Consider the following 115,343-nt stretch of genomic DNA (forward strand, 5'->3'; position numbering starts at 1 on the left):
AACACCTGCATCTATTCCCATGGATTCCAGCGTACGAACGGTGTCGTAGATGGACTCGCCTTTCTCTACGCTTGATGCTGCTGCAGCAAAGTTCAGTACTTCCGCACCTAACCTTTTCTCTGCCATTTCGAAGGAAAACCTTGTCCGTGTGCTATTCTCAAAAAACATATTCGCTACGAATTTGGAAGCCAGTATCGGATTCAGTTTCTCGGTCTCCGCATCAAATTGAGCTGCCCGATTCAAAATGGATTCAATTTCGCTTGCGCTTAGTTCTTTTAGACCGAGTAAACTCCGCTCTTTAATGCTTTTCGCTGTAATCATCATACTTCTTCCCTCCGGTTCTGAATGGTGACTTGATCTACGCCGTCAATTTCTTTCAGAGCTACATCAATCAGTTCCGTTCGTGAGGAAGGTACGTTTTTACCGATAAAATCGGGCCTTACCGGAAGCTCCCGGTGACCTCGATCGGCCAGTACAGCGAGCTGGATCATTTGCGGCCGTCCACTGTCCATCAGCGCGTCCATTGCCGCTCTTATGGTGCGGCCTGTGTATAGTACATCGTCAAACAAAATTACTTTTTTATTATGAATGACTTCTTTCAGTTGTTTCTGAATAGCTTCATTCTTCTCGATGCTTCCTTCTGTATTGCGGTCATCCCGGTAAGGCGTAACATCTAGGTCAATACAAGGGACTTTCTTTCCTTCAATCTCTTCAATCTTAGATGCGATTCGTTCTGCCAAATATACTCCTCTTGTACGAATGCCGACCAAGATACAGTCATCGATTCCTTTGTTCTTCTCAAGTATTTCGTGTGCAATCCGCGTAAGTGCTCTGCGAATCCCAATCTCATCCATAATGACATGTGCGTCTGTGCTCATGTGCTGTGAACCTCCTCCTGGATTTCCCTTTCTACCAGTGGTCCCGTGAAGAGATAAAAAAAGACTCCCTGCCGTTAAATCATGGCAAGGAGTCTTAAAACCGCGGCAGCGCACGCCGGGTTAATAAGCTCTAAGGACAGACCGAAACAAAAGCCGCAGCTTCGCCCGGGTCCAATCACGTTACCTTGCCAGTCTCACGGGACTGATTTAAAGGTGCTATTCATGTAATTTGCTTGATGTTAACCTCTCTGGATTAATCAAGTTTCAAACAAATTTTCGTCGTCATGAATTATGACAGAAAGCTTATCCTCTGTCAACACCTTAGCATATGAAGAGTTTCTCAGCATATCCATTTATACATTTCACACATGTCGTTATGCATTTTTAATGCTCTTATTTTTATAATTATACGATATATATGTATAAATATCCATTGTTTTTTTATTTTTCGCACAAAAAAAGAACCTGGAAACACCAGGTTCTTATCTAAGTTCATATTTGATTCGTAATTAATCATTTCGTAAATGATTCTAGTGATCGTCTTTTGCCAATCTTTTAAAGAGAAATGTAATCCCAACAAATCCTAAGACAATAATAACGGCAATCATCGCGATAAATTCCATCAGTAACGTCCCCCTATTCGATATCTTTGACTATATTGTACCTTGATTTCTTTCTTTATGCGGATCTAACCTTGACAATAATATGAAACATCATTTGAGTCTTAAGAAAAATAGACGAGACCTGATAGGTCCCGTCCATGATCCACAATGATTACAACCATTCAAATTATTAGAAAAATTAAAATTCGAACTCTACGTCACTCAGGCGACGCTTAATTTCTCCGATAACTCGTTTTTCTTCTTCTTCCCCTTTCGCTTCAAACGTAACAGAGAAACGTACAAAGTTACCTGCATCATCCCAAGGTACAGAGGAGATCAGCTTTTCACGAATAAGGAATTGAGAGAACTCTTCACCCGACTCAAATCGACGTCCGCCTTTTACCCCTTTTGGAGCTTCTACATATAGGAAGAAGGAACCTTTCGGTTTCTCTGCTCTGAATCCAAGTTCATTCAGTGCTTCCACTAATATGTTATGACGACGAGAATACTTCTCTGCAATTTTCTCTGTAATTTCTGGATGAGATAAGCCATATGCAGCAGCTTTTTGAATCGCAATAAACTGACCGGAGTCATTGTTATCCTTAATATCACTGAATGCTTTTACAACAAGCGGATTACCTGCTACAAAGCCAATACGCCATCCAGTCATATTATAAGATTTGGATAAGGAGTGAAGTTCAACCCCTACATCCTTCGCACCAGGTACGGATAGGAAACTCAGTGGCTTCATACCGTCATAAGTAAGTGCAGCGTAAGGAGCATCATGTACAACGATTACGTTGTACTTCTTAGCCCACTCTACAACTTCTGTAAAAAATTCAGGGGTTGCACTTGCACCCGTTGGGTTATTCGGATAGTTCAAATATAACAGCTTCGCACGGTGTGCAATTTCTTCTGGGATAGATGTAAGATCCGGCAAGAAGTTATTTTCCTTCGTTAGCTGAACATTGAACACTTCTCCGCCCAAATACTTGGTGTGTGTTCCAAGAACGGGGTAGCCTGGTACTGTCAGAATCGCCACATCACCTGGGTTAATGAATACAGATGGCATCATAGCAAGTGCTGGTTTGGAACCGATGGAGTGAACAACTTCCGATACAGGATCAATTCCTTGTACACCGAATACTTCTTCCAAATATTTAGCTGCGGCTTCCTTGAATTCAGGAATTCCGTTATCAGCATAACCGCGGTTTTCAGCCTTAGCTGCTTCTTCAGCAAGCTTGGCCACAATACCCGCGTCTGCCATCTCATCCGGCTCACCTACGCCAAGGTCAATCAGTTCGATATCTGGAAAATCTTTTTTCGCTGCTTGTTTCGCGCGTTTAATTTTTTCGAATTTATAGATGTTCGTGTCTTTACCATAATTAGCACCGCCGATCCGATCGGCAAAACTGTTTTGAATGTAAGTTTCTTGATATTTTTCAGTACTCATAATAGTATTTCATCTCCTCTTGTAACGAATTTCTCCATGTATAAATATGAAGGATCTTATACCTTAAAGCCATGGACTAAACACCCGATCATTTGCACTATCGTTTTGTGCTCTTCTTGCTATTCCTAATGAATATATACCCAAAGTCAGGGGTTTCAAGCTTTTCTTGCAGTTTGCACAAAACCACTATTAAATATGAATAATGCAATAAAAAAAGAGCCGCCTCAGCGACTCTCTTTTAGATCCAGCTTATTAACAAAATAGATGTTCCTGTTATCTGCTTCGCAAAGAAGCTAGAACATTTTCCATATCTTGCGGTAATGGAGCGGTAAACTCCATTTGTTCTCCGGTATCAGGATGTACAAAACCAAGCGTTTGGGCATGAAGTGCCTGACCATTCATCTTAATTCCCTTATTCCGCCCATACATCGGATCGCCAACGAGAGGATGACCGATAAACTTCATATGCACCCGGATTTGATGCGTACGGCCTGTCTCCAGTTTCAGTTCCAGCAGCGTATAATCACCAAGACGCTCCATCACTGAGAAGTGGGTCACTGCTTCCTTGCTGTTACGCTCGGTTACCGTGTACATTTTGCGGTCATTTGTGTCACGTCCAATGGGAGCATCCACCGTTCCCTGATCATGTTGTACATGTCCATGTACCAGAGCGATATAACGACGATTCACGCTATGCTCCTTCAGCTGAGCCGCAAGTGAAGCGTGAGCCTTATCATTTTTGGCCGCCATCAGAAGACCTGATGTATCCTTATCAATCCGATGAACAATGCCGGGACGCAGCTCGCCGTTAATACCTGAAAGGTCTTTGCAGTGATACATCAAGGCATTCACAAGGGTTCCCGAAGTATGACCAGGTGCCGGATGTACCACGAGTCCTCTTTGTTTGTTTACTACGATTACGCTTGCATCCTCATATACAACATTCAGTGGGATGTCTTCCGGTATAATTTCGACCGCAGCCGGCTCAGGAATGGTAACCACAATGCGGTCACCCTCATTAAGCTTATAGTTCGACTTCACTTTTGTTCCATTCACGGTAACATGTCCATCTGCAATCCACAATTGAACCTGGGAGCGCGAGACGTCATCCATGCTTTCCGTAATATATTTATCAATTCGTTCCTTGGCAAAATCAGCAGTGACGGTCCACTCCTGGATGTCCTGAGCAGATTCTTGTTCGGACCGATCTGTCATTATTATTCCTTCCCTTCTTGTTGACCTTCACGTTGTTTTTCTCTTCTTGATTCGAGCAATGTGTCGAGGATAATAAGAGCAACCCCAATAACGATAGCAGAATCAGCAACGTTAAAGATCGGAAACGTATAGCTTCCAAAATTAAATTTAAAGAAATCAACCACTTCTCCCATGAGCAAGCGATCCAAAAAATTACCAATGGCTCCTGCAAGAACTAGTGATAAAGCTAGTGGAAGCAATTTGTCTGGCTGGGATTTGATTTTCTGGATGTACCATACTAGCGCACATACCACAATAATTGTAACTACAATGAAAAACCATCGTTGATCCTGAAGAATTCCAAAAGCTGCGCCCCGGTTACGATGAGAAGTAATGTAGAAAAAGTCTCCGATAACCGACACATGCTCACCCAGTTCCAATCTTGTCTTAATGAGCCATTTACTTCCTTGATCCACCAGAAAAACAATAAATGCAATAACGTAATAGATCACTGTGTTTTTGTCACTCCGTTCTTGTCTTTTACCATTCCATGGGTAATGCCTTATTTATTGTAGCATAACCGCTGGAACAGCGTCTATTTGAACTCATGGAGAATAACACACACACCGATTATGCAAAATCCACCTTCTCTAAAACCTAAGCTTTTTGTGCAATCTATACAGACAACGAGAACAGTTTACTTATTAACTTTTGAAAACGTTAGTAACATGTAAAGGAGCATTGACGCCCATGACGCATCTTAGCAAGCAAGAAATGGAAAGTTTGCGCAAGCAGCTTCTTGAGCAGAAAAAAGACATTGAGCATCGTGACAAAGAGTTTGATCATTACGGACTGAGTGGTTCCATGCGTTTTGAAGTTGGAGAACTTAGTACAATTGATAACCATCCAGGTGATGTAGGTACTGAAATGTTCGAACGAGCGAAAGACATCTCGCTAAACGAACACGATGAATTCATGCTTGAACGTATTGAGACAGCTTTGAATCATATGGAGGAAGGAGATTACGGTGTTTGTGCCGTATGCGGTAAATCCATTCCTTATGAACGATTAGAAGCTGTACCTTATACGATTTATTGCAGAGAACATGCCCCAGAATCAAAAGTAACGCATGACCGACCGGTGGAAGAAGAGTTTCTCACACCTCCATTTGGCAGAACCAGTCTTGATGAAGTAGATACCCAAAATGGCTTTGACGGCGAAGATGCCTGGCAAATTGTTGAAAGCTGGGGTAACTCTAATTCTCCTGCGCTGGCCGAAAGCAATAATGTAGATGATTACAATGCGATGTATATTGAAGCCTCAGAAGAAATTGACGGATGCGTGGAAGCGTATGAAAGCTTTTTGGCTACCGATATCTATGGGCAGAATGTCTCTGTCGTACGAAATAAACAGTACCGCAAATACCTCGAGGACCATGAAGGCATGAGTATCCTTGAACCGGATGTGATTCCGGAAGATGAATAAGTAAGACCATTCCTATTTCATCAGGACCGCAGTAAGTGTTAGATCGTATCCAGTTCCAGTTGTCTTTGTACAATACGTACAATATCAGCAATGTAATCTCCAACGATCGGCAGATTTAATGCCCCAAGTATTTGAAGGAGATAAATGATCGTTGCAGCAAAAAAAGTAAATCCAATAGCGATTCCGACACCTCTTGCCGTTCCTGAAAGGATATTAAGCCAGATTAACCTTAAAGGTCTGTTCAAGAGCTGCGTATAGTCAGCAATCCTTGATTTCTCAAGACTAAGAGCCAGTTTGTGCAGCATACCATGCATCTCATCAATTTGCTGATTAAGCTGTTTTAATTCTTCCGATGGTTTTTCATTAGTGGTCATCGCTTAAGGCCTTATCCTTTCTGTCCTATCCTAGGATCAAAAAAAGCGGAAACGAGCCAGTGGAAAGTTTCATCCTTTCCCTCAGGCTCGTTTTCACATGCAGTTCTATGCTATTATATCCGCTTCAAAGCTTTATTAGCCTAAACAATACCGATCTTATGAGATTTTAACTCCGATCGTTTTGGAACCAGCTTCTACTTTTTCCATGTCATCAGCAGTACCGAAAGAAATATCTGTCACCAGTACGTTCTCACGAAGTACATCTTCAAATGACTCAATTGCTGCTTTCAACTCATCATCTACATCAAGCATTAGATTGACACGTTTTTCGATAGGCAGATCTAATTTCTTCCTAGTGTCCTGAACGGCACGAACGACCTCGCGAACCAAACCTTCCTGCTCAAGCTCAGGTGTAATCTCCGTATTCAGTGCAACCGTCAAACCGTAACCAGAAGCCGCTGCAAATCCTTCTTTTGCTTTTTTCTCGATAAGCAACTCTTCACTTGTCACCTGAAGTTCGTTTCCTTCCAGCGATACGATATTGAACTCACCTGATTCTACAACGGCGCGTGTCTCTTCTGCTGTCATTCCTTTAAAATGATTTTGCAGGAAACCTACGTTTTTACCGTATTTTTTACCCGCCACTTTAAGGTTCAGTTTCAATGAGAAATCTACAAATCCGCTGTCACTTGTTTCCACGTCAATGTTCTTCACATTGATCTCTTCCTTGATGATCTCCTCATATCCAGGTAGATCAAAGTCTTGATCCAAAGATACGATAAGCGCAGACAAAGGTTGACGAGTCTTGATTCCTGTCTCATTTCGAACGTTCCGAGCCAATTCAACGACGTTGCGTGCCGTTTCCATATCTTGCTCGAGCTTCTCATCGATCAGAGTAGGATCAGCTACTGGATAATCAGTAAGATGAACACTTCCTTTACCGCCTAAGTTACCATACACGTCTTCCGACAACATCGGAGTAAATGGAGCCATCAGTTTGGACAAGGTAAGCAATACTTGGGTAAGAGTACCGTACGCAGCTAGTTTGTCTTCACTAAGACCACTGCCCCAGAAACGATCACGGGAACGGCGGATGTACCAGTTACTCAGCTCATCCACGAATACTTCGATTGATTTCGCAGCGTTCAGGAAATCATTAACTTCAAGCCCTTTGCGAACTTTCGCAATCAGCGAGTTAAGACGTGATAGAACCCAGCGATCCAGTTTATTATCAGAACCGTTAAACGGATGTTGTTCTGGGTCGTATCCATCAATATCGGCATATAGCGCAAGGAATGCATGCGTATTTACGATTGTATCAATGACTTTGGATTTTGCTTCACCTACGATGCCTTTGGAGAATCGCTTACTGTTCCACGGAGCACTGTCAGCTAGAAGAGCCCAGCGGAATGCATCCGTACCATACTCATCGATGATTTCCCAAGGATCAATGACATTTCCTTTGGATTTAGACATCTTCTGCCCATTCTCATCAAGGATATGTCCGGTTGCCATGACTGCTTTGTAAGGAGCTTTACCCGTAAACAAGGTGGATACTGCAAGTAAGCTGTAGAACCATCCCCGAGTTTGGTCAATTCCTTCACAGATCATGTCCGCAGGATATTGCTGTTCAAAAGTTTCTTTATTTTCAAAAGGATAATGATGCTGTGCAAACGGCATTGATCCGCTATCAAACCATACATCAATTACTTCTGAGGTTCTTTCCATCACACCATTCTCACAGTGTGTACAATGTACTTTCACTTCATCTACGTAAGGTTTGTGAAGCTCCAAATCCTTGCTCACTTCACCTACCGCATGTTTACGAAGTTCTTCATGGCTGTGCGGTGCAAATTGTCCTCCACAGTCCTGACATACCCATACATTCAGCGGTGTACCCCAGTAGCGATTCCGGCTGATGTTCCAGTCTACTAAATCCTCGAGGAATTTACCGAAACGTCCATCACGAACGTGAGCCGGGTACCATTCCACCGTATTGTTATTTGCGATCAGCTGATCTTTAACAGCGGTTGTTTCAATAAACCAACTGTCCATCGCATAGTATAGCAGTGGGGATTTACAACGCCAGCAGAACGGATAGCTGTGCTCAATTTTTTCTTTGCTATATAGTGTACCTTGTTCGGACAAATATTTAACGATATCCAGGTCGCAATCTTTTACAAAACGTCCTGCAAAATCGGTTACTTCCTCTGTATATTTCCCTTCCGAGTTCACTACACTTACAAAGCTAATTCCATTCTCACGACAAGTTTTGTAGTCATCTTCCCCGTGAGCAGGAGCCATATGAACGATACCTGTACCACTTGCATCAGTAACAAAGCTTGCTCCAACTACAACGTTTGCTTTTTCTGCTTTGATAAAATTAAATGGAGGCGTATAAGTGAGTCCAACCAGCTCCGAACCTTTTAGCGTCGAAAGAACTTCATAGTCGCCTTTCATCACTTTTTCTACCAAGTTTTTCGCAACGATGTATGTGCCGTCTTCTTGTTTCACTCGTGCATATTCCATATCCGGGTTTACTGCGAGCGCCACATGGGATGGAAGCGTCCATGGTGTTGTCGTCCAAGCCAAGATGTACTCATTACGGTCATGGAGTTTGAACTTAGCTGTCGCACTCAGGTCCTTAACATCCTCATAACCTTGAGCTACTTCATGGGAACTAAGCGTTGTCTGACAGCAAGGACAATACGGGCTAACACGGTGTCCACGATAGAGAAGTCCTTTGTCATGAATGGTCGCCAGAATGTTCCATACACTCTCGATATAATTGTTATCGAGCGTAACATAAGGATGATCCAGATCTGTCCAGTAACCGATCCCCTCAGTCAGTTCACGCCATTTATGTTCATATTCGAACACGCTAGCTTTGCATTTCTTGATAAAAGCTTCTACACCATAATTTTCGATTTCATGTTTACCGTTAATGCCGAGCTGCTTCTCCACACCAAGCTCAACGGGCAGACCATGAGTATCCCATCCTGCTTTACGTACGACACGATAGCCGTTCATCGTTTGATAGCGACCTACAAAATCTTTAATAACGCGGCCGAGCACGTGACCAATATGGGGAGCGCCGTTTGCTGTAGGAGGTCCCTCATAGAGAACGTAGTTGGGCTTACCTTCACGATTCTCAATCGATTTTTTGAATGTATCTTCCGCATTCCATTTACTGAGGATTCGCTGCTCGCGAGCGCGAGCTTTTTCTTTGACATCGACTCGTTTCATTTTCATACTTCCTTTCTTTTTTGACGCATTCCTATATTTAAGAAAATAAAAAAAGCCTCATCCCCAAAAGGGACGAGACTGTTCTCGCGTTACCACCCTAGTTCCATCTCTAGTCCGCTCGCACTAACCGTTAACAGTTATTACGTACAGATACAAAGAGATAGCTCTCTAATCCTTATTAAGCTTCCATAAGGAGCCGTTATAACGTTCGGCTTACGGTATCAGCTTATTTGCATCTACATCACACACTAAAGTGACCTCATGCTTTCGGCTTCACTTCTCCGGGAGGATATTCAGTCATGACCTGTTCATTGGCTTGCACCAACCGCCAACTCTCTGAGAACAATCTTCATAACGTACTGGTTCCCATCATCAAAAAAAGATATGAAATTCATATAAGAATATTTATAGCTTCTTTCATGGAAAAAGTCAACCGGATCAAATCCCCATAAAATGCATCTTGATCCGTTACATAGACTTATCATATCCAAAAAAAGAAGGATTAATAAATCTCTTTCATCTCACGTTCACGCTCACGAACTTCATGCTCGCGGTTCTCCAGCGCTTCCCAACCATCTTGTGTCAACAATTCAAGCTGTGCTTCCACCAAAGTACGGAAACGTGCGCGATAGATCGAAGCCTGTTTCTTCAGCTCTTCTACCTCAAGCGAGATTTTGCGAGATTTCGACAACGCTTCATTCACGATGCGATCTGCATTCTTCTCAGCTTCCTTCACGATAAGCTGTGCTTCCTTCTTCGAATTGTTCTTCACTTCATCTGCAGCTTCTTGAGCGACGATAATCGTCTTGCTCAGTGTCTCTTCAATATTTGAAAAATGATCCAGCTTCTCCTGTACGGACAGCAGCTGGTTATTAAGTTCCTTATTCTCGCGAATAACAGCCTCGTAGTCCTTGATGACTTGATCCAGGAATTCGTTAACCTCATCCTCGTCATACCCGCGAATCCGGCGAGAGAACTCCTTATTATGTATGTCCAGCGGTGTAAGCGGCATACTGTCCACCTCCTATAATAGTAACCTCCAAAAAGAGGAGATTTATGAAACAAGAAATGATGGTGACATCTTCTGCAAATTCCATTACAAAACACACGGAATGATTACTTCTCACCATCGTAGAATAAAGATGTAATATATATCGGTATCATGATCTCCTGTCGTAATCCCTAGACCTAACTATTTCGACAAGAAAAGCTGAATTCCTGCAAAGTACTTAGACAAATTTCCCGATCTTGACGCGAAAACGTCCTTTTTTAGTAACTCCATCTATTTCCAGCACTTTAAAACGACCTAATCCTTGAACTGAAACGACATCTCCTGCCTGAAGTCCCTTCGACGGATCTTCCATCACTCGGAAGTTCACTTTACAGCGACCGGCTTTGATTGGAGTTAATATTTTGCTGCGACTAAGCCTGTACACATCACTTGCAATCCCATCCAGACGCAAAGAAGCTACCGTCAGATCCATCATCTGAAGTGAAACGTCACTCGTCCGAAGCTGATCTATTGGTAGTATATCTGTAAATACGTTCATACGATGAACCTGATGTAAGTGCATGGATAAGTAATCGGCAATTTCTTTGGCTACTACTGTGTGACACCCGTCATCAAGCACATGAATGTCTCCAATCTTACCCCTTTTGAGGCCAAGACTCAATAGAGCGCCCATATAATCCCCGTGATCGAGCTGTAGCAATTTTTGGTCCGCTGAGGTGATGGCTAGCACGACTAGCTCCATGCTCTCATCTTGTAGGTAGGCATAGTCTGGTGCGATCAATGCACGTCTACGTTCAGCAGATGCCGAACCTCCGTCCAGAATTACCTGGACGTCATTCCGGCGATTCATTAATGATTCCAAAATATAAGCCTGGCGAGGGTCAAGAAAGTCCGTCAGTTTCATCTCATGAAACTGTCCTGCACGTTCGACCCACTCCCAGGCTTTGTCTACAAAATCCCGTTCATCGGGGTGAAAATGATCGTAAACTTCTGTTTTCATTTCAAGATCACCCTGCCTTGCATATCATACGAATACATTACATATTTTTTAATGTAAACTACATAAGTAATTTTTCTAGAATAGCAATCAGCCCGGTTGCTGCATAGCGAAGAGCGATAATCGCAACGATCGGGGAGATATCAATCATACCGAAAATCGGCGGGATAAAACGCCGGAATGGCGCTAGGTATGGTTCTACGATCTTCCCTAAAATCTCTCCAAAACTACTCTCCCGCGCATTGGGCAACCAAGACATTAGGATATAAATAATGATCATCCAGTAGTAAATCTGTACTAAAGCTCCGATTGCCTGAAATACAATTTCCAAAAACAATTCACCTCATTCTGCCGTAATCTGCTTCGCTCTCGCTTTCTGCCAAAATTTCAGCGATCGTCCCTTCAATTTCCACCGTATCCGGTGTGCACAAGAAGATATTACCACCAATCTTGGAGATACCTCCGCCAAGCGCATATACTGTTCCACTCAAGAAATCGATAATCCGAAGCGCCTGATCCTTGCGGACACGCTGAAGATTGACCACGACCGTACGATGAGAACGGATATGATCTGCAATTTCTTGTGCTTCGTCATAACTGCGTGGTTCGTAGAGAACGACTTTCACATTTTTTTGGGAATGAATGCTTACCACATTATTGCCCTTCTGGTTTCTACGTTTATCGAAGTTCGGGGTTTCAACTTCTTGTTCCTGTTCATCGTTACGTGTATTATTGACCTGTTCGCGTTCAATAATCTCCTCTTCTTCCTGCAAACCAAAAAAATTCATGAATTTATTCATTACACTCATCTCCTTAGTCCTCCTCTTTTCCTACAAGAACACTTCCGAGTCTCACCCAGGTAGCCCCTTCTTCAACAGCAATCTCAAAATCATTGGACATCCCCATTGATAAATGAGTTAGTGGCTGATTGGTTAAGGCTTGTCTGTTCAAATCATCCCTTAGTTCGCGAAGGCCACGAAATACAGGGCGAGTCCGCTGTGCATCTTCCTCAAAAGGAGCCATTGTCATTAGGCCTGTAACATGAACATGGGGAAACTCACGGATTTGCTTGAGTAAAGGTTCGACTTCTTCAGGCTGAAGACCATATTTGGATTCTTCTCCAGATATGTTGACCTGAAGCATGCATTCGACTTGCATTTCCCTCTGTGCTGCCTTCTTCTCAATTTCACTCGCAAGAGAAAGGCGATCAAGTGAATGAATGTATGCAAATTTTCCAATGACATCTTTGACCTTGTTAGTCTGTAAGTGACCTATGAAATGCCAAATCCCTTTATCACTTAAAGCATTCCACTTGTCCTCTGCATTCTGCCAACGATTTTCCCCAATATGTATAAGTCCGTGATCCAGCACTTTCGCTGTCATAGCAGTCGATACATATTTGGTTACCGCAATAACACCAACTTCTTCTCTATTACGTCCGCTTCGTCTGCAAGCAGCTGTTATGCGTTCATCTACGTGCTGAATTCTCTCCTCCAGTTGCAAGGAGGTCACCTCTCTTCCAATCCAATCCAGCTTGCCATACGGCCTGTAATCCCGTTCTCTTTACGATAACTGAAGAACAATTCAGGATGGCAGCTTGTACACCATGAAGTAATTTCGATATGTTCCGGCAATATTCCTGCTTTTATCATAATGTGTCGATTCACTTCTTTCAAGTCAAGCATGCTCTTCCCGTCAGAAACAGGTATGTGGCAAGACTTATAGAGAGACTCACTATATTCATCATTACCCTCTGAAACTTCGTACCAAACCTTTACCTGGTTCATCACATAGTCATCTACTTCATAACAGCAGCTGCCAATAGACGGTCCAATTGCGGTTCTTATGTCTTCTCGCTTACTTCCATAATGTTCTTCCATTCGTTCAATCATTCGCTTAGCAATGCCGGCAACGGTACCTTTCCAGCCTGCATGAGCGAGTCCCACGACTTCCTTGACCGGATCAAAGAAATACAAAGGTACACAATCCGCATAAAAAGAAGATAATAAAATACCTCGTACACTCGTCAGGAGTCCATCCGTGTCCTGAAAAGCAGAATCCCGGTCAAGAAAACCTCTTCCCTTGTCTTTTTCGGTTACAATGGCCACCTCATTTTTGTGAACCTGTTCCCCGCACGTCCAAGACTCTGGCTTCATCCCTATTTCTTTGGCTAGCAACGTCCGATTGGCTATGACATCCTGTGGATCATCCCCTACATGAAAAGCACAATTCAAACTGCTGTAAGGTGCTTTACCGAGTCCACCTATTCGGCTTGTATAACCAACTTTCAGTCCCACTTCTGTTTCATATTTCGTCCAAGGTTTTATTTCAAATAACCCCGGGCCCCCGGTTTCCGAATGATTCGGATCAGAGGAGCCTGAGGAATGTCTATCTTTTAATACAAACGGCTCCATGAAAGTAAAGTTCACCTCATCTTTTTTTTACAGTGTAACAAAAATACAGAAAAATTGCTCTTCCACTGTCGACTTGAAGAGAATAATCTATGCCATCTCCGTCCCTTTCAGAACCCTCGTCTTTGGTCCTCCCTGATTCTTTCCAGGCGTTCCGCATGCGATTGTTCCCCGTCTTCCGGTCTTTCCTTTATCTCATCCATCTTAACAAGAACAACATCGGAGCCGATTTTCACAATGTTTCGCCACGGAATAATCAGATCAGACCCGCCCCCAAACAACCCCATAAACCGGCTGTAACTCGGAACGACAATCGCTTCAATTCGTCCGTGTCTCAGATCAAGTTCTAGATCACTAATCTGACCTAGTCTTTTTCCGTCGATAATATTGATAACGTCTTTGGTTTGAAAATCAGATATCTTCATCGCTCTTACCGTAAGATCTCCTGTACTCATCTCATATCACATCCCGCTTTTTGTGCTTATAATTTACTATATGATTCATTCGCCCAAAATGTCCTTTTTTTTAAACTTGTTTGGATGTGCGCCTAAGACCTCTTAAAAAAGATAAAACCTTTATTTCTGCCAAGGCAGAAATAAAGGTTTAGGAATTTAGTTCAGTTTGCAGTTACGGTTCCAATTCCCTTGTGTAGCTTCATTCCAAGAACGCTTTTACGTCTTGACATGTTTTTGCATTTGCTGGATTGCTGATTTCTCAAGGCGTGAAACCTGTGCCTGGGATATCCCGATTTCATCTGCGACTTCCATTTGCGTCTTTCCTTCAAAGAAACGCATCGATAAAATCATTTTTTCCCGCTGACCCAGTCTGTGCATCGCTTCCCGGAGCGCTATTTCTTCTATCCAGGATACGTCCTTATTTTTGTCGTCACTGATTTGGTCCATCACATAGATAGGATCACCGCCATCATGATAGATCGGTTCAAATAACGAAACCGGATCTTGAATGGCGTCGAGTGCAAACACGACATCTTCTTTTGGAACACCGAGCACCTCCGATATCTCAAAAACCGTAGGTTCTCTCGAATTGAGGTTGGTCAGTGCATCCCTTACTTGCAACGCTTTGTATGCGATATCCCGGAGAGATCTAGATACTCTAATTGGATTGTTATCACGAAGGTATCTGCGGATCTCACCAATAATCATCGGTACCGCATACGTGGAGAATTTTACATTTTGAGACAAATCAAAGTTATCGATGGCTTTCATCAAACCAATACAACCGACTTGAAACAAATCGTCAACGAATTCTCCCCGGTTATTGAAACGTTGAATGACACTGAGTACAAGCCGCAGATTGCCATTCACCAATTTCTCTCTTGCTGAGCGCTCATTATTTTGCTGTAGATTTGTAAATAATTCACGCATTTCTACGTTGGTCAGGACCGGCAGTTTCGCGGTATCCACGCCACAAATCTCGACTTTATTACGAGTCATCGTGATTTACCTCCCAAGGAGAAACATTAATGTACATTATCTCCCTGGCAGGTATTTTTATTCCAAAAATATAACCTTACCAGTTATACCCAAGACTTGATTTTACACCATTTTATTGAACTCCTTACGCAGCCGCTTGATGATCCTTTTCTCAAGCCGGGAAATATAAGATTGGGAGATGCCCAGCATGTCGGCAACATCCTTTTGTGTTTTTTCTTCCCCGTCCTGAAGTCCAAATCTCAGCTCCATGATCATACGTTCCCGATCCGTCAGCTTGTCTAATGCTTTATGCAGAAGCTTACGATCCACTTGTTCTTCAATGTTGCGATAAATCGTATCATTTTCGGTACCAAGTACATCGGACAGCAGCAGCTCGTTTCCATCCCAATCAATATTCAACGGTTCATCAAAAGAAACTTCAGTCCGTATCTTGCTATTCCGTCTCAAATACATCAAAATTTCATTCTCTATACAGCGAGAGGCATACGTTGCCAGCTTAATTTTTTTCTCTGGATCAAACGTATTAACTGCCTTAATTAGCCCGATCGCTCCAATTGAAATTAAATCTTCAATGTTAATGCCTGTGTTCTCAAATTTACGTGCGATGTAAACAACAAGACGGATGTTCCGTTCAATTAGCATAGCTCGGATCGCAGGGTCACCGGTCTGTAGTTTTTGAAGTAAAAATTCTTCCTCTTCCCGTGTAAGCGGTGGGGGGAGTGCTTCACTTCCACCGATATAATAAATCTCTTCACTTTTCAATCCAAATAAAAATAGGAACCTGTAATATTGCAGCTGTACGGCTAGTTTCCATTTTACAAGCATGTACGCTTCCTCCTATACCACGTTCAGCGGCTGTTCTGATTGACCGGCAGCTGTATTAACTACAGCAGGTTCTTGAACATATTCCGGGTGAATAATAGCCTTGTACTTCCCTTCAGAAGATAGCTTTCCTCCGTCTAGACCTATAAGGGTACGGCCCGGTGTATAGCAAGTCCCATTCATTATCACTTTCACCGAATCCGGCTTAAGTGCAAGCATAAACGACGTTCCCTTGTTAATTCCTCGATAAGGAATGAGTCTAAGTCTATCCTGCCAGACATACTCTTCATCAAGCTCCATAATTAACGTATCCGCTGATACTTCAGAAATTCTCCCTTTCCAGGAAGGTGGGAGATACGATTCCCATAGCGATGCTTCCATCACGGTGACTGGGGTGCGCGTCAGTGGATCGGTCAGCTGATTGCCTGTGTCAACAAGCCCGGTACAGCAGACTTCGACGCCTCCAATCCCAACGACAATTTCACCAAAGTAAACAGACATTTGTTCTGTTTTCCTTTTGTTTGACTGAACTACCTTAAAAATAAATAGCACAATAAAAAAGGTAATAAACATAAACCAAAAACCTACCTGCAGTTCGAAGGACACACCACCTGTTGTTGTAAATAAAATGCCGTTAAATAAGTCTCCTGAGCTCTGTAACAAGTAATGGACACCCAATATGCCCCCAGCAGCAACAAAATTAATAACATAGAATGTCCCTATCGTTCGCGCAAAGGACTGTAAACTATGAAATCCAAAAGCGGTCCAGATCATGAGAAGGGATAAAGCAAATTTGATCAAAAAAGTGTACAAAAATGTGAGTTCCGGAACAAACATCATCACTACATATAAGGCACCGATGACCGCAGAACATACAATCCGCCACCATTTTGGCCTTTGCCTTTGCATCCAGGCTGTAAGGAACAACAGCACCCAGTCTATTAGCAGGTTCGTTAGAAAAATCAAGTCGATATATACAACCAGGCCTTCTCACCTGCCTTACGTAAATCATGAATACATTCAGTATAAGGAGAAGAAATCTCAAAGTCTGTCTAAACGTGGGAAGAAATCGGGACTATTTTTGTCGTAAAAAAGAAAACAAAAAAAACAGCAGCCCCAAGGGACTGCTGCTCTTCAATATTCATACAGTACAAATTATTCGTTATGATTGCCGCCATTATTTCTAGAACGATTACGTAAGAAAGTCGGAATATCAAGTTGATCCGAACTCGCTCCATTACTGAACGGTTTAAGGTTCGAAGGACGACTCTCTTGCGGTTCATTAGATTGAACTGGCTTGCGAGTATGCTGCGGACTAGGGGCCGGCTTATTCTCGAATCCTGTCGCGATAACCGTAACTTTGATATCCTCTTTCAAGTTCTCGTCGATGATCGCACCAAAGATCATATTTACTTCCGGATCGGAAGCTGAAGTCACAATCTCGGCTGCTTCATTCACTTCATACAAGGACAGGTTAGAACCGCCTGTAATGTTCATGATAACGCCACGTGCTCCTTCAATCGAAGTCTCCAGAAGCGGACTCATAATTGCTTTGCGTGCAGCTTCCGCAGCACGATTCTCTCCAGTGGCCATACCGATACCCATGAGTGCAGAACCGCGTTCTGTCATAATTGTTTTAACATCGGCAAAGTCAAGGTTGATTAGACCCGGAACTTTGATCAAGTCAGAGATACCTTGTACTGCTTGGCGAAGAACATTATCTGCTTCGCGGAAAGCTTCAAGCATTGGAGTCTTCTTGTCTACGATTTCAAGCAAACGATCATTTGGAATTACAATGAGTGTATCTACTTTTTCTTTGAGCGCTTCAATACCATGCTCAGCCTGATTGGAACGTTTACGTCCTTCAAAAGTGAATGGACGTGTAACCACACCAACAGTCAGTGCTCCGCACTCTTTAGCGATTTCAGCGATAACAGGAGCAGCACCTGTTCCTGTACCTCCGCCCATACCAGCAGTAACGAACACCATGTCCGCACCTTTTAAGGTATTCGCAATCAGATCACGAGACTCTTCTGCAGCTTTTTTACCTACTTCTGGATTGGCACCAGCGCCAAGTCCTCTTGTAAGTTTATCACCGATTTGAAGTTTGTGTTCTGAGTGGGCTAAATGAAGTGCTTGAGCATCCGTATTCACCGTAATGAATTCGACTCCTTGCACACCGTTTTCAATCATTCGATTAACAGCATTGCTTCCGCCGCCACCGACACCTATTACTTTTATCTGAGCCAAGCTCTCCATATCGAAATCAAATTCCAACATACTTTTCCATCTCCCCCTCATGTGTGCATGGATGGCTCGTCCACGTTCCGAAAATGAATCCAGTCCATTTCATATATCGACGAACAATACCATTTCGTTAAAGATCACTCGAAACGACTCGTTCAAGGATCTATGAAATGGATTCAGACATGCTATATCAATTCACTGAACATATTTTTTAAGCGTTCGAAAAACCCCGGTTTTTGTTCATCTTCCGGAGCCGGATTCGGCTTAACTCGATTAGTCGGTTTCTTGTTATTGCCTCCGCCACCGGTAGTATTATTATTCGCAGGTCTTACTCTAATGCTGCGAATGACGTTATGCAAAATCCCTACACCGCTAGTATAGCCTGGATCTCGGACACCGATATAATCCGGCACTGCTATTCTCACCGAAGCGGCAAGCTCATGTCTTGCAACTTGTAACACGCCCGGCATAGCAACAGCCCCGCCTGTTAATATATAACCTCCAGGTAGTTCTGTGTAACCGAGTCGCTTCACTTCCTGATGAATCATCTGGAAGATTTCCTGCACGCGAGGTTCAATAATCGCTGCCAAATCTTCCTGGGTGAATTCTTTATCCACGTTACTACCGATACGGGTTACTTTGAATACAACATCACTAGCTGCATCATCAAGCCATGCACAACCATACTTAAGCTTGACTTTTTCTGCTTGTTCTGTCAAGGTTCGCAGTCCGTAGGCAATATCGTTTGTAACAAACTCACCACCGATAGGAAGCGTAGAAGTGGCAACCATCGAGCCTTCCTCAAACACTGCTATCGTGGTCATTCCTGCACCGATATCTACGAGTACAGAACCCATACCTTTCTCATCCTTGGATAAAGACAGTAGCCCTGCTCCAAGAGACATGAGCACCAGATCTTTTACTTTCAGTCCTGATTTCTCAACGCAGCGTAACAAGTTATGTATGGCGGTCTTCGCACCTGTAATGATCGTCGCTTCAACTTCAAGACGAACGCCGATCATACCTCGAGGATCCTGAATCCCTTCAAGACCGTCAACTACATACTGCCTTGCCACAACATCTATGATCTCACGTTCCGGCGGGATCGCGATGACTTCAGCCGCTTTCAACACCCGTTCCATGTCTTCTTCACCGATCTCGCGGTCCTCATTTGATACTGCCACAACACCGTGACTTGTCATAAGTCCGATATGATTCCCAGAGATCCCGACATAAACTTCGGATATTTGAATACCAACCATACGTTCCGCATGATCAATCGCATTACGGATAGACTGTACAGTCTGGTCAATGTCTACAATTGCACCTTTACGAATTCCTTCTGAGTCGGCAGATCCAACTCCAATAATATTAAAGGTTCCATTATTAATTTCACCAATAATAGCCCGAACTTTGGATGTACCGATGTCCAAACTAACAATGATGTCATTGTTGCTCAAGTCTGTGGCACCTCCTGACTCCGATTGTAATATACGTTCTCTCAAATAACACTCTCTACATATTCAACACGTTTAAGGCTTTCCCTCTTTTTTCAACAAATTTTTTGGGTGCCATCATCTGGAGATATAAAGCTCATTCCATCTGCCATTTGCAAATATAAATGAAGCTGTCTCCTATTTGTCTCTATGTTTGTTGGTGGAATAAACCACCACAAACGATTCTAGTCAAATTTCAAAGAAAAAAGAAGGAAATGATAGCAAGATGCACATAGGTTAAAGTGTAACATTTTTTTTTGCGATCAGAAAGTGCTATCTTCACAAGGCCAGTGTTTTCCGGTTGAATCACAAGCTTTTAGGGTCATTCCCCTGTTTCTGCACTTTCTTCTTCCGGCGGAGCCGGATTAAAAGGTTCATAGGAATCTGCCTCTAGCATCGTAATGATTCCGGGTTCTTCTGTTTCGATAACCTGATTTAGATAGCTTACTTTATCTTTCAACAAGGAAACGGAAGTAATCACTTCAAACTGAGATTTGGTATACAGTTTAATTCGATCAGGGAAGGACGGTGTAGGTGATGGAATGATTTCAGAAATATCCGTCGTCAGTTCATTCGGTATCTCTTTGAGTACCTTAGACAATTCCACTTTTACCGGATCGTCGTCCTTCCAATGAGTCAAAATCGGCTTTTCAACTGCCATCCCGCTCTCAGGAAGGGTAACACTCACTCCACTAGATAAAATAGCATGAAGCTGTCCATCCGAAGCCAATTCGTAAGCCACAGCATCATATTCTTTAATATGAATGACGATCGTACCAGGAAACTGCTTGTCCACTGTTGCCGCAGAAACAGCGGGATTTTCTTTCAGCTTCTTTTCCACTTCAGTGCCATTGTCACCAAAAAACGGATTACCTACCGCAAGGCCGCTCTTTGCTAAAATTTCTTCTTTAGTAGTAAACACATTTCCATCAATCTGAATCTGAGAAATTTTGCTAACTGGTGATCGGAAAAATACAGCAGCCAATATTGCAATAAATAACAGGATCAGGACGGTAATCAATTTACGGTTTGTTTTACGTTTTGGCATGCTCTCTTTTTTGAGAGCGGGCATTTGATTATTTGGCATGAATCTCCGCTCCATAAAAGCCTATGTCCCCTCAAAAAAGAGGGGACTTTCAAGGCAAGTTTGTGCTTAAAATGAATCTCATTGGAATATATATAATCATAGCTATTGTCACTAACACATTTAGGGCAGTTAAGGTGCAACAAAGCTAACCGGCTGACGCTCAACAGAAGCCCCCAGTGACTGAAACAACTGCTCAATCCGGTCATAACCCCGATCAATATGATGCACTTGCTCAACGACTGTTTTTCCTTGTGCGGCAAGTCCTGCAATAACTAGTGCAGCGCCTGCTCTAAGATCGGTTGCTTCTACAGTGGCCCCGTATAACCGAGGAACACCACGTATAAATGCTGCATTCATATCAACAGAAATATCGGCACCCATTACATTCAGTTCATCGACATGTTTGAATCTTGCTTCAAAAACAGTCTCTTTCATAATACTGAAGCCATCAGCCAAACTCAGTAACACCATTACCTGTGACTGGAGATCTGTAGGGAATGAAGGGTATGGTGAAGTAACGATACGATCAACTGCCTTGGGCCGTCCCAAACAGCTTACGGTTATTATATCATTGCATACACTTGTTTGAACACCAGCGCGCTTCAGCACGTGGATAAGAGAAGTTAGATGGGCAGGATTACAGTGAGTAAGCGTTACATTACCTCTAGTTGCAGCAGCTGCAATCAAGACCGTTCCGGCAACGATCCGGTCAGGTATAATTTCATAGGTACAGGATGTTAAATGATCTACCCCATGAATGGTAATTGTACTTGTACCTGCCCCCATAATATTAGCACCCATTGCATTCAGAAAATTCTGAAGATCCTGGATTTCGGGTTCTCTCGCTGCATTCGTAATTGTTGTCGTTCCTTTAGCTGTTGCAGCTGCCATCATAATATTTTCCGTAGCACCCACACTTGGAAAATCAAGTTGTACATCAGCACCGATAAGCTTTTTGGCCCGACAGGTAATCTGTGAATCTTTTTCCTCAACAACAGCACCAAGTGCCTCGAGACCCCTCAAATGCAGATCTATCTTTCTTTCTCCGATCGCACATCCTCCAGGTTGATAAATGGATACTTCTCCAAATCTCGCAAGCAGTGGCCCCATTAAAAAGATAGATGAACGCATCTTGTTCATTAAATCTTCAGGCACTCTCGCCGAACTGACTAAAGATGTATCGATGGTTACTTTTCCTAGTTCGTGCTTCGTACCACATCCGAGCCGTTCCAAAATATGCAGCATCACCTCAATGTCGAGCAAATGAGGTACATTATGGAGCTGTGTGTTTCCTTCTGCAAGCAAACTTGCTGCCATGATAGGTAAAGCAGCATTTTTGGCTCCATGGATACGTATGGATCCTGATAGGGGTTTCCCGCCTTCAATCACCAATTTGTCCAAGTGTATCACCTCCGAGTTTACCCGTTCACCCTAGTCCTTGATCGCTACCATCTGGCTTATACCGTCCATTTCATTACCATGATAGTACCGTCCTCAGGGCAAGAACGTCCTCTGCTGTCTCTTTCGAGGAATAGCAATGTAGCGGTTTGGGACGCTGTTTACTTCTTCCCTTCAAGTCAGTTCAGTGGATATATTATTGTTTGTGACACACCCGGACTTTTACTTCGTCCAAAAGGTGATTGCCACATTTGATAAGGTATCTTATGTAAAGAGCACCTTGTGTGTGACAATCGCCCACGGGACGGTTTTTTTACATAACTTGGAGATTTAAACCCGTTTATTTTTTTGTTGAAACCCGTCTCATTTCAGCTACAAGTACAGCAGCAGCTTCCGGTTTTCCAAGACGTTTGGAAGCATCCATCATTGAACGTTGAAGGTTTTCATCTTTCATTACTGCTTCGATTTCCTGGAACAACGTTTTTCCATTCAAGTCTTTCTCAAGCAACATACGCGCTGCTCCTGCCTTTTCAAGCGTCCTTGCATTCGCTTCCTGATGGTTATTGGTTACATTCGGAGAAGGAATGAGAATCGCCGGAATACCAAGTGAAGTGATCTCCGCAAGAAATGAAGCCCCCGCCCGATTTATGATCAAAGAAGTTGCAGCAAGCACCTCAGGCATGTTATGCACGTAAGGAAGAATGTGCAAATGACTTGGAATGTGTCCAAGCCGCTCTTTAATTGCCGCATGGGTTGAATCATAATAACCGTCACCTGTTACATAAACCACATGAACTTGATTCAAGTTTTTTAGCTGATCGGCCATCTGGACCATCGCATCGTTAATTGCTTTAGCACCTCTGCTGCCACCGACAACGAGCACAACTTTACTTCCCATCGGTACCCCAAGCGAAGCGAATCCTCGCTCACGGCTTGCATGCTGCACTGTAGTCGCACGCGGATTTCCTGTATAGATTGTATGCTTAGCTGAAGAAAAAGCTTCTTCAGACCCTTCAAAACTGACAGCTACCGTATCCACATAACGGCTTAAAAACTTGTTGGTCAGTCCAGGGATTGCATTCTGCTCATGGATGATGCACGGAATACCGAGTTTGGCTGCTGCATACACAACCGGACCGCACACATAGCCACCCGTTCCTACAACCACATCGGGTTTAAATTCTCGAAGTAGTTTTTTAGATGTTTTGACACCTTCCAGAAAACGAAGAATGGTTTTTACATTATCAAATGATAGTTTTCTTCGGAAACCAGATATTTCGATAGATTCAAAAGGGATGTTCTCCTGAGGTACTAGTTTGCTCTCCAGCCCCTTTTTTCCTCCGATATATAAAAACTCAGCGGTTTTATCCTCTGATTCCAATTGCCTTGCGACAGCAACAGCCGGATAAATATGTCCGCCTGTTCCGCCGCCCGTAAGTACAACGCGCATGAATACCGTCACCTCGCATAACGTGATAAATTAAGTAAAATTCCAAGTGCTGTAAGCATCAGCGTCAGGGATGAACCTCCATAACTGATCAAGGGCAGCGTTATTCCAGTAACGGGCATTAGCCCGATAACAACGCCAATATTAATGACAACCTGTACGGCAACCATTCCCACAATTCCTACTCCAAGCAAGCTTCCAAAAGCATCCGGTACCGTCATGGCAACACGCATCCCTCTCCATACCAGCATCAAAAAGAGCAAAAGTACGATAAGGCCGCCTATAAAGCCAAGTTCTTCGGCAAGGATTGAAAAAATAAAGTCAGTTTGCGGTTCCGGAACGTAACTATATTTCTGTCTGCTCATTCCAAGACCCAGCCCTCCCAGTCCCCCCGGACCAATAGCGTAAAGGGATTGGAGAATCTGATAACCGGAGCCAAGCGGATCGGACCAAGGATCAAGAAAAGCCGTAATTCGTTGCAGTCGATACGGTGCTGCAGCAATAAGGCCTGCAAACCCAAGTAATCCACCAAGACCGAGATACAGCAAATGTTTCATTCTTGCTCCTGCCGTAAAAATAATCAGCATGGAAGCCCCCATCATAACCGTTCCGGTTCCAAGATCCGGCTGTAGCATGATCAGGCCAAAAGCAGTTCCGATTAAGGCAAGCGGCGGTAATAAACCCGTAGTAAAATTTTTAATTGCTGCCGGGTCCTTACTAAGCCATTTAGCCAGAAACAAGATCATCCCGAGTTTCATAAACTCAGAGGGCTGAATTCCGAACGAACTGATTCCGAGCCAACTTCTTGCTCCGCCGCGAACGACACCAACTCCGGGAATCAATACGATAATAAGCAAAATAAAACAAAAGATCAGAATAAACTTTGCATAATTGCGCCAAATTCGGTAATCCACATTTGCAGTAAAAAACATGGCGGCAAGCCCCAGCCCCGCAAATAACAGCTGCCTCTTCACAAAATAGAAGGAGTCGCCGTATTGACGGAAAGCCAGGACGGCACCCGCACTGTATACCATCACAAGTCCGATGGTGAGTAACGACACAATGCAGATGATAAGCCACAAATCGGGCGCCGGACGGGTCTGTTTCATTGGAGGCCACCTCTTACACATGTAGTAGGGGCTTATCCAACCCCCCTACTTACAGGTTATGCACCGCCTCTTTAAAAATGCGTCCACGCTCTTCATAGGAAGAATACATATCCCAACTTGCACAAGCAGGGGATAACAAGACGACATCTCCAGGTACTGCTAAGGAAGCTGCTTGGGAAACAGCCTTTCTTAACGTTTCAGCGGCATTCTCCTCATTATCGACAACCTGAATTTCCTTTAATCCGGCAAGTTTCGCAACTTCAGCTAATTTATCTTTTGTTTGCCCTAACAAGACGACAGCTTTTACTCTTTCACTGAAAACCGGCAGCAAATCCATATAATCTGATCCGCGGTCAAGTCCACCAGCGATAAGAACGATCGGCTCCTTGAATGAAGTGAGTGCCATCAAGGTTGCTTTTGCATTGGTTGCTTTGGAATTGTTATAGTAAGCCGTTTCCTCCCGAGTAAGGACGTATTCCAACCGATGTTCTACCCCTCTAAAAGAAGAGAGCGCAACTTCAAGCGACTTCGGCGCTGCTCCCGCAGCAATGGCTATGGCACAGGAAGCAAGAGCATTATCCACGTTAAAACGCCCTGGAATTCCAATCTGATCTACAGAAATGATGGGATGGACCTTACCTTCAGCATCGCGATAAACGACCGATCTCTTCACATCATCCTCTTCACCAGCTACATAAGGAGGATCAGCATATACACCTGTTTGCAGTGACTCTGTCATAGAAAACGGAATCAGCTCTGCCTTAATGTACGGTACAAGCTGTCTACATACAGGGTCATCCCAGTTCAGTACTGCCTTGTCATCCTTCGTCTGATTTCGGAAAAGCTTTGCTTTCGACGCAACGTAATCCTCTATACCCCCGTGGTAATCAAGGTGAGTCTCGGACACATTAAGTAGACAGCTGACAGCAGGTTTGAAATCTGTGGTTCCCTTTAGCTGAAAACTGCTAAGTTCAACGACCATAATATCATTCTCTGAGGCTTCCGATGCAGCCTCGGAGAGAGGAGTTCCAATGTTGCCGGCGACAATCGGTGATAAACCAGCAGCTTCCAGCATCATGCCGACCCACGTTGTTGTTGTTGTTTTTCCGTTGGATCCAGTAATTCCGATAATCGGTGCCTTACATAGATGGTATGCCACCTCTACCTCTGTTACCACTTCAATGCCAAGTTCAAGTGCTTTCTGAATAGGCGCTACTTTGTAAGGTATGCCCGGATTCTTGACTAACAGAGCAACTCCTTCATGGATGAGGTCATCTGGATGACCTCCGCATAGAACAGAAATTCCCAAAGCCTCCAATTCGGATGCTTCGGGACACTGTTCTCTCTCTTTTTGATCATTGACGGTAACCAGAGCTCCAGCCTGATGGAGCACTTTTGCTACTTGAACGCCGCTCTTGGCAAGGCCAAGTACAACGACGTTCTTTCCTTTGTAATTCTCCGGATGATTCATGATTACAACCCCTTGTAGATGTAAAGTCCGAGACCTGCAAGCAGCAGTCCCACGGCCCAAAACGTAATGACGACACGCCATTCAGACCACCCAGACAATTCGAAATGGTGATGAATAGGGCTCATTTTAAACACCCGTTTGCCTCTTGTTTTGAAAGAGATGACCTGGATCACAACAGATAACATTTCAATAACGAATACTCCACCAATGACAAGGAACAACAGCTCGGTCTTGGTAACAATCGCAATTGCTCCAATCGCACCACCAATCGCGAGTGAACCCGTATCCCCCATAAATACTTTCGCTGGATGTGCGTTGTACACAAGGAAACCAAGCACTGCCCCAATCATAGCAGCTGCACATACAGCAGCAGGAAGCGAAGTTGCCTGCATAGCTACAATCGCAAATGCACCAAATGCAATCGCACTTACGCCAGACAGAAGACCATCAAGTCCATCTGTAAAATTAACTGCATTACTAATGGCAAGCATCATGATAACAATAAAAGGATAGTAAAACCATCCACCAAAATCAAAGGCCCAATCCGTCCCAGGTACGGCGATCTCCGTACTATGACCGTTCTGAATGAGCAAAAAAGACATAATTCCAGAAAACATCAACTGTCCAAACAGTTTTTGCCTCGCCGTTAGACCAAGGGATCGTTTCGCAACGATTTTGATATAATCGTCGAGAAATCCAATCAGTCCGAAGCCTAATGTGGCCACGAGAAGCACGTAAAAATCAGTATTTTTAACAGGCGAGAATTTCAGAAACGCAAGTGTAAATGCCAAAACAATGACAACTCCACCCATCGTAGGGGTTCCTGATTTTTTAAGATGACTCTTCGGGCCATCCTCTCTAACCTGCTGTCCAAACTTCATTCTTCTTAAAAGCGGGATAAGCAATGGGGCAGCGATGACTGCAAGAATAAAAGATACCCCGATTGTTAGGAGCATTAATTGAAAATCCATGAAAACACCTCTCTAGTTAACTTCAGATCTGTAATGGTTCATTAATTAAGGCATTAGCCACATCTTCAAGCTTCATTCCCCGGGATGCTTTCACAAGAACAACATCCTTAGCACTCATTCTTTCCTTAAGCTCCTTAATTAAAGCAACCTTGTCTTCAAAAGCAAACACTGCTTCAGCAGGCATATGTACCCGTGCCCCTTTGGCAATGTGAGAAGACAAGGGACCATATGTGAAAACCAGATCGAGCTTATCAGGTGTCAAATAGTGTCCAATCTCTTCATGAAGCTCTTCTTCCTTTGGTCCAAGCTCAAGCATATCTCCCAGTACCACCGCTTTGTGAGCGAATCCAGAAAGACCTGTGAGCGCATCAATCGCAGCTTTCATCGCTGTAGGGCTTGCATTGTAAGCATCATTGAGTACGGTAATTCCACTAGTACCTTTTAGCACTTCAATACGCATTCCCGTCAGTTTAATCTCCGAAAGACCTTTTTTAATATTTTCATAAGACACTCCATAGTGTCTTGCTACGGCAAGAGCCGCGAGTGCATTAACTACATTGTGCGCACCAATTAATGGTATAGATAATGCTTCTTCACCCGAACGGACCGAGGTAAAGACCATACCTTCCGCATGATTCATAATTCCCGTAGGGAAATCATCATTCGTAAGGTTCATACCGAAAGTAAACCGCTTGAATTCCATCGGTTTTTTGGTTGCAGGTTCTGCAAGCACACGATCTGCTAAAGGATCATCGCCGTTATATATCAGGAGTCCGCCATTTTTCATTCCTGCTGTAATTTCAAGCTTGGCACGAGCAATTTCTTCCCTCGAACCAAGCTGTAGCAGATGAGCTTCCCCAATGTTCGTAATAACAGCTACATCCGGACAAGCGATTTGCGTGAGACGTTCAATCTCATGACGTCCACTCATGCCCATCTCCAGAATCGCAATTTTTGTATCTTCAGGCATACTCAGAATGGTTAAAGGCAGACCGATATGGTTGTTAAAATTCCCTTGTGTCTTGTGCACCTTAAACGTAGTAGACAACAGGGAGTATACTATGTCTTTCGTCGTTGTTTTACCATTACTTCCTGTAATGGCAACGACGGAAGCTCCACTTTCCTTTAAATATGCAGCGCTAAGCTCTTGAAGCGCCTCAAGTGTATCCTCAACGAGGATAACCGCCCCTTCTGGTGCGCTACCATGGTCTCGTTGCCACAGCGCCCCTGCTGCTCCTGAAGCAAGGCAGTCAGCCACATATTCATGTCCGTCAAAATGTTCCCCTGTGAGCGGAACAAATAATTGTCCCGCCGAAGGTTTTCGTGAATCAGTATATACTCCTTCTACTACCGTTTCGCGATCACTTTCTCTTACAAGGGTCCCTCCGCACATGCTTGCCATTTGTCCTAACGTTCTTTTTATCACTTTGTTATACCCCTTATCGCTTCTTTCGCCACCAGACGGTCGTCAAAGTCTGTCTTGACAGTTCCGATAATTTGATATGTCTCGTGACCTTTGCCCGCTATCAATACTACATCGCCAGGGCTTGCCTGCTCAATAGCACGTTTAATTGCAGATTTGCGATCTACAATTAGCTCATATTTTTCAGGTGCAACACCATCCGCAATCAAACCTTGCTTAATATCTTCCAGAATCGCATCCGGATTTTCAGTACGAGGATTGTCTGAAGTAACAAACACTCTATCACTGTATTTCGCTGCGATTTGACCCATGATTGGACGTTTGGTACGATCCCGATCACCACCGCATCCGAAGACGCAGAACACTTCATTTTCAGCAAACTCGTTTACGGTACGCAGTACGTTCTCAAGTCCATCAGGAGTATGTGCGTAGTCTACAATAACAGCAAACGGCTGATCTTCATTCACTGCTTCTACCCGGCCGTCAACTCCTGGAATGGCTTCAAGACTACGTTTGATTGAATCGAGATGGATGCCTTCAAGCAAAGCTGCCGTAATGGCCGCAAGTGCGTTATACACGTTAAACTTACCAACCATGCGGAGTTCCACATCCGTATTCCCCTTAAAGGATTCCACGTGGAAAGAAGTACCTCGTGCCGTAATTTTAATATTCGAAGCGCGCACATCAGCATCAGCATCGATTCCGTATGTAATTACTTCTGCTGAGGTAGATTCTCCGAAATAGGCCGATGCGGCATCATCTGCGTTTAGAACTGCATATTTACGTTTATGAAGATCACCTGAGAAACCATTGCCAAGTCTAGCAAAAAGTAAAGCTTTAGCGCTTCTATACTCTTCCATGGTGTGATGATAATCCAGATGATCCTGACTTAAATTCGTAAATACCGCAGTGCGGAATTCGGTTCCTTTTACACGTCCTTGCTGTAGAGCATGTGAAGAAACTTCCATCACACAATTTTTCACGCCTGCTTCAGCCATATGATAAAGACTGCGCTGCAAATCAAGAGCTTCTGGCGTAGTTCCTGACATCGGGAACGTTTGACCCGCATAACGCATTTGGATCGTTCCAATTAACCCTGTCTCCGATTCAGCATCATTCAATATTTGTTCAATCAGATAAGTTGTTGTTGTTTTCCCGTTAGTGCCTGTGACCCCGATCATGTTAAGCCTCTGGCTCGGTTGACCAAAAAAATGGTCCGAGAATACAGCCATGGCAAATCGACTGCTCCCTACAATTAGTTGTGGCACATCCAGTTCAAGTTTTCGTTCTACGACAAGTGCAGCTGCTCCCATGGTTACCGCTTTGTCAGCATAATCATGACCATCAACCGTGTGACCAGGAAGACATATAAACATATCACCTTCCTGAACTTGTCTTGAATCGGTTTGAATTCCCTTGATTTCCGTGTTTCCACTGCCTGATAGTTCACTTACTGCCAGCAGGGAAGCAAATTGTTTTAACAGCACATGTATTCCTTCTTTCCATGAAATAAGACGTCATCCTTACCTATTGTATCCGTTACTTAGCAATATGGTCCATAGATAGATGAGTAAAAACCTTATTCCTCTTCTTTTTTGCTTTCATTAGTCGTGTCCTTTTCGCTCTGATGAGCATCTTTCGGTTCACTGCCCATGTAGATTCGAATCGTTGAACCTCGTTCAACTCGTGCCCCTGGTTTTGGAGCCTGACTGATAACGGTGTTGCCTGATCCGGATTTAGACAGCATAAAGTTCATATTGAGATCCTCGTAGAGATCCTGCACCGTGGCTCCTGTAAGATCCGGAACGGTAACGATGGGTGTTTCACCATATTTATATTCTTTGGCAATCTGATCATTACGAGGCGGCACCTGTAAATAATGAAGTGAATCTTCCAGAATGTTCTGTACAATTGGCGCGGCAACAACGCCCCCGAATTGGATTCCCTTCGGGTTATCAAGCGCCGTATATACGACAATCTGAGGATCATCTGCTGGAGCGAATGCAATAAAAGATACAATATGCTCCGTTGTTGAGTAGCGTCCATTAATGACCTTTTGCGCTGTACCCGTTTTTCCACCAACTCGGTATCCATCAATAAATGCGGGACGCCCTGTTCCTTTAGCTACAACACTTTCCAGTGCTTCCCGAACCTTCTTGGAGGTTTCTTCCGAGATAACCTGCCTTACCAGTTCAGGCTCCGTTTCTTCCACGATTTTTCCTGTTACCGGATCGACCCATGCTTTGGCAACAAATGGTTTGTACAATTTCCCACCGTTTATCGCGGCTGAGACGGCCGTTACCTGCTGTATAGGAGTAACAGATACCCCTTGACCAAAAGCAGTCGTAGCCAGCTCTACAGGACCCACCTGTGGAAGTTTAAATAAGATCCCAGAAGCCTCTCCGCTAAGATCAATTCCCGTCTTTGAGCCGAAACCGAAGTTTTTAATATACTTGAAAAGCGTCTCTTTGCCAAGCCTTTGGCCTAAAGCAACAAAGCCCGGGTTACAGGAGTTTTCCACAACCTGTAAAAAGGTTTGGCTGCCATGTCCACCTTTTTTCCAGCATCGAAGTTTGGCTCCCCCGACTTCAACATATCCTGGATCGAAGAAGCGGTCATTATTGAGGTCTACTTTCTTCTCTTCAAGTGCCGCGGCGAGCGTAATAATTTTGAAGGTTGAACCTGGCTCGTAGGTCATCCAAACCGGTAAATTACGATTATATATTTCAGCAGCATAGTCCTGATAGTTACCTGGTTCATAACCTGGGCGGCTGGCCATACCAAGTACTTCTCCTGTCTTGGGATTCATTGCGATGGCAAGCGCAGAATTGGCTTGAAATTTGACCATAGCCTGATCAAGCTCACGTTCGATAATGGACTGGATTGGTTGATCTATGGTCAGTTTCAGATTGAGCCCATCTTGAGGAGCCTGATAAGTCTCGCTTGAACCCGGCATTAATCTCCCTGCGGCATCAGATAGGTAAGCAATCCCACCACCAATTCCATTTAAGTTTTCATCGTACGTTTTTTCAATACCTGTCAAACCCTGATTATCAATCCCAGTAAAACCAAGAATATGACCTGCAAGATCTCCAAAGGGATAGAATCGTTTATTATCTTCAGCTACAACAATGCCCGGAAGCTCCAAATCACGAATCTCCTGTGCTTTCTCCATCGTAATTTTGCGGCCCCCGGGCTTTATCTGAACTATTCTTGCTTTCTTGGAGATAATACCCAGTACTTTCTCCTTTGTCATTCCAATGAGTGGAGCCAAAACTTCAGCAGTATGGTCCTTGTCTTTCACTTGTACCGGAATAGCCATTATGGTTGGCGTTGTAATATTGTAAGCGAGAGAAATACCGTTCCGATCTTGAATTTGTCCTCTTTTGGCGGTATACGGTATTTCTCTGCGCCACAAATTCTCGGCTTCTTCCGATAATTCCGGACCTTTGACAAATTGTACATACGCTAAACGTACAACCAGTGTTGCAAATAAAATAAGCAGTATTATCATGCACCATAGCAAACGGCGACGAAGCGTCACACTGGACACTTTGGCCATATTCATCTCCCCCCTACTTGTCTCCATCATTCACAATGCTATTCATCATTATGAATATTCAGGACAACCAGGGAATAGAACAAGCCTTTAGTTATCTCCGCGCTCTTCTGCCGTAGTACCATCAAGTTCGTTTATGTCAGCAATCTTATCCGGTTTCGTTACACCTGTATCCGCATTATTATCTGAGCTTTCCGTTCCGTCTGAAGCAGGAACATCTTCATCGGGTTCTCCGGTTACGGTTTCTTTGGCTGTCTTCAGCGTAAGAACAACGGTACGCTGTTCTCCAGACACCTCTACTTTTTGCTCAGAAACAAAACCCTCCCCTTCGGTTCTAACGCCGACTCTTAGCAGAGTGAGCACTTCCAGGGCATCCCGGAGAGATTCACCTTTAAGATCGGGGACTTCCATCGTATCACTTTCTTCTGTAAGCAAATACACACGTTGTCCCGGCGTCAGAGCTACACCAGACTCTGGATACTGCTTGATGACTTTGCTTCCTTTCCCAAGCGTTTCATAAGCAATCCCCTGATCGAGGAGCAGTGCTCTCGCTTCTTTCCCTGATTTACCGACTAGATCCGGTGCTTTCTTGCGAATGACTTCCGTCTTATTGGTAGGGCTCTCTGATGCTACCTCTTTAGGAACCCCCAAATAAGTAAGAGACTTAGACATAATCTCCTTAAACACAGGGGCAGCAGCTGTACCACCACCTACTGTTGGGTCATTCGGTTGGTCAATCACAACGATCATCGCGATCTTAGGATTGTCAGCAGGCGCGTATCCGATAAAAGAAACCACGGCCTTGGTGTGATCATATTTACCATTAACAATCTTGATGGCTGTACCTGTTTTACCTGCAACACGATATCCATCAATATATGCATACCGTCCAGAACCTTTTTCCTGATCAGCTACAACTTGTTCAAGATAGCCGCTAACGGTTTTCGACGTCGTTTCCGAAATCACTTGTCTTACTACCTTCGGTTCAATCGTTTCAACTTCCCCGTTGTTAGGATCTTTGATCTCTTTGACCAGATGCGGCACCATCAATTTTCCGCCATTTGCAATGGCAGAAACGGCTGCCACCTGTTGTAATGGCGTAACCTGCACGAGACCGTGTCCATAGGATGCGGCAGCAATATCGGATGCATAATGCAGTTCACGGATGGGAGAAGCGGATTCATTCGGCAAATCAATCCCTGTTTTTACGCCAAAACCAAACTTATCAATATAACTGCGCAGCTTCTCACCGCCAAGCATTTTGTAACCCAAATTGACAAAAGCAACGTTACTAGAACGTTTAACACCGTCAAGATACGTTAATGTACCCCAATTGCGGCTTACGTCACTGATGGTACGTCCGCCTACTGTAACACTACCTGATTCATAGGTTGCGTTCGGGTTAAACAGCTTTTCTTCCACTGCTCCTGCGAGTGTAACAATCTTAAAGGTTGATCCCGGCTCATAAATGGACTGAGTCGCATGATTAAAAAAGTTTTTCGGTTCCGATTCCCAGTAGGAGTTCGGATTATAATTCGGCATATTAGCCATACCAAGGATCTCCATGGTATTAGGATCTGCTGCAATGACCGTCATACTGATCGGGTCATATTTTTCTACCGTTTTTTTCATCGCTTCTTCAATGTAGAACTGGATCGTATCATCCAAGGTTAACTTTAGATTTTTCCCATTTACAGGAGGAGTATACGAGGTATTGGAACTGTTCAGTTCAAGACCCTTTCGATCCGCCTGATATAAAAGTTTGCCGTTTGTTCCTTTTAGCTGGTCATTATAATACAGTTCCAAACCATAAACGGGTTCACCTTCTTTGTTGAGATAACCTAGCACATGTGATGCCAGATTGTTTTCTGGGTAAAACCGTTTAGATTGATCTATCGTATATACGGCGGTTGGAGCCTTATATTCTTTTTCCAGTTGTTTGATAAACTCATCTACTTTATCCTTTAACTCCTGATCAATTTTATAGCCTTCACTTCGCACTTCACGGTAAGGTCTATATTTTCCGTTCTCCCTTTTTGCTCTTACATCCGCGCGAAGACCTGCCTCATCTTTACCCAGCAATTCATGAAGCCCGCTTATAACGACATCCTCAATCCCTTTTTCCTGAATCACTTCCGGATTAACGATAACGGTATAGGCAGGCGCATCTGCAGCAAGTACATTCCCATTTCGATCCGTAATTGTTCCTCGCTCAGCGGGAATGTCTTCTTTACGATCTATCAAAAGAGCAGCATGTTCCTGCCATGTCTTCGCATCGACAACTTGTATCCAAAATACTTTCCCGATAAGTACAAGAAAAAAGAGGGTGATGATCCCTCCAATAAGTAGCGTGCGAAGTTTTATTCTTTTCCCTGTTTTCCCCATAATCAAACCTCACATTTCTTACCCGTCATATATCCCTTTTCTAAGGAGAATCAGGAGTAACCGACGTTCTTTGAACTCGAATGGCATTTTGATCGGTAGATGGCTCAATGTAACCCAGCTCTCTCGCTTTAGCCACAATTTCGCTCTCTAGTTTTTCTTTTTGAACATCGAGCACAGATATTTCTTTGTTTGCTACCGTGATACTCTGGTTTACCGTGTGCGTCTGCTTGTTGAGGTCGTAAATACTTGCGTATCTGCCAACCAAAACACTCACTACCACTGCACATACGAGTACAGTCATGAGATACAAGAATTTCTCTCTTGCAGGCAGTCCTGTTCTTCGAGTAACGACTTTCGTCGTCTCCTTATAGCTCTGGGGCTTTAGCTGTTCAGCAGTTGCCCTCTCTTTCATTGCCAGGTTGCCACGTGTATAGGCCATAGTTCAACTCTCCTTACGTTTCAATAGGTTAAAGTTTTTCCGCTACACGCAGCTTCGCTGAACGCGCTCTGGGGTTTTGCGTCAGTTCTGCTTCTGAAGGTACGATTGGCTTACGATTCACAAGCCGAAGTGTTCCTTTACCTCCACATACACATAACGGGAAGTCAGGTGGGCATGTACATTTCGCCAAATAACTGCTAAAGATTTGTTTACATATCCTATCTTCCAGGGAATGAAACGTAATAACAGATACTCTTCCTCCAGGTTTTAAACAACGCACGGCCTGATGCAAAGCTTCTTCAAATGCACCGAGCTCATCATTCACGGCAATTCGAAGTGCTTGAAAGCTTCGTTTAGCAGGATGTCCGCCCGTTCTTCTGGCTGCTGCGGGAATACCCTCTTTAATGATATCGACCAATTGGCCTGTAGTTTCAATAGGGGCAGACTTTCTCTTTTCACCTATTACCCGCGCAATGCGTCTTGAAAACTTTTCTTCGCCATAAACATACAAAATTCGAGCAATTTCTTCCTCGCTCCACTCATTGATGATGTCTTTTGCCGTCAAAAGAGCAGATTGATCCATCCGCATATCCAGCGGAGCATCATGGTTGTAACTGAATCCGCGTTCTCCTTCATCGAACTGAGGAGAGGAGACGCCTAGATCGTACAAAATACCATCGACCTGCGGTACTCCATCCGTCATAGGTACGTCTTGTTGACTTAGCACTTCGGTCAGATCTCGGAAATTGGTCTTTACGAGTGTAATCCCGGTACCAAACTCCGCCAATTTGCTTTTTGCATTATCCAGAGCCCAATCATCCTGATCAAGTGCAATGAGCCTTCCTTGCGGGCCTAGTTTTGAGGCAATTACAGAGCTGTGTCCAGCACCGCCTAATGTGCAGTCCACGTAAATCCCGTCCTGCTTGATGTTCAGTCCTTCGGTTGCTTCTTCTTTGAGTACGGTAATGTGGTGAAACACTTGCTTGTCCTCCAGACATTGTTTTGATTTACAGATTTGTTTACTTCAACTCTGCACAGGTTGTGTAGTTCTTTGTTGTCTTCCTCATGCTAGCTAAAACTCAAAATTAAAATCGACCAGCTTCTCGGCAATATCGTTAAACGTTTCTTCAGATTGGCTATAATATTGTTCCCAAATGCCTTTGCTCCAGATCTCCACCCGATTCGATACACCAAGGACAACACATTCTTTGTCCATCTTGGCATACTCTCGCAGCGTGGGCGGTAAATTTACCCTGCCCTGTTTGTCGAGTTCGCATTCTGTTGCTCCTGAGAAAAAAAAGCGTGTGAACGCACGTGCATCGGATTTCATCAGCGGAAGAGCTTTAAGTTTCTGTTCCATGATCGCCCATTCTTCCATTGGGTACACAAACAGACACTGGTCTAAGCCACGGGTGATCACAAAGCTAGAACCAAGAGGGTCACGGAACTTGGCCGGAATAATGATTCGGCCTTTATCGTCAATGCTATGTTGGAACTCCCCCATAAACATTGTCTACCACTCCTCACCCTGAGCTCTCCACTTTGCTCCACTTTCCACCACTTAAGCATAATAGATTCGCTTGTAAAAATCAAAACCCTTCTAGCTTGCTTTGAAACTTTTTGGAAAAGATGTTAAGACACTACCTTGACGCACAAAAAAAGAGTGATGTGTCCGCCTTTGTTGGCTTTTCACATCACTCTCAAAAAAATGTTGCTGTTTTTCTTTTGAATAAAGAATTAGCAGTTACCAATTACAAAGATAACGAGAACAGGTTAAGCATTCCAGCTATCGAGGTAGTCTTTTTGTTTCTCTGTCAGTGTATCAAGACCAATATTTAGACTTTCCAGTTTATAACGAGCCACTTTTTCATCAATCTCATAAGGAACCTTAATGACTGCACGATCCAAGTTTTCATGATTTTCTTTTACATAACGAAGACCAAGCGCTTGAAGCGCAAACGTAGTATCCATAATTTCTGCTGGATGGCCGTCCGCAGCTGCCAAGTTAACGAGACGACCTTCAGCAAGCAGATACATTTTGCGTCCGTCTGCGAAGCGGTATTCTTCGATATTTTTGCGAACTGTACGGATGGAGACCGCACGTTTCGCAAGTTCAGGTTTGTTCACTTCGACATCGAAATGACCCGCGTTTGCCAAAATAGCTCCGTCTTTCATCACATCATAATGTTCCCCTGTAATTACATCCTTGTTGCCTGTAACCGTAATGAAGAAATTACCGAGTTTTGCAGCTTCCACCATCGGCATAACTTGGAACCCATCCATATGCGCTTCAACCGCTTTGATCGCATCAACTTCCGTTACGATCACATTTGCTCCAAGTCCTTTGGCACGCATAGCAACACCTTTACCACACCATCCGTATCCAACGACGACAACAGTGCTTCCCGCTACGACAAGATTCGTTGTACGAATAATACCATCAAATGCGGATTGTCCTGTTCCATAACGGTTGTCGAAAAGATGTTTACAGTATGCGTCATTAACTGCCACCATTGGTAGTTTGAGTACTCCCTGTTTTTCGAGTGCTTTCAGCTTAATAATTCCTGTTGTCGTTTCTTCTGCTCCACCGCGAATCGTCTCAAGCAGTTCCGGTCTCTCGGAATGAAGAATCGTAACCAGATCCCCACCATCATCGATGATAAAATCAGGTTTGGTTTCTAGTGAATTAATAATCAATTGCTTATATTCAGCAGGGTCTGGATTGTATTTTGCAAAAACGGTAATCCCGTCTTCAACAAGTGCTGCACATACGTCATCTTGTGTGGACAGTGGATTACTTCCTGTAATCGTTACTTTGGCTCCACCCGCTTGAATTACTTTCGCAAGATAGGCTGTTTTCGCTTCAAGATGAAGGCAAATCGTAATGTTAAGACCTTGAAAAGGCAGATCTGCCTCAAACTCTTTACGAACCCGGTTAAGTACCGGCATATGTGCTTCTACCCAATCGATCTTAAGATGTCCTTCTGGAGCAAGCCCCATATCAGCAACAATACTGTTTCTTAGTGCTTCCGTAGTCATCCTGGTTCCTCCAATTATATATACAAAATATGATGATTGCCGCTGAGATCAGCTGGTACGTTCATGAGATCAGCGAGCCATTCCTTGCCGTAGCGATTTAAATAACCATAAACGTTATAAACTCTCTCCTGCGGACGCTTCATTGGGAACAGCGTTATCTCGAGAGTGTCCCATTGTTTTACCGAAGCTTCGTGTCTTTGTGCTATTGCCTGCTTCGTTCTCAGCTGCATATAAGCGATCTGTTCTTCTATCTTGCCACTGTTCGTTGTACCAAGTCGTCCGAGCCCAGGTTCAATCTGATTCAGCTGTTCAAGTACAGGAGCATATAGCTTATGGAATGAAGTTTTTAATAGTTCAAACTGTCCATTCATATCAAACTCATCCAGACTACTTAGCCAAGCATTCTTTTTATCGTCAAAAGAGTACTGGATGTCATTAAAGTTCAAATCATATTTATCCATTAATTTTTGAATATGGTGATCCAATATAGTGTACGACATCCGTGGCTGCAATATTGGCATCCGAAGTCCAAAGCGGTGGAAAGCGTCTTTAGCAAGAGCCCAATAAGCAATCTCAGCATGGCCCAACACGGTGGATAACACAGGGAACAAAGAGTCCTGCATAAGTGGCCTTGTAAGTACATTGTTGCTGAAACGCTCCGGATGTTGTCTTAGCACTTCGATAAGTTCTGTTTTGGTAAAGGAAACGTACCCTCTACGGTCGATAAATTTGCCATTTTCTTTATGTAGCAACAACCGCGCACCTTCATGGATATAAAATAGATTCGCACAATCTGGTGTTACATCCGCCTGCGTTCCAAAACCACTCGTTACTACGCGACCTGCTGACTCATGATAACATTGCTCCAGCGAGTCATTATCTTCAATCATCCGCTCAAATATTGGCATTTCCAACCTGCGTAGCTCCGGATCAGCCGAATCCATCATTACAAGTCCGTAGGAACCAAACAACTGCCCTATCATCTTGGCGAATACATCACTTAAACTGAGGTACTCATCTTGAACGGCTTCCTTGATATTTGAAATCAGTTCCGGCTTGTAATCTGTATCAGGAAGTAACTCTTCTAGCTTGTGTATTGCTTGAAGCCAGTTATCCCGTTCCACGCTTACATTACTAACGGAAGCTCTGCCGTCATATCGACCCGGCATTTTCACTTTCGTGATACCAAGATCAGATGTCAGCATATAAGTATGATCTACTTCATCCCAATCATGATCTTCTCCCGCAATCCAGAATATAGGAATGACAGGACGGTTCAACTTCTTCTCAGCTTCATGTGCAGCCTTGATGATCGTTGCCGCTTTATAAATAACGAGCAATGATCCAGTAAAGAGCCCACTTTGTTGTCCACCAGTTATGACCAAAGCATCTGGTTCAGCCAAACGCTCAATTGCTTGCATTACTGCCGGATGTGAATTTAGTCTTCCATTATATGAACGCAAAAAACTTACGATATCTTGCCGATCCACCCGTGTATCTTCGGTTCGATCTAGCCATTCAGCACGCGCTGCGTAGCTTCCTGCATCACGAAAATCATATTCGTACAAATGATGTATGGCCTCATCGTAACGTAAATAATGTTCCGCGAGTGGTGATCCACTACGAAGCGCCTCAGGAATTACATTCATGAGGTCATCCTCCTATTCATTTAAAGCCTTCTTCGATTGTACCGAATGCTTAAGTTTCCGTCAAAGTAATAATCGCATCTATAGAAGGAGTATTCCTTCGTGAAGTTCATCACATTCAGCTTCTCCCTCTGACAAATATAAAAGAAGCCGCCGATGCTAACATCGGGCGGCTTCTAACCAAAACATATTAAGCGTACGGCTCAGCTACAAAATGACCTTTGGATACTTCAATCAGCTTGGCGTTATCCAGGTTATAGGCACTTTTAGAACCTTCGCCTTCTTTACCATTACTAATTGGTCCTGCATCGTCTTCTGGCATAATGATGCGTTTTTTGTTTGCTTCGATATCTGGATCCGGAATTGGAATCGCAGACAACAACATTTTGGTATAAGGATGAATTGGATTTGCATAAAGTTCATCACTTTCAGCAAGTTCCACCATTTTACCCATATACATAACAGCAACACGGTCACTAATATGTTTAACCATAGATAGGTCATGGGCAATGAAGAGATAAGTCAGACCAAGGCGATCTTGAAGTTCCTTCAGCAAGTTAACAACTTGAGCTTGAATGGAAACATCCAGTGCCGAGATCGGCTCATCACAAATAATGAACTTCGGATTTACAGCAAGTGCACGAGCGATACCGATCCGCTGACGTTGACCACCAGAGAATTCATGAGGATAACGGTTTGCATGGTCGGCATTAAGTCCAACCAGATCAAGCAGTTCCTCGATACGTTTCTTACGTTCCTTACTGCTACCTGCCATATTATGAATATCGAGTGCCTCTCCAACAATGTCAGCAACGGTAAACCGCGGATTGAGTGATGCATATGGATCTTGGAAAATCATTTGCATATCGCGGCGCATTGCTTTCATTTTATTAGGAGGTAATTTGTATATATCCGTTCCATTAAAACGCACGCTTCCGGCAGTTGGCTCATACAAGCGAAGGATGGTACGACCAGCTGTAGATTTACCACAGCCAGACTCACCTACCATGCCCAGTGTTTCCCCTTCACGAATGTGGAAGTTCAGGTTATCCACGGCTTTGAGTGTACGATTCTTCCCTACATTAAAGTACTTTTTCAGTCCTTCTACTTCAATCAAGTTGTTACTCATGAGGAATGTACCTCCTTCGCCATAGGATGAAGTTCCCAGCAACGTGCCATATGCGTATCACTGAATACGGTCGCGCCTGGATCAACTTTTTGGCAGATGCTCATTGCACTGTCGCAGCGTGCTGCAAACGGGCAACCTACTGGTGGCTTGATCAGATCGGGTGGAGTACCTACGATTGGAATGAGTGGCTCATCCTTTTTCTGATCCAAACGTGGCATAGAGCGCATCAGGCCTTTTGTATATGGATGTTGCGGATTTTTGAATATTTCATATTTTGATCCCGTTTCTACCACTTCACCTGCATACATAACGATAACGCGGTCAGCAATACCTGCAACAACCCCTAGGTCATGCGTGATCAAAATAATGGATGTACCCAGCTTGCTTTGCATATCTTTCATAACATCCATGATTTGAGCTTGAATCGTTACGTCAAGAGCAGTTGTTGGCTCATCGGCAATGAGAAGTGCAGGTTTACATGCAAGAGCAATCGCGATCATCGCACGTTGTCGCATACCACCAGAGAACTCATGTGGATATTGACTAAATCTAGCTTCTGCATTTTTGATACCTACCATCTTGAGCATAGCGATGGCTTCTTTTTTCGCTTGATCCTTAGACATCCCTTGGTGCTTAATAAGCACTTCTGTAATCTGGTGTCCAATTTTAATCGTAGGATTCAGTGAAGTCATAGGATCTTGGAAGATCATTCCAATATCTTTACCACGGATGGCTTCCATTTGTTTATTGGTTTTCTTGAGCAAGTTCTGCCCTTGGAAAATAATTTCACCTTTATTAATAATGGATGGTGGAGACGGAATCAAACGCATAATGGTTTGAGCTGTTACACTTTTACCACTACCCGATTCACCTACGATCGCAACGGTCTCCCCTTTGCCGATCTCAAAATTCATGCCGCGAACGGCTTTTACCTCGCCGTCTCTTACTTTAAAAGAAACGTTAAGATCTTTAACCTGTAACAACGGATCCATTACATCCACCTCCTATTTTTTCAGTTTCGGATCAAGTGCGTCACGGAGGCCATCACCAAACAAGTTGAAAGCAAGCATTATCAAGCTGATCAAACCTGCAGGGAACAACATCCGCCAAGGGTAATACATCCATCCTGTCAAGGCGTTCTCGATCATAGAACCAAGAGATGCCCGAGGAGCTTGTACACCTAGACCCAAGAAGCTAAGGAACGCTTCACTGAAGATCGCACTTGGTACAGACAACGTGAGTGTTACGATAATTGGACCTACTGCATTCGGCAGTAAGTGTTTGAAAATAAGCCTAGAAGAGTTCGCACCCATGGATTTCGAAGCAAGAACGAACTCGCGATTTTTGAGCTGCATAATCTCACCGCGTACAATCCAGGACATGTTAATCCAACCGGTAATACATAAAGCAAGTATGATCGTACCTATACTAGGTTCAAGTACAACGAGGAGTAGAATCGTTACTAACAAATAAGGAATAGCGTATAGAATTTCAGAGAATTTGTTCATTAGTTCTCCGACACGTCCACCATAGAATCCCATGATACCACCGTAAATCACACCGATCGCAAGGTCAATAAAAGCTGCTGCAAAACCGATAATCAGTGAAATCCTCGCACCAGACCATGTACGAACCCACATGTCACGTCCGAGATCATCAGTTCCAAACCAATGTTCAGAAGATGGTGCTTGATTGGTTTTCATAAGGTCTTGTGTATCGTATTGATACCCGGATAACATCGGAGCTAAGATAGCCATAACTATAATGATAATGAGGACGACTAGGCTGCCCATGGCAAGCTTGTTCTTTAGAAGGCGTTCCCAAGCATCTCGCATTGCAGAGACACTTTGTCTTTGAATGACTTCCGCCTGCTTCTCATCGGTCCCGATTTTTCTAAAATCATCGGGTGTAAGCTGCATGTTGTTTGGATCGATATGAGATTGATTTGCTGACATTACCTAGCCCTCCTTCCCGTTGGATAATTTGATACGTGGATCTATGATGACATAAGCTATATCTGTAATAAAGCGCGCCACCATCAATATTAATCCGTAGAAAATAGTAATACCCATTATCATCGTATAGTCACGAGATGTAATACTATCAACGAATACTTTACCGATACCGCCGATACCGAATACACGTTCGATAACAACCGATCCAGTAACGATGTTTGCAGTCATAGGTCCTACATAAGTAACGACCGGCAAGATTGCATTACGAATAATATGTTTAAACATAATAGTAAGACTATTAAGTCCTTTTGCTTTCGCGGTCTTCACATAATCCGCATGAATCACTTCTAGCATACTCGAACGCGTCAACCGGGCGATAAATGCAATCGGTTGTGCAGATAGAGCTGCTACCGGAAGTACGTAGTCAAGCGGACCATTTAGACCCATTACTTTGAACCAGCCAAGTTCTTGAGCTAGATAAAATTGCAGGAGGGATGCTAGTACGAAACTCGGTACCGCAATTCCTAGTACAGCTAGCACCATTGCTACATTATCAATAATTTTGCGATGATTCATAGCAGCAATCATTCCTAGCAAAATACCAACAATGACAGCGACTACTATAGCAACTGCACCAAGTTTAAGAGAAACACTGAATGTTTGGCCAATAATATCGCCTACATCCTGATTAAGTCTTTTCATAGAAATCCCAAAGTCACCTGTTACGATATCACTAAGGTACTTTGTATATTGTTGAAAAATCGGCTTATCAAGACCATATTGCTCCATCAGTTTAGCCTGAATCTCAGGTGATACATTTTTCTCACCCATGAAAGGGTTACCCGGAATCGCCTTCATTAAGAAAAACGTAGCGGAGATGAGGATAAATAATGATATCAGCATGAAGATCAGCCTATTGATCACGTATCTTACCATGACCGTGAACACCTCCCGCATAAAATAACAGCTATAATTAAAAGTTTATTAGAACTAGAATAGAAAGTCTATTCTAGTTATTTGCGAATTTTACTTGATTCTGGAAATTATTGAAACAAATAAAAAAATCGGGATATATAAGGGTTCCCCACATATATATCCCGAACTTACTATACTGTTACATGCTTACTTGCCTTCAAGGTAAGCTCTGGAGAAGTCAATTGCTCCACTAAAGTCAAGGCTAACACCTTTCAGATAAGGCTTAGTCAAAGAAACATTCGTATAGTAGTACAACGGTGCAATGATCATGTCATCTTGAATCAAGATTTTCTCAGCTTGTGCAAAGTACTCATTACGTTTAGCTAAGTCTTTTTCTCCTGCAGCTTTCTCAATCAAAGCATCATACTCAGGGTTTGCATAACCAGCATCGTTATTACCGTTACCAGTTGTCCAAATATCCATAAATGTCATTGGATCATTGTAGTCAGCTGACCAACCAGCACGAGCCACTTGATAATTCAGATTGTTACGAGTTTCAAGGAATACGCCCCACTCTTGGTTTTGCGTTGCAACGTCAACACCAAGAGCTTTTTTCCACATATCTGCAACTGCTACAGCCAATTTTTGGTGAGCTTCACTAGAGTTGTAGATCAAAGTAACTTTAGGAAGAGTAGTGTACCCTTCTTCTTTCATACCTTCTTCAAGCAATTTTTTAGCTTCTTCTGCATTTTCTTGGAAGTAATCCGTGTCTTTAATTTCATCACGGAATTGTGCAGTTTCACCTTTAATACCTGGAGGTACAAAACCAAATGCTGGAATTTGTCCACCAAGCGTTACGTTATCAACAATGGCTTGACGATCAAGAGCCATCGTGAATGCTTTACGGATTTTTGCATTTTGGAACGGCTCAGCCGTTGTGTTAAACATATAGTAGTAAGTACTTGCAATACCAGTTGATTTGAATTCTTCTGGCAATTCTTTACTTACGCCTGGAATTTGGTCCGTAGGAACCTCGCCGTTAGGAGCTCCAGCATAATCAAGTTCTCCACTTCTATAAGAGGAAAGCTCTGTTGCACCGCTTGGCGTCAAAGACATATCGATTTTGGAAAGTTTGATGTTATCTTTATCCCAATATTGTTCATTTTTAGTAACTTCAATTTTTTGACCAGTAGTCCACTGAGTAAGAGTGAATGGACCATTCGTGATCATAGAATCTTTATTAGTTGCCCACTTGTCATTATCTTCTACCGATTGGTGAACCGGATAGTAAGTGTAGAATGAAGTCAGACCCAAGAAATAAGGAGTCGGATTTTCAAGAGTTACTTTCAAAGTATGCTCGTCTACAGCTTCAACGCCGACTTGGGAGAAATCTTTGATATCGCCAGTGTTGAATTTCTCAGCATTCTTGATGTAGTAAAGCTGATAAGAATAAGGTGGAGCTGGTGTTGTTGCTGGATCAAGTACACGTTTCCAAGCAAACACGAAATCATTTGCAGTTAATGCATCGCCATTACTCCATTTTGCATCTTCACGAAGTTTAAACTCATAAACGAGTCCATCTTCGGAAGTCGTCCAACTTTCAGCTACGCCTGGAATTTCTTTTCCTTCAGAATCCATACGAACAAGGCCTTCATACATTGTTTTCAAAACGGTGTTCGTTTGGCTGTCTTGCGCTTGAGCCGGGTCAAAAGTTGGTGGTTCAGCGCTCAAGTTAATTTTCAAAACCTGTTCTGTTGGTGTGGAAGAACCATCACCTTGACCGCTACTGCTATTGTCTGAACCGCACGCTGCAAGTACGGTACCAAATGCAAGTACAAGCGTCAAAAGGACTAGCAAACTTTTCCTCTTCATCTAGCATTTCCCCCTAAAAAGATGTGGTATATGTTTATAGATTATACAACCAGCGGTCAAAAAAATCTATATAACTTTTTCTTATAATGCAGTTTTTTTCAAATTTCGACACATTCGACACAATTTGCACACAATTTGCGTCAGGTTACCTTACACCAAATCAAGTATGTAACTGAATAATCCAAATGCCATAAGTACTATATAACTGAAGCTCATCACAACAAAAGTCATGCGCCAAACGACCCTAAACATCTTCTTATAATCGATCTTTCCTCTCAATCTGGTCTGGGCACTTCCGATCAGTCCTAAGGCGATAAGCAGCAAAATCAATATCAAATAAAAACCGAATCCATTATCAAATGTATTATTGAATAAGGCTGCAACAGCGGCTATGAGAAAAACCGTTGTCACATCCATTGCAGTAAGTAGCGCACTTTTCTTATGTTTTTTATAGTGGAGAACAATAAAGTATACGAGCAGAAACGGGAAAAAAGGAAGCATGCTAAGCACAATCAGGAAAGATTCGATCGCATTCAATTTCTACAATTCCTCCTCTATTATCATTCCTTTGATAATATTATATACAAGCTCATGTCCTTGAGTTTCTAATCCCGCCTCCTTTGCCATCTGAATGATACTCCCGTTAATCGCTCCGATCTCTGTTGCTTGTCCGCTCATTACATCAGTGCACATTGAGGAACGATTACTTGCCGTCAAACGGCACACATCCAGCACTTGCTCCCATAAATCGGAATCGTAAGGGATAAATCGTGCATCATAAACAGAAGTTGCCTCTATATACAATTGTCTCATAACCTGCAATCGATACGGACTATCTAACAACTCTCCATTCGTAATTCTCCAGATCGCAGTAAGCGGATTGATAATGGCGTTAATCATCAGTTTCCGATAAATCAGCTTATCGATTTCATTCGACGATTTCGTTTTAAATCCTGCCTTTAACAGTGCTTTTGTAAAATAATCCATTACATTTCTATCATGTATTCGACCTTCTCCGTCATTTTCAATAAGCGTTTCTCCGTAACCTGCTCGAATCACTTCATTCGGACTTGTTCTTTTTGCCCCTTCTGTCGTTATCGCAGCGAATACGCATGCCTTAGGCAATGCAGCTGCTATTTTGCTAATATGGCCTGTACCGTTTTGAAAACAATAAATAGGTGCGTCTACATGAGCACTGATCAGCGTTTTCATCAATTCATCAATTGCTCCCTGCTTCGTCATAACCATGATGAGATCGCCTTGTTTCTCCTGCCATATCTCCTCAAAATGTTTTATTTCATATATTTTTAAATTAGAAGCCCGCACTTTGGCCACTTGACCATCCGGCTGGGTAATCAGCACACCTGCTTCCTGTATTTTGTTTGCCTGTTCCTCCGTTCTCACCCACAATCGCACAGATTCACCCGCTTTCGCGAGCCCCCCTCCATACAGCAATCCAAGTGAACCGGCTCCAATGACATCAATGATCAAAACATATCCAACTCCCATTACAAAATAATTTCTTCTACTATATATCAAGAAGATGGATATGACAAAAACCCGTCTACCGCATAAATAGCGATAATACGGGTTTTGCCATTAGGTACTTCCAGCTTATTAATCAATCCGTTCTAGATTACCGTTAGCATCCATTTTAAACCGAGATTTCACTTCTTCTTCTTCTTCTGATAAGAACGCAAGCCTTCTTGCCCGATCCATAATTTGAATCAAAGCCTTGTAATCATCATTCACGACACGATAATCTGTCTGTACCTCATTCACTTGCTTAAACAGACGATCATTCTCAAACTTCAATTCATTTAATTCTTCTTCTTTTTCCCGAAGTTCTTTCTCCAGAAGTTTCAATTGTCTTGCATTTTCGTGGACCATCCCTTTCCATTGTCTGAGGAAACGAATTACCGCATCAATAGATAAGGTTTCTTCCGAAAAAGCTTCTGAACGAAAAACAATCTCTTCCGTATCCGTTACGGATAAAGCAGCAACCTGTGGTTGTACAGCGGATTGCCTTTTGGAATAACTTCTTTTCTGGCGCTGAGCCTTAGCAATTCCGATAGCTTCATCATATTTTTTACGTACAAAACTGTTCCAGCGAAAACCGCAAGCAGCAGAAGTCCTTCCAATCTTATCTCCTACTTCTTCAAAAGCAGCCAGCTGAGTACTACCTTCTCGAATATGACGAAGTGTCACATCAGCCAGAATTAAGTCATCCTCTGCACTCCACGCATCTTGTCTCACAGCAGTCATGCTATAAACCTCCCAACGACATCCATTATCACAACCTCACCCCAAGCATTTTTCAGTTGGTGTGTAAGCCGGTTATAAAAGCAGCTTTAATCATTCTTATGCCCTTCATAGAGTTCATAGAATCTATTTCATATTAAAATGTATTTCCAATTTCCAGTACTGCCATACCCTAAAAGATTTCGCTTTCATATCCATTTTTTATTTACACCTTTTTCCTTTAGAGCTATAATGTTACTTAGTATACATATGAGCGTATTATAAGAAAGGGGGTTACTATCGTGGCGCGCATGTTTCGTGTGCTTGGTTTTTTCACTCTAACGATTGGTCTCATGGCTTTTGCAGCAGATATGCTAGAAATGGCCCTTCTCTTCTTCTTCCAGACCGCCTTTTTTGTTGTTCTAGGCTACTTAAAATTCACCGAGAGAACGTATATTTTGTTATTCTGGGCTTACATGATTATTAGCTTCTCAGGTTTTAGCTATTGGACTGTGTTTGTAATGGGCAATCCTCTATAGAAATAACCATAAAGAACGGTTTGGCTATCCTGCCAAACCGTTCTTTATTTATTTTCTTTATCATATTATTGTTTTATGTAGGTACAAGCTTTCGTTAGGAGGAGAATTATTTGCGACACCGTTTACGCTTCAGCCTTATATTGTTCATCTTCTATTTTCTTCTGTTGGCGAATCCCACTTTTTATGTCTATGCTGAACCTTCACTTGAAGAAGATAAGATGAACGTACTGCAGAACAGCCTCTCCATCGTGGAGATTGATAACGAAATCAAACGAACCGAGGATCAGCAAGAACAAAATGTACGAAAACAACAAACACTAGAAGATGAGTTAAAAAAACATAAAGAAGAAATGGCTGTTCACGAAGAACGAGCCGGCTCTATTGTAAGATCCTATTATATGGGTGAGCGTGATCAACTTCTCCGTATTATTTTAAATTCCAAATCCTTACGCTCCCTTCAGATCGTTGCCAGTTATTACGAGATAATTATATCCAGTGACCAAGATACACTTCGTGCTTATCAAAAAAAGTATAAAGAATTAGCAACCACCTCTGCTGAACTGGAACGTAGTGCACAAGAACTTGCTGATCTAAAACAAAACCTAATATATCAAAGGGAACGTGTTGTTGCGCTCGAAAAAGAAGTAGAAAAAGGGCTCTCTTCAAGTAATCAACGTGAAATCATGGAGAAATTGATTGGAGAATTAACTTCCTATTGGAATAACATCGGAATCCACGAAGTAAAAAAATATTTTAATGCACTAGCCGTTGCTATGGAAAACTTGCCGTCATATGTACAAAAAGAACCTGGGATCATCTCCATGAATGGCAGCACCTACACCATTCGGATCACCGAGGCTCAGTTAAATGATTTTCTAAGATCACAAAATGAAATCTTCAACGACTTTTCGTTTCAGTTTACAGATGATTATATTGTTGCATCCGGAAAACGAGATAACCTTGAGCTTGCTGTTCAAGGACATTACACGGTGATCAATGAACCAGAGAATGGAATTCTTTTTCACGTTGATAAATTAGTTTTCAACCAATTTGAACTCCCTGATACAACACGTAATATGCTTGAACAAGAGTTTGATCTTGGATTCTATCCTCAGAAGTTAATGTCCTTCATCAAAGCAACAGACGTTTCGACCAAAGAACACACTCTTGAAGTAACGATGGAGCTTTCCTTAAAATAGATCTTCTCACAACTGACTATGCACATGAAGCATCTTACTCAGATGCCCCAAATAATCGTTTGATGTGATGTTCATATTCCTTAAATGAAATGTGACCTTGGACAAATTGTTCAATACTGTCTGCTGCTTTCTGAGACTTTTCAGGATCGGATAAGATACGATCTTGATCCTGAAGTAAGGATTGCTCCACACTTTCTTCTAGAGCCTGCAGCGGAATGGCATTTGTTATGTCGCTCATATCAGAAGCTGTATACAGAGATTGATGGACTGGGAGCTTTCCTGAAAGAAGAAACCAAGTTTTTGCTGACCCTGGCGATGTGAGTTTCGCAAGAAACTCTAGTATCGCTTCTTTTTGCGTTGACTTCGGAGAAACAACAAAACTGCGTCCCATTACAGCAAGTGCCTGGGATTCTACGTCATTATTAATATAGGTAGAAAGTTCTTCCCGGTAAATAGGTAACAAATCAGATAAGGTAATAATTCCTGCTTGAAAGTCTGGCTTGTCATAGGAGCGTGTATTTCGCTCTGTCTTGATATATGGAAATAATGCTTGAATAGATTGAATCTGCTTTGAAACATTCTCCTCTTCCTCATTCGCAACGCGAAACACTTCGGAAGCTTCCGGTACAATCCCTTGGAATTTAAGCCATGAAGCAAAAGCAACCGGATCTTCTCCATCAAAATAGAAAGGTCTGTCCATCGATTCGTCCCATTCCGCAAGTTGAGACTTCCACTCTTCGGTTGTACTTGTAGATTGAAGTGGCCCAGTACTCGTTTCTTTTGTTCGGTACTCTGCATACACATAGGGATCCATATCCATAGGGATAGACCAGCGATATCCATTCCACTCTCCCGCCCGAAGTAAAGAATCAAAGGAAGCGCCTGCTGCACCGTTCCCATCCCCGCCAGTTATCGGACTAGCAAACCCTTTTCTCGCAAACCATTTTATATAGCGATTGTCAATGAGTACGGCATCTGGGCTTTCCCCCATCATAAATGCGTTCTTAAATTCAGAATAAAAGTCAGAAGGATCTACATTAGATAAATCGATTTCCATTCCCATTTCTTTTGCTGTATTTTGTGTATGCCTTTGAAAGGCTGTAAACTCTTCATTATCCATGGATACTAGAACTGAGAGAGGTTTATTTTTCTGTGTGGTTTGGGGAGCAGGAGTTGAAAATAGGTCTGTGATGTTGCCTCCATCATCTGTCTTCTGATCTTGGGCAATATCAAGACTCGGTGAAAGTATCGTTAATGACAACAACAAGACAATAAAAAGAATCCAGTGATTTCTCCGCTTCAAGATTCATGCTCCTTCCCACGTAACTAAACAACTTCATTCTACCAACTATTGTAACAAATCGGTAGGCCTCTTGTCCTACATCCTCTCTATATTTCTTGTCTTTAGTTCTTCTCTAGTCAAACAAAAAGAACCGGAACATAAGTCCGGTTCTTGAATTTCGGCTTACCTATGAAAATGGACCAAAGAAACTTCTGTTTCCCGGGAAATAAATACGTATAGCAAGCCTTATAGTAAATCGGCAGCTAACTGCGCAAGCTTGGATCGTTCTCCTTTTTCCAGCATAATGTGTCCGCTAATTCCTTCCTGCCGAAAACGTTCAACGATATAGGTAAGTCCATTACTTGATGAATCAAGATAAGGATGATCGATTTGTTCCGGATCTCCCATAAGAATAATTTTACTGCCTTCTCCTACACGAGATACGATCGTCTTTACTTCATGTCTTGACAAATTCTGAGCCTCGTCGATAATAATGAACTGCCCTGGTATAGATCTTCCCCGAATATAGGTCAAAGCCTCCACCTGTATGCTGCCAAGTCCCATCAAAATTTTATCAATATCTCCTGCTTTTTTTGTGTCAAACAAAAACTCAAGATTATCGTAGATAGGCTGCATCCAGGGACGAAGTTTCTCCTCTTTCTCACCCGGAAGATAACCTATATCTTTCCCCATCGGTACGACAGGTCTTGCAATGAGAAGTTTCTTGAATTTATGATCATCTTCGACCTTAAGCAAACCAGCTGCCAGGGCCAGTAACGTTTTCCCAGTGCCTGCTTTCCCTGTAATGGTCACGAGTGGAATATCATCATTAAGTAAAAGTTCGAGTGCCATTCTCTGCTGGGCATTTCTCGCAACAATTCCCCAAACAGGGTCATTACTTAAATACAGAGGCTCCATTTTAGTACCCTCTTGATTCACTTTCAGTAAAGCTGACTTCCCCGTACCCATCTCATCCTTTAGAATGACAAACTCATGAGGGTATAAGGAGTATGGTAACTGTAAAGGTTTGATAGGTAGAAAACGATAAGTATAAAATTCATCAATAACCGATGGATGGACTTTGATTGTAGAATAACCTGGATACAATTCACTAGGATCGGCGGTACGGTCCGATAAATAATCTTGTGTATATAAACCAAGTACATCTGCTTTTATGCGAACCAGTACATCTTTACTTACGAGAACAACTTGATCCGCTTCCTCCTTTTCTTGCTCTTCGAGGTGATAATTCAGCGCGACTGCCAAAATACGATTATCGTTAGTTACTTCCCCAAACATTTCCTGTACTCTTACAAAGCTGCGATGATTAAGTTCGACTTTCAAACTACCGCCGTCTGGCAAAGGTACTCCACTGTGTAGATGCCCAATTTCCCTTAACCCGTCTAATAAACGCGATACATATCTTGCATTGCGTCCAATTTCGTCCGCATTTCGCTTCTTCGAGTCAATTTCCTCTAAGACGACTGCTGGAATGACGACCTCATGCTCATCAAAAGCATATATGGCGCCCGGGTCATGAAGCAGCACATTCGTATCCAATACAAAAATTTTTTTCATTGGTATCCCCTCCAAGGCGGCGTCTTTTAAGCACAGCTAGAGCAAGCTTTATAGCAGCGGTAAGGACAATCATGCATCCCATATCTAAATGTATTCGTTCAGGAGCAAATAATTGTTCATTTTCCTGAAAATATCCTTGGAATACCCATTTTAATATGAAATGTGTCTTGTCAGACCACACAAAAAACCCAGTGAACGAAATTCACTGGGTTTAAAATCATGACAAAGCAATCTGCCTGCCATACTATTCAATTTAGGTCGTGCAAAACAGGGATTTTCTTTGAACATAGACAAAGACCTCCTGAACGACTCGCATCTATGGGATACACCCACATTATAGCATGGACTTCTTCAATGTAAAACTAGCGTTCCTCATATTTTATTTTCCAGAAGTTGTTTCTGATGAAATATGATTACCAGCAAGTTCCTGAGCGAGAGCTTCCTTCGCTTTGCTTAACTCTCCCTCATTAATATATACATAAGGACTATTCCAAGTTCCTGTCACAGGTACAAAATTCACGTTCTCTTTTGACATATCCCAGTAAGCCGCTATAAAATTTTTCATTTGTTCGCTTTCCACCGTAGTGGTCATATTATCACTCACTGCATTAACCACTTTCCCAATCTTCGTTACGCCACCAAGTGATTTCATCTGATCAAGCATAGAATGCAACACTTCATTTTGACGCTGATTACGAGAGAAGTCGTCTGAAGCTGGTGTTTGCGGATCACAATTCGATTTCCGATAGCGAACATAATCGAGCGCCTCATCTCCATCCAGATGCTGTGGTCCTTTGGTTATATTAATTTTTGTTCCGTCTGCAGTATCGTTATAACACATGTTTTGCGTTGCATTTACATCCACACCACCAAGTGCATCCACCGCATCTGTAAAGCCTTTAAAGTTTAGAACAGTAACGTAATCAATGTTCACATCCAAGTATTTACTAAGCATAACACGCATTTCTTCTTCTGCTTTCACTCCGGATTCTTTTTCCGCAGTCTTAAATCGCGGATAATAGGAATTCAGCTTCCGCTGAGAATATCCATCTAACTTAATAAGGGTATCTCTTGGCAATGACACTAGCGTAACCGAGTCAGTTTTGGGATTCATTGAAGCAACCATAACTACATCCGTAAGATGTGTTTTGGTCTCTTCACGGTAATCTGTACCGAGAATTAACATCGTCAATGGTTTTACCTTAGCCGAATCCTCAGCAGCAACGGGGGAATTATTCCCTGTATCGATTACATTATTAAATAGCATGTATAAATAGCCGATACCTGCTACCACACCAAGAATAACAAGAATCATAACAATTTTCATGAACTTATGAAAAGGACTTTTCCTTTTCTTCTTATTTGACTGGTCTACTTTCTTTTTAGACGGTGATTTTTTGTTCTTATCTCCTCGATCTCTAGGAGGAAGTCCATTAGAGCCCATATTCATTTTCTCAACACCTTTACCTTTTCTAACGTTCTGCCTTCTACTTATATTACCGCTTTTTGTCGGTTTGTATCAAATCTTTAGAATTCGTCCCTTTAAAAAAGGAGAAGACCGCACAAATGGCGGCCTCTCCAGGTGAAAATTATGAAATTGGACACAGTATTATACTTTATCCAATGAATATGATTACTCTTTTACCATTACATCTTGCCTGTATGTCCAGTTGCTTCCGCCTTTTTCTTCTGGCGTCCTTCAACGAAATAACGAATTCGAACAAGAAGCATCAGTCCCACAGCTACTAGCAAGCACTGTATAATTGGTAATTTATCAATCTGGAAAACGAGAAGCATGAAAGCACCTATGGCCATAAAGATGTACAGTAATATCTCTTTGAATAACGACATTTTCTGCTGTGGACGAAATACTTTGTTATAGACATACGTGATCAATACAAAAATAACCACATAGCTTATGATCGGGTGTGACGCTAACCATGCTTGCATGGCGAGTCAGCTCCTTTCGATTTCACGCTCTCTTTTCCTATTATAAAATACGAACCTTATGAATTAGCTTGAGCCATTTTACGTTGTTTCTCTGCACGTTCGCGCTCACTCTTATTCAGAATTTTCTTACGAAGACGAACTGATTTTGGTGTGATCTCACAATATTCATCATCATTCAAATATTCAAGAGCTTGCTCAAGAGAGAAAATAACCGGAGTTTTCATTTTAACTGTGTCGTCTTTAGATGCAGAACGAACGTTAGTCAATTGTTTCTCCTTACAGATGTTCACGACGATGTCGTTGTCACGGTTGTGTTCACCAACGATCATACCTTCGTATACTTCGGTTCCTGGCTCAAGGAACAACGATCCGCGATCCTCTACTCCAATCATACCGTAGAAAGTAGATACTCCGTTCTCACTGGATACGAGTACGCCTTGGTGACGTCCACCAACTTGACCACCTACGAGTGGACCATAGCTGTCAAATGCGTTATTCATTACACCGTAACCACGAGTAAGAGTCAGGAAGTTCGTACGGTAACCAATCAATCCACGTGCTGGAATGAGGAACTCAAGACGAACTTGACCGTTACCGGAGTTCACCATGTTCACCATTTCTGCTTTACGTGATCCAAGACTTTCCATAACAGCTCCCATGCTATCTTCTGGAATGTCAATCAGAAGACGCTCAATCGGCTCCATTTTCTTACCGTCAACTTCTTTGATGATTACTTCCGGTTTGGATACGGCAAGCTCATATCCTTCACGGCGCATGTTCTCAATCAGGATACTAAGGTGAAGTTCACCACGTCCAGAAACAACATATGCATCTGGGCTGTCTGTTTCTTCTACACGAAGACTCACATCTGTTTCAAGTTCTTTGAAAAGACGATCACGAAGTCTACGGGAAGTAACCCATTTACCTTCACGGCCAGCAAAAGGACTCGTGTTAACGAGGAACGTCATTTGCAGTGTAGGCTCATCAATTTTTAGAACTGGCAAAGCTTCAGGGTTATTAGGATCAGCAATAGTTTCACCGATGTTAATATCTTTAATTCCGGCAATAGCAACGATGTCACCTGCGCCAGCTTCAGCTACTTCTACACGTTTTAAGCCTTGGAAACCAAACAATTTCTCGATACGAGCAGATTTAGTTCCTCCATCGCGAAGCATAACCGTAACAGGTTGTCCTTGTTTGATAACGCCACGGTTTACACGACCAATAGCGATACGGCCAAGATACTCATTGTAGTCCATCAAAGTAACGAGGAATTGAAGGGGTTCTTCCACACTTTCTGTTGGGTGAGGAATGTGATCTACGATTGTTTCGTACAAGCTCATCATGTTCTCGTCTTGTTTCTCTGGGTCAAGACTAGAAGTACCATTCAAAGCGGAAGCATACACAACTGGGAAGTCGAGTTGCTCGTCATTTGCACCTAGTTCAATAAACAGGTCAAGGACTTCATCAATAACTTCAGACGGGCGTGCAGCCGGACGGTCGATTTTATTTACGACTACGATCGGAGTGAGGTTATGCTCAAGTGCTTTACGAAGTACGAACTTCGTTTGCGGCATACATCCTTCATAAGCATCAACTACCAAAAGTACACCATCAACCATTTTCATAATCCGTTCCACTTCTCCACCGAAGTCGGCGTGTCCTGGAGTATCCACAATGTTGATGAGGAAATCTTTATAGTTGATTGCAGTATTTTTAGCTAGTATGGTAATCCCGCGTTCCCGTTCTAGGTCGTTAGAGTCCATAGCGCGTTCTTGTACAGCCTCGTGATCGCGGTATGTTCCGGATTGTTGAAGCAACTTGTCGACTAGGGTTGTTTTGCCGTGGTCAACGTGGGCAATAATCGCAATATTGCGAAGGTTCTCTCTTACATGCATGGTTTGTATCCATATCCTTTCCAAAATCAATTCTATTTGTAAATAAAAACGGAATGCTCAACAAAAGAAGCGCCGGATCATCCAGGCGCACTTATATCCACTTATATCCCTTATATTATAGACTAATTTCGTCAAAAATCAAGTATCTTATCGAAATCTACGATTAGGTTTGGGTCTGCCAAAGATAAGCCAAATGCCAGCAAAGATAAGAAGGGCAGCAAATACATAGATAAATCCGGTAGTAAGCAGTGTAACAAATAACAAGACGATGGAAACAGCAAGCGAAATAATGGATATAGAATAGATCATTGCCGGTCTCGGATACTCAAACAACGCGTACTCGAACAAACCTAGCGCTATACCAAACAGAAAAACGGGCCATAAATAGACAAGAAGATGCCAACCAGATAAATTGCAGATGAGGAACAAAATTCCGTAAACTGTAAATAGTCCTGCTGGAATAAGTATTGTAGCACTCGTTTTTCTCATGAAGTAATAAAGATGCAGTAAAATCCCGGGTACTAGCAACACAAGCGGCCAAAAAGTCCGACCTATATAACCAAATATGCCCAGTTTACCCAACAAAATAACAAGACCTGCTACCGCAATAAAAATACCGATAGCACGTTCATTTCTCCCATTCACTATCCTTTCACCTCATCCATAAAAATTTATATATGTTATATCCGTATTACTAAAATTCCTTGTAACAAATTTACAAAACCAAGTTACTAAGTAACTAATATCTATGTATAGTTTATCCTATGTTTTTACAAAAAACTACTCTGTTTGCTAATTCCGTTATTGTGCTTACATATCAATGTTCAATCTGCCTATTTTCTATTAAAAAATAAATAAAAACCGGCAATATTTGCCGGTAATCTCAATGATTCTACTATAAACAAATGCAAAAATTATACACGGTAGTGCGTCAGTTTACGGAAAGCACCACTAATAATAATACATACCGCGAATATAGCAGGTATTAGTCCCTGATAACCCAATAAAAATTGCTGTAGCCAGATGCCGAGTTTCGGATCTCGTAACAGCATCTCACCTGCTGTATAGGCTAAAATTGCTGAGCCTGCAAATACCAAAATCGGATAACGTTGCAGCAGCTTGACTATGATCCCACTCCCCCACACTACAATAGGAATACTAATCGCAATGCCTATGACAATAAGGGCGAGGTCACCGTCTGCAATTGCTGCAATCGCCAGGACATTATCAAGACTCATCACAAAATCCGCGACTAGAATAGTTTGAATTGCACTCCATAACGTGGAAGATTCTCGTACATGTACCTCTTCCGTATCTTCAAAAAGCAGCTTGAATGCAATATATAGAAGCATCAGGCCCCCAGCTGCTTGGATATACGGAATTCCGAGAATAAGTACAGCTACAAAGGTTAAGATACATCTCAGCAATACTGCGCCAAAGGCGCCCCACCAGACAGCTTGTCTTCTCCTGTGTACCGGCAAATTACGACTTGCCATTGCAATAACCACTGCGTTATCACCGCTAAGCACAAGATTGATCATAAGTATTTGTGCTAGCAACCATAGCTCTTCCATACCTTACGAACACCCCCATACATTAGATGTATGTTCGCATTGCCAAGCCTATGCTTGACGATGTATGGGTAGAGGAATATAATGAATTCCGATTTGTACCATCAGAAACGTTTCAATAAAAGGAGTGACCTTCATGGATATCAGCGAGTTTTTAGTCAGCTTGCTGCAGGTTGTATTCATCGACCTGATACTTGCCGGCGATAACGCAATTGTGATCGGACTCGCTGCACGAAATTTGCCTCAGGAAACTCAGAAAAAAGCGATTATTTATGGCACCGGAGGCGCGGTCCTAATTCGAATTGCAGCTACGATTATTGTGCTCTGGCTGTTACAGATCCCTTGGCTGTTACTTATAGGGGGCGTGCTTCTTGTCGGTATTGCCTATAAACTTCTCGCCGATCAAGGGGACGAGCATACAGAAGTAAAAGCGGGAGCTTCGTTATGGACAGCAGTAAGAACCATCGTTATTGCTGACGCAGCTATGGGCATCGATAATGTAATCGCTGTGGCGGGTGCAGCAGAACAACATTTGCTTCTCGTTATTCTTGGTTTGTTAATTAGTGTGCCTATTATCGTTTGGGGCAGTACCCTGTTTATCAAATTGATTAATCGTTTCCCATGGATTATTTTCCTAGGGGCAGCAGTCCTTGGATATACAGCTTCTAACATGATTACCGAAGAAAGAATGCTGGAGCCTTTCTTCAGTGCTCACCCTGCAGTTCGTGTATTGTTCATCGTGCTTGTCGTTGCCGGAGTGCTCTTTGCTGGTTATCGCAAACAACAAAGTTCTAAACGTGAACAACAACATTCCTATTCGTAAAGAGGCTACGCAAAGTAAATGCATTCAAAAAAGCTGTTTCTATACATCTTACACGATGTATAGAAACAGCTTTTTCCATGTTAGTTCAATTTATAGCCAGTCTTCTTCTATCGCACTGGATTCCTGAGTTTGCTCGCTTCCTCCAAGTGTGATCGTTTCCGTATTAGCTACAGCGTTCTCTATCAAAGAAGACAGATCGGTAATCGATGCCTCTATCTTCTCTACGATTCGGAGATTAGGGTTCGTTGCAGGAGACTTTGGAACAAATAAAGTACAGCAATCTTCATAAGGTAAAATAGATAATTCATAGGTGCCAATCTCTTCAGCAATTTTGACAATCTCGCTTTTATCCATCATGACAAGTGGACGAAGGAGCGGAAGATCGGTTGCTCTTCCAATAACATTCATACTCCCAAGCGTTTGACTTGCCACTTGACCAAGACTATCACCACTCACAATTGCTAGTGCCCCTTCTCGTTCTGCAAGCATTGTTGCAATTCGGAGCATTGAGCGTCGCATTAAAGTAATAATCAGTTTATCTTGTCCTATTTGGGTAAACGAGGTTTGCACCTCAGTAAAAGGAACAAGGTGTAGTTTGATTTCTCCTGAGTAACCAGCTAGCACTCTCGCAAGATCGATGACCTTATCCTTTGCTTTTTGACTTGTAAAAGGGAAACTAAAGAAATGCACAAGCTCCAGCTCCAGCCCTCTCTTCATGGAAGACCACGCAGCAACAGGTGAATCAATTCCTCCAGATAAAAGCATCATTGCCTTACCGTTCGATCCCCTAGGAAATCCTCCTACAGCTGTAAATGATTCGAAAAATAAATAAGTTTGATCCTCTCTAATTTCGATCTTCAGTTCGATATTAGGTTTTCTTACGTCCACTTTGAGTGCTTGAAAACGACGAAGTAATGGGGAACCTACCAGATGGTTCATTTCATGGGATGAGTGTTCAAATCCCTTCCATACACGTCTTGCTTTCACTTTGAATGTAGTCCCTTCCACCGGGTTTAACTCTTCCATGAAATCAAGAGAAGCCTCCACAATTTCATCCAAACTCGATGCAGTTACTTTCACTGGACTGATGGATACAATACCAAAGATCTTTCTTAAATCTTCTATAACAGCCAGATGGTCATGCCCTCCAAGTCCTACGTACATGCGCCCGTACTCTTCCACCAACGTTGCCTCAGGATATGCGATGAGCTTAGACATAACATGTCTTTTCATTGATTTTTCGAATCGTCTCCGGTTTTTACCTTTTAAAATAAACTCTCCAAAACGAAGCAGTAACATATCATATTTCATTATTTAACGGTTCCACCCTTCAAAAGAGACCAATCTCTTCTTCATCTGCTGTAAAGCATGAATGAGTTGATCTATATGTTCATCGTTGTGAGTATCGCCCAGACTGATTCGAATTCCAGAGCGTGCAATTTCTTCTGACTTCCCCATAGCGAGTAGTACCCTGCTCGGTTCGGTATACTTGGAAGAACAGGCAGACTGCGTTGAAACAATAATGCCTAGTTGCTCAAGTGTGTGTAAAATCACCTCTGCCTTCATCCCAGGATAGGAGAAATGCACAATGTGAGGTGCTCCCTTACTGGAGCTGTTCAGTTCCCATTCCGGATGACGACCAATTTCTTCGATTAATCGATCTCTGAGTGGGACAAGACGAGCACAAAGTTCAGATCTTTGCTCTTCTGCCAGACGAATGGCCTTTGTCATAGCCGCAATGATCGGCACATTCTCTGTGCCCGCCCGTAGTCCTCCCTCCTGAGATCCTCCTGACATAAGCGGAGTGAGCTCAAGACCTGAGCGGACGTAAAGAAGACCGGCTCCTTTAGGTCCACGTATTTTATGAGCTGAGAGGCTATATAAATCGATTCCGGATTGTTGAAGTTCCAACTTTATTTTGCCAAAAGCTTGTACTCCGTCTACATGGAATATTACCTTTGGATATACTTTCTTGAGCTGCTGCCCTATATTCATGATTGGATGAATCGCACCCGTCTCATTGTTAACATGCATAAGACTGACCAAAATAGTATCTTTTCCTACAGCTTCCAGTACATCCTCACACTTAACCTGACCTTCGGAATCTACTGGCACATAAGTAATATCATACCCCATTTGCTCTAAAAACCGAATGCTCTCATATACAGAAGCATGCTCTGTTTTAGTAGTTACAATATGTTTTCCACGAGAACGGTAACGAAATGCAGTTCCTTTTATCGCCATATTATTACTTTCAGTTGCTCCAGAAGTAAAGACGATTTCAGACGTTTTTACACCCAACGTCTTGGCACAAACTTCACGTGATCTTTTGAGTAGTCTTTCCGCATCTTCCCCGTACCCGTGAATAGAAGAAGCATTTGCATAATGTCGATTCATTACTTCGCCTATTGTCCGAATTACATCTGGGTAAGGCGGGGTTGAAGCCGCATAATCAAAATAAAGCAACTCGCTCACCTCCTTAAGCTAAAACATCAGGATAAAACGCAAAAAGACCAATGATAGAACGGTCTAATCATATCTTGAGACCATTCTCATGTGATCTTTTCGCAGATCTATACAGTTATAAAATAATCAGACAGTGTATTTCGCCTGGGCCTGTTCTATTTTAGTAATATAGCGCTGCGTTTCAAGCGGCAAACGGTTTAGCACAGACATCAATTCCTCATCTGTATCTACACCTAAACGACCTACTCTTCCTGGACCTGCATTATAGGCTGCAAGAGCTAGCTTCTCTTCACCGTTAAATCGCTGAAGCTGGTAAGATAAATATCGTGTGCCTGCATCTATACTTTGAGCTGGGTCAAACGGATCTGACACTCCCAAACCAGCTGCTGTGCCATCCATAAGTTGCATGAGCCCTTTGGCACCAGCACTCGATACTACGTTAGGATTAAAAGATGATTCCGTATCAATAACGGCTTTAATCAGTGATTCAGAAACGCCGTATTTTTGGCTCGCTTTCTCAATCAAGGACTGGTAATCCGTTTTGGAGGCTCCTGCATGGGCAGTTGATGAAGAAACTGAAGTAGTAACAGCGGAACTTACAGTACTAGTCTGCTCAGTTACGGTTCCATTTCCCAAATGCATCCATAGAAGCCCATCTCCATTACCAGAAATGGTTCTTGGACTGGGTTGTTCTGAATTCAAGTTATCTCCTTGCTGCGCTTGTCCTAGATATTCCTCAAATGAAGCAGACGAAGCAGAACTTACCTTACTGCTGCTCGTTGAAGAAGTATCAGACGTGTGAGAAGGTGAAGTTAAGTCATACCATAGAGTATTCCCCACCGGATCAATATGCATATGTAAATGAGCCTCCATTCGCTTTGTGTCCAAACTCTATTGTACACGGAAGAAAGCAAAAGTGCCAAGACCTGATTTTCCTTAACGAATATAATCACGAAAACAGGCAACCCCTTATTTCAGAGTTGCCTGCCCTTACATTTTCTACTGATAGTAAGTGAAAAGCACAAGAAAAGAATAACTAACAAGTGATGCAATACCGATGCCTACCGCCCAACCGCCAGTCGTACGTCTTCCGTCAGCAAATGCATAATAACCGAGGACGATTCCAATTGTACCAAGCACAAAGGACCAAACAAATAAAGAAATAAGGGATATAGCCAGCGCCAGATATCCAATTCTCATGGAGACGAGATTCTCCGTTTCCGATTCAACCTCTGCTCTTGCTTCTGGCTCCTCAGCAACAAACATACCGGCAAGTGGAGAAGTTAACTCTGCAGCATATTCTTCCTTATGCTCGTGTTCCTTTCGAGGGTAATCAACTCGTTCTCTAACGGATTTTGAATTGTGCTTTCTTTTTGATTTAGCCATGAAATAAGATCACCTCCGAAGCATTAAAGCTTGACAGGGTAAGGGAACATTTCTTAAATACAATTTGTAAGTCAGCTATGCGTGTTTAGGTTTAAAAGTATGGCAACAAGTCGCTGAAGAGGTAGGAGCTACATCCATATGCTCAGAATCGAAGGTTTCACCCGCATATTCTTCTTTCAAGTGCTTGGATGCATAAGCATCAATATTAATCATGATTAGATCCGCCTTGCAGAAGTTTTCTTCTCCCCAATAGGAGCAGTTAGATACACTGCATCTTACGATTGGTTTATCACTCATTATTATCACCTCATTACCTATCGTTCCCCTTTCCATAGCTGTTATACACCACAACAATCATCTTCTTTACTATGTAAAAAAAAGAAAAAAGCCGCAGAATCTGCGGCTAAAGTTGTAATGCATATTTATCAATGTAAAACATGATTAACGTAAGCTATTAGGCGTGATTACGTTGATTTTGCATTCTACGCTGAGTCAAATAATCACTTTCATAAAAAGTAAGATCGTCCCTAAGTTCTTCATAGGTTCTTGTAATTTCCATAATAATGTCACGTGCTGGTCGAACCGGCTTTACCCGGAAACGAATTGCATCTTGACCTGTATACGCATAACGTCCATCTTCCGAATAACATTCGTTTTTCGGATAGAAGAAACTGTTCACACTTTGATGATACAAATGGTAAAGAGCTTTTTCAGCGAAGTCAACGTCAAAATTCGCACGTCGTAATGCTGTACCGAGCTTCTCGTAGGAAACTTCGGAGAACACTAACAAATGACGCAGATCAGAAAGAAATCCTTTGTAAAATAGTACGGTTTCCTGATCTTGATCAGCAGCAAGCTGAGCAAGTGAATTTTCATTCAGAAATGTTTCCAACTTTTCTATTGCAGGTTTCAATTTCTCTCGTGCGGATTCACATAACTTCTGCACATTGGCTGACATAAAGGTAGTTCCCCCTTAAAGAATAAGTCCTTATAGACTTCTTATAAACGATCTAAAATTTTGCAATAACATTTTTGACCAATAATTCTCAGCTACTATCCTATCATAAAATAGTGACGAGCGGTACTTAAATAAAACATGAGTACTGGATTTTTAAAATTCCTACGTACATATCCGTATAAAAAGTTCCATTCCTCCTCACGCTAAAGGAACCTAAAAACATTAAAAATGCAGGAGGAATTTAGCATACATGACGAAAAACAAATGGGTCTATTGGGCTCTGATTCTCGCCGCATCCGTTCTGATTATCACTTTACTCTTGCCTTCAAAGGAGAAAAACAAACTTGAGCAGCAAGCTACTCCACCTCCGCCAAAACAAGAGCAATTGCTCAAAAAGCAATTTAAATCTCAGGATATTCAGGTCACAGAGCGCCTATCTCGAATGGATGCAGAGCAGCACCTTCAGAATATGCTTACCGAACTCAAAGTGGCTGATGAAACTAAAGTCTCATCTTACATTGAAAAATTGCAAAAAAACCATCATCAAATTCACACTCTACTTTGGTTAAATCTCAAAGACGGAACGAGTAAATCTTTTTCCGTGCAAAAAGACAAAGAAAATTCTGATCTAGAGAAAAACAAGCAACTTATGTCCAGTATTAAGTCAGCGAAACAGGCACTGCGTAAGCATAAAACTTATGAATCTAACTCCATGTCGGTTGGAGATGGGAAATATTTTGTTGTTGGACAACCTTCTACTGACGGAGAACATGCGGTTGTAGCTATACTAAGCCAACGTATCCTTAACGATGTAGAAGAGCATCAACGTCGCAATCTGCGTTTGATTCCCTATCCTAAAGAAGGTAAATACAATGTCAAATCCGTACTTCCAGGTACATTAAAAGGCGTTAACGTAAAAACTGGACATGACAACCAAAATGCAAGTCACTACTATGAGAATGAAATTGTTATTCGATTCCATGACACTCTTTCTTCAGACAAAATGGAACAAATAAAAAAAGAAATAAAACTGGATCATGCCCATAAAATTGGTGAGACCTATGTATTTAAATCAAAAGATATGGATTATACAAAGCTCCAGTCTTACTTTAAGAAAAAATGGGACCCTATGTATGCCGAGCCTCACTATCTGTATTTAACCAATGAAACCTATGATGAAAATGTGGCAGCAAGTAACATTCCAAATGATTTACTTTTCTCTAGGTATCAATGGAACCTTCCCGCAACAGAAACGAATAAGGGTTGGTCTTTATCCAAAGGTAGCGATAATGTCACTATTGCAGTTATTGATACGGGTGTAGATCTTAATCACCCTGACCTTGAAGGGCAGTTTGTTGAAGGCTATAACGTTGTAAACCCAGATGAAAAGCCCTACGACGATGTAGGTCATGGTACACATGTTGCCGGTATTATTTCTGCAAAAGTCAACAACAATGAAGGCGTGGCAGGAATGACTTGGTACAATAAAGTGATGCCGGTAAAAGTCCTTGATTCTTCTGGTTCAGGTACAACCTATGCTGTAGCGGAAGGCATTATATGGGCAACGGATCACGGTGCCAAAGTAATTAATATGAGTCTTGGAAACTATGCTGATGCTGAATTTCTGCACGATGCCATCAAATATGCTTATGATCATGATGTCGTTCTTATTGCAGCGACGGGTAATGATAATACAGAGCGTCCAGGGTACCCTGCAGCTTACCCAGAAGTTTTTGCAGTGTCCGCAACGGATGCAGCAATGAAACGTGCTGAGTTTTCCAATTATGGAGATTATGTTGATGTCATGGCACCAGGGGCCAGCATCGCTAGCACCTACCCTAATAATCAGTATGCTGCCTTGTCCGGTACATCGATGGCAAGCCCTCATGTGGCAGCCCTTGCTGGACTCATTCGCTCGCTCAATCCTGATCTGAATAACGAAGAGGTCATGGATTTGATGCGTTCAAGCGTTATTGATCTTGGAGAACCAGGATATGACAAATACTTCGGATATGGACAAATCGATGTGTATAAAGCACTTGAAAAAGCGGGAGCTAAAATAGAAGAGGACAGCCCACTTCAATTTTGGCCGCAAAACTTACGCAATAAGATGGAAGATACCGTGAAGAAATATTTTAAGTAATTTTAGCTAACAAAAAAGAGCAGACGAGTCGGCATAAGCCCCGTTCTGCTCTTTTGCATACTTACTATCTGCGGTTGTTACGATCTGGTCCGCAGCCCATGTGGCCCATGTGGCCCATGTGGCCCATCTGTCCTTCTTCTTCTCTTTCTACGACAGCCCACTCGTGACAAGGTACCGGAATAACGTGATGTTTGTTTACGATTTCTACAGGGTGGATAATCGGTTGTACCGCCTTATGATAATGGTTTTTAACGACATGAACAGGATCACAAACGATTGGCTTAAGTGTCGGACAGCAGTGCTTTTTCATGTGATGACCTTGATGATACATAAATGAACAACTCCTCTTCTTGTGATAGTATAATCTATTCGGCAGAGTCGTTTCGGATTGGATGTTCGTCCCTGAGTCAATAAATTTATCGAAAAAAATAAAAAAACGGCAGTTCATCATCCCTCTAAAGAGATAACTCTGCCGTTGATCATTTAAATAATGTGTTGTTGCAGTTAGGAAAGCTTTCCGTAAGCCGGGTTCTGTGCTCTTCGTGGTAAAACGGGAACTACCCTCCCACTAAAAGCGACAATCATCTATCTAGGCCATTCATTGCTAAACAGCTCAAGCGACCAACCTAGACACACCTCGGGCTAAGGCTGTCATTACTGACCGTGTCTCTTTAGGTCTTGCTCCAGATGGGGTTTACCAGGAACGAAGTCACCAGCGTTCCTCGGGGTCTCTTACACCTCGGTTCCATCCTTGCCTGTGCTGGCATTAAGCCAGCCATCGGCGGTCCATTTCTGTGGCACTATCCTTCAACTCGCGCTGACTGGACGTTATCCAGCATCCTGCCCTGTGGAGCCCGGACTTTCCTCTCGTGGCAACTAGGCCACCAGCGATTGTCTGTTAAACTTTCCAAAACAACATTACATATTATACTTGGAATTACTCCTTCACACAAGTGTAATTGCTGGAATTAACAATCTTACACAAATTGGAAAGGATCTGTGTTTATTTCGGAAGCGTGAACCTTTGTTTCATAACGATTTTGCTCAAGCTTTGTACGAAGCCATTGGGTTGTGTTCGGCTTCATGATTTTCTCAATATTATGACCCGGATCAATAATAGCAATCCCTGCCATTAAGGCATCTTGAGCCGTGTGGTAATCAATATCTCCGGTTACGATCACATCCGCTCCTTTAAAAAGTGCAGGATTTACATACCGACTACCCGAACCTCCAAGCACAGCTGCTTTTTTCACCGTACGATTCAAATCGCCCACTACACGAACCATATTGACATCAAACTGTTCTTTGACGGTATCCACCAGCGTTTGAAGCGATACTGGTTCAGCCAGTTTCCCTACACGACCAAGACCAAGTGTCCTTCCTTTCATGTCCATATGGTACAGATCATAGGCAACTTCTTCATATGGATGAGCTTTCAGCATCGCTTGGACTACTTTACTCTTCACACCTTGAGGAACAATGGTTTCGATCCGCACCTCTTCTACACGCTCCATCTGACCTTGTGAGCCAATAAAAGGCTTCGTTCCTTCTCCAGGTACAAAGGTGCCCACACCCTCAATATTAAAGCTACAGTGGCTGTAATCGCCTATGGCTCCTGCCCCTGCTCCAAGAATGGCATGCAGCACTTTTTCGTGATGTGTTTTCGGTACAAATACTACAAGCTTATACAAGTTCTCTGTATGAAGATCCTCAAGGGGCGAACCATTCTGTATGCCTATTGCTTCAGCCATCCAGTCATTGATGCCCCCCTCTGCTACATCGAGGTTCGTATGACTGATATATACCGCAATGTCATGCTTGATTAATTTTTCGTAAAGTTTCCCCATTGGAGAATCAGTTTGAAGTGACTTTAGTGGTCTGAAAATAATTGCATGGTGAGCAATTATTAAATCAGCTTGAATTCGAATGGCTTCATCAATAACCTCTTCTGTCACATCCAGAGCAACAAGAACATGTTTAATTTCTTTCTGAAGTGTTCCAAGTTGCAGGCCGATTCGATCGTCAGTTACAGCCAGATGTTTAGGCGCCAGCTGTTCCATATACGAAATTACTGTTTGTCCTTTTGCATACATAACAGAACCTCCTCAATCCGCTTTAGAGTGTTTTCAATCTCACCTGCTTTTTCTTTTGCTGTAGGCAGATCTGAATTAGAAAGTGAATTTAGTACATGCTTAAGTTTATCCATTTCCCAGTGCCATTTTTTAATGAAAACAGGACCGCCTTGCTCCACTAAAAAAGGTCCCATTGCAATCAGCTCTTGCCGTGTCAATTCGAGTTCATTCTGGCCTGCACCGATAAGCTTCGGTTCGTAGATCTCATCATTAGATATATGCGAAAAATAGGCGGGGACAGCGGCAATGACTTCATAAATCTTACCGTCCTCTTCAATAATTCGTTCCGCTTCAACGACATAGTCATGTTCATACAACCACTTACGTAAAATATCTTCACCTACATTAGGCTGCAAAATAAGGCGAGTTACACCTTCAAGCTTGTCGATACCCCGATCTAGAATTGCTGCGATTAGAGCGCCCCCCATACCCGCTATCGTTACGGTATCCACTTCTCCAGGTTTAATGACATCCAGGCCATCTCCTCTGCGGACTTCGATCTTTGAAGTTAACCCTGCACTTGCCACCTGTTTTTTGGCTGCTTCATAAGGACCTTCATTAAGCTCTCCAGCAATCGCTTGTACCGCTTGTCCACTACGAACACAGGCTACGGGAAGAAGTGCATGATCTGACCCAATATCAGCGAGTACACGGCCCGGGTCCATCAGATCATGTATTTGTTGCAATCGTTTTGACAGTTTCACTCAAACAACACCATCCATTATTTACTTGTTTTACGTTCTATTATGACCTGCGTAGTAACGCATTCTAATTTGCAATCAGACAAAAAAAGCGCTAAAATAATGGTTATTAGCAAATTGAAGGCATTTGTTCCAAATAAAAGAAAACTTGTTCGTTTTCACCATACAATAAAAAAGACCTCCTGCCACATCACACAGCAGAAGGCCCACTATTTCATCTATTCAAGAAAATCTTTAAGGCGCTTGCTGCGGCTAGGATGGCGTAGCTTACGCAATGCTTTTGCTTCAATCTGACGGATCCGTTCACGAGTAACACCGAACACTTTACCTACTTCTTCTAGTGTTCTTGTGCGTCCATCATCAAGACCAAAACGCAAACGAAGTACATTTTCTTCACGCTCAGTTAGCGTATCCAGCACATCTTCCAGTTGTTCTTTAAGAAGTTCGTAAGCTGCTGCATCTGCAGGAGCAAGTGCTTCCTGATCCTCGATAAAATCTCCCAAATGAGAATCATCTTCTTCACCGATTGGTGTTTCGAGCGAAACTGGCTCTTGTGCAATCTTCGTAATTTCTCTTACTTTTTCTACACTCAGATCCATCTCTGCTGCAATCTCTTCCGGCGTTGGTTCACGCCCCAGTTCCTGAAGCAGTTGTCTAGATACACGAATTAATTTATTGATGGTTTCCACCATATGCACAGGAATACGAATGGTACGAGCTTGGTCTGCAATGGCACGAGTAATCGCTTGACGAATCCACCAAGTTGCATACGTACTAAATTTGAAACCTTTGTTATGGTCAAATTTCTCAACCGCTTTAATAAGCCCCATGTTTCCTTCTTGAATAAGATCCAAGAAAAGCATACCACGGCCCACATAACGTTTTGCGATACTTACAACGAGACGTAAGTTTGCTTCTGCCAAGCGGCGTTTTGCTTCCTCATCCCCGTTCATAATCCGTTTCGCAAGTTCAACCTCGTCATCCGCTGATAAGAGTGGAACACGACCAATTTCTTTCAAGTACATACGCACAGGATCGTTAATTTTGATACCTGGCGGCAAACTCAAATCATCATCAAAATGGAAATCATCACTATCGTTGTTTTCGGAGTCTTCACTTGGACGAAGTGGGTTCTCCTCATCCCTTTCATTCACTACATCGATTCCCAAGTCACCGAGCTGTTCATAAAACTCATCCATTTGCTCAGGATCTTGATCAAAAGGAGAAAGCTTCTCCATAATCTCTTTGTAATTTAGCGATGCCCTCTTTTTACCTTGTTCAATAAGTTGATCTTTTACCTGATCCAGCGTCAATTCTGTTTCTAGTTCAGTATGCTGATCATTCGCCATATTTCGACTCCCTCCTCCCTAGAAACATGCTATGCTAAAAATAATCATTGTCTCTCTAGGGTTATAATCTCACTTGCAATTTGTGCTGCACGCAAAAAGTCTCCGGATCGTTCGGCAGCAATCATTTCCTCTTTCTTTTGATCAATCTGCTTTAATACAGGGTACTTAAGCACCTCTCGTATACAATCATCGAGCGCACTCTGATCCCATTGTCCCGGAGCATCCATCATAATAATAGAGCTTACCGTTTTTTCCAACCGGTCGTCTTGAAGAGACAACATGAATAATCCTGTATCCGGTGGTTTTCCTTGTGCGTAATAAGCATATAGATAAGCAGCAATTGCTGCATGATCGTTAATGTTAAAAGCTTCACCAAGACGATCACCGACGTACCTTGCGGCTTCTTCGTCTTGAAGCATCCAGGATAGAAGCCTTCTTTCGGCCGCATGATAGGCAGGAAGAAGATTAGGTGTAGGAATCTGCCTATTTTGTTGCCTACCATTATTCCACCTTTTGTCGTTATTATCCCCATAATGCTCGTTTTTTTGCATTTGTTGTCTTTCGAGATTACATTCCTGTTTCAGGGTATCGAAATCAACATCTACTTCAGATGAAAGTTCCCGAAGATATACTTCCCTTTCTGTAGGCGAAGAGAGGGGAGCTATCAGTTTGATGGCTTCTCGCGAATACGCGATACGACCACCTTCTTCTAGCAGTATATGGTTTTTCTTCAGGTTTATAAGCTTAAATTTTATCGGAGACACTGCACCTTCAATAATTTGATGAGTGAAGCGGTCACCGCCATGCTTTCGAATGAATTCGTCCGGATCAAGTCCATCTGTCAGAAGAGCAATCTTGACTCCAAGACCTGCTGACTCCAAGATGGGCAAGTTTTTTAGTGCAGCAGCTTGTCCGGCTTTATCACCGTCATAACAAATAATTACCTCATCACTGAGTGATTTAAGCATTCGAGCCTGATTTTCAGTTAAAGCAGTTCCCATTCCTGCGACACCGTTAATAATATCATGCTCCCAAGCAGAGATTACATCGCCATATCCTTCAAACAAAATAGTCTGTCCTTTTTTCCTTATGGAAGATTTGGCATGATACATGTTGTAGAGAATACGACTTTTATTAAATAATCTCGTTTCGGGTGAATTCAGATATTTGGGCTGACCCTCACCCATGATCCTTCCAGCAAAAGCAATAACTTTTCCGCTGCTGCTTGTAATGGGAAAAATAATACGATCTCGAAAACGGTCGACATAACCTTGGCCTTCATTCCGGGCTGAAATAAGTCCGCCCTTCTCCATTTCTTGCAGTGAAAATGAGCGCTTCTCAAGAAATTGAACTAGCGTATTCCATCCTGCAGGAGCATAGCCAATTTGAAAGTGGTCTATCGCCTTATCGTTCATACCCCGGCCGCGCAAATATTCAATCGCTGCTTTTCCGTACTCGGTATTTTTGAGTAAATAATGGTATAATTTCGCAGTAAGTTCGTTTGCTTGCAGCAGACGCTCCGTTTCCGGGTTGTGGTGTGCAACATCACGTCCTTGCCAATCCCCAAGAGGGATATGACTTTCTTCTGCCATCGACTTTACGGCCTCGGGGAAGGTTAATCCTTCGATTTCCATCCTAAATTTGATGGCATTTCCACCCTTGCCGCATCCGTAGCAATAGAAAATCTGGCGTTCCGGTGTAACCGTAAACGAAGGGGTATTCTCTGAATGAAACGGGCAAAGACCTTTCATGTATTTGCCCTGCTTGGTCAGATGTACAAATTTGCTTACCGTGTCGACGATATCATGTTGCTGAAGCACTGATTCGATAACACTTTCCGGTATGTTACCCTGTCCGGCACTCATCATAACCACCTTCATCTCTTAACACGTAAATATAATTCGCTAAAGTCACACAAACTCCTGCAATTCTTTTAAAAGTTTTGTCAGTTTATGTTGAAATGCCCTTCGATCCTCATCTGTCATAGGCTTCGGACCTTTCCCATAATGACCTCTTTTTCTTGCCTTTGCATGAGTGTGTCTGGAATCCAGCAGAAAATCAATATCCTGATTATAAATTATTTTGCCTCGAAAAGTAATAACACTACAGCCTTTAGCAAGAGCCAATGCAGCGAGTCCATAATCCTGCGTTACAACAACATCATGTGCACGTATATGATTAGCAATGTAAAGATCGGCACTTTGATCGCTTCGATCCACTTGAATCACGGTTACGCCCTCTGCTGCCTCCAAACGATGATCGAATGAAGATACCATGAGTACATGCATGTCAAAATGTGGGGCAGTTTCTGCTATTTCGCGTTTAACTGGGCAAGCATCACCATCGACTACAATTCGTCTTTTCATATTCATCACCCGTCTATATCTCAAATTATGTCCGGGATATTATTATATACGCCTGAAAGCATCCTGATTCCTGCTCCAGACTCTATTATGGAAAATATAGGATATAATACAGGACAGCTGTTATCGCTGTCCGTTCATATATCCTACATATCGCTGTATTCAAATTAGACGAAACGCAAGCCAACAAGTTGTTTTACTATTTATTACCAAACCAACTTGGAGAAGTCAGCAAATGATTTTAAATCTTGGTCGATAGAAGCAAGTAAACCTAAGCGATTCGCACGAACAGCTTCATCTTCAGCCATAACCATTACAGAATCAAAAAATTCCGTAATTGGTTCTTTCCAAGAACTAGCCAGTTGCAGTGCTTTTTCTGCATCATGGCGAGCAACTGCTTCCTTGAAAGTAAGCGATGAAGACTTCCAAGCCTCATATAGTTTACGCTCTCCGTCTTCCACAAATACCTCTTCGTTGACAGAAGCATTGGAAGCTTTAGCTGCCAGATTACCTACTCGATTAAAGGAATCTACCGTTGTTTTGAAATCAGCTTCCGAAACGACAGCATTCATCAAAGCAGCTCCGCGGTATGCAACAGAAACGATATCATTGTATCCGGCACTAATTACCGCATCAACCACATCATAACGCATCGATTCAGAGAGTAATTTTTTAACACGCAAACCGAAGAACTCCTGTAAGTCTTTACGTATTTCATCAGCAGGACGTTTCATAACTCTCATATTTTCATGAACTTGTATACCAATCTCGAAGATATCATCTAGTGTAATAGGTAATTCATGTTCATAAGCGATCTGCACAATACCTGCCGCTTGACGACGCAAAGCATATGGATCTTGTGAACCTGTCGGAATAATACCAATGGAGAAACATCCCGCAATCGTATCGATTTTATCTGCAATACTTACAATGGAACCTACCATCGACGCAGGAACATTGTCGGACGCAGATCTCGGTTGATAGTGTTCAAAGATAGCTCTTGCTACATCGGCACGTTCCCCTGCTTTAAGTGCGTAATCTTCTCCCATGACCCCTTGGAGTTCAGGGAATTCATATACCATTTGCGTCACGAGATCGAATTTACAGATGTCAGCTGCACGGCTGACGGATTCTATTTGATCCGCAGGAATATTCAGTTTTGCTGCAAGTGCATCTGCGATTTTGCGGATACGGCGAACCTTGTCACCAACAGTACCGATTTCCTCTTGGAATACGATACTTTCAAGCTTGGAGACAGCATCCTTAATATGCATTTTTTGATCTTCTTCGTAAAAGAATTTGGCATCTGACAATCTGGCACGAAGAACTTTTTCATTCCCTTTAGCAATCACATCAAGAGATTCATTCCCACCATTACGAACCGTTACGAAGTAAGGTAGAAGTGTACCTTTGTCGTCAAATACAGGGAAATAACGTTGATGTTCACGCATAGAAGTAATAAGCACATCTTGCGGGATATCAAGGAATGAAGATTCAAACGTTCCAAACAAAACAGTCGGCGTCTCTACAAGGAACAGGACTTCTTCAAGCAAGTCTTCCTTAATGCTAATTGTCCAGTTTTTCTCTGTGGCAAGTTGCTCGATTTGTTTCACAATCAGTGCACGACGTTCTTCAATATCGGCAATAACATGCACGGAACGTAATGCTTCCACGTAAGCGGAAGGTTCTTTTATCTCTACATCTTGACCTAGGAAACGATGCCCTCTTGTGATATTACCGGAAGTAACACCAGCGACTTCAATTGAAATGATATCGGAGCCAAAAAGAGCAACCATCCAGCGAATCGGGCGAACAAATTTAAAATCATAAGAAGCCCAGCGCATAAATTTCGGGAAAGTCATGGCATGTAAGATTTGCAACAATCCTTCTGCAATTACTTCAGAAGTTTCCGTTCCTTTGCTGCTTTTAGTAGCATAAATGTATTCCACTCCACCAAGTTCCTTGAACGTAAATTGTTCAGGAGCAACACCTTGGCTTCTCGCAAAACCAAGAGCTGCCTTACTCCAATTTCCACTCTCGTCGATGGCAATTTTACGAGAAGGACCTTTAACTTCCTCTTCGATGTCTTCTTGCTTTTCGGCAACATCTTTAATAATGACAGCTAAACGACGTGGTGTTGCATAAGCTTCCACTGCCCCGTGAGACACTCGGATACTGCTCAGCCACTTCACCATTCGTTCCTGAAGCTGTTCAATCGCCCCGCGTACAAACCTTGCAGGTACTTCTTCAAGACCGATCTCAATCAACAAATCTTTAGACATGATCAGCACCTCCTTGCTTAATCAAAGGGAACCCAAGTTTCTCGCGCTCCGCAAGATACGTAGCAGCGACTTGACGTGCCAAGTTACGTACTCTCGTAATATATCCAGTTCGTTCGGTTACGCTGATCGCACCACGCGCATCCAAAAGATTAAAAGTGTGAGAGCACTTAAGAACATAATCATAGGCAGGGAATACAAGATCCTGATTCATCGCCTTTTTTGCTTCTTCTTCATACATGTTAAACAACGTAAATAACATACGAACATCAGACACTTCGAAAGTATATTTGGAATGTTCTACTTCTGGCTGATGGAATACGTCACCATACTTCACGTCGCCTACCCACTCCAGATCAAATACGTTATCTTTGTCTTGGATATAAGATGCCAAACGTTCCATACCATACGTAATTTCTACAGAAACAGGACTCGTTTCGATACCGCCAACTTGTTGGAAATAAGTAAATTGCGTAATCTCCATACCATCGAGCCATACTTCCCAACCAAGACCAGCACATCCAAGGGAAGGATTCTCCCAGTTATCCTCTACAAAACGGATATCATGTTGATTCGCATCGATGCCAAGTGCTTTGAGGCTATCCAAATATAGTTCCTGAATATTGTCAGGAGAAGGCTTAATAATAACCTGGAACTGGTGATGCTGATACAACCGGTTAGGGTTCTCTCCGTAACGTCCATCCGAAGGGCGTCTTGATGGCTCAACATAAGCTACTTTCCATGGTTCAGGACCAATCGAACGAAGGAAAGTCATCGGGTTCATCGTTCCTGCACCCTTCTCCGTATCGTAAGGCTGAACAATAATGCATTCTTGGCCTGCCCAGAACTCTTGCAGCGTCAAAATCATTTGCTGAAAATTCATGTACATCTCTCCTTTTCATCAGCTGTAGGACAGCAAAAAACCCCCGCCCTACGCCTGTTATACAGACGTAGGGACGAGAGTTATTCCCGCGGTTCCACCCTACTTGATTACATTCAGAAAACAGATAGTTTCTTTGTAATCCACTTTTCCGTATCATGTTATGCTCACGAGCGCCGTTTCCTGAACAACACCTGCCGGACTCTCACCTGCACCGACTCGCTTATAAGGTTTATCTGCTCAGTACTTTCTCGATCAACGCATGTCTCAAAGAGACTATTACTGTACATAATAACTCAGTAGGATAGTAGTTGTCAAGATTAAATCTCAGCAGGCTCATTCCATTTATGTGAGCCCATACTTTTCCATCTGATCAAGAAAATTCCGTGATTTTAGTTGTAATGCAAGCTGATGATCCATAAAGGCACGCATAATGAGTTTGATCTCCGCTTTGGTCTCTTCTCGTACAGAAACGTTGCCAAGACGCTGCAAATCAAGTGCCGCAAACATACGTAACAATTTTAGAGATCTCGGGGTTATACTCATCGCTGGCGGGTCAAAGTGCTTACATGCACGGCACAGCACTCCTCCAAGACCTGGACTAATAAAATACTCTTCATCCGGTCTTTCCCTACCGCAGGAAATACAAACTTGAAGTTCTGGAGCATACCCTGCGGATTGTAATATTTTCATTTCATAAAGATGTATAATAATGGCTGGATCTTTATCTTCCTGAAGCGCCGCGAGACATGCTTTTAACTGTTTGAACCAAAAGGCCCCTGTCTCATCATCCTGTAATACACGATCCAGTAATTCACAGGCATACGAAGCATAAGCTGCCTTAATAATATCCTCTCGCAGCAAATGGTGAGATTCTATAATCTCACCCTGATTTAACGTACCGAGTCCATGGTTGCGAAAAAAAACATATTCTCCGTACGTAAACGGCTGTGTCAGGGCAGCATGACGGCTTTTCGCCTTCTTGGCTCCTCGAACAAGAACTCCTACTTTACCTCCGTTTTCGGTGCAAAGCGTAATGATCTTGTTCCCCTCGCCGTAGTCCATGCTGCGGATGACGATCCCTTCCACCCTATATAGCATGTTTCGTCCCCCACTAGCCACTCCTGCCGTACTTGCTTAAGATTCGGTCTGAACAGCATCAAAAGGCTCTACCTCCCCTTCTACTTCTATTCCTACCTCACTCAGGTCAGATGCACAAACTTCTTTATACAACAGGTAAGCATCAACATCTCCAGTCTTTGCAAAATACGTCCACGAAAAATCTCGCATAAGTATTCATCCTCTCTTGTGGAAATGACGTGATAAGCATCTACGAGATAGGATGTACAAGGGAGTTCTTTCTATGCGTTTAGCTGAACTGGGATTGTACGGCAGAAAAGGCAATTCTCAAATATTCAAGAAGTCTACGCGTCTCGATGGAAACCTAAATCACGGAGAACCCGATCCTGATTCCGCCAATCTTTCTTCACTTTAACCCATAGTTCCAAAAATATTTTAGAGCCAAGAAGTCTTTCAATATCATGACGCGCTCTTTTCCCAACTTCTTTAAGTAACGCACCTTGTTTACCAATGATAATTCCTTTTTGAGAATCACGTTCTACATAAATGACAGCAGACACGTACACGGTGCCATTCTCTTGCGCTTTCATATCCTCAATGGTAACTGCGATCGAATGGGGAACTTCTTCTCTCGTCATGTGCAGAATCTTTTCTCGAACCAGTTCTGCTATTACAAACTGCTCGGGATGATCCGTGATTTGGTCATCCGGATAATATTGAGGGCCAACTGGTAAATATTTTTTCACTTGATCAAGCAAAGTGCTTACATTATTTCCGAGTTTTGCAGAAATCGGAACAATTTCCGCAAACTCATGAAGCTTTCGATACTGTTCAATTAGAGGCAGTAAAGCTTCAGGCTCAACCTGATCTATTTTGTTCAGCACGAGAAATACAGGTGTTTTCACATCTTTCAGCTGTTCAGCAATAAAACGATCACCGCCGCCCATCCCTTCCGAAGCATCCACCAAAAACAAAACAGCTTCTACTTCTCTCAGGGTGTTTAGCGCCGTCATATTCATGAAATCGCCCAGTTTAGATTGGCGTTTATGAATCCCTGGTGTGTCTAGGAACACAATTTGCGTATCGTCTGCAGTGTATACGCCGTGAATTTTATTTCTTGTCGTCTGAGGCTTGTCTGACATAATGGCAATTTTCTGCCCGATAACCTGATTCATTAAAGTGGATTTACCCACGTTTGGTCTGCCGATAATGGCTACAAAACCGGATTTAAATTCTTTTTTAGACATATTTCCTCCAAATTAGGGCTATACCCTATATATTGATTTAAGCTTTTGCAAGATCTTGCGGGCCAAATGCCCCTGGTAATAGCTCAGATACGGTTGTTTCCAGAATGTCACCTTTCAGGTTTCCTAAGAAAACAGGCATGTTCGGTTCACACAATTCAAACATTACCTGACGGCATACACCGCACGGTGCGATAGGACCATCCGTATCTCCTACGATGGCAATTGCTTTAAATTTTCTAGGTTTATGACCGCCTGCGATCGCACTAAACAAAGCCGTCCGCTCTGCGCAGTTACTAGGGCCGTAAGCCGCATTTTCAATATTACATCCATGATGAATATGGTCATCCTCACCTACAAGTGCAGCACCTACACCAAAATGGGAATAGGGAATGTATGCTTTCTTACGAGCTTCAATGGCTTCTTTTATCAAACTTTGCTTATCCATGTATCTTACCTCTTTCCAGTGACGAAATGTTAGTTTTATTTATGTCAGAAAGCCCAACTGATCATTGGCTCCCAAAATACAAATATAGCTATAATGACGGCAAAAACCGCCGCCAGCAGCACAGCCCCAGCAGCGGTATCTTTAGCGGATTTTGCGAGCGAATGAAACTCAGGGGAGGCGAGGTCCACTACAAATTCAATAGCAGTATTGAGCAGCTCTGTTATTATTACACAGGCAATGGCCAAACAAATAAACATCCAGTCCGTCCGTGAAATATGAAAAAACAAGCCAGCAGCTACAGCAATGGCTGCACAAACCGTATGAACACGCAGATTCCGCTGCGTATGAAAACCTTCAATCAAGCCTTCCATCGCATTACGAAACACATCACCCCATGAGCGTTTCTTCATTTAACGACTCAACCCTACTTCAGCGAGAACCGCTTCTTGTTTACCCATCATCTCAGCTTCACTAGCCTCGTCCTGATGGTCATAACCTAGCAAGTGCAAGAAACCATGCACAAACAAAAATCCGATTTCACGATGAATGGAATGACCATACTCCTCACTTTGCGCAATAGCGGTTTGCACTGAAATGATAATATCACCGAGGATTTCCGGGATCTCCATAGCTTCATTTTCACCAAGATCATAAATAATATCCAGTTCTTCATCAATGGATTCATTCATGGCAAAAGAAAGCACGTCGGTAGGACGGTCAATCCCGCGATATTCCTTATTCAGTTCGTGAATTTCTTGGTCTGTCACAAAAGTAAGCGCAACCTCACCATCTGTGATTTGTTCCATCTCAGCTGCTTTTATAAGCAAACTTTCCAGAATCCCAATCAATTCTTCCGTTATTTCGACATCATCCTGATTGTTATTCCATACAAGCTGCACACTCATCTCCGTATGCTCCTTATCTATATACTCTGATCTTAATTAAAAAATATTACAGCTAGCAAAGTTCATCAGCTCTTACTGCACTTTTGGCTTCTTAATCTCTTCTGGATACTCAATTCGAGAATGGAAAATACCCATTACCGCTTCCTTCAGCGTCTTGGACACAATATCCAGCTCACGCATTGTCAGATCGCAATCATTTAGCTGATGATCATCGAGCCGACTTTTCACAATTTTTTCAATCATCGTTTCTACCTGTTCGACTGTCGGTTTTCGTAAGGAACGAACAGCGGCTTCCACACTGTCTGCAATACCTACTATCGCCGCTTCCTTGGACTGAGCTTTAGGACCTGGATATCTGAAATCCTCTTCCGTAAAATCAGGCTCTACTCCCGCTTCTTCGGCCTGTTTCAGCGCCTTTTGATAAAAAAAGTGTAAGAAGGTTGTCCCATGATGCTGTTCTGCAATGTCACGAATTCGCTTCGGAAGTTTGTAATCTTTTTGCATCTCTACACCGTCTCTCGCATGTGCAATAATAATCGACTTACTGAGTTTCGGATCAAGAGAGTCATGTGGATTTTCCATATTATTCTGATTCTCGATAAAATAAATCGGACGTTTTGTTTTGCCGATATCATGATAATACGAGCCGACTCTGCATAAGAGTCCATCTGCACCGATTGCTTCAGCAGCTGCCTCGGACAAGTTCCCTACCATTACACTGTGATGATAAGTTCCAGGTGTCTCTGTAAGCAATTTCCGAAGTAGCGGATGATTCGGATTCGATAGTTCGACAAGTTTCAGAGCAGATAAAATACCAAAAGTAGACTCGAAGAAAGGCATGAGCCCAATGGCAAGAATCGCCATCAGAATCCCACCGGCAAAAGCAAACCCAACACCATAAAGAGCATTTGTCCGATCCCAATCCCCGTCTCCCAATATGGAAAGCATAAAGACAACAAGGGATCCGATCAAGGACACCATGATGCCACTCTTCAACAAAGTAGAACGCTGACTTGCCTTATCGGTAGCAAAAATAGCAACAAAACTTACAATGACTGTAAACAATCCGAAGTTAAAGTCAAAGTTTTCATTTTGCTGTGTATTCAAGATAATACTGCCCAAAATTCCAAAAATAATAGCAGAAATATAGGCCAAAGGAATATCAAGTAACAAGGTAATCAACATTACCCCAATTCCTACAGGGGCTAAATACCCCACGAATACTCGATCATCCGTCTGTAGAAAAGCGACCAAATGCATGCTCCCTATCGTAATAACGAAAACACATAACAGCATTAGCAATTGGGCATTGTTATATTTAAATTCCGGATTACTGAATTGTTTCATGTACAGGAGAATTCCTGAAGAAAGAAATAACGACAGTAACAATAATCCGAGTTGAGGCCAGTAATTCACTTCATCTCGCAGCAATTTGTTATCCGCGAGCAGTTTATATACTTCCTCTGTAATTACTTCACCTTTCGAAACAAGGGTCTCCCCTTCTTCAATATAGACTGGTGGTGTATTTTCTCTCGCCTTGGCTTTCGCTTCTTTCGTTGCTTCTTCATCATAGAATTTGTTCGACGTGATTACAAACCGGGTTAGTTCCTGCACAACCTCACGAGAAGTGCGATCATTAAGAGAACTAGTATTTACCATTTCTGCAACTTTTGCCCGTGGGATCGAAGCATCAGAAATTTGGTCTACCATAAGACGTGAGACAAGTTCTCGTGCAACAGGTTTCATCTGCCTTACCTGATCAGAAGACAACCTGGCAATTTTAATATACGTTTCTTCCGGTATGCGGTAAGACTGTTCTTCTGTTACTTTTCGAATCTCTTCCAGCAAAGGATCTGAATAGGTACCTGTACCTCGATTATTGTTAATAAAATTGGATACAGAGTCTCGAAGCCGCTGCGGAATTTCTTGTTTGTAAATTTCAATCTTGTCATCGCTCGAAATATCATCCTGATTTAATCTGTCTATGCGGTCTAATATGGATGTAATCAGGCTCTCATTACGTAAAGAAACATACTGATAGATGGGCTGAACGCTCTCTGCAGCTTGTTCCTGCGCCAGAGCACGTGCCTGATTATCCTGAATCTGCATGGGTGCCTTAATTTCTTTTTCACTTCGTGTTCCCTGCTGAATATCATATCGCTCAGGTAACAGACTCGGAGACAAACTAACATAGAACAGAATGAGCAGAAACAAAAACAGAAGATAGCGGGCTCCCCTGCTATTCTTCCATCCAGTTTTCCTATTCTGAAAAGACTTGTCTTTAGACAATTCCTTAGGGGTCACCAGGAACAATCCCTTTCTATTCTTGATTTTCTGCGGCTCGGTCATATGCGGTAATGATTTTCTGCACAAGGGAATGCCTTACCACGTCGGTTTCAGCAAAATAAACAAATCCTATCTCTTCCACTCCTGAAAGAATCGTTCTTGCTTCCACAAGACCTGATTTCTTTCCTCTTGGTAGATCGATCTGAGTAACATCTCCCGTGATTACCATCTTGGAGCCAAAACCCAAACGGGTCAGAAACATCTTCATTTGCTCCGGTGTTGTATTCTGTGCTTCATCCAAAATAATAAAAGAATCATCAAGTGTACGACCACGCATATAAGCAAGCGGTGCAATCTCAATAAGACCACGTTCGAGTGCCTTGGCAGTCTGATCCTGTCCCATTACATCATAAAGCGCATCATAGAGAGGGCGTAGATACGGATCAACTTTCTCCTGAAGATCTCCCGGCAAAAACCCGAGATTCTCTCCGGCTTCAACAGCAGGGCGAGTTAATACAATCCTTTTAACAGATCCTTCTTTTAATGCTGCTACGGCCAGAACAACGGCAAGGTAAGTTTTACCCGTACCTGCAGGGCCAATTCCGAATACAATATCCCGTTTCTTAATAGTCGTAACATAGTGTTTCTGACCAATGGTTTTTACTCGGATCGGTTTACCGCGATAGGTCGTCGTAATTTCACCTTTAAATAAATCAAGCAACTGATCGGCTCTGAAATCTTTGGCAAGTTCTGTTGCGTACTGGATATCTCTTTCGGAAAGAATGTATCCATTTCGAATTAATTGCAATAATACTTCAAATAGCTGTTCCATCATCTCTACTTCTTTTCCATTACCACGAATGGTAATTTCGGCTTCACGGGAATCAATCGTCACCGGAATTTCGGACTCCATTAATTTCAGAAATGCATCCTGAGGCCCAAAGAGGGATTGTCCTTCACCAGCGTTCTGAAGAGAGATGCGTATGCTGCGATTATGTTCTGTCAAATAGCCTCATTCTCCTTGATCATCAACTTGGTTATAAACGAGCGGTAATTCTACCGCGATACTTTCTTCCACTTCGAAAAGCACTTTCATATAAACTTTACCATTCTCTTTCTTCTCATGCAAAATTTTTTCGCTGATAACCTTTGTTCCTTTCCCGTTTTTCGCTAAAATATCATTTCTTGCCGCTTCCAGACCTTGCTGTTTGACAATCTCATCCCCTGGAGTTCGCTCTTTATACACCGTTTCACGGTCGATTTCAGTCATCCAGCCCACAGGGAGTTTGAACGAACGCCACGTCAGCGGGTCTACTTCCGTTATCGTCTCAAATTTGGTGTAAGGGGAATCTCCGTAGCCCCAGAACTGGATTGCACGATTACCAAGTACGAGGAAACGGCGCTCCTTTAATTCACCGGTATAGGTTACCTGTTTTTGTACAAGCGGCACTTCAATATTATATTCATGCCAGACAAGCCCTTTGACTTCGCCTTTCGCAACTACATTCTGTGTGTTCTCTTCATCACCGAGTATTCCCGATATAAGAATATCTCCCTTTTTGACACGTTTATCTTTCTGTACTACAGGTCGTCCCTGCTCCGCATAGATTTCAGTAATAACCGCATCCGTCTTGCTTATAAGATGCCTTGGACTCATAAGCGGCTTCTTCTCAGGCTCATCCGCTTCTACGACCTGAATCGTTACTTTGGTCCCCTCACGCATAACGCCGATCCAGGAAGCTGCTGGAAGCTGCTGAACCATATCTTTAGCCAGCTTGTCCTGCTCAGGAAGCCGAAAAGATAGTTGGAAAGGATACAACCCTTCTTTACGCGCAACAGCTAGTATTTCTTCTTCCGTCATTTTAACGTTCCCCTTGACTTCCACGTCCCATACCAAAGAAGACATTGTGAATAGCAATATAAAGAACAACAGCGCACCCGTAATAAATAGTTTTCTTTTCATCACCCTAGCTGTAAAAAAAGGGAATCCGATGCGTTGTTTCACACGTACCCGGCAGCCTGTCCGCTTCAGAAGCGGGCGAAGCTTAAAGAAATCGTTCACCAGAATATTCATACTGGCACTACGATTGCTCATTGCTTTTATCTCCCATACATTTAATCCGTGCACAGCCATCTCGTTAATCATGGCCTCGATGTCACCCCCGAGAAGTACAATATGAACCGTTCCTCTAATATTGGCCAGACTCGGTGTTTTCACTTGACATCCTCCGTTCCCAAATACTGAATACTTTTAATAAGACCTTCTACTGCCACTTCCTCTGGCATAATATTCCGAATGACAAGTTTCTCTCCGCTTACCTCCAAACGACCAACAGACAGGTCCAGTACAAGCTTTTCTCCGGAAAAGTGTACGACACCGCGGTGGTTCTCTATGTATAATTGCTTACTTCCGATTAGGGTTAGCCTTGGCATGTCAAAAAGAACATCCTGCGGCAAATCGAGTACTTCACTGGTCCATTTGCGCAAATTGCGGCTGATCCGGGTCATTGGGCTGGTCTTCCCCCTTCCTGTACTCTAAACCATATGCAGGAAAAAGGTGTTTTATGAGGCATTTCCAATACAAAAAGCCGTCTTTCCCCATATCGAGAAAAGACGGCTTTTGAGTAAAACCAATTCTAATATTTATTTCGTGAATGAAAAGGGCGTTTAGCTCGTGGTGGACCTAGAACTTCTGCCCAAATGATCCCTTTGCGTACATCTGAAGGATCCATAAATAACGCTTCATGATCTTCGTTTTTCTGGGAAGATGTTTGCAATCGTGAAGCGGCAGCAAGCCGTGCTGCTCTCGCCGCTTTTTCCGACTCTGCATGAATTCGCTCGAGTCGAACCCTTTCTGTCTCGAGCTCTCTCCGCCTTTGTTCCATTACTTCATACTCAGGTATATCCTCATTTGAAGATAAGCTAGGTGTTGCTGTACTCGGAAGATGATTAGGGTAAGGTTGCTGCTCGCCATACCTCCGGTCAGCCCCTCTCTCCTCACGCTGGGTCTCCCTTGATTCCGTAGCTGGAGTATCGTAAGGGTTATGGTATTCAACTTCACGCGATTGTTCCTGATCTGCTGGATACTGACTAGGATGTGTAGATTCACGTGAAGGTTGTCTTTGCGGCTCGTTTTCTCCTCTGGATTTCCTGCTTTTACCTAAGAATGAAAAGAGCGCAAAAGCAATGACAAATACAAAGTAAATGTTACTCAATAACCAGTCCAGAAGGTTCATTTATTTCACCACCTTATCTGTTTTGGTTATGATCATCCTGGTTTCTTTTGTTTTCTTCTGGTTTTGCAATCGAACCGCGCATTTCTGTATCTGCTTCGATATTACGATAGTTCATATAATCCATTACACCGAGTTGTCCGTTGCGGAATGCTTCAGCCATAGCGAGTGGTACATCAGATTCTGCTTCAACCACGCGTGCTCTCATCTCGATTACGCGAGCTTTCATCTCTTGCTCTTGAGCTACAGCCATAGCACGACGTTCTTCCGCCTTAGCCTGTGCAATTCGTTTGTCAGCTTCTGCTTGTTCCGTTTGCAAATCGGCACCGATATTTTTACCAACGCTCACGTCAGCAATATCAATGGAGAGAATTTCAAATGCTGTACCTGCATCAAGACCTTTTTCAAGAACCGTACGGGAGATCAAATCTGGGTGTTCCAGGACATCTTTATGGGAAGCGGAAGCACCATTGGTACTTACAATCCCCTCGCCTACACGGGCAATGATCGTTTCTTCACCAGCACCACCGACGAGTCTGTCGATATTAGCACGCACCGTAACACGGGCTTTAACTTTCACTTCAATACCATCTTTCGCTACAGCAGATACGACAGGAGTCTCAATGACACGTGGATTAACGCTCATTTGAACGGCTTGTAGTACATCACGACCTGCAAGATCAATCGCTGCTGCACGTTCGAATTCCAAAGGAATGTTCGCACGCTGTGCTGCGATAAGCGAGTTAACAACACGGTCTACATTACCACCTGCGAGATAGTGACTTTCTAGTTGGTTAATATTAAGTCCTAGACCTGCTTTAGTAGCTTTGATGAGTGGATTTACAATCCGGCTTGGAGTAACCCTTCTAAGTCTCATCGCTACAAGTGTAATAATACTGATTCTCACACCGGATGCGAGTGCGGAAATCCACAGCATTACAGGGAAAAAGCTAAAGAAAACACTTAATACAATAATCGCTACTACCGCGATTAACAGAATAGGTACCCAGCTTGGTTCAAACATGTAGTTAATTCCTCCAACAAATAAGTTTTTTTATAATAATGTAATTAATAACCCGGATCATAAGAAGCAGCGAAGTCCATTAGATTCTATCGCTCTGCTTCTTCACCACAATGCGCGTACCTTCTACCTTGTATACGTAAATGGGTTCGTTCGCGAGAATATAATTCCCTTCTGTGACCACATCTACTCGCTCTGACCCGATTACTGCCGTACCTGAAGGACGAAGTGGAGTAGCACTAACTCCTTCCATTCCAATCAGATCTTCTCTTGTTCTGATAGACGAATATCCTCTGTCTGCGGTCATGTTATCATTTAGAATAAACCGGTTCCATATTCCTTTCTCCTTAAACACGATGGAGACAATAACAACGACTGCAATAGCAGCGGCTGCTGCAATCCCTAAAGACAAAAAAGCTGTGCCTGTATCGTACGCCGCTCGAACCACCCCCGTAACAAGACTTGCCGAACCAAGGATACCCAAAATACCAAAGCTCGGTACAAATAACTCAGCCACAAGCAGCGCAATTCCGATAATGAACAGGAACCAAGTCTCTGAACCTCCGATCCCAGCTACATAGCTGCCGCCAAAATAAAGAACAAAACTAAGGAACCCAACTACACCTGGAACTCCAAATCCTGGAACAAACAATTCAATTAATACGCCGGCAATACCGATAAATAAAAGAATTGTTGACACGACGGGATGTGTAAGAAAGCTCGAGACCTTCTCAAAAGTCGTCTGCTCCATTGTATAGATATTGTCCTGTGAATAGTCCAGCCATGCAGCTACTTCTGCAGGAGAAGAGGCAATTTTGTCAGCGTAACCAACTTCAAGCGCTTCTTTGGCAGTCAGTGAAATAATCTGCCCCTTCTCTTTGGTTTTATTGATCTCCGGCATTTCAACAACCATATTTAGATCCGTCATACCGCCCGCTATTTCTTTTTTACGGTCATTCTTCTCTGCTGCTGCCTGCATGTTTGATTTCCATGTAGCAACCAGCTTAGGATCATCAATGTAATTATTGCTAGCATCCACTAAAGCTGCCGCACCAATCGTACTCGCAGGGGACATCGCAATGTAATCGGATACCAAAGCAATGTAACTTCCTGCCGAAGCAGCATCTCCGTGAATATAAGCAACAGTTGGGATCTTGCTTGCTTGAATCATATCTCCTATTTCTTTCGTCGTTTGAACCAGCCCGCCTGGCGTGTTAATTTGCAGAACGATAAGTCCTGCTTCCATTTGTTCGGCTTCCTTGAACCCACGTTCCATGAACTTTTGGAGCCCTCGTTCAATAGGCTGATCCACTGGAATTACATATACTGCTCCATCTTTAGCAGCCTGAACCGCCTGGGGTTGAACAAAGGTAGAGACCAGTGTAACGAAGAAAGCGATTATAATAAGGACCGGATATTTCCATTTTTTGAATTTATCCATCAGTTCTTATACCTCCTTTCTATATAATCCTATAATATCCACCACATGATATATATTACGTATGAGCACAATTTACGTTTCAAAAAGAAAAACACTCCCTGAAATCAGGGAGTGTTTACGGTTATGTTATTGCAGAAATTGTTGAACTGCTTGATTCACCAGCTTGCCATCCGCTTTGCCTTTTACTTTCGGCATCAGGGCTGACATGACTTTTCCCATCTCGGCTTTCGAAGAAGCACCGGTTTCCTGGATGGTCTGCTGTACAATGACTTTAATTTCTTCTTCGCTTAGCTGTGCGGGAAGGTACTGACTGATTATATCAATTTCCGCTTTGGCATTCTCCGCAAGTTCTGTGCGACCCGCTTTATCAAATTCTTGGAGGGCATCTTTGCGCTGTTTGATTTCACGACTGAGGATATCAAGCACTTCGTTGTCATCCAAAGGTCTTTTCAAATCTATTTCAAGATTCTTAATCGTCGAACGAACCAAACGAATGGTGGAGAGTTTGAACTTGTCCTTACTCTTCATCGCTTGCTTCATATCTTCGTTCAATCGTTCGCTAAGATTCATGTTGTTATAATCCTCCTAAAACTTTCTCTTACGAGCAGCCTCGGACTTTTTCTTGCGCTTTACGCTTGGCTTTTCATAATGCTTACGTTTCTTCACCTCAGCTAAAACACCATCTTTAGCGATGGAGCGTTTAAAGCGACGAAGTGCAGCATCAATAGTCTCGTTTTTGCGAACTTTAGTTTCAGACACCAGTTTTCCCTCCCTCCGACCAGACCGTCCAAGAGCATATAACACGGTTCATCAAACTTAATTATAGGTGAAAATTCGTTAGCGTGTCAACCTCTATACCAATATCGTTTAAAAACGTGTATTTTATGCGCTTCATCCACAAAATTTAACTGTGAGAATTGGAAATTCCAGTCAGCGCTCCAAGGCGAGCTCCGCCCAAAACATGATAGTGAAGATGATGCACCGTTTGTTCTCCGTCTTGTCCACAATTGTTGATCAATCGATAACCTGATTCGGCAATCCCAAGTTTGTTTGCTGCCTCCTGAGCAGCCTTATGGATTTCAGCAATTAAGCCGAAATCTTCTCCCTCCACTTCGTTCATAGAAGCGATATGCTTTTTCGGAATAACGAGAACGTGTACAGGAGCTGCCGGCTGAATATCATGGAAAACCACTACATGTTCATTCTCCAGCACTTTATTCGAAGGAATACTACCCTCTACAATTTTGCAAAATAAACAATCCATTTTCATTCCTCCCTTTCATATGAAAACCAAAATTATGTACAAGTTATCTTTATCATAACGGATTAAAGGACCATTCGCCAGTTGAGAGAAAATATAAAAAACGCCCTTTTTCATGAAGAAAAAGAAGCGTTTCTTATGATCCATTTATAATAATGGCAAAACAGACAATGCAGTTAAACCAACAAGCGGAAGCAGTAAGGGACTAAATCTTCTTCTGCCCGGATAATATCCACCGCCATAATAAGGATAGCCTCCGTAATGCGGGTAACCGCCGTGTCCACCAAATCCTCCAAACCCACGTGAATATTGAAAAGCGCGCGGATCTCCGCATGGTGGCGGAGGACATCCACAAGGTCCCCCTTGATAAGCATACATTGGAGTATGCATCTCACTCATATGCTCACTTCCGACAGGTACAGCAAGGCGCAGATGTTCTTCATCCACACTTTCAATGATTCCGTCATGCATGGAACCATCCTCCATCCAGACACATACATAGCGGTGCATATGATCGTGACACATTTTTTTGATTTCCGCTTTTTCCATTACTTTGTTCCTCCTCGGCTTCTAGGCTCATATCCCCAGCGTATTCAAGTCTCAGGAAATTGCCACAAGTTCAAGAAGATTTTATTTCATCGCACTTTTTGGAAGAACCATCAGGAGGAACAAGGGAAAAACAGTAACATTTCCAAGCAATCAAACAATGTTATGCTACTAGTTATAGCTGTTCCATCATGACTTTGGAGCCTCCGCCCGCGTCCTCTGCTGGAATGACAACTAGTTTTCGAGCAAGCCTTGCTCTCAGCTCCGGCACATGACTGATTACGCCTACTGCAAGCTGATCATTGTGCAGTTTTTCCAGTGAAGTAATAACCGTATCGAGAAGTTCAGGGTCCAGTGTTCCGAATCCTTCATCCAGGAAGAAAAATTGAAGAGGATACTGGCCACGGAGCTGAATTTGTGCAGACAACGCAAGTGCAAGGGACAACGAGGTCAAGAATGTTTCTCCTCCTGACAGCGTAGACACCGGTCTTTTCACACCCCCATTTGCATCATCCACAATAACAAATCCGCCCCCGGAATCCACCTCAAGCGCATATCGTTGCTTCGTCAGATAGCGGAGACGAGCAGAAGCGGATCTGCTGACCTGCATCAACTGTTCTTCCGCAATGTACTCAACAAACGTATTCCCTCTGAATACCGATTGAAGCTTAGATAACTGTTCGGCGTACAAAGCGAGTTCACTCCGTTTGCCATCCAGTTCCATCCAGCGTTCATGACGGCGGGTGATGTCTTCCAAATCACGTTCGGCTCTCGCTTTGATGCGCATTGCCTCTTCGTCCTGTGCTTTCAGAGTACGTAGCCGCTGACTCGTATGCTGCCATTCTTCCTCTGTAACGACTGTTCCCTGAAGCTTTTCGTCCAAATCTTTTATCCGTAGCTTAACCTCTTTTTCTTTGTTGCGATATTCCGTTACTGTAAGTTCTGTTCTCGCAACAGATGCAGGGTCCATGTAGGCTCTTCTAATCTCCTCATCCGAGTCAAACGGAGACTTCGCCCGCTCTGATTCATACCGTGAAGTAATGCTAGTATGCTGCTCTTCAGCAGATTCCAAAGATTGTTTGGCTAAAACGGCTTGCTTTTCTGCTTCCTGCTTATACTCCTCGGCTTCTTTTAGGGCAAGCTTCGCTGCTTTTGCTTCTTCCCGGATCTGCGTCAGCTTCAGAGTTGCTTCTTTCAGCAAAACCTCTGCCCGATCTTCTCCTACCCAAGCACGAAGACGATTCACTTTCTCTTGCAGCAGCTCCTCTTTGCCTGAACGTTCCGTATCCAGCTGGGTACGGCGCTTGTCAATAACCGATAGTTGCTGCTGGAAGTCTGTGATGGCACTTGCCTTCTCTTCTAGAAAAGTTACGCTCCGCTGGAGCCGTTCTTTCAGGTCTTCGGCAAGTGTGTCACGCTCTTGGAGCGACTCGTATTTGACTGTCGCCTCCTCCGGTGATATGCCGGGCAGTTCCTCGGCCCAGCTGGCGCGCAGCGCCTCCACCTCAGCAAGGAGCGCGGTAACGCGCGCCTGTGCCTCCGCGTGCTGTTTCACGCACGCGTCGTGGTTTGCGGCAGCCAGCATCTGGCGCTGCCGCACCTCAGCTGCACGCGTGGTAAGCTGTGCAGCTTCCTCGCGCAGCGGGGCAAGAGAGGCGGCTAGGTGTGCGGCCGCCTCTCCCAGGGCACGGGTGCCTTCCGCGTAAGCGCGAACCCGTGCCTCTGCCGTCATGCCAGGCGCAGCAGCAGAGGCCATGCTCTTCGCAGGCGCGGCTTCCGCCTGTGACAGCGCCGCGGCCTGCGGACCGGCTGCAGGGCTGTGCTGCGTAAGCTCGGCGCGCAGCTCATGCAGCTGCTGGCGTAAACCGAGTCGCAGCTCGGCAAGCTCGGTACGCAGCGCCCGCAGCTGCTCCAAATCTTCCTCACGGGCACTATTCGGCTCGTGAGCATGTCCTTGCGGGTTCGGGTGATGTACCGACCCGCATACTGGGCACGACTTCCCTTCGATGAGCTCCGCAGCAAGTCGTGTAGATAATCGTTGCAGCTCTTCTTCCTTGAGCACTGCTCGCAGGCGTGCCTCCTCCTGTTCCATGGAGACGATCTCAGAGCCCGCATACGCTTCACTACGGCTAAGCTCAGTAACAGCTGAACTCAGTTCTGATCCTAGCTGCTGCTGGGCCACAAGAAGCTCTGTGGCTTCCTTTTCGACTGTTAGATGCTGCCGCGCTGCTTGTTGTACTTCAGCCTGTGTCTTCTGCTCTGAATGCTGCGCTTCCTTCAATTTATCCATAGCGGTATCCAGACGATGTTTCCGCGAAATGGCATCCAGCAGTTCGCGTCTTTCCCCAGACTTCACTTCACACCCAGATAGCTGCTCTTGAAGATCCTTACGTCTGATCAGAGCTCTCGCATGAAGATCTTGTTCCTTCAGCAGAAGCTCATGGGTGTTCCGGTAAGTGTTCTCTTCCGTCTCTCGTTGCTGTACAAGTTTCTGTACCTCAACTACGAGCTGATCCGTCTCCTTCTCAAGCTCCCGCGCCTGCTCCAATTGTTCAAGACGTACGAGGAGCTTCGGTTCTTCATCTGAGAGAATACGCTCTTTCTCTTGTTCTATCAAAGCACATTGCTGCGTTGTTTTTTCCCTTTGCGTTAACTGTACTTCTGCTGATTGGGCAGCCAAACATCTTCTCGAAAGCTCTTCCTTCGCTTTACTCTGTTCTTCAAGCATAGGAACAAAGGTGCTTGCAAGCGTAGAACGTTCCAATTGCTGCTCAAGTCGTATGATTTCATCCTGCTGCTGTGCCATCATTTCGAGTTGCTGACTGAATTTGTTATGCTCCGAGATCAGTTCTCTCATCTTAGCCATGCCTTCAGCAGCGATTGTTACCTTCTCAAGTAAGGCTCGTACCTCCTGAGCCTCTTTCATGGCTTGCTCCAGCTGTAGCTCGGCTTCCTTCAAAGCTTCCTCACTAGCGAGTCCAAGCCCCTGTTGTTCTGCTTCAATCGCTTTTAGAGCACTGTCATTTTCTTTTACCTTACGGCTTAATTTTATCGCCAGCTGATCCCCGTATTTCTCCAAATGAAACAAACGTTGCAGCATTTGTCTGCGCTCTGTACCTTTTAGGGACAAAAACTCTGCAAACTTGCCTTGCGGCAAAACAACCGCCCTAGTAAAATCATCCATCTTGAGACCAATCATGTCCTCAACTGCACGATTCACCTCTGCGAGTTTGTCAGCAAGGACCTGCTCTCCCTCTTCTGTCACCGCAATAAAACGACTTACAGAATTACTAACGGATACTTCACCCGTACGCTTAAACCGACGTTCGACGCGATACGTGTGTGTCCCTTTCTCAGACTGGAGCTCAAAAGTAAAGGACACAAACAAGCTGTCCTCAGCCTGATTCATAATTCCCTGCGTTCCGTTCACGGCCCGTTCTACTTTGCCGTACATCGCAAGGGTGATCGCATCCAGAATCGTTGATTTCCCGCTTCCAGTTGGTCCAAAAATCCCGAACAATCCCGTTTCCGTTAGCGTCCTGAAATCAATCTCCTGCACTTCCCGGTAACTTTGTAAACCGGACAATTTAAGTTTGACAGGCCTCATTCAGAATCACTCCCTTCACCAGTATGATTGTCCTCTTCGTTAACCAGTTCCAGAAATAACTTCACGAGCTGATCATCCGGAACCGCACCGCCTGTCTGCCGTTGATAGAATCTTCGGAACACTTCGTGCACCGGTAGTTCTGACCTTGCCGAGCTAACTTCTGCCGCAATCGTCTCAGGATAGACGGGACGAATATGAATGATTCCTTCCCTGCTTTTACGAAGTTTCTGAATCTCAGCAATCGACATTGCTTCTTCAAGTGAAATCTCCAGGTCAATATACGCAGCCACGTCACGTTCTTCTTCAAGCCAGCGATAAACTTCCGAGAGACCCCCTCGGGCTTTCCAACGCACCAGAGGTCTTCCGCTGCTTAAATAAACTTCATTCGCCACAGCCGGTTGCCCTGGAACAACATCAACCATGACTACGGACTTGGTCTGACCCGACTCCGAGAAACTGTAAGACAATGGTGATCCACTATAGCGGATCATCCCATCCCCTTTGACATGCTGTGGCCTATGCAGATGTCCAAGTGCTGTATACTGCGCACCAATTGCGAGTGCAGAAGGATCTACCGTATAAGCACCTCCGACTTGGATTGGTCTCTCTGAATCGCTCTCAAGCCCTCCAAGCACGTAGATATGCCCCATAGATAGGTTCACCGTATCCGGCCCGAATGAACGGCCTAGATGTCTCATGAGCTGTCCTACCCGCTCACTGTAAGCAAGTCGCATCCCCTGTTCCTCGCCATCCTCTGTGAACAGTTCATTAAGCCTAGACTCCGATGGATAGGGAAGGGCAGCAATTTTGGCAATTTCCCCTGTTCTTGCTGCGTGAACCGTTACAATTTCGGAGGTAGGAAGTCCGACAAGGGTGATGCCGCGTCCATTCACCAAAGGAGAGACCGAGGCAACCCTCTCTGGCTGATCGTGGTTCCCTGCAATAACAACCAGCGGTCTTCCGGCAGAGGTCAGCCGGGCAACTGCCTCATAGAACAGCTGCTCCGCAGCGGCTGAAGGGTTCACTGAATCATACACGTCACCCGCCATGAGAATTGCATCAGCTTTCTCCTCATCAGCAATGCGGACCAGCTCGTCCACAAATTGCTCCTGCTCTTTTAATCGACTGCGGCCTTCCAGCGTTTTGCCGAAATGCCAATCTCCCGTATGCAATATTCGCATTTGTTATTCACTCCTTTTGCCCCGCTTTCCTAGAGCTTAACCGCCGTGTCCGCATCAAAGAAATAAAGCCATTTTTCATCAATTTCATATCCTAATATGTCATGCAGTGCTCTCGCATAGAGATCAAGCTGAAACTGATAACCCTTTGCTAGTGTTTCAATGCCGCCTCTGTGTTCAAGCACTTTATCTGTTTTGTAATCTAGCAGAATTCGTTTCCCGTTCACTTCAAAAAGACAATCTACAATCCCTTGAATAAGGACTGTCTCCTCGTGGAGTATGCTGGATTCCATCCGTCCCTCTTCCTCAAGAACGTCCGCAGAATGAAAATCAAGCAACGTTTCGTCCGCAGGAAGCCCATAGCTAAATGGCATTTCTCTTCTTACCCAACCTGTTTTTTCGGCCTCAGCGAGCGCTATACCTGGTTCACTTTCAAAAAATCTAGCAATTTGGACTGCGTCAATCGCTTCTGCCTGATAGGGAAGCAAAATATGACGTTCTACTAAACTCGCAAGCGTATCCTGAACCATACTAACGGTCAAACCAGCTTCAGCAGGTACATGCTGCATCACGGTATGATATACGGTCCCTCGCTCGGTTCCCGTTATAGTAGATTCCTCCATAAACTTCGGCCTCCGCAGATGTAAGGTGAATTCATCATCTACAGCCAATCTTCCCTGTTCTTCTTGAAATGCCTTCTGCTCAAGCAAACCAAGCGGAGGATGTTCCTGCATGGCAAGCAGTGCCTTCATTTCAGTAACCGACGTACTGGCTGCTGTTTGTGCACTTGCCATATAGGGATATGACCAGCTAAGTACCCCATCAATCTCGGTTTTAATGGAATCATCTTCTTGAGTCGAAGGTGTCTGTACTCGTTGCATATCCATCAGAGCCTTTGTGAAATATTGCCTGTCTTCATTCACCTCATCACTTACTTCGCTAACAGCAAAATTCAGAGAAGAGACGGACTCTCCAGATAATACGGAAATACGCCATCTTGATTGATCTTGGCTGAACGAATCAGATGAACTTGAACTCATGTCTTCTTCGTCTCCAAGGCTCGCAAGCGCCCGAAGATGCCATGCATCCGGGTGTCTGAACAAAGCCGGTCCGACCCAGTCCAAATAACTTCGACCTGAAGCTAGAAGTGTTTCTGGAAGGAGCAGGGCATGATGATTTTTAATCTGTGACCAGTTCATTGCTTTTTGCACTACATCTTTCACAGTACCTATTAATATCATCTTTTCCTTTGGACGCGTCAGTGCAACGTATAACACTCGCATCTCTTCGGCCAGTAGCTCGGCATGAGCTCGTCTGCGAATGGCAAGACTCGCGAGCGTAGGGTAACTGACACGGTTCTCTTCATCTACAAACCTTGGTCCAAAACCAAGCTCCTTATGCATCATAAAAGGTGCATTCAAATCCTGCTGATTGAACATTTTAGACATCCCCGCAACAAACACAATCGGGAATTCCAGTCCCTTACTGCGGTGAATAGTCATAATGCGAACCGAGCCTTCCGTATCGGCAGCAATGCCTACAGCTCCAAGATCTCCCCCGTTATCTCGGAGTCTCGCAATAAAAGTGAGAAAACGGAACAATCCGCGATTCGCAGTGGAGTTTTCATATTGTTTGGCGCGATCATACAGTGCCTTTAAATTTCGGCTGCGCTGTACTCCGCCTGGAAGTCCACTTACCCAATCCAAATATCCGGTATCCCGGTAAATACGCCAGATGAGTTCGCTTAAACTGCCTCGTCTTGCCTCACTTCTCCACTCCTCAAGCAGATCAGAAAATGCACTTAATTTGCGAAGAAGATTTGCCTTAAACTCCAAGGTACCCGGTGCATCCGTATGCTCGTCTGAAGTTACGCCGTCGTGAAGTGTAATTCCACCGAGCTCCATCACTTCCATTGTCGCGCTAGCTTCCCTCAGCCCAAGTTCAAGTGCCATCTGTGCCTCGAACTGTTCTGCATCTTGATCGATATTGGAAACACCACTCGGCTTAGTCACCTGATCTGTTTCCATTCTCGAATCTTCGATGGTTTTACGCATAGCATCGTAAAAAGAAAGTTGTTTGCCTGCAAGTCTGATTACAGCAAGTTCCTCTTCATCCAAACCTACAATAGGTGAACGAAGTACAGATGCAAGTGGTATATCCTGCTGAGGATTATCAACTACTTGCAATAAGGAGAGCATAATTTCAATTTCTGTAGCTTGGAAAAAGCCTTTATTTTGATCACCTATAACCGGTATTCCTTCCCGCTTGAGTTGTTCCATAATAAGCGGTGTCCACAGCTGGGCAGATCGCAGAAGAATGACAATATCGCCATATCTTGCAGGTCTCATCTCTTTCGTGTTTTTATCATAAACCGGAAGCGGTGTACCGGTATTGCCTACCATTTCGTGAATACGGGAAGCAATGACTCTAGCTTCGAGCTCTGCGGTCTCCATCTCAAGTTGTTCCATCTCTTCACTCGCAGCCCCATCTTCACCTTCCGCTTCTGCCTGTTCGGGTGTTCCCGCTCCTGCACGATCGATTAGTACAAGTTCGGGTGTATATCGTCCGTCCTCCGGTATTTCCGGGAAAGATGCGCCATATGATAATGCTGCTGCATCATCATATTCAATTTCAGCCACACCTGCGTTCATGATCTGTCTAAACAGCATGTTCACAGCATCAACCACTTCGAGTCGGCTTCGGAAATTCCGTGCCAAATCGATACGGAGACCTTCCCCTTCACCCTCCGCATCATAACGGCGATATTTATCTAAGAAAAGTCCTGGCTCCGCTAGGCGAAAACGGTAAATACTCTGCTTTACATCTCCTACCATAAACCGATTCCCCGGTCCTTTACGTGAGATCAGACTCACAATATCTTCCTGGACCGTATTGGTATCCTGATATTCATCAAGTAACACTTCATCAAACTGCTGTTGATATTCGATTGCTGCATCGGATGGAAGCGACTTTTCAGGCGTAGAGTCGGAGTGACGTAAAATATGGAGCGCATAATGTTCCAAATCACTGAAATCGACAACGCCCCTCGCTTTCTTCTCTTCGGCAAAAATATCGGCAAATCGGTTCACAACCGAAGACAGTTCTTCCATAAGAGGAGCTGCCTTTTGCATTTCCTCCAAAAACTGTTCAGGTGCACGGCCAAACATTGCCGTTTTCAGTTCCGTTACCGTCTTCTTCGCAGCTTCCCTTCGTTCCTTCGCTCTCTCCTGAAGTGCTGGATCAGCCTGTCCTTTGCGAACCGCCTTCAACTTGCCGAACTGAGACTGATGAAAAATATCGTAAAGTTCATCCCAAGCTCCACTTTTCACTCTAGTAAGGAGCTCCTGCACCATCTCCAGATCACTACTGAACGTTTCTGCATAAGCAGCCGGTCCCTCTGGTTCTTTAGCGATATCGAGTGCCTGCTCAAGCAAGCGTACGGCTCCGCCAAGAGCCAGTTCCGCATCACGCATAATGCTTTTGACCCAAGCCGACTGACTAAGCTCCTCTACGGAATTCACGCGGAAAGAAGCAGCCATCTCATCAAGCCAGTAAGACGGCCATGAATGACTTCGAGAAAAATCGTATAATTTTTGCACAAGCCGGTACATGGCATCATCGTTACGTTCTCCGCTAAACCAGTCCACAAGTCTGCGGAACGTACTTCCTTCGCCTTCTTCACTGTACTTCTGTTCAAACAGATCCATTAAAAGTTCCTGCCGCATAAGTTCAGCTTCATATTCGTTCAGAATACGAAAACCAGGGTCCAGCGGAATCTGCTGATAATACCTACGAATAATCTCCATACAGAATGAATGGAGGGTCGTAATGGAAGCACGCCCAAGAAGACTAAGTTGACGCCTTAAGTGGTCACTTTCCGGCTGCTCCTCAAGCGCAGTTTCCAGTGCATCCCGAATTCGTTCACGCATCTCGGAAGCCGCCGCCTTCGTAAAAGTAGCTACCAAGAGACGATCCACACTGAATCCTGCGTTCTCATCTGAAATTTTACGAATAATCCGCTCGACAAGGACAGCGGTTTTCCCTGAGCCAGCAGCCGCGGCCACAAGCATGTCTTCTCCAGCGGAAGCAATGGCCTTCCACTGATCATCACTCCAAAAGCTTCCTTCCGGTTTAGGAATACTTCTCATTCCGCTCCTCCCCCTTCATGCTGAAATAAATCCCACGCCTGCTGCTTGGCAGGCTTCCGAATGAGATGAAATTCGTTCCCTGGCAGTCCTTCGTCAAACTGGCATACCGATTTAAACGGACAAAATGTACAAGCCGTCTCCTGCTGCATCCGGAAAGGTTCAATCGCAACCTCTCCTTCGGTAATTCTCGTTCCAATCTCCTGAATTGTATTTCGAACCGAACCGAGCAAAACTCCCCACTGCTCCTCCGTCGCTACGGATGCACTGCTATAGAAACCTCCATCAGCCTTAACGGCAACGGGAAGAATAGATGAGTATCCTTTATCCAGGGTGTTATCCATCTTCGCTACTACATCACGGTCGGCAAGCAGCAACCCTTTCATTTTGAAGCGTTTCAACAGCTCTTGTTCCGCCTGATCTTGTGCCATAGCGTTAGCCGAGGGCAAGAGAGGATTATGCACATGAAAATACAATACTCCGGCAGGCTGAGCTTCTGTACCGATCCACTCCTCTGCATAGGTCAGCAGCACATCAAGATAGGTGAGCATTTGCAGCGACAATCCATAAAACACTTCGTGTAGCTTAAGATCCGTTTGGCTCGATTTATAGTCAATGACTCGAAGTAAAATATCTCCGTGTTCTCCTTCTGCCACATCCACCCGGTCAATCCGGCCGACAATCTCCATCACAACTCCACTTGCGAGTTCAAACGTAAGCGAAGGTAGCGGTTTATCCGGGCCAAAATCCAGTTCAAGCGCAAGCGGTTCAAAGTTTCCACGTCTAGACTGTTCTCCTAAAATGACTGAGGCGCGACTGACAATGTTTTTCAGCTTCCTAAAAATGTAACCATACCGCGCAGAGCTTAGCAAAATCTCGCCTTGCAGCTGTGGTGCAAGTACATCGACCGTAGCTTCTGCCTCTTGTACGCATTCTTCTTTGGTCAGCGAAGCCCAGTTGCGGTTATGTTCCTTAAGCCGGCTTGCCATCTTGCTTAGCGCAGCATGAAACAGTTGTCCTATATCTGGTGCTTTCAGACGGTACACCTGACGTTCCCTTAGCTTTAACCCATGGGATGCAAAGTGAGAAAATGGACACATCGCAAACCGTTCCATACGAGATACACTGGTCTTCAGTTTGTTTCCATACAGCTTCCGGCTAGTCGCCTCGGTTAGAGATCTTGTCCGGTTCTCATAGAAAACAGATCCGAGCATTCGTTCAAGTCTTACATGTAGTTCGGGCTGGTTTACGTACCAGTTATATACCTCCCACCAAGGTTCAGGAATATTGTTCCCTCTGCGCCATTCCCGAAGCTGGCTGATCAGATGAGCCATTGTTTTATCCGGATGTGTCAGGTACGCCTTGTGGTGTTCCCATGAGTCCAGAGCAGCCGGTTCGTCTAGCAGCAACTTCTCTTTGAGACCCGGAAACATACGCTTCATATATCGAATCATCTCCGAAGGATGCAAAGCTTTACCATCTTCATCACTCAGTGGATAACTAATCCAAAGTTTACGACTTGGCTGTGTAAAAGCAGTGTAGATAAGAAACCGTTCATCTTGCATTTTGCGGTTCAGATCTGGTCCTAGCTGTAGTCCATATTCCGTAAGGGCTGCCCGTTCTGTTTCGGTAAGCACCCCATCCTCGGTTTGTATCTGCGGAAGTACGCCGTCTAGAGCTCCAAGGATAAAAACATGACTCACACTGCCTGTTCTAGATCTATCCATTGAACCTACCAGCACTTGATCAAGTGCTGCTGGCACTAGTCCCAGTTTCAGCTCTGAAAGACCCGTCTCCATAATTCCAGCAAAAAGCTCTGCGTCCATTCTTTCATCGCCCATCATCTCTACGACTTGATCCAGCAACTCAAGAACAGCTCCCCACATTCCGCGGTGTTCTCTAGCTTTTTCCGGTTTTCCTGCTTGCAGAGCTTCACTGCTTAGAGCATCCAGCTTGTTCGCAATCCCAGCGTCCTGTAAAAGCAAAAATAAAGCAGTACAGAACTCTCTTGCTGTTTTCGCTTTTTTGACTCTTTTCTCAAAAGCAAATAGCGGTGTTGTGATGATCTCACGACACGTTTCAAGCATCCGAATGGATTGTTGGCTTGCTTCCTCACGCTGAGCCCCTGCTCCCTCTTCTTCTTCCAGAGACAAGCTTGGTGCTGCCTTCCACGGTTTCCCATCCGTCCAGCGATAACCTGAAATGCCGCTTGCCAGCACATAGTTCTCGAGCAGATCCATATGATAACGACGGACTGAGCCGTCCAGCGGAAGAAGGAGATCTGTTTTGACAGCACGGAATACGTCCTCATACCGCCATCGGTGGCGAACAATATCCATAGCAGATCTTAGAAACTCTGCAAGTGGATGATGAAGTTCATCTCTCCGTTTGTCGTGAAAGTACGGCACCTCGTAATCCTGGAACAGTGGTGATATCAAGTTCTCATAAGTATCCATATTCCGAACCAGAACTGCTATATCCCGATAACGAACATCTTCCTCGCGTACAAGACGTCTAATCTCTCTAAGCATCCCTTCCACTTCAACTCGACTGTTCGCAGCACTGTATAGCTCAACCCCTCCGTCATTATCCTCTTTGGACATCACACTCCGCTTCTCGAATCCAGATTCCAAATGAGCAAGTGCAGCAGAGGCGTAACGCGGAGAACGCTCAGGTGCAAGTACCGTTGTGCGAGTTGCTTCCCCAAGCTCAGAAGCGATCCCCTGCAGCTTGATGTAAGCAGACGCAGACTGATAGAACAGGTTAAGCTCCTGCGGCTGCTCTCCCTCTCCATAAGGACGGTCAAGTGTTAGTGCAACCGTAACAGACCTCGCATGAATAATGAGCTGCTTAATAACGGCAAGCTCCTGCGGGGTAAAGCTGCGGAACCCATCAATCCAAATATCTGCATCTTTAATATAATCCGATTCGGATAACTGCTCGGCAAGTTTCACCAGCGTATCCTCTTCATCCATATGAAAACGGGAAACTTCCGCTTCAAAATCACGATAGATCGTCGCGATATCATGTAATTTATGACGCAGAATAGCTCCCGCTCCCGGTAGCTGTTCCGCATTCTCCAACTCGTCTTTAATTGCCCGTTCAGGCGCTCCGTACCTTTTGAGTTCTGCATAGAGGTTACTCAGATGCCCGACAAACCCCATCTGACCACCGGATGCGGAGAAAATTTTCAGTTCGTCTTTGCGCCGCTGTACAATTTTGTACAAGAGCATTTTTTTCCCTTCAGGTCCGACAGGAACAAGCGCTGAACCGCTAGTCTCTTGCATCACACGATAACTGAGCCTGCGAAAATTAAGTACCTGTGCCCGAATAGATCCTTTGATCTCAGGGGAGCGAATCATCGTTGTTTCCGCCTGAAAGGAAGCTTGTTCCGGAACGATCAGAATCATCGGTTTCCCTCCGGGATTCTGACCGAGCTCATCCGTGATCTGCTTCATGATGGAGCTCGTTTTACCACTACCTGCGCGGCCTATGACCAAATGAAGCGGCATATGCTATCCCTCGCTTTCTCTCTTTTTATCGCAAAATATCAATCCATAATCTATGAAAACATCTATGAAAAAAGGGACTATCATTCCCATAAGTCCGCTTTACAATCTATTCTTTAGTATACCATACCTCAGCGAACAGGAACATGCGTTTGGTAATAGAAGCCAATGTGGAAACAGATACAGCTCTCTAATTTAGGTAGTAAAATGAAAGGCTGTAACAGAGTCATACCCATGATCTGTTACAGCCTTATTTCAAACACTAAATATCATCGTCCCAAACGTAGACGGAATATGAAAGTTGACCTTTTCCGTTGGACTCCATGCCTGGTACTCTCGAATTCCTTCTACATCCTCATCAATTCGATAGAAATTCACCTTCCAACGCAGTCCTTCTTGAAGTGGATGAATGAAATTTGATGCTGGAATACGAATAAAAGTAGTTACGTAGCCCTCGTTAGTCGTGTCGACAGAGGTAATTAGATCATTGAAGCACCAAGCTTTGTTCGTACCTGTAATCGTTTCTACACCATCATTCTCAATTAGAGCATCGAATACCACATTTCTTGGACTCACTTCGAGCTCCAAATAATGTGTCCCCTTGCCCTCCTCGTCGATAAAAAATTCAACGACATCTTGTTCATACAGCGGATCATCTCTTTTTGTATAATCAGATACTATGTTCTGATCCTCACATAAAAATCGTACATACAGATAGTCTTTGTTCCAGCAAACTCTAACCTCGGTAGACTCCTTCGGCGGTAAACCTGTGACTGTGTCGCATAATTGGAGCACTTCACAGCGATCCCAATCAATAGAGTTCCATCCTGCTTCTACTTGTTTACATAGATATACGTAATATTCTTTGTCCATCATAGGTTTTAATTTTCCACCTCAATTTCTGAATTGTAGTTTCTATTATTATTTCTCGCTTCTTTTTTTGTAAAAATATGTATTTATATATCTGCAATGATACACATAGTATGGGCGGTTTATCAATCATTCTGCTTCAATTTCTTCAATTTCACTTGTCGTACCTGTTTCTGGAGCAGACGGATAAAGCATGTAAAAAAACACCTGCCTTTCTCTTTTAAATCAAGAGTAGACAGATGCTTTTACCTAGGCCATTAGGTTATAAAAACGAAACCTTATTTCGAACGCACTTCAAAAATAGCAAATTTCAAATAATGTCCTTCTTCAACACCTAAAATTTGCGGATGATCTTTACCTGCTGCGCGCCATTCGAGTAAACGCAGGATTTTACCTGCATCTGCTGCTGCATCCTGAATAGTTTCCAGGAACAGATCCGGACGCATATGGTAAGAGCAGCTTGCCGTAACAAGATATCCACCTTCATTCACGAGCTTCATGCCGTGCAGATTGATGTCCTTGTAACCGCGGACAGCACCTTTCACTGCACTCCGTGTCTTAGCAAAAGCAGGAGGATCAAGTATAACAACATCCCAAGTGCGTCCACCACCAGCGGTCATTGCTTTGGAAGTATCGACTTTCTTATCTCCTTTGGCACGTTCCTCACGTTCTTCCAGTCCTTTGACCTGGTTTCTCAAATACTGGAATGCATCGTCTACAACGAACTCAACCCGGTCTTCAAAACCATTCAGCTTCACATTATCACGTGCACTCTCAATGGCATGTTCTGAGATATCGAGACAAGTGACCTGTTTTGCTCCATATTTGCAAGCGTTTAGTGTAAAGCTGCCCGTGTGTGAGAAACACTCGAGCACCGTAGCTCCATCCCAATAAGGGAAAGTGACCTCTTTGCCACTTTTATTAACGGGCACAAGACTCATTTCTCCGTCTTTTTCTACTTCTTGAAGGGAAATACCGCTTTTATTTCCCCAGCCTTTCATAAGCGGCTGAATAGCAGCTCTATTTTCGCGCTGATCAAAGAAATATCCGGTTTTCTGTCCTTGCTCAATATCAACTTTGATGAGCAGTCCATTTTCCGTCACCGTTACATGCCTTGGACATTCCCCGTAAAGAAGTCCTTTCACCTGATCCAGTCCTTCTAACTCTCTGACACCAACATCGCTGCGCTCATAGATGCCCACTGGCTTCACAACGTCAACCAATGCTTCCACGATAATGTCACGACATCTATCCATCCCTAGCGTTAGCAGCTGTACAACAAGTACATCTCCAAAACGGTCAACCGTAAGACCAGGTACAAAATCAGCTTCGCCATAGATTAAACGGTACGCATCTCCTCCGGTTACAAAACGCTCTCGGTGCTGTAAAGCCTGCTCAAATTTACGAACAAAAAATGCTTTGTCCATGGTCGTGATTGGCTCATAAGACACCACTCTTACCGTGATTTGCGAAGCTGGGTTGTAATAACCCGTCGCTAGATAACGGCCCTGATGATTTTTCACATCTACGAGTTCACCTGGTTCAGGCTGGCCCTCTACCGATTCAATTTCATTCTTAAAAATCCAGGGATGTCCCTGTTCAATACGTTTCTTACGACTTTTCGTAAGGACTACAGATGCCAAAATACGTACAACTCCTTTTTATAAATCATATCAAACGAGATCTCTGGGGTTTCGGGTGCTTGTCATGGTCGTCCTTCCTTACACATAAGATGGATAAAGAGACAAGTCATGCGAGAGAAGGTGATCATCCCCATGTTCAGATCTGTTGTGTTTCCACTCATTTATGGTCTTGTCCTGTTCTTCGCAGGCATGAAATTGATGGAAGCCTCACTCCACAAGGCAGGCGGACGTTCTCTTGCCTCCTCTTTGGAACGGGCAACATCAACCCCCCTCAAAGGCTTACTGTTTAGTACAGGTATTACAGCCTTGTTACAGAGCAGTTCTGCAGTAACTGTGCTAACCATCGGTTTAGTCAACGCAAGACTGCTCAGTTATGCACGGACACTGGGCATTATTCTCGGAAGCAATATAGGCACCTGTATTACTACAGAGTTGCTTAGCCTCCAGATTGGAAAATATGCCTTGCCGATGCTGCTATTCTTTGCAGGAGGATGGGCTTTCTTTGTGATGTTAGGAGAAACGAAATCAGGCCAGCGTGTGCTGTCTGGTTCTGCTGGGACCGTTCAGTACCTGTTTCTCGCAGGAGCCGGTTTTTCTCTTGTGATGTTAGGTATTTTCATCATGCAAAAAGTAGGACCGGCACTGGAACAAGGAGGGCTCTTCTCCTGGTTTATTCATCAAGCCAATCACAATGTTTGGTGGGGCGTGATTGCCGGTGCTTGCCTGACCGCTATTATACACAGCAGTGCAGCAGTCATCGGCATGGCCATTGGGCTTGCCAGTTCTGGTGTACTTCCTGTGGAAGTAGGTATCGCTATCGTGCTCGGTTCTAACGTTGGCACTTGTGTTACAGCGGTTCTGGCCGCCGCAGGAGGAAGCAGAGCCGGTCATTTCGTTGCCTGGTCCCATGTCATCTTAAATGTATCAGGAGCTCTGCTATTCATTCCACTTCTCCAGTTGCTGTACGAAGCATCTGCCTACTTTACAAGTGAGCCTGGAGCACAGATCGCACATGCCCAGACCATTTTCAATATCGTATGTTCCCTATTAGCCTTACCTCTCTGTTACCTTAAGATATGGGATCGATTAGAACACAAATAAATCAAAAGGTGCTCAGTACGCCAAAAAAGCAATCTACTCCACTTCAATACCTAGTTTTTGTAAAGCTTGTTTCAAAATGTTGTCGTTATTGTCATAACCATTCTGTTTTTGCTTCTCCCAAGCATCCAGCGGTTTATACCAAGCCACACCTTTAATCTCTTCTACCTGAGGCTGTAAATCACCGCCAAGTGCTTCCACGAGGTAATAGTGAACTTCTTTATCCACTGTCCCTAGGGCAGCATGCTCATACGTATATTTAATGACATCTACCGGTTCGATGATTTTACCAATAAGACCTGTTTCTTCTTGAATTTCACGTAGTGCAGTTTCTTCAATCGTCTCTCCGGGCTCCATTTTACCTTTAGCAAGTGAGATCTTTGTGTATCTGTCTACAATCAGTTGAATCTCAAGATCTTTTCCTGAATTTCGGTATACAACTCCACCAGCAGAAATTTCTTTGGTAGCCATAATATATAATACTCCTCTCTTTGGACAAACAAGGATTTCAGCAGCCTAGGAGAAATTTTCCTCCGGCAGTGAAATCCTTGCCATCTTTTTTTATATTATTATCTGAGCTCTGTTGTCCATTACACGAACAAGTTGGCCTTCACTTGCATCCACGCCTGCCTTCGTCATTTTGACACGGCACAGCTCGCCAACCAGATCCTCGGAACCTTCAAACTCCATCTGAATGTAGTTATCACTATATCCGTGGAGCTTGCCGGTACCTTTATCTTCTTTCGCGTTTCCTTCCGGAATGACTTCCAGCACTTCTCCCTCAAACTTCTGTGCATAGGCAAGCTTCATAGAGTCAGATAACTGAAGAAGTTCATGAACACGTGCATTCTTCACTTCTTCATCCACTTGATCTTCCATTCGCGCTGCCGGAGTACCGGTCCGTTTGGAATAAGGGAATACATGCATTTCCGAGAAATTAATGGCTTTCATTAGCTCATAACCATTTCTGTACATCTCGTCAGTTTCACCTGGGAAACCAACGATAACGTCTGTTGTAATTCCAACATCCGGCATCGCTTCGCGAATTCGTCCCATCTTGTTATAGAACTGTTCTGTCGTGTACTTACGGCGCATCCGTTTCAGCACAGCGTCATCGCCCGCCTGAAGCGGGATATGAAAATGACGGCACATTTTGGAGGAACGATTCAGTACATCCAGCATCCGGTCGTCAATCTGACTAGCTTCAATGGAGCTGATACGAATACGTTCCAGACCATCGACGCGATCTAAATCCCACAATAAACTCGATAGGTCATAGTTGTCCAAATCATCTCCATAACCACCTGTGTGAATACCGGTTAATACGATCTCTTTATATCCGGCTTCTACGAGCTGATGGGCTTGTGTAATAATACTTTGAGAATCACGGCTGCGGGACAATCCACGTGCCCAAGGAATAATACAGAAAGTACAGAAATTGTTACAACCATCTTGAATTTTCAGGAACGCACGGGTACGGTCCGCAAAATCAGGTACGTCCATTTCTTCAAACACACGTGTCTTCATAATATTCCGTACCGCATTGACCGGCTCACGCGTCTGCTTGATTTGGTTGACGTACGGGATGATTTTATCACGATCCTGGTTACCTACGACAAGGTCAACACCAGGTATATCCATAATCTCAGCTGGTGAGGTTTGTGCATAACAACCGGTTACTGCAATGATTGCATCAGGATTACGCCTTACAGCACGACGAATAATTTGACGACTCTTTTTGTCACCAGTATTCGTTACCGTACAAGTATTAATCAGATAGACATCTGCTGTTTGGGAGTCGAAATCTACCTGATCATATCCTTCATCTTTAAATTGCTGCCAAATGGCTTCAGTATCATAGAAGTTAACTTTACAACCCAAGGTGTAAAACGCCACGGATGGCATAATTACATTCCTCCCATTTCGTCAGTTTCATATAGAATACAAGTCAAGGCCAGCAGCCCAGCCGTTTCTGCACGTAGAATTCGTTTACCAAGCCCAACAGATTTCGCGCCAGCTGCTTCCGCAGCTTCGGATTCGCCTGTAGTAAACCCACCTTCAGGACCCACAATAACAAGAACGCTAGGATCCATGTTTGGATCTGCTTTCAATCTGTCAGCAAATGGCTTCACGACATCACGCAACTGTAATCCTTCTTCTTTTTCATAACAATAGCATACGAGGTCATAGTCTTCAAAAGAAGCCAGTAACTCTTTCCATGACTTCGATTCTTTAATTTCCGGAACTTTGTTACGGTGGCTTTGCTCTGCTGCTTCTTTGGCAATTTTCCGCCAGCGTTCCAGTCGCTTCCCTTCTTTTTTCGCATCATACTGCACGATAGTCCGCTCCGATACGAAAGGAACAAAGACGGCCGCCCCTATTTCGGTACATTTCTGAATGACAAGTTCCATCTTGTCCCCTTTAGGCAAGCTCTGAGCGATGGTAACCGACACTTTAGGCTCATGGTCCATAGGCAGCCATTCCATAATAGAAACAGTTACTTGTGAAGCTTCGATCTCCGAAATTTCAGCCAGTGCTTCCCGGGATACACCGTTACTAACGATAAGCTTGTCTCCCGTCTTGCCACGCATAACCTTCGTAATATGACGTGCATCATCACCCGTAATGATTGCTTGATGTTCCTCTAGCTGACTTGGTTCAATAAAATAACGCTGCATGGATCTATAATCACCTATCTTTTCATATCAATGGTTTAGATTCATATCCAGTGTTGCCATAAAAATGACCACATTACATGTTACAACTTTTCATGCCTTCTGACTACCCTTATTAAAAGACTGGCAGCAGCGACTTTACGGCCTCTTTTCCTCCGGTCCCTGCTGCACATTCTTTTCTATTAGCCTGCAAACAGTGACATGATCATTTGTGCAATCCCCACATACCAACTCGTCGCTAATTCATACAGTGGTGTAATGGTGTAGCGGCTTAGCGGTGTAATAACAAGGATTAAGAAGATAAGCATAGACCATTGCTCGAGCTTTTGCAGACTCATTCTTGCAGAAGGAGACACCAGTTCCTCCAAGATCCGGTATCCATCGAGCGGAGGAAGTGGAACCAGGTTAAAGAAGAACAAGAAAAAGTTCGTTACATTAAAAATAGAGAAAAAAGTAGAAATAGCAAAAACGATTCCCTTATTTTCAATGGATTCCATGAATCCAAACTGGACAAAAAGTGCATAAAAAATTGTACCTAGAACGGCAAGGAGGAGGTTACTTATCGGTCCTGCTGCGGACACAACCACACTCATCATACGCCGTTTCTCAAAGTTATCACGATTTACCGGAATGGGACGTGCCCATCCGAATCCGGCAATCACGAGCAGCAAAAGTCCAAAAAAGTCAAAGTGGACAGCCGGATTGAGCGTCATTCGTCCTAGCATTTTTGCGGTCGGATCTCCAAATTTATTGGCAAAGTACGCATGAGCAAATTCATGTACCGTAAATGCAATCAAAATGGTGAGAATAAAAAAGGGAAGCCGGGTCAGGTCATAAAAGAAAAACTGATCAAGAAAGTCCATTATCTATTTCCTCGAGACAAAAGCAAGCCAGTCATCTTCCCGATGAACATCAATGATGTCAAAGCCGGCCTCCTTCAGTGCTTTCTCTACAATTTCCTCTTTGTTCTTCCAAATACCAGAGGCAATGTATAGTCCTCCTGGTTTTAAGCCCTGATATACATCACCGATAAAGAGCAAAATAACTTCAGCAAGAATGTTCGCAACAACGACGTCTACAGGCATACTCACGCCAAGTACTCCATCCTGTTTGTCCAGTATGGACAGGAGGTCACTTTCATAAACCGTAATGTCACGTTCCAGTCCGTTCAGGCGGCTGTTTTCTTCCGCACTTTGTACTGCAACGGGGTCAAGGTCCAGTGCAAGTACATGTTTCGCACCTAGTTTCACGGCTCCGATGGCAAGAATACCTGAACCCGTTCCTACATCAATAATCTCTTCGTTCCCTTGAAGATATTGTTCAAGCGCACGCAGACATAGAGATGTTGTAGGATGAGCACCTGTACCAAAAGCCATACCTGGATCAATTTCAATAATCTTCTCAGATGGGCTTTCCGGAGTATACTCTTCCCATGTTGGTTTAATGACCAGCCGTTCTGACACTTTGAGTGGTTTGAAATATTGCTTCCACGCATTGGCCCAGCTGTCTTCATCAACTTGTTGCACAGAGATAGTAGCCTTTCCAGCATCAATCCCAAATTCCTGTAGTTCATCAATTCGAGGGCGAATTATGTTCGTTACCTCCGTCATATCCACCGTATCTGCAAAATACCCCTGAATAACAGCTTCACCTTCTGGGATATTGTTCAGCGGTTGATCATAAAGCTCTCCATACTCAGTAGATCTATTTTTGTTCAGTGTTCCTGATTCTTCAATTGCCACACCGCCTGCTCCAGCTTCGTGTAGAAAATTCGAAATCATCTCCACCGCTTCTTCAGTTGTATGTATTGTTATTTCATTCCATAGCATAAGTTTATTACTTCCTCCCCTGTATTCATCTTTTCCATTGTACTATATATATTGCGAAGAGCACAAAGGCTACTGTAGTTCATCTAATTTCAGTTATATCCAATGTTGTTCAATTATAGATAGAAATAAAAAACACCGGCTTTTTGCCGGTGTTCCTGCTGCTTGATTTTTGAAAATAAAATGTGTTTTCTCGTTTTGAATTTAAAGGTACCTATTTATGAATTCTTTAAAGCTTAAATCTAAAGTCATGTAATTCCTTGGTTTGACGATGATCCGCTGCCGCGCTTCGGTTCAATGCTTCAATATCATCCTGATCGGCTTCTGCACTACTGAATTCCACATCTTCGAGCTTTGAAGACTGAAGTTCTTTTATTTTCTCGGTCTTGGTCATTACTTTATCAATACGTTTATTATGAGACATGAATAATTCCTCCTTAGTACCGATTCAGTATTAAGTCAAGCCTCCGGACTGTTCAATAATCGCAAGCGCATCATGATGGGAAGATTCGTCAACGACTACGGTCAACAAAATATCTTTTCCGGAAGGCCCACCTACGCCTCCATCACTCATCCCACTTGCTGAAACATCTGCAGCAGCAAGAATTCCTGCGCCTTGCGAAAAGGTACCGTCCTGAGTTACTGACGCTAAACTGCTCATCGTGCTGGTCAAAATCGGTTCATTACTCCCTTGTCCTGCATACCGGCTAAATCGGTCAATCGACATATGCTCCACCTTCAGTCCCTGTAGCTTCGCAGCCACTTGCTGAGCTTGTTCAGGTGTATTGAAGTAGGCAAGAATGTTTTTTTCTGGCATGACTGTACACCGCCTTTATCATCTCATAAGCAAGCCAAATATAGTGTGAGCTCAAATTTAGATTACCTCAAAACTTATAAATTTATACGCAAAAAAGACTGCTCATCCGATTGATGAACAGTCTTTACTCATTCTTATTAGTCACCGCGAAACGCACGTTTTACTCGATCAAAGAAAGATTGCTCATTCTCATGCGTTTGCTCTCCGCTCAGTGCTGCAAATTCACGAAGCAAATCCTTCTGCTCTTCGCTCATTTTGCTTGGTGTTACCACGACAACCTTCACATGCTGATCGCCTTGGCCTCCACCGCGAAGATGAGGTACCCCTTTTCCTTTGAGTCGGAAATAAGTTCCTGTCTGTGTTCCTGCCGGAATTTTCAGCTTCACTTTTTCCCGTAAAGTCGGAATTTCGATCTCATCTCCAAGTGCCGCCTGAGCAAATGTCAGCGGAACTTCGCAATAGATGTCATTTCCTTCCCGTTCGAAGAAGTCATGGGATTTAACACGAACTACGATGTACAAGTCCCCGGCAGGGCCTCCACGTAATCCGCCTTCCCCTTCGCCGCTCATACGCAGCTGCGCGCCATCATCCACACCTGCCGGAATCCGAACATGAATCTTACGCTGTTTGCGTACTTTTCCATTACCTTGGCAAGTCGTACATTTCTCTTTAATCGTTTTACCTGTACCACCACAGTTGGAACATGCACGACGATTAACCATACGTCCAAACGGGGTATTCTGCACAACTTCTTCCTGACCACTGCCTCGGCATACCGAACAAGTCTCAGGATGTGTTCCTGGTTTCGCACCGGAACCGTGGCAAGTATCACAACTTTCAGTTCGTGGGATCGTAATATCCGATTCTTTACCGAATACTGCTTCCTTAAACTCAATCGTCATGGTGTACTGAAGATCATTTCCCCGCTGTGGTGCATTTGGATCTTTACGTCCGCCGCCTCCACCAAAGAACATATCAAAAATGTCGCCAAATCCTCCAAAGTCCTGAGCTCCGCCAAAACCGCCGCCCATTCCTTGATTCGGATCGATGTGACCATATTGATCGTATCTAGCTCGCTTCTGACCGTCACTAAGAACGTCATAAGCTTCTTTTACTTCCTTAAACTTTGCTTCCGCATCCGCTGCCTTGTTGACATCCGGGTGATATTGACGGGCCAGCTTGCGGTACGCTTTTTTAATTTCATCGTCACCCGCGCTTTTGCCAACGCCTAATACCTCATAGTAGTCGCGCTTATCAGCCACTCTTCCACCCCCATACCTTTTACAAACATAACTATAAACATAACGCATATACGTGACAAAAGGAAGAATCAAAGCGCGAAAGAACTTCGGCTCCGACCTTCCCATGCTTGTCACTTGTAAGGATTATGATCGTTTTAAACGATTACTTATTTTTTGTCTTCGTCCACAACTTCATAGTCAGCGTCAACGACATTATCGCGTCCACCAGCATTTTGTGTGTCTGCGCCTGCACCTTGTGCTTCTGCTGCTTGCTGCGCTTGCTCATACAGTTTTACAGACAGTTGCTGAACGATTTCAGTAAGTTCCTCTGTAGCAGCTTTGATGTCTTCAACGTTGTCGGATTCAAGCGTTTTTTGCAGTTTTTCTTTCGCTGCATTTGCTTTTTCCACTTCGCCTGCATCTGCTTTTTCACCGAGGTCTTTAATCGTTTTATCTACAGAGTAGATCAATTGGTCAGCCGTATTTTTCACTTCAACGAGTTCTCTACGTTTTTTATCTTCTTCAGCGTGAAGTTCAGCATCTTTCATCATTTGTTCAACTTCTGCATCGCTCAGACCACTGGAAGAAGTAATCGTAATTTTTTGTGATTTGTTAGTACCTTTATCTGTTGCAGATACGTTTACGATACCGTTCGCATCGATGTCAAAAGTAACTTCGATTTGCGGTACACCGCGTGGTGCTGGAGGAATATCTCCAAGCATAAAGCGTCCGAGTGTTTTATTACCCGCTGCCATTTCGCGTTCCCCTTGAAGCACGTGGATTTCAACACTTGGTTGATTATCCGCATAAGTAGAGAACACTTGCGATTTACTAGTTGGGATCGTCGTATTACGCTCGATCATTTTCGTAAATACGCCACCAGCAGTTTCAATACCCAGGGATAGTGGAGTTACGTCAAGAAGAACAACGTCTTTCACGTCACCAGTGAGTACGCCCGCTTGTACTGCTGCACCAAGGGCAACCACTTCATCCGGGTTAACACCTTTATGTGGGTCTTTACCCGTAAGTTTTTTGATTGCTTCTTGTACAGCTGGGATACGAGTGGAACCACCAACAAGGACAATTTTGTCGATGTCGTTAGCTGTCATACCTGCATCGCTGAGTGCTTGGCGAGTTGGGCCGAGCGTACGCTCTACAAGATTTGCAGAAATTTCTTCAAACTTCGCACGAGTCAGGTTAAGTTCCAAGTGCTGAGGAACTCCGTCTGCAACAGTGATAAATGGAAGAGAAATTGTAGTTGTCAGGACGCCTGACAATTCTTTTTTCGCTTTTTCAGCAGCATCTTTCAGACGTTGTACTGCAGCTTTATCTTTACTAAGATCAATACCTTGATCTTTTTTGAATTCACTCACCAAGTAGTCAATGATGACTTGGTCAAAATCGTCACCACCAAGGCTGTTGTCACCGCTAGTTGCTTTTACTTCGAAGAATCCATCACCCAGTTCAAGGATGGATACGTCAAATGTACCGCCACCAAGGTCATATACGAGAATCGTTTGATCTTCGGATTTTTCAAGACCGTAAGCAAGTGCTGCAGCTGTTGGCTCGTTAACAATACGAAGTACTTCAAGACCCGCAATTTTACCAGCATCTTTTGTTGCTTGACGCTGACTGTCATTAAAATAAGCTGGTACAGTGATAACTGCTTGGGATACCGTTTGGCCCAAATAAGCTTCTGCATCAGATTTCAATTTTTGCAAGATCATTGCAGAGATTTCTTGTGCAGAGTAATCTTTACCGTCGATTGTTTCTTTGTGGCTAGTGCCCATATGACGTTTAATGGAGCTGATTGTACGATCTGGGTTAGTGATCGCTTGACGTTTTGCAGTTTCCCCTACAATACGCTCTCCGTCTTTTTTGAATCCGACAACCGAAGGGGTTGTACGTGCGCCTTCCGGGTTAGGAATAACAACGGCTTCGCCGCCTTCCATAACCGCTACGCAAGAGTTTGTGGTTCCAAGGTCAATACCGATAACTTTACTCATGGATAATATCCTCCTTCTATATGTGCAGGCTCTTATAGCCCCTTTTATTCAATGTATATCATTCGTATAAGTCCAAGGACTTACCCCGAATTATTTTTTGGAATCTATATGAAGCATATTGTAAACATTTAAGACATTTAAGACACAGAGTATAAACATTTCATGCAGTCTTTTCGACTAGCACCGAAATGTTTATACAAATCTTTGTCAATCAAATATCCCCACATTCTACGAATGACTGGATATTTGATTTTACATGCTTACTTTAACCATTGCAGGGCGAAGTACTTTATCTTTCATCATATATCCTTTTTGTACTTCCTCCACTACGATACCTTCTTCATACTCATCACTTTCAACCTGCATGATCGCTTGGTGGTATTCCGGATTAAATGGCTCGCCCACCGTCTGCATTACAGTAAGACCTTCAGCCTGAAGGACACCATCCAGCTGGCGGAAAATCATGCTCACTCCTTTAATAAAAGAGTCTGCATCTGCATTCGTATCAGCAGTAGTCATTGCTCGCTCAAAGTTATCAATAACAGGAACAAGTTCTGTAATCAATTTCGTAGTAGCATACTTGGCCAGATCTTCCTTCTCCTTTTGTGTACGGCGACGGAAGTTATCAAAATCAGCTTGCGTACGTAAGTAACGTTTCTCACTTTCTTCAGCAAGTGCTTTGAATTTGGCAACTTCAGGATCAAGTACCTCTACCTCTGATTCAGTTCCCTCCTGTGCCGATTCAGCAGAATCGTTCACCGGATTTTGTTCGTCTACAACGTTAGCTTGATCCGCTTCATTAGCTATGTTCTCTTGCGGAGTGTTTTCTTTATTATCTACAAATGTTTGTTCATCTTTCAAGATGTTCACCTCCTTAGAAAAGAATATATTCTTTGCCGTACAACACGCTGCCCTCTACTCATTCCACATTCAACGAGGAAGACCTGCGTCAGACCATAGATTTCATTATTAATCCGATCTGATCAATTCTAAACACGAGACATGTAAATGAAGACAAGTTTTAGAATGACCAAATTACGATTTATCATCATATTTATTTGTAACGGTGAGTCAGCATTGCAGTCAAATCTTTGGATAAAATATTTAGAATACTAATCACTTTTGCATATTCCATACGAGTCGGACCCAAAATACCGATGGTTCCAAGAGCCTCGCCTTCTACAGAATACGTAGCTGTAATCAGACTACAGTTAGAGAAAGCTTCATGTTTGTTCTCCGTACCAATTCGAACCTGTACACCTGCTGTACCGAGCTTCGGTGTCATCATTTTCAGCATCGTAGGCGTTTCTTCTAGAAGGTCAAAAATATCTTTAACCTTCTCCACATCCCTGAATTCGGGTTGGTTTAACATGTTCGTCGTACCACTAAGATAAAGACGATGTTCCGATTCTCCATCCAGTGCCGAGTCAAGCATGTGCATAAAACCTTCATAATGGGAAATGTGTTTTTCCATCTCATTGGCAATTTCTGAATGCAATCTTGCTTTCAGTTTATATAAAGGTACTCCAACCAGCTTGCTATTCAACAAATTCACAACTCGCTCCATCTCTGACAATGGAACACCAGCAGGTAGACTTACCGTTTTGTTCTCTACCTGGCCTGTGCTAGTAACAATAATGGCAACAGCCATATTCTCTGATAGCGGAAGAAGCTGAAAATGGCGAAGCGAAGTATGGAAAACTTCCGGACCAAGCAGGATCGAAGTATAATTGGTCATATGCGATAAAATGGTGGAAGCATGTTGTATCACTTGCTCCATCGCATTTAATTTTTCAGCAAAATAAGATTTGAGCTGATTCAGCTCAGAGGGCTCCGTCTCATTCCAGGGAACCAGATGGTCAACATAATAACGATAGCCTTTGTGTGAAGGAATCCGGCCGGCAGAAGTATGCGGCTGCTCCAAAAACCCCATTTCCTCCAGGTCCGACATTTCGTTACGAATCGTTGCCGGACTATATCCAACATCGCCCCTTTTTGAAATGCTTCGG

Annotated in this window: 103 protein-coding genes, 1 other RNA gene and 1 other annotated feature (2 of these 105 only partly in view); of the genes, 6 read left to right on the top strand and 98 right to left on the bottom strand. The window is 43.5% G+C overall.

All coding sequences use genetic code 11. The annotated features are described in order from the left end of the window. From KFT32_RS02010 to lspA, 5 genes are all read right to left on the bottom strand, one after another. Positions 1–321, bottom strand: partial view of an aspartate carbamoyltransferase catalytic subunit gene (locus tag KFT32_RS02010; protein ID WP_481856291.1) — the 5' end (the start) only. It extends 591 nt beyond the left edge of the window; only the first 321 of its 912 coding nucleotides appear in the window; the start codon lies at positions 319–321; its stop codon lies beyond the left edge, outside the window. Continuing rightward, complete coding sequence (gene pyrR, locus KFT32_RS02015) at positions 321–878, bottom strand: bifunctional pyr operon transcriptional regulator/uracil phosphoribosyltransferase PyrR (RefSeq protein WP_211745417.1); 558 nt, start codon at positions 876–878, stop codon at positions 321–323. The genes KFT32_RS02010 and pyrR overlap by 1 nt, the downstream gene beginning before the upstream one ends. An 801-nt stretch (positions 879–1,679) precedes the next feature. Beyond that, positions 1,680–2,933, bottom strand: a complete 1,254-nt coding sequence (locus tag KFT32_RS02020) for an LL-diaminopimelate aminotransferase (RefSeq protein ID WP_211745418.1) — start codon at positions 2,931–2,933, stop codon at positions 1,680–1,682. A gap of 273 nt (positions 2,934–3,206) precedes the next feature. Then, positions 3,207–4,148, bottom strand: a complete 942-nt coding sequence (locus KFT32_RS02025) for an RluA family pseudouridine synthase (RefSeq protein ID WP_211745419.1) — start codon at positions 4,146–4,148, stop codon at positions 3,207–3,209. Positions 4,149–4,150: 2 nt separating this feature from the next. Beyond that, positions 4,151–4,639, bottom strand: coding sequence for a signal peptidase II (lspA, locus tag KFT32_RS02030; RefSeq protein ID WP_211745420.1), 489 nt, complete (start codon positions 4,637–4,639; stop codon positions 4,151–4,153). A gap of 238 nt (positions 4,640–4,877) precedes the next feature. On the opposite strand from lspA, the gene KFT32_RS02035 reads away from it, so the two are divergent. Beyond that, positions 4,878–5,612: a TraR/DksA C4-type zinc finger protein gene (locus tag KFT32_RS02035; protein ID WP_211745421.1), complete on the top strand. Its 735-nt coding sequence runs from the start codon at positions 4,878–4,880 to the stop codon at positions 5,610–5,612. 38 nt (positions 5,613–5,650) lie between these two features. Here the strand turns inward: KFT32_RS02035 and KFT32_RS02040 are convergent, their stop codons facing one another. The 37 genes from KFT32_RS02040 to KFT32_RS02220 all read right to left on the bottom strand — a co-directional run bounded on the left by KFT32_RS02040 (position 5,651) and on the right by KFT32_RS02220 (position 47,781). Beyond that, a complete protein-coding gene (locus KFT32_RS02040; protein WP_249435616.1) occupies positions 5,651–5,926 on the bottom strand; it encodes a DUF5665 domain-containing protein in 276 nt (91 codons plus the stop codon). Between the two features lie 216 nt (positions 5,927–6,142). Beyond that, positions 6,143–9,232, bottom strand: coding sequence for an isoleucine--tRNA ligase (ileS, locus tag KFT32_RS02045; protein WP_211745423.1), 3,090 nt, complete (start codon positions 9,230–9,232; stop codon positions 6,143–6,145). A gap of 65 nt (positions 9,233–9,297) precedes the next feature. Continuing rightward, positions 9,298–9,614: a binding site (T-box leader), on the bottom strand. A 120-nt stretch (positions 9,615–9,734) separates the two neighbouring features. Next, positions 9,735–10,244: a DivIVA domain-containing protein gene (locus KFT32_RS02050; protein ID WP_211745424.1), complete on the bottom strand. Its 510-nt coding sequence runs from the start codon at positions 10,242–10,244 to the stop codon at positions 9,735–9,737. Between the two features lie 217 nt (positions 10,245–10,461). Beyond that, a complete protein-coding gene (locus KFT32_RS02055) occupies positions 10,462–11,244 on the bottom strand; it encodes a YlmH family RNA-binding protein (protein WP_211745425.1) in 783 nt (260 codons plus the stop codon). Between the two features lie 58 nt (positions 11,245–11,302). Continuing rightward, positions 11,303–11,578, bottom strand: a complete 276-nt coding sequence (locus KFT32_RS02060) for a YggT family protein (RefSeq protein WP_211745426.1) — start codon at positions 11,576–11,578, stop codon at positions 11,303–11,305. Between the two features lies 1 nt (position 11,579). Then, complete coding sequence (locus KFT32_RS02065; protein WP_211745427.1) at positions 11,580–12,050, bottom strand: cell division protein SepF; 471 nt, start codon at positions 12,048–12,050, stop codon at positions 11,580–11,582. A 4-nt stretch (positions 12,051–12,054) separates the two neighbouring features. Continuing rightward, complete coding sequence (locus KFT32_RS02070) at positions 12,055–12,744, bottom strand: YggS family pyridoxal phosphate-dependent enzyme (RefSeq protein ID WP_211745428.1); 690 nt, start codon at positions 12,742–12,744, stop codon at positions 12,055–12,057. A gap of 5 nt (positions 12,745–12,749) precedes the next feature. Further along, positions 12,750–13,655, bottom strand: coding sequence for a peptidoglycan editing factor PgeF (gene pgeF / locus KFT32_RS02075; RefSeq protein WP_211745429.1), 906 nt, complete (start codon positions 13,653–13,655; stop codon positions 12,750–12,752). Positions 13,656–13,762: 107 nt separating this feature from the next. Then, positions 13,763–14,107 carry a YlmC/YmxH family sporulation protein gene (locus KFT32_RS02080; protein ID WP_211745430.1) on the bottom strand — a complete coding sequence of 115 codons (345 nt, stop codon included), beginning with the start codon at positions 14,105–14,107 and terminating at the stop codon, positions 13,763–13,765. 216 nt (positions 14,108–14,323) lie between these two features. Further along, entirely contained in the window at positions 14,324–15,106 is a 783-nt protein-coding gene (gene sigG, locus KFT32_RS02085) for an RNA polymerase sporulation sigma factor SigG (protein ID WP_211745431.1), read from the bottom strand. Between the two features lie 102 nt (positions 15,107–15,208). Then, complete coding sequence (gene sigE, locus KFT32_RS02090; RefSeq protein WP_211745432.1) at positions 15,209–15,931, bottom strand: RNA polymerase sporulation sigma factor SigE; 723 nt, start codon at positions 15,929–15,931, stop codon at positions 15,209–15,211. 12 nt (positions 15,932–15,943) lie between these two features. Continuing rightward, entirely contained in the window at positions 15,944–16,912 is a 969-nt protein-coding gene (gene spoIIGA, locus KFT32_RS02095) for a sigma-E processing peptidase SpoIIGA (protein ID WP_211745589.1), read from the bottom strand. A 171-nt stretch (positions 16,913–17,083) separates the two neighbouring features. Then, the gene (ftsZ, locus tag KFT32_RS02100) at positions 17,084–18,208 is read right to left on the bottom strand and encodes a cell division protein FtsZ (protein WP_211745433.1); all 1,125 of its coding nucleotides are present in this window, start codon (positions 18,206–18,208) and stop codon (positions 17,084–17,086) included. Positions 18,209–18,360: 152 nt separating this feature from the next. After that, positions 18,361–19,635, bottom strand: a complete 1,275-nt coding sequence (gene ftsA, locus KFT32_RS02105; RefSeq protein ID WP_211745434.1) for a cell division protein FtsA — start codon at positions 19,633–19,635, stop codon at positions 18,361–18,363. 358 nt (positions 19,636–19,993) lie between these two features. Continuing rightward, complete coding sequence (locus tag KFT32_RS02110) at positions 19,994–20,758, bottom strand: cell division protein FtsQ/DivIB (protein WP_211745435.1); 765 nt, start codon at positions 20,756–20,758, stop codon at positions 19,994–19,996. Between the two features lie 129 nt (positions 20,759–20,887). Next, the gene (gene murA / locus KFT32_RS02115; RefSeq protein WP_211745436.1) at positions 20,888–22,159 is read right to left on the bottom strand and encodes a UDP-N-acetylglucosamine 1-carboxyvinyltransferase; all 1,272 of its coding nucleotides are present in this window, start codon (positions 22,157–22,159) and stop codon (positions 20,888–20,890) included. Between the two features lie 337 nt (positions 22,160–22,496). Next, entirely contained in the window at positions 22,497–23,606 is a 1,110-nt protein-coding gene (gene murG, locus KFT32_RS02120) for an undecaprenyldiphospho-muramoylpentapeptide beta-N-acetylglucosaminyltransferase (protein ID WP_211745437.1), read from the bottom strand. A gap of 8 nt (positions 23,607–23,614) precedes the next feature. Beyond that, positions 23,615–24,712: a stage V sporulation protein E gene (gene spoVE / locus KFT32_RS02125; protein ID WP_211745438.1), complete on the bottom strand. Its 1,098-nt coding sequence runs from the start codon at positions 24,710–24,712 to the stop codon at positions 23,615–23,617. Positions 24,713–24,761: 49 nt separating this feature from the next. Continuing rightward, entirely contained in the window at positions 24,762–26,183 is a 1,422-nt protein-coding gene (gene murD, locus KFT32_RS02130; protein ID WP_211745439.1) for a UDP-N-acetylmuramoyl-L-alanine--D-glutamate ligase, read from the bottom strand. Between the two features lie 2 nt (positions 26,184–26,185). Continuing rightward, a complete protein-coding gene (mraY, locus tag KFT32_RS02135; protein WP_211745440.1) occupies positions 26,186–27,154 on the bottom strand; it encodes a phospho-N-acetylmuramoyl-pentapeptide-transferase in 969 nt (322 codons plus the stop codon). A gap of 22 nt (positions 27,155–27,176) precedes the next feature. After that, positions 27,177–28,577, bottom strand: a complete 1,401-nt coding sequence (locus KFT32_RS02140; protein WP_211745590.1) for a UDP-N-acetylmuramoyl-tripeptide--D-alanyl-D-alanine ligase — start codon at positions 28,575–28,577, stop codon at positions 27,177–27,179. Beyond that, positions 28,577–30,064: a UDP-N-acetylmuramoyl-L-alanyl-D-glutamate--2,6-diaminopimelate ligase gene (locus KFT32_RS02145; protein WP_211745441.1), complete on the bottom strand. Its 1,488-nt coding sequence runs from the start codon at positions 30,062–30,064 to the stop codon at positions 28,577–28,579. Before KFT32_RS02145 ends, KFT32_RS02140 begins: the two co-directional genes overlap by 1 nt. Before the next feature lie 92 nt (positions 30,065–30,156). Then, entirely contained in the window at positions 30,157–32,139 is a 1,983-nt protein-coding gene (locus KFT32_RS02150) for a stage V sporulation protein D (RefSeq protein WP_211745442.1), read from the bottom strand. Positions 32,140–32,226: 87 nt separating this feature from the next. Further along, the gene (locus KFT32_RS02155; protein ID WP_211745443.1) at positions 32,227–34,521 is read right to left on the bottom strand and encodes a penicillin-binding transpeptidase domain-containing protein; all 2,295 of its coding nucleotides are present in this window, start codon (positions 34,519–34,521) and stop codon (positions 32,227–32,229) included. 40 nt (positions 34,522–34,561) lie between these two features. Continuing rightward, positions 34,562–34,960, bottom strand: coding sequence for a hypothetical protein (locus KFT32_RS02160; protein WP_211745444.1), 399 nt, complete (start codon positions 34,958–34,960; stop codon positions 34,562–34,564). A gap of 28 nt (positions 34,961–34,988) precedes the next feature. Further along, positions 34,989–35,939: a 16S rRNA (cytosine(1402)-N(4))-methyltransferase RsmH gene (gene rsmH, locus KFT32_RS02165; protein ID WP_211745445.1), complete on the bottom strand. Its 951-nt coding sequence runs from the start codon at positions 35,937–35,939 to the stop codon at positions 34,989–34,991. Between the two features lie 93 nt (positions 35,940–36,032). After that, complete coding sequence (gene mraZ / locus KFT32_RS02170; RefSeq protein WP_211745446.1) at positions 36,033–36,470, bottom strand: division/cell wall cluster transcriptional repressor MraZ; 438 nt, start codon at positions 36,468–36,470, stop codon at positions 36,033–36,035. Positions 36,471–36,733: 263 nt separating this feature from the next. Beyond that, the gene (locus KFT32_RS02175) at positions 36,734–37,999 is read right to left on the bottom strand and encodes an adenosylhomocysteinase (protein WP_211745447.1); all 1,266 of its coding nucleotides are present in this window, start codon (positions 37,997–37,999) and stop codon (positions 36,734–36,736) included. Between the two features lie 14 nt (positions 38,000–38,013). After that, positions 38,014–39,648: a bacillithiol biosynthesis cysteine-adding enzyme BshC gene (gene bshC, locus KFT32_RS02180; RefSeq protein ID WP_211745448.1), complete on the bottom strand. Its 1,635-nt coding sequence runs from the start codon at positions 39,646–39,648 to the stop codon at positions 38,014–38,016. Positions 39,649–39,835: 187 nt separating this feature from the next. Beyond that, entirely contained in the window at positions 39,836–40,774 is a 939-nt protein-coding gene (locus KFT32_RS02185) for an ABC transporter ATP-binding protein (protein ID WP_211745449.1), read from the bottom strand. Then, positions 40,771–41,766, bottom strand: coding sequence for an ABC transporter ATP-binding protein (locus tag KFT32_RS02190; protein WP_211745450.1), 996 nt, complete (start codon positions 41,764–41,766; stop codon positions 40,771–40,773). Before KFT32_RS02190 ends, KFT32_RS02185 begins: the two co-directional genes overlap by 4 nt. 12 nt (positions 41,767–41,778) lie before the next feature. Next, a complete protein-coding gene (locus tag KFT32_RS02195; RefSeq protein ID WP_211745451.1) occupies positions 41,779–42,729 on the bottom strand; it encodes an ABC transporter permease in 951 nt (316 codons plus the stop codon). A gap of 3 nt (positions 42,730–42,732) precedes the next feature. Continuing rightward, entirely contained in the window at positions 42,733–43,665 is a 933-nt protein-coding gene (locus tag KFT32_RS02200; RefSeq protein WP_211745452.1) for an ABC transporter permease, read from the bottom strand. A 186-nt stretch (positions 43,666–43,851) separates the two neighbouring features. After that, a complete protein-coding gene (locus tag KFT32_RS02205) occupies positions 43,852–45,516 on the bottom strand; it encodes a peptide ABC transporter substrate-binding protein (RefSeq protein WP_211745453.1) in 1,665 nt (554 codons plus the stop codon). Positions 45,517–45,666: 150 nt separating this feature from the next. Continuing rightward, positions 45,667–46,053 (bottom strand): DUF3397 domain-containing protein, encoded by a 387-nt coding sequence (locus tag KFT32_RS02210; protein ID WP_249344835.1) that lies wholly within the window; start codon positions 46,051–46,053, stop codon positions 45,667–45,669. Positions 46,054–46,056: 3 nt separating this feature from the next. After that, positions 46,057–47,007 (bottom strand): ketopantoate reductase family protein, encoded by a 951-nt coding sequence (locus KFT32_RS02215; RefSeq protein WP_211745454.1) that lies wholly within the window; start codon positions 47,005–47,007, stop codon positions 46,057–46,059. Positions 47,008–47,133: 126 nt separating this feature from the next. After that, on the bottom strand, positions 47,134–47,781 hold the full coding sequence (locus KFT32_RS02220) for an RsfA family transcriptional regulator (protein WP_211745455.1): 648 nt from the start codon (positions 47,779–47,781) through the stop codon (positions 47,134–47,136). A 278-nt stretch (positions 47,782–48,059) separates the two neighbouring features. On the opposite strand from KFT32_RS02220, the gene KFT32_RS02225 reads away from it, so the two are divergent. Together KFT32_RS02225 and KFT32_RS02230 are read left to right on the top strand one after the other, a co-directional pair. Next, a complete protein-coding gene (locus KFT32_RS02225) occupies positions 48,060–48,296 on the top strand; it encodes a DUF2626 family protein (RefSeq protein WP_211745456.1) in 237 nt (78 codons plus the stop codon). 110 nt (positions 48,297–48,406) lie between these two features. After that, on the top strand, positions 48,407–49,495 hold the full coding sequence (locus KFT32_RS02230; protein ID WP_211745457.1) for a coiled-coil domain-containing protein: 1,089 nt from the start codon (positions 48,407–48,409) through the stop codon (positions 49,493–49,495). 34 nt (positions 49,496–49,529) lie between these two features. Here KFT32_RS02230 and KFT32_RS02235 read toward each other — a convergent pair whose 3' ends face one another. The 7 genes from KFT32_RS02235 to KFT32_RS02265 form a co-directional block, all read right to left on the bottom strand. Beyond that, positions 49,530–50,798 carry a type 2 periplasmic-binding domain-containing protein gene (locus KFT32_RS02235; RefSeq protein ID WP_211745458.1) on the bottom strand — a complete coding sequence of 423 codons (1,269 nt, stop codon included), beginning with the start codon at positions 50,796–50,798 and terminating at the stop codon, positions 49,530–49,532. A gap of 225 nt (positions 50,799–51,023) precedes the next feature. Next, positions 51,024–52,355, bottom strand: a complete 1,332-nt coding sequence (locus tag KFT32_RS02240) for a PhoH family protein (RefSeq protein WP_211745459.1) — start codon at positions 52,353–52,355, stop codon at positions 51,024–51,026. 379 nt (positions 52,356–52,734) lie between these two features. Then, positions 52,735–53,805 (bottom strand): LCP family protein, encoded by a 1,071-nt coding sequence (locus KFT32_RS02245; RefSeq protein WP_211745460.1) that lies wholly within the window; start codon positions 53,803–53,805, stop codon positions 52,735–52,737. Between the two features lie 197 nt (positions 53,806–54,002). Next, positions 54,003–54,305, bottom strand: a complete 303-nt coding sequence (locus KFT32_RS02250) for a YlaH-like family protein (RefSeq protein ID WP_211745461.1) — start codon at positions 54,303–54,305, stop codon at positions 54,003–54,005. A gap of 56 nt (positions 54,306–54,361) precedes the next feature. Next, positions 54,362–56,203, bottom strand: a complete 1,842-nt coding sequence (gene typA, locus KFT32_RS02255) for a translational GTPase TypA (RefSeq protein ID WP_211745462.1) — start codon at positions 56,201–56,203, stop codon at positions 54,362–54,364. A 147-nt stretch (positions 56,204–56,350) separates the two neighbouring features. After that, a complete protein-coding gene (locus tag KFT32_RS02260; protein WP_211745463.1) occupies positions 56,351–56,848 on the bottom strand; it encodes a hypothetical protein in 498 nt (165 codons plus the stop codon). A gap of 269 nt (positions 56,849–57,117) precedes the next feature. After that, the gene (locus KFT32_RS02265; RefSeq protein WP_211745464.1) at positions 57,118–57,777 is read right to left on the bottom strand and encodes a TerC family protein; all 660 of its coding nucleotides are present in this window, start codon (positions 57,775–57,777) and stop codon (positions 57,118–57,120) included. Positions 57,778–57,910: 133 nt separating this feature from the next. On the opposite strand from KFT32_RS02265, the gene KFT32_RS02270 reads away from it, so the two are divergent. Next, positions 57,911–58,597 (top strand): TerC family protein, encoded by a 687-nt coding sequence (locus tag KFT32_RS02270; RefSeq protein WP_211745465.1) that lies wholly within the window; start codon positions 57,911–57,913, stop codon positions 58,595–58,597. Positions 58,598–58,687: 90 nt separating this feature from the next. Here the strand turns inward: KFT32_RS02270 and thiI are convergent, their stop codons facing one another. The 6 genes from thiI to KFT32_RS02300 form a co-directional block, all read right to left on the bottom strand. Then, positions 58,688–59,908: a tRNA uracil 4-sulfurtransferase ThiI gene (thiI, locus tag KFT32_RS02275; RefSeq protein ID WP_211745466.1), complete on the bottom strand. Its 1,221-nt coding sequence runs from the start codon at positions 59,906–59,908 to the stop codon at positions 58,688–58,690. 3 nt (positions 59,909–59,911) lie between these two features. Then, the gene (locus KFT32_RS02280) at positions 59,912–61,063 is read right to left on the bottom strand and encodes a cysteine desulfurase family protein (RefSeq protein WP_211745467.1); all 1,152 of its coding nucleotides are present in this window, start codon (positions 61,061–61,063) and stop codon (positions 59,912–59,914) included. 126 nt (positions 61,064–61,189) lie between these two features. Next, positions 61,190–61,918, bottom strand: coding sequence for a lytic transglycosylase domain-containing protein (locus KFT32_RS02285; RefSeq protein WP_211745468.1), 729 nt, complete (start codon positions 61,916–61,918; stop codon positions 61,190–61,192). Between the two features lie 144 nt (positions 61,919–62,062). Continuing rightward, on the bottom strand, positions 62,063–62,449 hold the full coding sequence (locus KFT32_RS02290; protein WP_211745469.1) for a hypothetical protein: 387 nt from the start codon (positions 62,447–62,449) through the stop codon (positions 62,063–62,065). A gap of 75 nt (positions 62,450–62,524) precedes the next feature. Then, positions 62,525–62,746, bottom strand: a complete 222-nt coding sequence (locus KFT32_RS02295) for a DUF1540 domain-containing protein (protein ID WP_249344838.1) — start codon at positions 62,744–62,746, stop codon at positions 62,525–62,527. Between the two features lie 157 nt (positions 62,747–62,903). Then, complete coding sequence (locus KFT32_RS02300) at positions 62,904–63,407, bottom strand: YpuI family protein (RefSeq protein WP_211745471.1); 504 nt, start codon at positions 63,405–63,407, stop codon at positions 62,904–62,906. Between the two features lie 250 nt (positions 63,408–63,657). Here KFT32_RS02300 and KFT32_RS02305 point away from each other — a divergent pair, with 250 nt between their 5' ends. Continuing rightward, positions 63,658–65,550, top strand: coding sequence for a S8 family peptidase (locus tag KFT32_RS02305; RefSeq protein WP_211745472.1), 1,893 nt, complete (start codon positions 63,658–63,660; stop codon positions 65,548–65,550). A gap of 64 nt (positions 65,551–65,614) precedes the next feature. Here the strand turns inward: KFT32_RS02305 and KFT32_RS02310 are convergent, their stop codons facing one another. From KFT32_RS02310 to KFT32_RS02465, 32 genes are all read right to left on the bottom strand, one after another. After that, positions 65,615–65,881 carry a hypothetical protein gene (locus tag KFT32_RS02310; protein ID WP_211745473.1) on the bottom strand — a complete coding sequence of 89 codons (267 nt, stop codon included), beginning with the start codon at positions 65,879–65,881 and terminating at the stop codon, positions 65,615–65,617. 174 nt (positions 65,882–66,055) lie between these two features. Continuing rightward, positions 66,056–66,457, bottom strand: an RNA gene (gene rnpB / locus KFT32_RS02315) — RNase P RNA component class A. Between the two features lie 70 nt (positions 66,458–66,527). Next, positions 66,528–67,643, bottom strand: a complete 1,116-nt coding sequence (locus KFT32_RS02320) for a Nif3-like dinuclear metal center hexameric protein (RefSeq protein ID WP_211745474.1) — start codon at positions 67,641–67,643, stop codon at positions 66,528–66,530. Continuing rightward, the gene (locus KFT32_RS02325; RefSeq protein ID WP_211745475.1) at positions 67,619–68,386 is read right to left on the bottom strand and encodes a tRNA (adenine(22)-N(1))-methyltransferase; all 768 of its coding nucleotides are present in this window, start codon (positions 68,384–68,386) and stop codon (positions 67,619–67,621) included. Before KFT32_RS02325 ends, KFT32_RS02320 begins: the two co-directional genes overlap by 25 nt. Positions 68,387–68,601: 215 nt before the next feature. Then, the gene (gene rpoD, locus KFT32_RS02330; RefSeq protein ID WP_211745476.1) at positions 68,602–69,732 is read right to left on the bottom strand and encodes an RNA polymerase sigma factor RpoD; all 1,131 of its coding nucleotides are present in this window, start codon (positions 69,730–69,732) and stop codon (positions 68,602–68,604) included. A 44-nt stretch (positions 69,733–69,776) separates the two neighbouring features. Then, on the bottom strand, positions 69,777–71,597 hold the full coding sequence (gene dnaG / locus KFT32_RS02335) for a DNA primase (protein WP_211745592.1): 1,821 nt from the start codon (positions 71,595–71,597) through the stop codon (positions 69,777–69,779). A gap of 45 nt (positions 71,598–71,642) precedes the next feature. Beyond that, entirely contained in the window at positions 71,643–72,104 is a 462-nt protein-coding gene (locus tag KFT32_RS02340; RefSeq protein ID WP_211745593.1) for a YaiI/YqxD family protein, read from the bottom strand. 197 nt (positions 72,105–72,301) lie between these two features. After that, a complete protein-coding gene (gene glyS / locus KFT32_RS02345) occupies positions 72,302–74,377 on the bottom strand; it encodes a glycine--tRNA ligase subunit beta (protein WP_211745477.1) in 2,076 nt (691 codons plus the stop codon). Then, positions 74,370–75,257, bottom strand: coding sequence for a glycine--tRNA ligase subunit alpha (glyQ, locus tag KFT32_RS02350; RefSeq protein ID WP_211745478.1), 888 nt, complete (start codon positions 75,255–75,257; stop codon positions 74,370–74,372). The genes glyS and glyQ overlap by 8 nt, the downstream gene beginning before the upstream one ends. 342 nt (positions 75,258–75,599) lie before the next feature. After that, positions 75,600–76,355, bottom strand: a complete 756-nt coding sequence (recO, locus tag KFT32_RS02355) for a DNA repair protein RecO (protein WP_211745479.1) — start codon at positions 76,353–76,355, stop codon at positions 75,600–75,602. A gap of 36 nt (positions 76,356–76,391) precedes the next feature. After that, complete coding sequence (locus tag KFT32_RS02360; RefSeq protein WP_211745480.1) at positions 76,392–76,544, bottom strand: YqzL family protein; 153 nt, start codon at positions 76,542–76,544, stop codon at positions 76,392–76,394. A 134-nt stretch (positions 76,545–76,678) separates the two neighbouring features. Beyond that, positions 76,679–77,581 (bottom strand): GTPase Era, encoded by a 903-nt coding sequence (gene era, locus KFT32_RS02365; RefSeq protein WP_211745481.1) that lies wholly within the window; start codon positions 77,579–77,581, stop codon positions 76,679–76,681. Positions 77,582–77,618: 37 nt separating this feature from the next. After that, positions 77,619–78,065 carry a cytidine deaminase gene (locus KFT32_RS02370; RefSeq protein WP_349304845.1) on the bottom strand — a complete coding sequence of 149 codons (447 nt, stop codon included), beginning with the start codon at positions 78,063–78,065 and terminating at the stop codon, positions 77,619–77,621. A 5-nt stretch (positions 78,066–78,070) separates the two neighbouring features. Continuing rightward, positions 78,071–78,436 carry a diacylglycerol kinase family protein gene (locus tag KFT32_RS02375; protein ID WP_211745483.1) on the bottom strand — a complete coding sequence of 122 codons (366 nt, stop codon included), beginning with the start codon at positions 78,434–78,436 and terminating at the stop codon, positions 78,071–78,073. Continuing rightward, complete coding sequence (ybeY, locus tag KFT32_RS02380) at positions 78,437–78,931, bottom strand: rRNA maturation RNase YbeY (protein WP_211745484.1); 495 nt, start codon at positions 78,929–78,931, stop codon at positions 78,437–78,439. It abuts the gene before it with no gap. A 72-nt stretch (positions 78,932–79,003) separates the two neighbouring features. After that, the gene (locus KFT32_RS02385; RefSeq protein WP_211745485.1) at positions 79,004–81,235 is read right to left on the bottom strand and encodes an HD family phosphohydrolase; all 2,232 of its coding nucleotides are present in this window, start codon (positions 81,233–81,235) and stop codon (positions 79,004–79,006) included. A gap of 16 nt (positions 81,236–81,251) precedes the next feature. Further along, positions 81,252–82,223, bottom strand: a complete 972-nt coding sequence (locus KFT32_RS02390; protein ID WP_211745486.1) for a PhoH family protein — start codon at positions 82,221–82,223, stop codon at positions 81,252–81,254. 6 nt (positions 82,224–82,229) lie between these two features. Next, complete coding sequence (yqfD, locus tag KFT32_RS02395) at positions 82,230–83,435, bottom strand: sporulation protein YqfD (RefSeq protein WP_211745487.1); 1,206 nt, start codon at positions 83,433–83,435, stop codon at positions 82,230–82,232. Next, positions 83,432–83,725, bottom strand: coding sequence for a sporulation protein YqfC (yqfC, locus tag KFT32_RS02400; protein WP_211745488.1), 294 nt, complete (start codon positions 83,723–83,725; stop codon positions 83,432–83,434). Before yqfC ends, yqfD begins: the two co-directional genes overlap by 4 nt. Positions 83,726–83,853: 128 nt before the next feature. Continuing rightward, a complete protein-coding gene (locus KFT32_RS02405; protein WP_211745489.1) occupies positions 83,854–84,453 on the bottom strand; it encodes a hypothetical protein in 600 nt (199 codons plus the stop codon). A 13-nt stretch (positions 84,454–84,466) separates the two neighbouring features. After that, positions 84,467–85,474 carry a flotillin-like protein FloA gene (gene floA / locus KFT32_RS02410; protein ID WP_211745490.1) on the bottom strand — a complete coding sequence of 336 codons (1,008 nt, stop codon included), beginning with the start codon at positions 85,472–85,474 and terminating at the stop codon, positions 84,467–84,469. Positions 85,475–85,553: 79 nt separating this feature from the next. Continuing rightward, on the bottom strand, positions 85,554–86,912 hold the full coding sequence (locus KFT32_RS02415) for an NfeD family protein (RefSeq protein WP_211745491.1): 1,359 nt from the start codon (positions 86,910–86,912) through the stop codon (positions 85,554–85,556). Positions 86,913–87,038: 126 nt separating this feature from the next. Then, positions 87,039–87,482 (bottom strand): GatB/YqeY domain-containing protein, encoded by a 444-nt coding sequence (locus KFT32_RS02420; protein ID WP_211745492.1) that lies wholly within the window; start codon positions 87,480–87,482, stop codon positions 87,039–87,041. 15 nt (positions 87,483–87,497) lie between these two features. Next, the gene (rpsU, locus tag KFT32_RS02425) at positions 87,498–87,671 is read right to left on the bottom strand and encodes a 30S ribosomal protein S21 (protein ID WP_005547957.1); all 174 of its coding nucleotides are present in this window, start codon (positions 87,669–87,671) and stop codon (positions 87,498–87,500) included. Between the two features lie 145 nt (positions 87,672–87,816). Continuing rightward, positions 87,817–88,176, bottom strand: coding sequence for a histidine triad nucleotide-binding protein (locus KFT32_RS02430; RefSeq protein WP_211745493.1), 360 nt, complete (start codon positions 88,174–88,176; stop codon positions 87,817–87,819). A gap of 144 nt (positions 88,177–88,320) precedes the next feature. After that, complete coding sequence (locus KFT32_RS02435) at positions 88,321–88,722, bottom strand: hypothetical protein (RefSeq protein WP_211745494.1); 402 nt, start codon at positions 88,720–88,722, stop codon at positions 88,321–88,323. Between the two features lie 172 nt (positions 88,723–88,894). Further along, positions 88,895–92,326 carry an AAA family ATPase gene (locus KFT32_RS02440; protein ID WP_211745495.1) on the bottom strand — a complete coding sequence of 1,144 codons (3,432 nt, stop codon included), beginning with the start codon at positions 92,324–92,326 and terminating at the stop codon, positions 88,895–88,897. After that, a complete protein-coding gene (locus tag KFT32_RS02445) occupies positions 92,323–93,507 on the bottom strand; it encodes an exonuclease SbcCD subunit D (RefSeq protein WP_211745496.1) in 1,185 nt (394 codons plus the stop codon). The genes KFT32_RS02440 and KFT32_RS02445 overlap by 4 nt, the downstream gene beginning before the upstream one ends. Positions 93,508–93,536: 29 nt before the next feature. Next, complete coding sequence (gene addA, locus KFT32_RS02450; RefSeq protein WP_211745497.1) at positions 93,537–97,652, bottom strand: helicase-exonuclease AddAB subunit AddA; 4,116 nt, start codon at positions 97,650–97,652, stop codon at positions 93,537–93,539. Beyond that, positions 97,649–101,161, bottom strand: a complete 3,513-nt coding sequence (gene addB, locus KFT32_RS02455) for a helicase-exonuclease AddAB subunit AddB (protein WP_211745498.1) — start codon at positions 101,159–101,161, stop codon at positions 97,649–97,651. Before addB ends, addA begins: the two co-directional genes overlap by 4 nt. Positions 101,162–101,413: 252 nt before the next feature. After that, positions 101,414–102,034: a carbohydrate-binding family 9-like protein gene (locus KFT32_RS02460; RefSeq protein WP_211745499.1), complete on the bottom strand. Its 621-nt coding sequence runs from the start codon at positions 102,032–102,034 to the stop codon at positions 101,414–101,416. 272 nt (positions 102,035–102,306) lie between these two features. Then, positions 102,307–103,671: a class I SAM-dependent rRNA methyltransferase gene (locus tag KFT32_RS02465; RefSeq protein WP_211745500.1), complete on the bottom strand. Its 1,365-nt coding sequence runs from the start codon at positions 103,669–103,671 to the stop codon at positions 102,307–102,309. 132 nt (positions 103,672–103,803) lie between these two features. Here KFT32_RS02465 and KFT32_RS02470 point away from each other — a divergent pair, with 132 nt between their 5' ends. Next, positions 103,804–104,772: a Na/Pi cotransporter family protein gene (locus KFT32_RS02470; protein ID WP_211745501.1), complete on the top strand. Its 969-nt coding sequence runs from the start codon at positions 103,804–103,806 to the stop codon at positions 104,770–104,772. Between the two features lie 33 nt (positions 104,773–104,805). Here the strand turns inward: KFT32_RS02470 and KFT32_RS02475 are convergent, their stop codons facing one another. The 11 genes from KFT32_RS02475 to hrcA all read right to left on the bottom strand — a co-directional run. Next, a complete protein-coding gene (locus KFT32_RS02475) occupies positions 104,806–105,243 on the bottom strand; it encodes an NUDIX hydrolase (protein WP_211745594.1) in 438 nt (145 codons plus the stop codon). Positions 105,244–105,330: 87 nt separating this feature from the next. Further along, positions 105,331–106,674: a tRNA (N(6)-L-threonylcarbamoyladenosine(37)-C(2))-methylthiotransferase MtaB gene (mtaB, locus tag KFT32_RS02480; protein WP_211745502.1), complete on the bottom strand. Its 1,344-nt coding sequence runs from the start codon at positions 106,672–106,674 to the stop codon at positions 105,331–105,333. A 2-nt stretch (positions 106,675–106,676) separates the two neighbouring features. Continuing rightward, entirely contained in the window at positions 106,677–107,447 is a 771-nt protein-coding gene (locus KFT32_RS02485; protein ID WP_211745503.1) for a 16S rRNA (uracil(1498)-N(3))-methyltransferase, read from the bottom strand. Positions 107,448–107,626: 179 nt separating this feature from the next. After that, the gene (locus tag KFT32_RS02490) at positions 107,627–108,307 is read right to left on the bottom strand and encodes a site-2 protease family protein (protein ID WP_211745504.1); all 681 of its coding nucleotides are present in this window, start codon (positions 108,305–108,307) and stop codon (positions 107,627–107,629) included. 3 nt (positions 108,308–108,310) lie between these two features. Next, a complete protein-coding gene (prmA, locus tag KFT32_RS02495) occupies positions 108,311–109,273 on the bottom strand; it encodes a 50S ribosomal protein L11 methyltransferase (RefSeq protein WP_211745505.1) in 963 nt (320 codons plus the stop codon). A 226-nt stretch (positions 109,274–109,499) separates the two neighbouring features. Then, the gene (locus KFT32_RS02500; RefSeq protein ID WP_211745506.1) at positions 109,500–109,694 is read right to left on the bottom strand and encodes a YfhD family protein; all 195 of its coding nucleotides are present in this window, start codon (positions 109,692–109,694) and stop codon (positions 109,500–109,502) included. Between the two features lie 30 nt (positions 109,695–109,724). After that, complete coding sequence (locus KFT32_RS02505) at positions 109,725–110,087, bottom strand: hypothetical protein (protein ID WP_211745507.1); 363 nt, start codon at positions 110,085–110,087, stop codon at positions 109,725–109,727. 137 nt (positions 110,088–110,224) lie between these two features. After that, a complete protein-coding gene (gene dnaJ / locus KFT32_RS02510; protein WP_349304841.1) occupies positions 110,225–111,349 on the bottom strand; it encodes a molecular chaperone DnaJ in 1,125 nt (374 codons plus the stop codon). A 146-nt stretch (positions 111,350–111,495) separates the two neighbouring features. After that, the gene (gene dnaK, locus KFT32_RS02515; RefSeq protein WP_211745508.1) at positions 111,496–113,334 is read right to left on the bottom strand and encodes a molecular chaperone DnaK; all 1,839 of its coding nucleotides are present in this window, start codon (positions 113,332–113,334) and stop codon (positions 111,496–111,498) included. Positions 113,335–113,586: 252 nt separating this feature from the next. Then, positions 113,587–114,195 (bottom strand): nucleotide exchange factor GrpE, encoded by a 609-nt coding sequence (grpE, locus tag KFT32_RS02520; protein ID WP_211745509.1) that lies wholly within the window; start codon positions 114,193–114,195, stop codon positions 113,587–113,589. A gap of 193 nt (positions 114,196–114,388) precedes the next feature. Further along, positions 114,389–115,343: the 3' portion of a heat-inducible transcriptional repressor HrcA gene (gene hrcA / locus KFT32_RS02525; protein ID WP_211745510.1), read on the bottom strand. Its footprint extends 77 nt past the window's final position; only the last 955 of its 1,032 coding nucleotides appear in the window; its start codon lies beyond the right edge, outside the window; it ends in the stop codon at positions 114,389–114,391.

The organism is Paenibacillus sp. Marseille-Q4541 (assembly GCF_018310695.1).
In the GTDB taxonomy this organism is placed as follows: Bacteria; Bacillota; Bacilli; order Paenibacillales; family Paenibacillaceae; genus Paenibacillus.

Coding starts and splice junctions, on each gene's coding strand:
- pyrR (WP_211745417.1), bottom strand. CDS start 878: ATGAGCACAGACGCACATGTCATTATGGATGAGATTGGGATTCGCAGA.
- KFT32_RS02020 (WP_211745418.1), bottom strand. CDS start 2,933: ATGAGTACTGAAAAATATCAAGAAACTTACATTCAAAACAGTTTTGCC.
- KFT32_RS02025 (WP_211745419.1), bottom strand. CDS start 4,148: ATGACAGATCGGTCCGAACAAGAATCTGCTCAGGACATCCAGGAGTGG.
- KFT32_RS02035 (WP_211745421.1), top strand. CDS start 4,878: ATGACGCATCTTAGCAAGCAAGAAATGGAAAGTTTGCGCAAGCAGCTT.
- KFT32_RS02040 (WP_249435616.1), bottom strand. CDS start 5,926: ATGCATGGTATGCTGCACAAACTGGCTCTTAGTCTTGAGAAATCAAGG.
- ileS (WP_211745423.1), bottom strand. CDS start 9,232: ATGAAACGAGTCGATGTCAAAGAAAAAGCTCGCGCTCGCGAGCAGCGA.
- KFT32_RS02050 (WP_211745424.1), bottom strand. CDS start 10,244: ATGCCGCTTACACCGCTGGACATACATAATAAGGAGTTCTCTCGCCGG.
- KFT32_RS02055 (WP_211745425.1), bottom strand. CDS start 11,244: ATGAAAACAGAAGTTTACGATCATTTTCACCCCGATGAACGGGATTTT.
- KFT32_RS02065 (WP_211745427.1), bottom strand. CDS start 12,050: ATGAGTGTAATGAATAAATTCATGAATTTTTTTGGTTTGCAGGAAGAA.
- pgeF (WP_211745429.1), bottom strand. CDS start 13,655: ATGGAGCCGTTTGTATTAAAAGATAGACATTCCTCAGGCTCCTCTGAT.
- KFT32_RS02080 (WP_211745430.1), bottom strand. CDS start 14,107: ATGAGTACAGGAGATCTTACGGTAAGAGCGATGAAGATATCTGATTTT.
- sigG (WP_211745431.1), bottom strand. CDS start 15,106: ATGACTCGTAATAAAGTCGAGATTTGTGGCGTGGATACCGCGAAACTG.
- sigE (WP_211745432.1), bottom strand. CDS start 15,931: ATGCTTGTAAAATGGAAACTAGCCGTACAGCTGCAATATTACAGGTTC.
- ftsZ (WP_211745433.1), bottom strand. CDS start 18,208: ATGTTGGAATTTGATTTCGATATGGAGAGCTTGGCTCAGATAAAAGTA.
- KFT32_RS02110 (WP_211745435.1), bottom strand. CDS start 20,758: ATGCCAAATAATCAAATGCCCGCTCTCAAAAAAGAGAGCATGCCAAAA.
- murG (WP_211745437.1), bottom strand. CDS start 23,606: ATGCGCGTTGTACTTACGGGCGGCGGAACAGGCGGACATATTTATCCG.
- spoVE (WP_211745438.1), bottom strand. CDS start 24,712: ATGAAACAGACCCGTCCGGCGCCCGATTTGTGGCTTATCATCTGCATT.
- murD (WP_211745439.1), bottom strand. CDS start 26,183: ATGAATCATCCGGAGAATTACAAAGGAAAGAACGTCGTTGTACTTGGC.
- mraY (WP_211745440.1), bottom strand. CDS start 27,154: ATGGATTTTCAATTAATGCTCCTAACAATCGGGGTATCTTTTATTCTT.
- KFT32_RS02150 (WP_211745442.1), bottom strand. CDS start 32,139: ATGGCCAAAGTGTCCAGTGTGACGCTTCGTCGCCGTTTGCTATGGTGC.
- KFT32_RS02155 (WP_211745443.1), bottom strand. CDS start 34,521: ATGGGGAAAACAGGGAAAAGAATAAAACTTCGCACGCTACTTATTGGA.
- KFT32_RS02160 (WP_211745444.1), bottom strand. CDS start 34,960: ATGGCCTATACACGTGGCAACCTGGCAATGAAAGAGAGGGCAACTGCT.
- mraZ (WP_211745446.1), bottom strand. CDS start 36,470: ATGTTTATGGGGGAGTTCCAACATAGCATTGACGATAAAGGCCGAATC.
- KFT32_RS02175 (WP_211745447.1), bottom strand. CDS start 37,999: ATGACTACGGAAGCACTAAGAAACAGTATTGTTGCTGATATGGGGCTT.
- bshC (WP_211745448.1), bottom strand. CDS start 39,648: ATGAATGTAATTCCTGAGGCGCTTCGTAGTGGATCACCACTCGCGGAA.
- KFT32_RS02185 (WP_211745449.1), bottom strand. CDS start 40,774: ATGAGTAACAACTTGATTGAAGTAGAAGGACTGAAAAAGTACTTTAAT.
- KFT32_RS02190 (WP_211745450.1), bottom strand. CDS start 41,766: ATGGATCCGTTGTTACAGGTTAAAGATCTTAACGTTTCTTTTAAAGTA.
- KFT32_RS02195 (WP_211745451.1), bottom strand. CDS start 42,729: ATGTCAGCAAATCAATCTCATATCGATCCAAACAACATGCAGCTTACA.
- KFT32_RS02200 (WP_211745452.1), bottom strand. CDS start 43,665: ATGGTAAGATACGTGATCAATAGGCTGATCTTCATGCTGATATCATTA.
- KFT32_RS02205 (WP_211745453.1), bottom strand. CDS start 45,516: ATGAAGAGGAAAAGTTTGCTAGTCCTTTTGACGCTTGTACTTGCATTT.
- KFT32_RS02220 (WP_211745455.1), bottom strand. CDS start 47,781: ATGACTGCTGTGAGACAAGATGCGTGGAGTGCAGAGGATGACTTAATT.
- KFT32_RS02240 (WP_211745459.1), bottom strand. CDS start 52,355: ATGAAAAAAATTTTTGTATTGGATACGAATGTGCTGCTTCATGACCCG.
- KFT32_RS02245 (WP_211745460.1), bottom strand. CDS start 53,805: ATGAATATGGGCTCTAATGGACTTCCTCCTAGAGATCGAGGAGATAAG.
- KFT32_RS02250 (WP_211745461.1), bottom strand. CDS start 54,305: ATGCAAGCATGGTTAGCGTCACACCCGATCATAAGCTATGTGGTTATT.
- typA (WP_211745462.1), bottom strand. CDS start 56,203: ATGCATGTAAGAGAGAACCTTCGCAATATTGCGATTATTGCCCACGTT.
- KFT32_RS02265 (WP_211745464.1), bottom strand. CDS start 57,777: ATGGAAGAGCTATGGTTGCTAGCACAAATACTTATGATCAATCTTGTG.
- KFT32_RS02270 (WP_211745465.1), top strand. CDS start 57,911: ATGGATATCAGCGAGTTTTTAGTCAGCTTGCTGCAGGTTGTATTCATC.
- thiI (WP_211745466.1), bottom strand. CDS start 59,908: ATGAAATATGATATGTTACTGCTTCGTTTTGGAGAGTTTATTTTAAAA.
- KFT32_RS02285 (WP_211745468.1), bottom strand. CDS start 61,918: ATGCATATTGATCCGGTGGGGAATACTCTATGGTATGACTTAACTTCA.
- KFT32_RS02290 (WP_211745469.1), bottom strand. CDS start 62,449: ATGGCTAAATCAAAAAGAAAGCACAATTCAAAATCCGTTAGAGAACGA.
- KFT32_RS02295 (WP_249344838.1), bottom strand. CDS start 62,746: ATGAGTGATAAACCAATCGTAAGATGCAGTGTATCTAACTGCTCCTAT.
- KFT32_RS02300 (WP_211745471.1), bottom strand. CDS start 63,407: ATGTCAGCCAATGTGCAGAAGTTATGTGAATCCGCACGAGAGAAATTG.
- KFT32_RS02305 (WP_211745472.1), top strand. CDS start 63,658: ATGACGAAAAACAAATGGGTCTATTGGGCTCTGATTCTCGCCGCATCC.
- KFT32_RS02310 (WP_211745473.1), bottom strand. CDS start 65,881: ATGTATCATCAAGGTCATCACATGAAAAAGCACTGCTGTCCGACACTT.
- KFT32_RS02320 (WP_211745474.1), bottom strand. CDS start 67,643: ATGTATGCAAAAGGACAAACAGTAATTTCGTATATGGAACAGCTGGCG.
- rpoD (WP_211745476.1), bottom strand. CDS start 69,732: ATGGCGAATGATCAGCATACTGAACTAGAAACAGAATTGACGCTGGAT.
- dnaG (WP_211745592.1), bottom strand. CDS start 71,597: ATGAGTGCCGGACAGGGTAACATACCGGAAAGTGTTATCGAATCAGTG.
- KFT32_RS02340 (WP_211745593.1), bottom strand. CDS start 72,104: ATGAATATGAAAAGACGAATTGTAGTCGATGGTGATGCTTGCCCAGTT.
- glyS (WP_211745477.1), bottom strand. CDS start 74,377: ATGTCTAAAGATTTGTTGATTGAGATCGGTCTTGAAGAAGTACCTGCA.
- glyQ (WP_211745478.1), bottom strand. CDS start 75,257: ATGAATTTTCAGCAAATGATTTTGACGCTGCAAGAGTTCTGGGCAGGC.
- recO (WP_211745479.1), bottom strand. CDS start 76,355: ATGCTATATAGGGTGGAAGGGATCGTCATCCGCAGCATGGACTACGGC.
- KFT32_RS02360 (WP_211745480.1), bottom strand. CDS start 76,544: ATGCGAGATTTTTCGTGGACGTATTTTGCAAAGACTGGAGATGTTGAT.
- era (WP_211745481.1), bottom strand. CDS start 77,581: ATGTCTAAAAAAGAATTTAAATCCGGTTTTGTAGCCATTATCGGCAGA.
- KFT32_RS02375 (WP_211745483.1), bottom strand. CDS start 78,436: ATGAAGAAACGCTCATGGGGTGATGTGTTTCGTAATGCGATGGAAGGC.
- ybeY (WP_211745484.1), bottom strand. CDS start 78,931: ATGAGTGTGCAGCTTGTATGGAATAACAATCAGGATGATGTCGAAATA.
- yqfC (WP_211745488.1), bottom strand. CDS start 83,725: ATGACCCGGATCAGCCGCAATTTGCGCAAATGGACCAGTGAAGTACTC.
- KFT32_RS02405 (WP_211745489.1), bottom strand. CDS start 84,453: ATGAACCTTCTGGACTGGTTATTGAGTAACATTTACTTTGTATTTGTC.
- floA (WP_211745490.1), bottom strand. CDS start 85,474: ATGTTTGAACCAAGCTGGGTACCTATTCTGTTAATCGCGGTAGTAGCG.
- KFT32_RS02415 (WP_211745491.1), bottom strand. CDS start 86,912: ATGGATAAATTCAAAAAATGGAAATATCCGGTCCTTATTATAATCGCT.
- KFT32_RS02420 (WP_211745492.1), bottom strand. CDS start 87,482: ATGAATCTTAGCGAACGATTGAACGAAGATATGAAGCAAGCGATGAAG.
- KFT32_RS02430 (WP_211745493.1), bottom strand. CDS start 88,176: ATGGATTGTTTATTTTGCAAAATTGTAGAGGGTAGTATTCCTTCGAAT.
- KFT32_RS02435 (WP_211745494.1), bottom strand. CDS start 88,722: ATGGAAAAAGCGGAAATCAAAAAAATGTGTCACGATCATATGCACCGC.
- KFT32_RS02440 (WP_211745495.1), bottom strand. CDS start 92,326: ATGAGGCCTGTCAAACTTAAATTGTCCGGTTTACAAAGTTACCGGGAA.
- KFT32_RS02445 (WP_211745496.1), bottom strand. CDS start 93,507: ATGCGAATATTGCATACGGGAGATTGGCATTTCGGCAAAACGCTGGAA.
- addA (WP_211745497.1), bottom strand. CDS start 97,652: ATGAGAAGTATTCCTAAACCGGAAGGAAGCTTTTGGAGTGATGATCAG.
- addB (WP_211745498.1), bottom strand. CDS start 101,161: ATGCCGCTTCATTTGGTCATAGGCCGCGCAGGTAGTGGTAAAACGAGC.
- KFT32_RS02460 (WP_211745499.1), bottom strand. CDS start 102,034: ATGATGGACAAAGAATATTACGTATATCTATGTAAACAAGTAGAAGCA.
- KFT32_RS02470 (WP_211745501.1), top strand. CDS start 103,804: ATGTTCAGATCTGTTGTGTTTCCACTCATTTATGGTCTTGTCCTGTTC.
- mtaB (WP_211745502.1), bottom strand. CDS start 106,674: ATGCCATCCGTGGCGTTTTACACCTTGGGTTGTAAAGTTAACTTCTAT.
- KFT32_RS02485 (WP_211745503.1), bottom strand. CDS start 107,447: ATGCAGCGTTATTTTATTGAACCAAGTCAGCTAGAGGAACATCAAGCA.
- KFT32_RS02490 (WP_211745504.1), bottom strand. CDS start 108,307: ATGGACTTTCTTGATCAGTTTTTCTTTTATGACCTGACCCGGCTTCCC.
- prmA (WP_211745505.1), bottom strand. CDS start 109,273: ATGCTATGGAATGAAATAACAATACATACAACTGAAGAAGCGGTGGAG.
- KFT32_RS02500 (WP_211745506.1), bottom strand. CDS start 109,694: ATGTCTCATAATAAACGTATTGATAAAGTAATGACCAAGACCGAGAAA.
- KFT32_RS02505 (WP_211745507.1), bottom strand. CDS start 110,087: ATGCCAGAAAAAAACATTCTTGCCTACTTCAATACACCTGAACAAGCT.
- dnaK (WP_211745508.1), bottom strand. CDS start 113,334: ATGAGTAAAGTTATCGGTATTGACCTTGGAACCACAAACTCTTGCGTA.